The organism is Nonomuraea sp. NPDC001699, assembly GCF_053596455.1.
The window spans coordinates 110,687-221,032 of sequence record NZ_JBSFGF010000004.1 but is presented as its reverse complement, the minus strand read 5'-3'; the positions used below and the strand labels follow the sequence as shown (position 1 = coordinate 221,032).

Sequence of the window (110,346 nt, the reverse complement as noted above, 5' to 3'; positions counted from 1 at the left end):
TCACCGGTACGGGCGGCGGCGATGATGCCGTCGGTGTCACGGCCGGGGACGGCGGGCAGCGAGCCCACGTTCCAGACCCTGGCGACCTCGGCCCTGGCGCCCTCGTCGTCCACCGGACGGCCGATCGGCAGCAGGTTCGGCAGCGCGCCGGCTTCGAGCGCGCCGCGCTCACCGGCCCTGCGCGGCACCCAGGCCACCCGGACGCCGGAGCCGGCGCCGAGGCGGACCAGGGCGGACAGCGCGCCCGGCACGGTGGCCAGCCGCTCGCCGGCGAGCACGATCGTGCCCTCGGCCAGCGTGCCGACCAGCTCGCCGATCGCGTCGGCCTCGGCCCCTGGGGCGGTGGCGATGAGCGTGCCGCCCATCTTGGCCAGCCCGGCGGAGGCGAACGGCGCGATGGCGGTGACCTTCAGGCCCTTCTTCTGCCACGCCTTGCGCAGGCGCAGGAAGACGATCGGCGACTCCTCCTCGGGCTCGAACCCGACGAGCAGCACGGCCGGGGCCTTCTCAAGGTCGGTGTAGCTGATCTCGATGCCCTTGCCGGCGACCGCGTGCGCCAGGAACTGCGCCTCCTCGGCGGAGTGCGGGCGGGCGCGGAAGTCGATGTCGTTGCTGCCCAGGGCGACCCGGGCGAACTTGCTGTAGGCGTAGGCGTCCTCGACCGTGACCCGGCCGCCGACCAGCACGCCGGCCCTGCCGCGGGCGGCGGCCAGACCCTCGGCGGCGACCGCCAGCGCCTCCGGCCACGAGGCGGGCACGAGCACGCCTTCCTCGTTGCGCACCAGAGGCGTCTTGAGCCGGTCGGGCTGGGTGGCGTAGGAGAAGGCCCAGCGGCCCTTGTCGCAGTTCCACTCCTCGTTCACCTGCGGGTCGTTGCCCGCCAGGCGGCGGGTGACGCGGCCGCGCCGGTGGTCGGTGCGCAGGGAGCAGCCCGACGCGCAGTGCTCGCACGCGCTCGGCGTGGACACCAGGTCGAACGGACGCGCCCGGAACCGGTAGGCCGCGCCGGTGAGCGCGCCGACCGGGCAGATCTGCACCGTGTTGCCGGAGAAGTAGGAGTTGAACGGCTTGCCGTCGGCGACCCGCACCTGCTCCTTGGCGCCACGCTCGAAGAACTCGATGAGCGGGTCGCCGGCGATCTGGTCGGAGAAGCGGATGCACCGGGCGCACTGGACGCAGCGCTCACGGTCGAGCAGCACCTGCGTGGACAGCGGCAGCGGCTTGGGGAACGTGCGCTTCTGCTCCTGGAACCGCGACTCGCCCTGGCCGTTCGACATGGCCTGGTTCTGCAGGGGGCACTCGCCGCCCTTGTCGCAGACCGGGCAGTCGAGCGGGTGGTTCATCAGCAGCAGCTCCATGGCCCCGCGCTGCGCCTTCTCGGCGACCGGCGAGGTGAGCTGGGTCTGCACGACCATGCCCTCGGCGACCTCGATCGCACAGGACGGCTGCGGCTTGGGGAAGCCGCGGCCGTTGCCCGCGTCGGGGATGTCCACGAGACACTGGCGGCAGTTGGCCGCCGGGTCGAGCAGCGGGTGGTCGCAGAACCGGGGGATCTGGATGCCCAGCAGCTCGGCGGCCCTGATGATCAGGGTGCCCTTGGGGACACTGACCTGGAACCCGTCGATGGTGAGGGTCACCAGGGTGATTTCTGTTTCTACGACGGTCACTGCTCACCCCAGAGAGTGGACTTCTTCGGGTCGAACGGGCAGCCGCCGATCTCGAAGTGCTTGAGGTACTCCTCGCGGAAGTACTTCACCGAGGAGTGGATCGGGCTGGTCGCGCCGTCGCCGAGGGCGCAGAACGAGCGGCCGAGGATGTTGTCCGCGATGTCGGTGATCGTGGCCAGGTCCTCCTCGGTGCCCTGGCCCTTGTCCAGGCGCTTGAGCACCTGCTTGAGCCAGTACGTGCCCTCGCGGCACGGCGTGCACTTGCCGCAGGACTCGTGGGCGTAGAACTCGGTCCAGCGCAGCACCGTGCGGACCACGCAGGTGGTCTCGTCGAAGATCTGCAGCGCGCGGGTGCCGAGCATCGAGCCCTTGGCGCCGACGGCCTCGAAGTCGAGCGGCACGTCGAGGTGCTCGTCGGTGAAGATCGGCGTGGAGGAGCCGCCCGGGGTCCAGAACTTGAGCTGGTGCCCTTCGCGGATGCCGCCGGCCATGTCGAGCAGCTCGCGCAGCGTGATGCCGAGCGGGGCTTCGTACTGGCCGGGCCTGGTGACGTGGCCGCTGAGGGAGAAGATGCCGAAGCCCTTGGACTTCTCGGTGCCCATCGAGGCGAACCAGTCGGCGCCGTTGCTGATGATCGAGGGAACACTGGCGATCGACTCGACGTTGTTCACGACAGTCGGTGAGGCGTACAGGCCCGCCACGGCCGGGAACGGGGGCTTGAGTCGCGGTTGACCTCTGAAGCCCTCCAGCGAGTCGAGCAGCGCCGTCTCCTCGCCGCAGATGTACGCGCCGGCGCCGCTGTGCACGACGAGTTCCAGGTTGTACCCGGAGCCGAGGATGTCCTCGCCCAGGAAGCCCTTCTCGTACGCCTCGCGCACGGCCGCGTGCAGCCGGCGGATGACGTGCAGCACCTCGCCGCGCACGTAGATGAAGGCGTAGTTGGCCCTGATCGCGAACGCGGTGATGATGACGCCCTCGACCAGCGAGTGCGGGTTGGCCATCATCAGCGGGATGTCCTTGCAGGTGCCCGGCTCCGACTCGTCGGCGTTGACGACGAGGTAGTGGGGCTTGCCGTCACCCTGCGGGATGAATCCCCACTTCATGCCGGTGGGGAAGCCGGCGCCGCCGCGGCCTCGCAGGCCGGAGTCCTTGACCGCCTGGATGACGGCGTCGGGGTCCATGCCCAGCGCCTTCTTGGCCGCCTTGTAGTCACCGCCGTAGCCGTCGAGGGTGAAGGAGTCGGCCTGGTCCCAGTTGGCCGTCAGGACCGGGGTCAGTGTGGTGCTCATGCCTCGGGGGCCTTCCATCCGTTGGCCTTGGCCACCTTCAGGCCCTCCAGCGAGGGGCCGGCGGCCGACGGGCCGTCGCCCGCCTGGTCGTCGGGCAGGCCCGCGAGCACGCGCGAGGCCTCCTTGAAGGTGCAGAGCTTCTTCGGTCCGCGGGTCGGCCGCACGTCCTTGCCGTCACGCAGGTCGTCGACGAGCTGCTTGGCCGAGGCGGGCGTCTGGTTGTCGAAGAACTCCCAGTTGACCATCATGACCGGGGCGAAGTCGCAGGCCGCGTTGCACTCAAGGCGCTCCAGCGAGATCTTGCCGTCGCCGGTGGTCTCCTCGTGGCCGACGCCGACGTGCTCGGACAGCTCGTCCCAGATCTGGTCGCCGCCCATGACGGCGCACAGCGCGTTGATACAGACGCCCACGTGGTAGTCGCCGGCGGGCTTGCGCTTGTACATCGTGTAGAAGGTCGCCACGCCGGTGACCTCGGCCTTGCTCAGGCCGAGCATCTCGGCGCAGAACTCCTTGCCGTCGTCGGAGACGTAGCCGTCGGCCGACTGCACGAGGTGGAGCAGCGGGAGCAGCGCGGACCGCGTCTTGGGGTAGCGGCCGATGATCTCCTTGGCGTCCTGTTCCAGACGCTCCCGGACTTCCGGTGAATAAGTCACCGGTCCACACCTCCCATGACGGGGTCGATAGAAGCCACCGCGGCGATCACGTCGGCGACCTGGCCGCCCTCCGCCATGGCGGGGAAGCCCTGCAGGTTGCAGAAGGAAGGCTCACGGAAGTGCACGCGGTACGGGCGGGTGCCGCCGTCGCTGACGACGTGCGCCCCGAGCTCGCCCTTGGGCGACTCGATGCTCGCGTACGCCTGGCCGGCCGGGACCCGGAAGCCCTCGGTCACCAGCTTGAAGTGGTGGATCAGGGCCTCCATCGAGCTGCCCATGATGTGCGCGATGTGATCGGGCGAGTTGCCGAAGCCGTCGGGGCCGAGCGCGAGCTGCGCGGGCCAGCCGATCTTCTTGTCCTCGATCATCACCGGGTCGCCCTTGAGCGGGCCGGCGATGCGGTCGAGAGCCTGCTCGACGATCTTGAGCGACTCCTCCATCTCCCGCATGCGCACCAGGTAACGCGAGTAGACGTCGCAGCCGCGCTCGGTGGCGACCTCGAACTCGTACGTCTCGTAGCCGGAGTAGGGCTGCGACTTGCGCAGGTCCCAGGGCAGCCCGGCGGCGCGCAGGATGGGACCGGTGATGCCGAGCGCCATGCAGCCGGTCAGGTCGAGGTAGCCGACGTCCTTGGTGCGGCGCACGTAGACGGGGTTCTCGTCGAGCAGCTTGCGGATGTCCTTGATCCGCTTGGGCATTTCCTTGAGGAACTCGCCCACCTTGTCGACCGCGCCCGCGGGCAGGTCGACGCTCACCCCGCCCGGCCTGACGTAGGCGTGGTTCATGCGCAGACCCGTGATGTACTCGAACAGGTCCATGATCATTTCACGGTCGCGGTAGCCGAACAGGAACGGCGTGGTCGCGCCCAGCTCCATGCCGAACGTGCCCATCGCGACCAGGTGCGAGGCGATGCGGTTGAGCTCCATCATCATCACGCGGATGGCCTGCGCCCGCTCGGGCACGCGGTCGGTGATGCCGAGCAGCTTCTCCACACCGAGGCAGTACGCGGTCTCGTTGAAGATCGGCGAGAGGTAGTCCATGCGGGTCACGAACGTGGTCCCTTGGGTCCACGTCCGGTACTCCATGTTCTTCTCGATGCCGGTGTGCAGGTAGCCGATGACGCTGCGCGCCTCGGTGACCGTCTCACCGTCGAGGGTCAGGACCAGGCGGAGCACGCCGTGCGTGGACGGGTGCTGCGGGCCCATGTTGACGACCAGGCGCTCTTCCTCGGTGTCGCGCGCTCCGCCGACGACCTCGTCCCAGTCTCCGCCGGTGACCGAGTAGACCTTGCCCTCTGTCGCCTCGTCATAAGCGGTGCTCATGAGTAAGACCTCCTCTGGTCCGGCGAGGGGATGGTGGCGCCCCGGTACTCGACCGGGATGCCGCCGAGCGGGTAGTCCTTGCGCTGCGGGTGACCGTCCCAGTCGTCCGGCATCATGATCCGGGTGAGCGACGGGTGACCGTCGAAGACGATGCCGAAAAAGTCGTACGTCTCCCGCTCATGCCAGTCATGACCAGGGTAAACGCCCACGGTGGATGGAATGTGCGGGTCGCTGTCCGGTGCGCTCACCTCCAGGCGCACGCGCCTGTTGTGGGTGATCGAGCACAGGTGGTAGACGGCGCGCAGCTCCTCGCCCTTCAGGTGCGGGTAGTGCACCCCGGACACGCCGAGCGACAGCTCGAACCGCAGGGCCGGGTCGTCGCGCAGCTTCTGGCAGACCTCCACCACGCGCTCGCGGCGCACGTGCAGCGTCAGCTCGCCGCGGTCGACCACGACGCGCTCGATGGCGTCGTCGAGGGCGAGGGCGTCGACGAGCTCGTCGAAGTAGCCGCCGTACGGGCGGGGCGTGGAGATCTGCGGCGCCCGGCGGACGACGAGGCCGCCGTAGCCGGAGGTGTCGCCGGAGTCGTGCGCGCCGAACATGCCGTGCCGGGCGACGGGCGCCTCGGGGACGGCCGGGACCGAGGCGGCCTCGGGGGCCTCCCCGCTCTCCGGGCTCCCGGGAAGGTGGTCGGGCGAGGTCACTTTCCGGCCCCCTGGTCGATCAGCGGCAGCGTGCGCAGCGCCCGCAGTTCGAGGTCCTCGATCTGCTTGGCGCGGTGAGCGCCGAACTTCATGTTCTGGATCTTGTCGTGCAGCTTCACGATCGCGTCGATCAGCATCTCCGGCCGCGGCGGGCAGCCGGGCAGGTAGATGTCGACCGGCACGACGTGGTCGACGCCCTGCACGATGGCGTAGTTGTTGAACATGCCGCCGCTGGAGGCGCACACGCCCATGGCGATGACCCACTTGGGCTCGGCCATCTGGTCGTAGATCTGCCGCAGGACGGGCGCCATCTTCTGCGACACGCGCCCGGCGACGATCATGAGGTCGGCCTGGCGGGGAGACGCCGAAGCGCGCTCCATGCCGAAGCGCGCCAGGTCGTAGTGGGGGCCACCGGTGGCCATCAGCTCGATGGCGCAACATGCGAGGCCGAACGTGGCCGGCCACACGGAGCTCTTACGCGCCCATCCGGCGGCCGCTTCGACCGTGCTGAGGATGAACCCGCTGGGGAGTTTCTCTTCAAGTCCCATTTTCAGTCCCAGTCCAGACCCTTGCGGCGCCACACGTACGCGTAGGCGACGAGCACGGTGACGATGAACAGCAGCATCTCGACCAGCGCGAACAGTCCGAGGCCGGACGCGATGACGTCGCCCGCGTCGTTCTTCAGCGGCGCGAAGGAGACCGCCCACGGGTAGAGGAAGATGATCTCGATGTCGAACACGATGAAGAGCATCGCGGTGATCATGTATTTGAGCGGGAACCGTCCGCCACCGACCGGCTGGGGCGTCGGCTCGATGCCGCATTCATAGGCGTCAAGCTTCGCGCGGTTCCAGCGCTTGGGACCGGTGAAGGGAGCGATGGCGACCGAGAAGATCGCGAAGCCCCCCGCGAGAACGGCGAGCACCAGGATGGGCACGTAAAGGTCCATCGCTACGCCTCCTCTGGAGTCGCCGCGCGCGCGGGCGCGCAGCTTGATGTGTCTGTCGTGGGAATCATGCTGGTGGGGCGACCTTCGAGAGTGCGTTGATGATCATGTCGGACGCATCGCCTCGCCGGTCGGTGAGATTACCAAGGAGTTTGAGCGCGAAGCGCATCAGCCTCGGGTGAGGCAGGCCGTGCCTGGTCCCGAAGCGCATCACACCCGGCTTCCCAATCGCCTCGACGAACAACCTCCCTAGTGTGAAGTAGCCGCCGTAGGCGTCCTTCATCACCTGGGGGTAGGTCCTCAGGATCCGCTCGCGCTGTGCGGGAGTGGTGTCCTTGAGGGCCTTCGCGATGATCTCGGCGGCGATCTCGCCGGTCTCCATGGCGTAGGCGATGCCCTCGCCGTTGAACGGGTTGATTGACCCGCCGGAGTCACCCACGAGGATAAGACCCCGCGTGTAGTGCGGCTGCCTGTTGAAGGCCATCGGGAGAGCGGCGCCGCGGATGGGGGCCGTCATGTTCTCCTCGGTGAAGCCCCAGTCGGCCGGCATGGCCTTGCACCAGCGCTTCAACAGGTCGCGGTAGTCGATGTTGCCGAACTGGGCGCTGGTGTTGAGCAGCCCGAGCCCGACGTTGGCGGTGCCGTCGCCGACGCCGAACACCCAGCCGTAGCCGGGCAGCAGCGTGTCGCCGTCCCACAGCTCCAGCCAGGTCTCCAGGTAGTCGTCGTCGTGGCGGGGGCTCTCGAAGTAGGTGCGGACGGCCACGCCCATGGGCCGGTCCTCCCGCTTGTGCAGGCCCATGCCGATCGCCAGGCGGGTGCTGTTGCCGTCGGCCGCCACGACCACCCGGCTGCGGTACGTCGCGCCGTCCTTGGTGCGCACGCCGACGATGTGCCCGCTGCGGTCGTCGAGCACCGGCCCGGTCACGGTGACGCCCTCCATGAGGCGCACGCCGTTCTTGACCGCGTTGGCCGCGACGATCTGGTCGAAGTCCTTGCGGGTGCGGACGAGTCCGAAGTCGGGGAAGCGCTCCAACTGCGGCCAGTCGAGCTCGAAGCGGTGGCCGCCGCCGACGACGCGCAGGCCCTTGTTCCTGATCCAGCCGGGCGCGTCGATGTCGACGCCCATGTTGAGCAACTGCTTGACGGCACGCGGCGTCAGGCCGTCGCCGCAGACCTTCTCGCGGGGGAACCTGGTCTTCTCCAGGAGGAGCACGTCGAGACCGGCCTGAGCGAGGTAAAAGGCGGTTGCGGAACCGGCGGGACCGGCGCCGACGACGATGACGTCGGCGTCAGCCTGTATGGCTGGTGGCACGGTCACTGGACTGTCCTGTCCTACACGCTCGAAGGCCTCGGGGTCTTGCGCCTTCGTTCCTTTGTGAACCCCTTCACAAACTTGTCGGCCCGCAGTCTACTGCTTTTCCTGTACATAGTGGCAGTCGGGGTACGCATCCCGGACACAAGAAGACCCTCCGTCGTCAACGAAGGGCCTCGCACGAGAGCGTCAGACTTCGAACCCGGCGTTGTGCACTCCGCCGAGGAACGCCCGCCACTCACCGGGCGTGAAGGACAGAACCGGACCGGAGGGGTCTTTCGCGTCACGCAACAGCACCTCACCGGTTGTGCTCCGGGTAAACTCGACGCACTCGCCGGCGGCCGCGCTGAGACTGCTCCTGCGCCATCCGTCCGGTGAGACAGTGAGGCCTCATCGGACGGACTACCTCCTGAGTCTCATTGGTCTGGACCAATGACGGTAGCCAACAGAAGATCGGCCGGGCCCGCAAGACACGCCGCGATAACCATGTCGTTACAATTGATCTGCCAACGACGCGGTGAATTCGGAGCCCTTCGCGCCCGTCGTGGCGGGCCACGGCGAGCAGCAGGTCGCCGCGCTCCGCCGGCGCCGTAGTGCCGCAGCAGCCTGTCGACGCCCTTCTCGGACGGCGCCACCTGCCCGTTCTCCATCGGCGAGCTTCCGGCGGCGGAGTGCCGGATTGATTTCTCCGATCACCCGGGCTCCTTCCGGGAATTCGAGGAGATATGCCCAGAATGAGCAATCCCGGAAAGAGCCCCCGTCGTCATCCCGGCGGGAATTGCACGAGGTCTCCCTCAGAGCGACCCGCAAAGGCGAAAGCGGGCAGAAAGGCGCAAGCCGAATCCCTGAACTCCGGCCAGGCAGGACCGGGCCCGGTCAGGCGGGCTTGAAGGCCCTGTGCACGGCGACGATGCCCATCGAGAGGTTGCGCCAGGCGACCCGCTCCCAGCCGGCGTCACTGATCGTCCGGGCCAGCGTCCGCTGGTCGGGCCAGTCCCTGATGGACTCGGCGAGGTAGTCGTAGGAGTCGTCGTTGGAGCCGAACACCCCGGCCACCTTGGGCAGGAACTTCATCAGGTACTCGCGGTAGACCAGGTCGAACGGCGCGAACGTCACGTGCGAGAACTCCAAGATCACCAGCCGCCCGCCCGGCCTGGTCACCCGGAGCATCTCGCGCAGCGCCTGCGAGGTGTCGTGCACGTTGCGCAGCGCCACCGAGATCGTCACCGCGTCGAAGACGCCGTCCGCGAACGGCAGCCGCATCGCGTCACCGGCCACGAAGGGGATGCCGGGCCCGCTCAACGAGTTGCCGCCGTGCCGCCGCACGCCCGTGCGCAACATGCCGAGGGAGAAGTCGGAGGCCACCGCGCGGGCGCCGAGGCTGGTGAAGCTGTCGGTGGAGGTGCCGGTGCCCGCCCCCAGGTCGAGCACGACCTCGCCGGGCCCCGCGTCGACGGCGGCTGCCACGGCCTTGCGCCAGAGCCTGACCTGCCACAGCGAGGCAACGTCGTTGACCAGGTCATAGCGCCGGGCGGTGCGATCGAACATCGCCGCGACCTCGTCCGGCTGCTTGTCCAACTGAGCGCGCGTCATGCGGACAAGAGTACTCACGCGGCCGGCGGGGTTTTCGCCGGGCGTTACGGCCTTTGACCAGCTACCGCCGGGTGGACGGGCGGACCCACGGCGAGCCCGGCCCTTACGGCAATTCACGCAAAGTAACGGCACCACTACCGAACGTCTGCTAGTTGTTGGTGAATGCTTGCCCGTGTCGCCCTTGCGGCGATCATCGCTTCGGCCCCCGTGGCGCATCCCCGCGTGGTCTCGGCCGACCCGGTCGACAACACCCCCCACGTCCTCGACGGCATCGTCAACGCCATCGCGCTGGTCGGCGGCACCGTCGTCGTCGGCGGCTCGTTCAGCGAGGTCGGCGACGCCGCCCGCACGTACACACTGCGCCGGGCCAACCTGTTCGCCTACGACCTGGCGACCGGCCGCATCCTGCGCGACTTCGCGCCGTCCGTCGCCGGCCCGGTCTACGGCCTGGCCGCCGGCGACCACGGCACGGTCTACGTGGGCGGCGCCTTCCCCGGCGTCAACAACACCGGCGCCCGCGCGCTGGCCCGGATCAGCCTCGCCGACGGGCAACTCGTCAGCGGCTTCTCCCCCCGCGTCGAGGGCGGCATGGTCACCACCCTCGTCAGGAACGGGTCCAAGCTCTACGTCGGCGGCGACTTCGTCCGGCCGCGCGTCGCCCTGGCCGGGCTCGACGCCGCGACGGGCGTGGCCGACCCCGGCTTCGTCATCACGCCGGGCGAGCCGCTGACGCCCAGGGTGAAGGTCCAGGCCCTGGCTCTGTCGGGGAGCAGGCTGGCGGTCGACGGCTCGTTCACCATGCTCGGCGGGAAGTCGCGCCCGCAGCTCGGGCTGGTCGACGTCAGCGGGCCCGTGGCCAGGGTCGCCGACTGGCGCACCGAGATCTACGCGCAGCGCTGCGCCGAGCCGTTCCCCTCCTACGTGCGCGGCCTGGACTTCTCCCCCGACGGCCGCTATTTCGTGGTCGTCACGACCGGGGGCCCGAGGGGTCGCATGTGCGACACGGCCGCCCGGTTCGAGACGTACGCGGCAGGTTCGGACATCAGGCCGACCTGGACCAACGCCACCGGCGGCGACTCTCTCTACGCGGTCGCGGTGACCGGCTCAGCGGTCTATGTCGGCGGCCATCAGCGCTGGCTGAACAACCCGCAGGGCCGCGACTCGGCCGGCCCGGGCGCGGTCCCCCGCGAGGGCATCGGCGCCATTCATCCGTCCACCGGAAAGGCGCTCGCCTGGAATCCCGGCCGGGAGCGCGGCATCGGCGTGAAGGCATTTCTGGCGCACAAGACAGGGCTACTAGTCGGTAGTGACACAACGCGACTCGGACGGGAGTACCATGCCCGGATTGGCATGTTCCCCCTGCCCTAGTCGCCCTGCGGCTTCGGGCGATCGATCTTGTTGCTGAGGCGTTGGCTGACGGCGTCACGCTGCCTCGACAGCAACACGTAGCTGGCTACGCCGCTGATCACGAAAGCGGCTGCGAGCAGGATCAGCGGGTTTTGCAGGCCGACGAGGTAGAGAACACCCAGGGTCACGACAAACAGGCCGATCCGCGACGCGGTGTAAACGAGAACGGGATGCACAGGTTCGAGGTTACTCGTCCCTGGGTAGCGGTCGCTCTTCGCATCGGACGCGAGCGCTGCTACTGTTCCCAGTAAGGGTGTTTCGTAAAGAAACACCCACGAGAGCCCCAAAGAGGCTCTATCATATAACAATCGGGCAGTCAGCTGATAACAACCCGTGATCTTTGTCGAAAACCACGGATAAATCAGGCTTCGCTCGACACACTGGTTACCTGTCCGCCCGCTGGCAGGAAGCGGGATGCGAGGGGGAGAGATTGGTGGAGAGTAGCAGCGAGCGTCTGCTGACCCCAGGAGAGGTTGCCGCCCTCTTCCGGGTAGACCCAAAGACGGTTACGCGCTGGGCTGCGGCAGGCCGCATCAGCAGTATCCGCACCCCCGGAGGGCACCGGCGCTTCCGCGAGTCGGAAGTGCACGCCCTTCTTAGAGGCGAGGACGTTCTCACGGCCGACAGGCCAGCAGGTGAGTCCCCGCGCGTCTGACGTTCCGTCTAGTCGGTGATCCTGAGATCCGCCAGGATCACCGCTGGCGGGACCTCAGTCCGCCTCACGTCGTGAGGCCGTGAACGAGCGTGCTTCCGGGCCACACCTCCCGAGGGCAAGCACGGGGCGGCGCCAACCGCCGACCGTGGCTGGCGCCCGTCCTCCTCAGGCGTCCTCCTGGCTGGCCTTGAACGCCAGGAACTCGCGTTCGAGGTCGTCGTTCTCCTCCTCCCAGCGACGCCTGCGCTCGGCCGCCTCCTCCTCGGTCAGCGACTCGGGCAGCCACTTGTCGTATTCAGGATCGCCGGGCTGCACGTCCACGTACGCGTTGCCGATCAGACGCCCGTCTTCGCTGGTCAGGCTCTGCGGCACGCGCAAGGTCCCGTCCGCGAGCCGGATCACGTACATGGCTGATCACCTAGATTCCGTAGCGCCGGTTGAAGAAGAGCATGACGTCGAGCGCCATCCGTGTGTCGCCGCCGAGCATGTCCACCAGGGCCGGGCGCTGGCGGGCGGCGATGGCCGCGAAGGCGTCGGCGAAGAACTCCTTGCGGCCCAGGCCGTTGCCCTGGCGGTGGAAGGTCGAGGCCAGCTTGGGGAAGGCGTTCTGGTAGAGCTTGAGGAACTCCGGCGAGTCCGACACCCATTCCCCGTGGAGCGAGTCCAGGTCGTCGATGGCGTGCCCGACCTCGTGCATCATCACGTCCGGCGTGGGTGAGGGCCGGTCGCCCACCACGATCTTGCGGTCGCCGTACGCGCCGGCGCAGATGTCCCAGGTGGCCCGGCCCGCCGGGAGCGGCGCGCCGCGTAAGTAGCCCATGTCGTCGAGGTCGGGGACGCCGCCCGCGCCGACGTAGATGCCTTCCAGGCCGGTCGCCAGCAGCTCCTTCAGCCGTTCGGGCAGCCGGGCCAGGCTCTCCACCGCGCGGACGGCGTCCTTGGACGGCGGGCCGTGCCGGGCGTCCCACTGGCGGTGGAGGATCTTCTCCAGCTTGCCGCAGTGGCGCAGGCCGTCGCCGATGGAAGGGGCCTCGGGCCTGTTGGGCTGGGCCCTGGGGGGTGTGTCGTCGAGCTCGAAGTCGTACCAGGTGTAGCGGGGGCGTTCGGCGACCGCCGCGGGCAGGCGTTCCCCGCGCTCGCGCAGCGAGAGGCCGTCCCAGGTCACCTCGCGCCGCTGGGGGGCGCCGGGGCGGGCGAACCGTTCCGGCTGCTGCTCCTTACGCCGCTCCGCGCCGTTGAGCCGCTCTCTCGGGACCTCGGGGCGGCCGTCCCTCCGCCGGGACCAGAAGGAACGGTCCGCGTCCGGAGGAGCCTCGTCGCGCCGCGAGAACAGGTACGACCCGCGTCGCCACCAACGGCCGCGCCGATGTCGGCCCTTGTCGTGAGAAAAGGCCATCGCACCCCTTCACGCCGCGTCCATGCCGAACCGGGTTCCACGGTACGACGCTGATCTTCCCGAGTCATCCGAAACGGGACATCGTCCGACACGATCACGTCGCGGATGGCTTACAGTTCGGGCATGGCAGGTGTTCTGATCGGCCTGGCGTTGCTGGCCTTCTGGCTCTTCTCACTCTTCGACGTCATCACCGCACCCGAGGAAGAGGTCAGGAACGTACCAAAGGCGCTCTGGGTCCTCATCGTCGTGCTGATCCCGCTTCTCGGCGGCGTGATCTGGATGCTGCGCGGGCGGCCGAAGGCCGAGCGCGACCCGTGGCCGGTGCCGCCGGGCCCGGGCGCGCCGAAGGGCCCGGACGACGACCCCGACTTCCTGAGAGATCTCGACCGGCGGATGCGCGGCGACGACTAACCGCTGACGTCGGCGTAGCTGTGCAGGCCGGAGATGAAGATGTTGACGCCGACCAGGTTGAACATCAGGCACCCGAACGCCAGCAGCTGCACGATCATGGCGGCCCTGCCCCGCCAGCCGGCGGTCACCCTGGCGTGCAGGTAGGCCGCGTACGCCACCCAGGTGATGAAGGACCAGACCTCCTTGGGGTCCCAGCCCCAGTAGCGGCCCCAGGCGCGGTCGGCCCAGAGCGCGCCGGCGATGACGGCGAACGTCCACAGCGGGAAGGCCAGCACGATCGCGCGGTGGGCCACCCGCTCCAGGTCGTCGCGGCTGGGCAGGCGGGACAGCCCGTCGCCGCGCACCAGGAACAGCACACCCGACACGCCGGCCAGCGTGAACAGCCCGCTGGCCAGGATCGCCGCGCTGACGTGGATCGCGATCCAGTACGAGTTCAGCGCCGGCACCACGGGCCCGGCCGCCGTGTAGAGCACCTTGACCGCGAACCCGAGCCCGAGCGTCGCGGCGATCATCACGAACGCGCCCAGGAACCGCACGTTCTGACGCACCTGGGTGAACAGGAACGCGGTCACGGCGGCGAGGCAGATGGCCACCACGAACTCGTACATGTTGCCCCACGGCCACCGGCCGACCGCCAGGCCGCGGGTGATGATGGCCCCGAGGTTGGCCGCCCAGCCGATCCAGGCCAGCACGAGGGCGATGCGCCCGGCCTTGGCCCCGCCTCCCATGACGGGCACGGGGTCGGCGACGGCCTCCTCCGCCTCGGGCGCGGAGTCGCCGTCCGAGGGGGCGCCGACCGTGACGGGCTGCCGGGCGGCCCGTTTCACGGCGGCCTTGCCCAGCACGGCCCTGCCGAAGGCCAGCTCCATCGCGAAGCCCACCATGGCGAAGATGTAGAGCAGGACGGTGGCGACGACGAAATTGTCGCTCAGCTCGGCCAATTGCTCAGCGGACATGCTGTTCTCCTGCTGATAGAGCCTTGACGATCTCGGCGAACTCCTCGGCGAAGCCCGCCGCGGAGCCCTCGGTGCGGGTCAGGCCGCCCACGTCGACCCGCCCTTCCTTGATCCGCACCCAGACACGGCGGCGACGGATCATCAACGACAGCGCGATGGCGACGACCGCGACCGCCGCGGCGATCAGCGCGGGCACGCGCCCCGGGTCGTAGGCGGTCTGGAGCGTGATCCACTCCTTGACGCCGGTGAACTCCAGCTTCCCGGCCCCGCCGGGAAGCGTGGTCGACTCCCCCACCGACAGCGGCTTGGTCGCGAACGATCCCCGCACCACCGGGACGACCTTGCCGTCGAGCTCGTCCGGCAGGATCTTGTAGACCGACTGGGGCTTGCCCGACCGCATGCCGAGGTCGCCCACGTAACCGCCCAGGAGCTGCACCTGCGGCTGGAGCTCGCCGGGGAAGGCCGAGGCGTAGTTGCCGTCGGTCAGCGGCACGCTGGTGGGCAGGAAGCGCAGCAGGAACCCCAGCTGGGACGGCTGCGCGTCGGGCGCCTTGACCACGCACGACGAGGTCAGCGTGGCCTTCTGGTCGATCAGGCAGGCCACGGGCCCTTCGTAGGCGACCTGGCCCTTGCCGTCGGTGACCTTGAAGACGGGCGCGTAGCCGTGGCCGATCAGGTACGTCTGCGTCCCGTCGACCTCAAGCGGGTCGTTGACCTTGAGCTCGTAGTCGCGGACGGGCGCGCCGGGCTCGTCGTGCACCTTCAGGTAGGCGGAGTAGTCGAGCTCCTGGCCCTTCTTGTCGCCCTCGACCTGGTAGGTGGCCTTGAAGTCGGACAGCTCGAAGGAGAACGGCTGGAGCGACTCGGCCGAGACCCGGCTGCCGGGGATGAACCTGTCGTAGGCGGCCACGGTGTTGGCGAAGCCGTCGCCCTCGACGACCAGGACGTTGCCGCGGTAGCCGTACAGGGAGCCGAAGCCGACCGCGAGCAGGATGCCGATCAGCGCGACGTGGAAGAACAGGTTGCCGGTCTCGCGCAGGTAGCCCTTCTCCGCGGCCACCCAGCCGTCGCCGGTGACGACGCGGAAGCGCAGCTTGCGCAGCCGTCCGGCGGCCTCCTCGACGGTCAGGTCGCCCTCGAAGGAGTCGGCGTGCGGCAGCCGGGACAGGTTCTTGGGGGCCGCGGGCGGCTTGCGGCGCAGCTCGCGCAGATAGGTCGCGGTGCGCGGGATGATGCAGCCGACGAGCGAGGTGAACAGCAGCAGGTAGACGGCGGCGAACCAGACCGAGGTGAACACGTCGAAGAGCTGGAACCGGTCGTACCACTCGGCCAGGGTGGGGTTCTGCTGGTAGAGCAGCGCCACCTTGTCGGGCTCGACACTGCGCTGGGGCACCAGCGAGCCGGGGATCGAGCCCAGCGCGAACAGGAAGAGCAGGATCAGCGCGGTCTTCATCGAGGTGAGGGTGCGCCAGCACCATCGGAGCCAGCCTACGGGCCCCAGCCTGGCCTGCCGTGGCTCGCGCTCCTCACGCACCAGCTCGTCGACGCTCATCAGATCACCGGCTCGAACGCGCCGATGAGCCCCTGCATGGCCGCGATCATCGCTCCCCAGAGTCCGGTGACGAGCAGCAGCCCGACGGCCACCATCATGACCCCGCCGATCCTGGTGATCAGCTGGGTGTGCCGGCGCACGGCCCGGAACGTGCGCAACGCCTTGCTGTAGGCCAGGGCCGCGGCCACGAAGGGCAGCCCGAGACCGAGCGCGTAGGCGACGGCCAGCAGGGCGCCGCGCGAGGCGCTGCCCTCGTTGAGCCCCAGCGTGAGCACGACGGCCAGCGTGGGGCCGATGCACGGCGTCCAGCCGAGGCCGAACACCACGCCGAGCAGGGGCGCGCCGGCCAGGCCCGCGGCCGGCAGCTTGTGGATGCGCACGTCGCGCATCAGGCCGGGCAGCACGCCCAGGAACGCCAGCCCGAGCAGGATCGTCAGGACGCCCAGCACCCGCGTGATGATCTGGGCGTTGCCCAGCATGATCGAGCCGAGCCCGCCGAACAGCGCGCCGCTGAGCACGAACACCAGCGCGAACCCGGCCACGAACAACACCGTGCCGAGCACCAGCCGCCCCCGCTTGGGGTCGGCGCTCATGCCCGTCACGTACGACAGATAGCCCGGCACCAGCGGCAGCACGCACGGCGACAGGAACGACACCACCCCGGCCAGCAGCGCGATCGGCAGCGCGAGCAGCAGCGAACCCGAGGCGACGACGTCACTCATCGCGCACCTTGGTGAGCGTGTTCATCAGGTCGGTGTACTTGACCGCCCCGAGCGCCCTGGCCGCGACCCGCCCCTGCTTGTCGATGACCAGCGTGGACGGGATCGCCGCGGGCGGCACGGTGCCCTGGAAGGACAGCGCGACCTTGCCGGGCTGGTCGAAGATGTGGGAGTAGCCGGTCTGCTCGGTGCGTTCGAAGGCGATGGCGTCGGCCTGGCGGTCCTTGAAGTCGACGCCGATGAACTGCACGTCGCCCTTGGTCTTGGCGGCGGCCTCCTTGAGCACCGGCGCCTCGGCCCGGCACGGGCCGCACCACGAGGCCCAGAAGTTGATCACCACGACCTTGCCCTTGTGGGCGGCCAGCGAGGCCGTGCCGCCGTCGAGCGTGGGGCCCTCGACCGGCGGGGCCGCCTTGCGGTCGGAGACGTCGAAGACCTGGATCTTGCCGTCGCCCGCGACGAACCGGGTGTCGCCCACCTGGGGCTGCCCGCTCTGGTTGGCCGCGCAGCCCGTGGTGAGCGCGGCCAGCGCGGCCAGGAGAACGAGGGAGATGGACGTCGCGCGCACGGAGGATGATCTCCTTGTACTACAACCGGTAGAGCTTGCAACTCTACCGGCGGGGACTCATGGCCCGGACATCAGGCCCCTGGTATCGACGGCCCCGCACTCAGCGATCCGGCCGGCTCGCTGTAGCCGACACTGACCAGGCGGTCGCCCTCGAAGGTGAAGGTGGTGAGGCTGGCCAGCGCGCACTGCCTGCGGCGCGGGTCGTGCCAGAGCCGGCGGCCCTCGGCGGCCATCCTGATCGTCCAGATCGGGAGCTGGTGGCTGACCAGAACGGCCTCGTGCCCGCGCGCGGCGGCCCTGGCGTCGTCGACCGCCGACTTCATCCGCGCCACGATCGCCGGGTACGCCTCGCCCCACGACGGGCGCAGCGGGTTCCAGAAATAGCGGTAGTTGCGCGGGTTGCGGAGGATGGCCAGCCCCTGGCCGACCGGACGGCCCTGCAGCATGTTCGCCGCTTCGAGCAGGCGGTCGTCCTTGGTCACGTCGAGGCCGAGCTTGTCGGCGAGCGGAGCCGCGGTCTCCAGCGCGCGTTCGAGCGGCGAGCTGTGGACGGCGACGATGTCGCGACCGCCGACGGCCTTGGCGACCGTCTCGGCCATGAGCCTGCCGGTGTCGGACAGGTGGTAGCCGGGCAGCCTGCCGTACAGGATGCCGCCGGGATTGTGCACCTCACCGTGGCGCAAAAGGTGGACGACGGTGGTTTCAGCCATGGTGTGCCACAGCCTATCCGTTTCGATGCCGGTCATAGTCAGGGGCTGCCTGGTCCGGCATTTCGCGCGGCGGTAGGGTCGGGGACGACTGCGCCTAGGGTTCCGCGTCCGGCCTGCCCTCCCCCGCCACCACAACCAGGGCCGGAAGACAGGTCCGAGCGGCGCCACGGCCCCCGGGGGGTCGTACAGCTGACGGGACAAAAGCCTGGAGGCTCCTCTCCGTCACCCCTGGAAGGAGTCGCCCGCATGAGCCCTTGGGCGCTGGTCCTCATTCTCGTCGCCGCCGTCGCGCACGCCACCTGGAACCTGCTGAGCAAGAAGGCGGCCCAGGCCGACGGGATCGTCTTCCTCTGGCTGATCGGGGTCGTGGCCACGGTGGTGTGGAGCCCGCTGTTCGCCGGGTTCCTGCTGGTCACGGGCGCCCGGCTGTCGTGGGGCGACCTCGCGGTGATCTGCGGCAGCACGGCCCTGCACCTGGGGTACTTCGTGCTGCTCCAGCGTGGCTACGGCGCGGGTGACCTGTCGCTCGTCTACCCCGTCGCCCGCGGCACCGGGCCGATGCTGGCCAGCCTGGTGGCCGTGCTGTTCCTGGGCGAGCATCCGGCGCCGGCCGGCGTGGCCGGGATCGTGCTCGTCGGGGTCGGCGTGTTCATGATGAGCGGCGGCGCGGCCGGGCGCGGCGACCTGCGGGGGCTGGTGTCCGGGCTGGTCGTGGGGCTGTTCATCGCGGGGTACACGGTGTGGGACTCGCAGGTGGTCAGCGCGTTCGCGGTGGCGCCGATCATGCTCAACTACCTCGGGGAGGTCGGGCGGGCGCTGGCGCTCACGCCGTTCGTCGCCGGGGCCAGGCGGCGGCTGGTCGTGAGCGTGTGGCGGGAGCACCGGTCGCGGATCGTGGGGGCGGCGTTCCTGATCTTCCTGTCGTACCTGCTGATCCTGGTGGCGTTCACGATGGCGCCGGTGAGCGTGGTCGCGCCGGCGCGCGAGGTGAGCGTGCTGATCGCGGTGGTGCTCGGCGGGCGGCTGCTGGCCGAGGGCGACCTGCGGCGGCGGCTGCTGGCGGCGGGCGTGATCCTCGGCGGCGTGGTGGCGATCGCGCTCAGTTGAGCGCGGCCCGGCCGGGTGCACGGCCGGGTGCTCAGCTGACCGCCCAGGCGTTCTCCTGCTCGCGGCTGACGGCGACCAGCGCCTCGACCGTGGCCCTGATCGCGGGACGGCGGGCCGCGTCGGTGCGCCACACCGCGTAGATGCGGCGCGACTGCCGCGGCATGAGCGGGACCAGCCGCACGCCGTCGGGCACGCAGTCGCGGCCCAGCCGCGGCACGATCGCGCAGCCCAGCCCGGCGGCGACCAGGGCGAGCTGGGTCGGGTACTCGTCGGCCATGCAGGCGATCTCCGGCTCCAGCGAGGCGTTGCGCAGCGTGAAGACCAGCCAGTCGTGGCAGACCGTGCCGGGCGAGGAGCTGATCCACTGCTCGCCGTGCAGCTCGGCCAGCCCCACCTCCCTGCGCCCGGCCAGCGGGTGACCGGCGGGGATGGCGACGTCGGCCACGTCGTCCAGCAGCGTGGCCCTGGACAGGCCCTCGGGCATGGCGATGGGCCGGTTGAGCCAGTCCTGCATCACGCCCAGGTCCAGCTCGCCCCTGGCCACCTCGCGCAGCACCCGCTCGGGCTCGCGCTCGTAGAGGTGCACGTGCAGGTCGGGGTGGTTCTTCTTGAGCCGGACGACCGCGCCGGGCATCAGCCCGCGGGTCGCGGTGGCGAAGGCGGCGATGCTGAGCCGACCGACGACCTCGCCGCGCAGGGCCTCGAAGTCCGCCTCGGCGGTCTCGACCAGGGCGAGGATGCGTTCGGCGTGCTCGGCGAGCAGGCCCGCGGCGTCGGTCAGCCGGACGCCGCGCCCGTTGCGCTCCATGAGCCGGGCGCCCGTCTCCCGCTCCAGCTTGGCGATCTGCTGGCTGACGGCCGAGGGCGTGACCATGAGCGCGTCGGCCGCCGCGCCGACCGAACCGTAGACGTGCACGGCGTGAAGAGCCTTGAGCCGGTTCAGGTCCAACATGTAAGCCAGACTAAAGGGTTTAGCGTAGAAAGTCTCGCTTGTCCTTGTATCTGAAGCAGATGAAAATATATGCATGCGAATCATTAAGAGCAGGAAGCCCGAGACCCGTTCCACCTCGTACCTCAAGGTGCTCGCCGAGCAGGCCCGCGAGCAGCGCAACCGGTACCAGAAGACCCGCTCTGCGTGAGCCCCCGCCACCTCGCCCTCGCCGTCGGCCTCGCGGCCGTCTGGGGCTTCAACTTCGTCGTCATGCAGGTCGGCCTGAAGTACTTCCCCCCGCTGCTGTACGCGGGCATCAGGTTCACCCTGGCGGCGTTCCCCGCCCTGCTGCTCGTGGGGCGGCCCGGAGTTCCGTGGCGCTGGGTCGCCGGGGTGGCGGCCACGCTCGGAGTGGGTCAGTTCGGCCTGTTGCTGGTGGGCATGCGAGCGGGCATGCCGGCCGGACTGACCTCTCTCGTCCTGCAGATGCAGGCGCTCTTCACCGTGCTGTTCGCGGTGACGCTGCTCGGTGAGCGGCCCACCGCCCGCCGCGTCCTCGGTCTGGCGGTCGCCTTCGGCGGCCTGGCCCTGGTCGCGCTCGACTTCGGGGTGTCCGGCCCGCTGGGCGCCTTCGCCCTGTGCGTGGCCGCCGCCGCGGCCTGGGGTCTCGGCAACGTGGTGCAGCGCAGGGCCGCACCGCCGGACTCGCTGCGGTTCATGGTCTGGGTGAGCGCCTTCTCGGCGCCGCCCCTGCTGCTGCTGTCGCTGCTGGTCGAGGGGCCGCCCGTGCTGGCCGCCCCCGCCGAGGGTTGGTTGTCGCTGGGCTACGTGGCCTTCGTCTCGACGCTCGGCGGGTTCGGCGTGTGGGGCTGGCTGCTGCGCCGGTACGACGCCTCGACCGTGGCGCCGTACACGCTGCTCGTGCCGGTGTTCGGCATGTCGTCGGCCGCGTTGGTGGCCGGCGAGCCGCTCTCCTGGATCGAGCTCCTGGCCGCGGCCCTCATCGTCGCCGGCGTGCTCTACGCTGGCACCAGGCCGCGCCGGGTCACAGAACCGCCGCGGCCGCCTTCGCCGCTGCCGGCAGGGCGTCGGCGATCCGGTTGAGCGCCTCGTCGTCGTGGGACGCCGACAGGAACCACGCCTCGTACGCCGACGGCGGCAGATAGACACCCTGGTCGAGCATCGCGTGGAAGAACGCGGTGAAGGCCGCGGTGTTCTGGGCCTTCGCCTGGTCGAAGTTGCTCACCTCGGCCTCGGCGAAGAAGATCGAGAACAGGCTGCCGGCCCGCTGCAACCGGTGGGGCACGCCCGCCTTCGCCAGCGCCTCGGCCGCCGCGTCGCCCACCGCGAGCGCCGCCGCGTCGATGCGCGCGTAGGCGTCGGCGTCGAGGGCGCGCAGGGTGGCCAGGCCGGCCGCGCAGGCCAGCGGATTGCCCGACAGCGTGCCCGCCTGGTAGACCGGGCCCTCCGGAGCCAGGAAGGCCATCACGTCGGCCCGGCCGCCGAACGCCGCCGCGGGCAGGCCGCCGCCCATGACCTTGCCGAACGTCATGAGGTCGGCGTCGACGGGGTCGAGGCCGTACCAGCCGGCGGACGAGACGCGGAAGCCGGTGAGCACCTCGTCGACGATGAGCAGCGCGCCGTTGGCCGTGCACAGCTCGCGCAGCCGGGCGTTGAAGCCGTCGCGCGGCGGGACGACGCCCATGTTCGCCGGGCACGCCTCGGTGATCACGCAGGCCACCTCGGCCGCCGCGAACGCCTCCTCCACCGCCTGGATGTCGTTGTACGGCAGCACGATCGTGTCGGCCGCCGACGCCCCGGTGACCCCCGGCGTGTCCGGCAGCCCGAACGTCACCACCCCTGACCCTGCCGAGGCCAGCAGCGCGTCGACGTGCCCGTGGTAGCAGCCGGCGAACTTGATCACCTTGGACCGCCCGGTGAAGCCGCGCGCCAGGCGCACCGCGCTCATCGTCGCCTCGGTGCCGGAGCTGACCAGGCGCACCTTCTCGACCGGCGCCATCCTGGAGACGATCTCCTCGGCCAGCTCGACCTCGCCGGGCGTGGCGGTGCCGTAGGAGAAGCCGTGGGCGACCGCGCCGGAGACGGCCTCGACGACCGCGGGATGCCGGTGGCCGAGGATCATCGGACCCCAGGAGCAGACCAGGTCGACGTAGCGGTTGCCGTCGACGTCGGTGATGTAGGGCCCCTGGCCGGAGGCCATGAAACGCGGCGTGCCGCCCACCGCGCCGAACGCGCGCACGGGCGAGTTGACGCCGCCGGGCACCACTTCCCTGGCGCGGGCGAACAGGTCCTCGGAGTTCTGTGTACGGCTCACCCGACCCAGGTTAGCCCCGCGTACCGGTGCCCTCGCCGCAGGGCGTGGTCAGTCAGCCAGCCATTCCAGGATGCGCAGCGGGTCGGGCAGCGGGCGGCCGTCCGGCGGGCGGAGCCAGGAGACCGGCTGGCCCGTGGGCAGGGTCGAGGGCGGCGCGAGCACGTAGCTGTCGCGGCAGTGCCAGCGCAGGCCCGGCGTGTCGTCGATGGTGGCCGGGTCGCAGTCGAGCTGGCAGGACCACCACTCGTCCTCGTCCTCGGGGTTGCCGCGGGTGGCCACATAAAACAAGACCCGGTCGCCTTGAGCGGCGACCGGGCCTGGGTGGGCATCGGCGGCGTCGATCCTGGTGAGGGCCGACAGGCCGGAGGCGAGCGGTACGTCGAACACGTCGAACACGCGCCCTGTGGGCAGGATCACGTTGGCCTCGGGCTCGCTCTCCCACCAGCGGGTCAGCAGCGTCGTGTCCGTCGTGGCCTGCATGTGCCAGGCGGGCGAGAGCGGATGGGCGCCCGGGTCTGGACAGCCGACGCGGTCGCACGAGCACGCGCGGGGGCCGTGACGCAGCGGAAAGGCCCCCGGCACGACGGGCCAGCCCAGGGACGCGTACTCCAGCACAGTATCGATGCGCGTCGGCCGCGACCGCTTTCTGGTACGCCGAGCCAGTGGTACCCCCACCATGGTGTCTCCCGTCGAAGTCCAGCGCCTGAGGAGGTCCCGGCTCCGGGCCGTTCGCGCACCGCGGGACACACCAGCACTTGTTATCGCACTCTAACGCACAGGCCTCAGGAGTTGACGGGAAACCCCATGGTTAGAGCCCTCGTGCCACTTCCGTCGCCCAGTACGTGAGGATCAGGTCGGCGCCGGCGCGCTTGATGGCGACCAGCGACTCCATGATCATCCGCTCGCGGTCGACCCAGCCGTTGGCCGCGGCCGCCTCGACCATCGCGTACTCGCCGCTCACCTGGTACGCCGCCACCGGCACGTCGACCGCGTCGCGCACCCGGGTGATGACGTCGAGGTAGGCCAGCGCAGGCTTGACCATGACGGCGTCGGCGCCCTCCGCCAGGTCGAGCCTGACCTCGCGCAGCGCCTCCTCCAGCGGACCGGCCGGGTCCTGCTGGTGGGTGCTGCGGTCGCCGAACTGCGGCGCGCACTCGGCCGCCTCGCGGAACGGGCCGAAGAAGGCGGAGGCGTACTTGACGGAGTAGGCCAGGATCGGGACGTCCGCGTAGCCGGCGCCGTCGAGCGCGGTCCGGATGGCGCCGACCTGGCCGTCCATCATGCCGCTCGGCGCCACCATCTGGGAGCCGGCGGCGGCCTGGGCCACCGCGATCGAGGCGTAGCGCTCAAGCGTGGCGTCGTTGTCGACGTCGCCGGACGGGGTGAGGATGCCGCAGTGGCCGTGGTCGGTGAACTCGTCGAGGCAGGTGTCGGCCATGACCACGAGGGCGTCGCCGACCTCGGCGTTCACCTCGCGCAGGGCGACCTGGAGGATGCCGTCGGGGTCGTCGGCCGCCGAGCCGGTCGCGTCCTTGACCGCCGGGATGCCGAACAGGATCAGGCCGCCCACGCCCGCCTCGGCCGCCTCGTGCGCGGCCTTGCGCAGCGAGTCGCGGGTGTGCTGGAACACACCCGGCATCGACGTCACCGGCTGCGGCTCCTCGATGCCCTCCTTGACGAACATCGGCAGGATCAGGTCGGCGGCGTGCAGCCGGGTGCCCGACACCAGCCGGCGCAGCGCCGGATTGCGGCGCAGGCGCCGGGGACGTGCGACGGGGAACTGGGCGCTCACTTGGCTCTCCTCCTGGCGCCACGGCGGTTCTGGGAGGGCTTGCGCGGGCTGTCACCCGCGGCCACGGCCGCCTGGCGCTGCTTGGCACCGAACTCGGCCAGCGCTGCGGCCAAGGCGGATGCGGATGGCTTGTCGGACATGACGTCGACCCGGAGCCCGAACTCCTCGGCCGTCTTGGCCGTCTGCGGCCCGATCACCGCGATCACGGTGACGTTGTGCGGCTTGCCCGCGATGCCGACCAGGTTGCGCACGGTGGAGGACGAGGTGAACAGCACGGCGTCGAACCCGCCGCCCTTGATCGCCTCGCGGATGGGCGCGGGCGGCGGCGCGGCGCGGACCGTCCGGTACGCCGTCACGTCGTCGCACTCCCAGCCCAGCTCGGTGAGCCCGGCCACCAGCGTGTCGGTCGAGATGTCGGCCCGCGGCAGCAGCACCCGGTTGATCGGGTCGAGCATCGAGTCGTAGGGAGGCCACTCGGCCACGAGCCCTTCGGAGGACTGCTCCCCCGAGGGCAACAGGTCGGGCTTGACGCCGAACTCGACCAGGGCCTGGGAGGTGGCCTCGCCCACGGCGGCCACCTTGAGCCCGGCGAAGGCCCGCGCGTCGAGCCCGTACTCCTCGAACTTCTCGCGCACCGCCTTGACGGCGTTGGCGCTGGTGAAGGCCACCCACTCGTAGCGGCCGGTGACCAGGCCCTTGATGGCGCGGTCCATCTGCTGCGGCGTGCGCGGCGGCTCGACCGAGATGGTCGGCACCTCCTCGGGCACCGCGCCGTAGGCCATGAGCTGCTCGGACAGGCTGCGCGACTGCTCCTTGGTACGCGGCACCAGCACCCGCCACCCGAACAGCGGCTTGGTCTCGAACCACGACAGCCGGTCGCGCTGCCCCACGGCCTCGCCGACCACGATCAGCGCGGGCTCGGTGAACCCGGCGTGCTTGAGGTCGGCCTGCAGCCGTCCGAGCGAGGACACGACGGTGTACTGCTCGGTGGTGGTGCCGCCGCTGCTGACCGCGACGGGCGTGGTGTCGGGCTTGCCGCCGGCGATCAGCGCCTTGCCGATGGCGACGGCCTCGGTGATGCCGTTGTAGATCACCAGCGTGCCGCGGGTGGCGGCGTGGGACGACCAGTCCTGCTCCTGAGCGGCGTCGACGACGCGGAACTCGGGCACGGCCGTGGCCGCCGGGATGCCGGCGTAGGTGAGCACCGCGGTCGCGGGCGGCACGCCGGGCACGATCTCGAAGTCCACCTCCGCCGCCACGCAGGCCGCGACCTCGTCGTCGATCGAGGAGAACAACATGGGGTCGCCCGCGCACAGGCGCACCACGAGCTGCCCGGCCTTGGCCCGCTGGACGTAGTCGCCCTCGGCGACCTCGACGCCCTCGCGGCAGTACTTGAGCAGCGGGCCGAACTGCTCGTCGTCGAGCACGACGGCATCCGCCTTGCCCAGGAGTTCGGCGGCGCGGAGCGTCAGCAGGTTGGGGTCGCCGGGACCCGCCCCCACGAAGGCGACGAAACCGGAGGTTGGACTATCGGAGCTCAATGGGATTGCTCCCCCATCAATCTGTCGGCCCCTTCGGCGATCATCTCGGCCGCCAGGAGGCGGCCCAGCTGTGCAGCCTCCGAAGGAGAGCCGGCGGCGGACTTGCGGACCGCTTCGCGGCCGTCGATGGAGACGACCGTGGCGGTCAGGTTCAGAGTGTGCCCGTCATCGGCCGCGAAAGCACCCACGGGAGCGGCGCAGCCGGCCTCCAGTGCGGACAACACGGCGCGTTCGGCGGTCACCGCGCTGCGCGTGCGCGGGTCGTCGAGCACGGCCAGGGTCTCGACCAGGTCGGCGCGGCCGGCCAGGCACTCGACGGCGAGCGCGCCCTGGCCGGGGGCGGGCAGCAGCTCCTCGACCTCGAAGATCTGCGCGATCTCGCCGCCGCGGCCGAGCCTGGTCAGCCCGGCGCTGGCCAGCACGACAGCGTCGAGCTCGCCCGCGGCGATCTTGCCGATGCGCGTGTCGGCGTTGCCGCGGATCGGGACGTACTCAAGGTCGGGGCGCAGCGCGCTCAGCATGGCGACCCGGCGCGGCGAGCCCGTGCCGACCCGGGCCCCGGCGGGCAGGTCGGCGAACTTGTGCGAGCCGACCAGCGCGTCGCGGTGGTCGTGGCGCTCGGGGAGCGCGGCCAGCGTGAAGCGCGGGTCCTGCTTGGTCGGCAGGTCCTTGAGCGAGTGGACGGCGAAGTCGATCTCGCCCTCGACCAGCTTGTCCCGCAGCGCGCTGACGAACACGCCGGTGCCGCCGAGCTGCGCCAGGTGGGCCTTGGTCACGTCGCCGAAGGTCGTCACGCCCACCAGCTCGACCGGACGCCCGGTGCGCTCGGTGAGGGCGTCGGCCACCATCTGGGACTGCGTGGTCGCCAGCACACTGCGGCGGGTGCCCAACCGCAGGTTCACAGCTCCACCTCCCTCACGGCCGCGGGCATCTTCGGGTCGAGATCGAACAATTCACGCAGGGCTTCCGCATAATGATCGCCCCCTGGACCGGCGGCGAGCTGCTTGACACGCACAGTCGGCTCGTGAAGCAGTTTGTCAACGACCCTCTGCACGGTCATGGCGACTTCGTCCCTGGCCTTGTCGTCGAGATCGGGCATACGCATCATCAGGCGGCCGAGCTCGGACTCGACCACGCCCGCCGCCTTGCTGCGCAGCGCCACCACGGTGGGGGTGACGCGGGCGGCGCGGGCGGCGTCGAGGTAGGTGTTGAGCTCCTCTGCCACGAGGGCGCGCACGGACTCGACGGCGTCGCCGCCGTGCGAGCCGATGCCGGACTCCTGGATGGTCTCCAGGTCGACCAGTGTGATGCCGGGCACCTCACGCACGGCCGGGTCGATGTCGTGCGGCAGCGCCAGGTCCAGCAGGAACGCGCCCCTGGTCAGCATATCCGGGGTGATGACGTGCCGCCCCGCACCGGTGCAGGTGATGACGACGTCGGCGCCCGCCAGCTCCTCGCGCACGGCGGCGAACCCGACGGCCCGGCCGCCGACCGAGTCGGCCAGCCGCGCGCCCCGCTCGTACGTGCGGTTGGCCACGACGATGTCGGTGACGCCGGCGCGCTGCAGCGTGACGGCGGCCAGCGAGCTCATCGAGCCGGCGCCCACCACCAGCGCCCGCCGCCCGGCCAGGTCGCCCGCGAGCGCGAGGCCCGCCGAGACCAGCGAGGGGCCCGCCTGGTCGATGCCGGTGTCGGCGTGGGCGCGCTTGCCGACGCGCAGCGCCTGCTGGGTCAGCTCGTTGAGGGTCGCGCCGACCGTGCCGTGCTTCTGGGCGAGCTTGAGCGCCTGGCGGACCTGGCCCAGGATCTGGCCCTCGCCGACGGCCATGGAGTCGAGGCCGCACGCCATCGAGAACAGGTGCTCGACGGCCCGCTCCTCGTAGTGCACGTAGAGATGCGGGGTCAGCTCGTCGGCCGGCACACCCGAGTGCACGGCCAGCAGCCCGCTGATCGAGGTGACCGCGGCGTGGAAGCGGTCGACCGTGACGTAGATCTCGACCCTGTTGCAGGTCGAGATCACCATGGCCTCCGCGACGCTGGCGTCCTGCTGCACGTCGTGCAGCAGCTTGACCAGCGCGTCACCGGTCACCGAGACGCGTTCGAGAAGAGCCACCGGAGAGGTCCGGTGGCTTAGTCCGATCGCCAGAACACTCATTGACCGTCCACCGCCATGAGTGGCCCCCCAGCTTTGCGTTGCTCGTGGAACGCGAGAATCTGCAGTTCGATTGACAGGTCGACCTTCCGGACGTCGACGGTGTCCGGAACGGTGAGGACGACTGGGGCGAAGTTCAGGATGCTGGTCACGCCCACGGCGACAACGCGATCGCACACTTCCTGCGCCGCTGCCGCCGGTGTCGCCAGTACCACGATCGAGACTCCACGCCGCCTGATGACGGCTTCCAGTTCGTCGATGTGCTCCACATTCAACCCCGCGATGGTGTCGCCCACGACTTCGGGGTCGGCGTCGAAGAGCGCGGCCACGCGGAAGCCCCTGGAGACGAAACCGCCGTAGTTCGCCAGGGCGCGGCCGAGGTTGCCGACCCCGACGATCGCCACCGCCCAGTCCTGGGTGAGGCCGAGTTCGCGGGAGATCTGGTAGACGAGGTACTCCACCTCATAGCCTACGCCGCGGGTGCCGTACGAGCCGAGGTGCGAGAGGTCCTTGCGGAGCTTGGCCGAGTTCACGCCCGCGGCCACGGCCAGGTCCTCCGAGCTCACGGTCGCGACGCCGCGCTCCGCCATCCCGTGCAGCGCCCGCAGGTACAACGGAAGCCTGGCGACCGTCGCCTCGGGGATGCCGCGGTCACGGGACTGGGACGTGCTCTTCACGTGCCGGAGCTCCAGGGAACGGGCGGTGGGGACCGCGTGAACGGATTAGAACCGTCTTTCAGGTTAATCCCTTTGTGAACCGATGCACAAAGTAGGGGCGCTACCGTTGGGGACATGCATCGCATCACCTTGCTCGGCAAGCCCGGCTGCCACCTCTGTGACGACGCCCGCGCGGTCATCGCCAGGGTGGCCGGAGAGCTGGGTGTGCCGTGGGAGGAGGTCAGCATCGACTCCTCCGAGGAGCTGAGGGAGAAGTACTGGGAGATGATCCCGGTGACGTTGATCGACGGCGTGCAGCACGACTTCTGGCGGGTCGACGAGACCCGCCTGCGCGCCGCCCTGGCCTAGAACATCACGGTGGGCAGCGGCACCACCTTCGCGGCGTTGACGTTGAGCTCGATGACGTTGGTGGCCAGGACCATCGCCTGACGCTCGTTGAGGAAGCGCTCGACGTGCGGCTGGCGCTGGTGGTCGCGGTAGGCGACCTCGTCCCGGTAGAGCTCGTAGACGATGCGCTGCAGGGGGGCCGACTTGACGGCGTGGCAGGCGTAGACGAGCGTGTCGGGCTCGCTGCGGCGCACGGCCTCGACGGTGGCCTCCGCCAGGCGGTCGAACGCGGCGCCGGCGCCGTCCATGATCGTGAAGACGGTGAGCAGGCCGTAGATGCTGGGCGCGGGACGGCCCCCGCCCTGCTGCGGCTGCGGCTGCGGTTGCGGTTGCGACGGGCTGAACAGCTCGGCGCCCGGGTAGGCCACGCCGGTGCCGGGCATCGAGTAGTCGGGCCGCTGGGGCGGGGGCTCCATGCGCGGGGAGGTGTCCATGCGCGGGGGCGGGGAGCCGTTCATGATGTAGCCGGTCGCCGGGCCGGTGTCGGGGGCGGCCCCCATGCGGGCGGCGTAGTCGACCTGCTGGTCGCCCGCCCGGTACTCGGCCACCAGGTCGCCCAGGCCGGGTGAGCGGCGCGGGGGCGCCACGGGAGGCGGCTCGGCGGCCGGCACGGGCTCCGGCGCGGCCCTGCGTCCCGGCCGGTGCTCCCGGTCGTCGTGCGGCGCCTCAAGCTCGTCCTCGTCGTCGTCCTCGTACGGCGCCAGCGGGCGCAGCACGGTGTACCAGATCGCCGCCGAGCCCACCGCGAGCAGCGCCGTGGTGAACAGCGGCGGGACCGCGAACCGCATGGCGCCCACCAGCGCGATGCTCGACGGCGCGATGACCAGGACCGCGTGCAGGTTGTCGGTGTCGTACTCGTCGCCGCCGCGCCACTTGAGCGCGGCCACCACCACGCACGCCAGCAGGACGAGCACGTCGATCGCGTGCACGCCGATGAGCAGCTTGTCCGGGATGAGCCCCCACAGGGCCGAGCCGGACGGCAGCTTCTTGCCCAGATCGGTGGACCTGAGCGGGTCGAAGGTCAGGATCGCGACGGAGACGACGGTGAGCGCGATGCCGAACAGCCATGCGAGGAATCTCGGCGGCACCTTGTCGGCCATCAGCTGGATCAGGCCCACGGCCAGCCAGAGCGGCGCCAGCAGCGAACCCGTCACCTGGTAGATCCGGAACGTGACCGGCCCGAAGCCCAGGACGGAGCCGATGGCGACCACGGCCAGCGACAGGCACAGGGCTCCAGCTGCAACGGTCCAGGCGATCAACCAGCCCTCGGGCTCGTCGCGCAACCGGCGGATCAGGGCTCCGGTCGCGACGGCGGCGAGGAGCGCACCGGCAAGGGCTATGACAGCAACAAGGATCTCCATGGTGACTCCAATGCTGCCGGACGATGCCTCCCGGCCGGTAGCCGAAGAGGAAACAGGCGCTCCATGAGGGGCTTCGCCGCAGGCTGTGGGGTATGCGCCTATACGGTATAGGGCGATTACTCGTAGCCATGCCAGCGGGCACGGATTGTGGAATTTCGAGTTGATTTCTAGAGTATTCGAGCACGCCGCACCCCTTACCCCTAGGGATATCGGATGCCTGATTCGTGGCCGTTCGCCGGGCTGCTTGCTCCGCCGGTCGCTGGACCTGCCCGGACGGGCGAGCTTGGCGTGCGCGAAGAAGTGCCCGACGACATCCGCACGCTGGTGCTGCACGCCAAGAACGGATGCACGGACTCCTTTGGCACGCTCTACGACCGCTACGTGGACCTGGTCTACCGCTACATCTACTTCCGCGTCGGCGCCCACCAGCTCGCCGAGGACCTCACCAGCGAGACCTTCCTGCGCGCGCTGCGCAGGATCGGCGACTTCACCTGGCAGGGCCGCGACTTCGGCGCCTGGCTCGTCACCATCGCCAGGAACCTGGTCGCCGACCACTTCAAGTCCGGCCGCTACCGACTGGAGATCCCTACGGGGGAGCTGATCGACGTACCGCTCGAAGGCTCGCACATCCCGGAGAACGCGGTGGTCACCGCCATCATCAATGACCGGGTGCTGCGCGCCGTCCGCGATCTCAATCCCGACCAGCAGGAATGCGTGGTGCTGCGCTTCCTGCACGGCCTCTCGCTCGCGGAAACCGCGTTGATCATGGGGAAGAAGAGTGGAGCGATCAAAGCGCTGCAGTTTCGAGCCATTCGAACGCTCGCCAGGGCACTCAAGCACGACCTGGCGTAACCTCCCCCACCCGCACCTCGTTAGGCCAGTTGTCACGGCTGGATCCCTCAGGGAGCTGTCATGAGTAGGGCGCGCAGGCGGCGGGAGCTCGTCATCGAGCGTCTCACGGAGCTGCGGGGCCCGTCCGTGGGCGGCGGGCCGGAGCCGGCCTTCCGCGAGCGGCTGCGCGAGGACCTGGTCTCCGGCCGCCTGCTGCTGTCGGCCCCCGACGAGGAGCGCGCCCCGGCCCCGGCCGGCCCGCCCGTCCGGCGCCGCCGCCCGCTGCTGTCCCAGCTCGCCACGTTCGGCCTGGCGGGGGTCATGGTGATCGCCGCCTTCACCACGTACCAGGCGGTCCCTGGCGACACGCTGTACCCGCTCAAGAGGGCCGCGGAGAGCACCTTTGTGCACCTGAGCACCGACGACGCGGAACGCGGCGCGCGCGAGCTGGCCTCGGCCGAGACCCGTGCCAAGGAGGTCGCCAGCCTGCTCGGCTCGTCCACCGACAGCCCGCTGGTGGGCGAGACGCTCAAGGACATGGAGGACTCCACCCGCTCCGGCATCAGCCGGCTGACGCGGACGCAGCCCCGCTCGTCCAAGATCAAGAAGTTCGCGCAGAAGCAGCGGGACGTGGTCGAGCCGATGCTGGACCAGCTCAACGAGGCACAGAAGGGACAGGCCGCGGGCTACCTCGACTACATCGAGGGGCTCGTGGCACCGGCTAGGTAAGCTGAACCGCATGTGGCGGCTAATGCGACGACGACACGAGGTTGGGGCCGAGGCCGCCGGCGAGGCCGCGGCGCGGGCGGCGGTCACCGTCGCGCCGGCCGAGCCGGTCGAGCCCGACCTGGAGGCGGCGGCCTTCTTCGACGTCGACAACACCATGATGCGCGGCGCCTCCATCTACCACTTCGCCCGCGGCCTTGCCACGCGCGGCATGTTCACCACCTCCGACCTGCTGAAGTTCGCCGTGGGCCAGGCCGTGTTCCGGCTGCGGGGCAACGAGAACCCCGAGCACATCGCGGTCGCCCGGGAGACCGCGCTCGCCTTCGTCGCGGGCGCCAAGGTCGACGACGTCGTCCATCTCGGCGAGGAGATCTACGACGAGGTCATGGCCGACCGCATCTGGGGCGGCACGCGCGCGCTCGCGCAGAGCCACCTCGACGCCGGCCAGCGGGTGTGGCTCGTCACGGCCACGCCCGTCGAGCTGGCCCGGGTCATCGCCCAGCGGCTCGGCCTCACCGGCGCGCTCGGCACGGTCGCCGAGACGGCCGGTGGCATCTACACCGGCCATCTGGTGGGCGACCTGCTCCACGGCCCGGCCAAGGCGGAGGCGGTGCGCGCGCTGGCCCGCCGCGAGGGGCTCGACCTGACCCGCTGCACCGCCTACAGCGACTCGGCCAACGACCTGCCGATGTTGTCGCTGGTCGGCAGCGCGGTGGCGATCAACCCCGACAGCGAGCTGCGCGAGCACGCCAGGAAGCACGACTGGCCGGTCAAGGACTTCCGCACCGGCCGCAAGGCCACCATGACGGCCCTGCCGATCGCTGCCGGGGTCGGCGCGATCGCGGGCGGCGTCGCGGCGGGCATCGCCCTGCGCAGGCACTACCGCTCCCACTGACCCGCCTATCGCAGGCGCTCGAACAGCTTCGCGGCCTCGGGCTGCCGCCATTCGAGCCGGTTCGGATCGTCCTTGGCCGGCTTCCACGGCACGGTGACGAACGACATCCGCGTCGCGGACGTGCTCGTGGCCAGCTCGACCATGGATTCGAGGCTCATGTCCGTCTTGATCGACTTGCTCACCTGTCCGAGGAAGGCGTTCAGCCGGTTCGGGTCGGAGGCCGCGCTCTTCGCCTTCTTCAGCAGCGCCAGCATCAGGATCTGCTGCCGCTTGATCCGCTGGACGTCCGAGCCGTCGCCGTAGCGGCGCAGGCGGGCGTAGCCGAGGGCGCTCTCGCCGTCGAGCTGGACCCTGCCCGCGGGCAGCTTCAGCTTCGACGCCTTGTCGTCCACGGGCGTCCTGAGCGTGATCTCCACGCCGCCGAGCGCGTCCACCATGCCCTTGAAACCGGTGAAGTCGACCTCGACCGTGTGGTCGATGCGGACGTCGGTCAGCTTCTCCAGCGTCTTCCTCAGGCAGCTCGCTCCCCCCGAGTTGTACGCCGAGTTGATCATGTCCCGTCTCGCCGGCTGCGACCCGCACGCCGGGATGCGCACGAGCGAGTCGCGCGGCAGGCTGACCCCGACGGCCGCGCCGCGGTCGGCGGGCACGTGCACGAGCAGGATGGTGTCGGAGCGCCCGCCGCCCTTGCCGGGGGTCCTGGCCATGGCGGGGCCGTACTTGGCGTTGCCCGGCCCGTCGCGCGTGTCCGAGCCGATCACCAGGATGTTGCGGGCGCCGCTCATGTCGGCCGCCCCCGGGCCCATCGCCGGCGCGGCCACGGTGTTGCCGTTGACCAGCAGGGTCGGCACCGCGACGGCCGCGGCCGTGCCCACGGCGACGAGCCCGGCCGTCCAGAAGGGCGTCCACCTGCGGCGCGGGCGGTCCCGCAGCAGGCGTTCGCGCTGGCGGACGAGCGTCGCGGGCGGCTCGTGCTCCAGAGCCCCGCCGAGGTCGCGGAGCATCCTCAGATCGTCCATGGTCACTCCTCCTCCAGCATGGGGTTGGTGTCGCCGAGCGCGGCCCGCACCTTCCGCCTGCCCCTGTTGAGGCGGGAGCGCACGGTTCCGATCGGGATGCCGAGCGCCTGGGCGGCCTCCTCGTACGTGAGGTCCCCCCAGGCGATCAGCAGCAGGACGTCCCGGTCCTTGGCGGGAAGCGCGGCCAGGGCGCCCGCCAGACGGGGTCCGGCGGCCTGCGCGGTGACCCCCGCGGCGACGCGGTCGGCGGGCGACTCCACGTCGTGGTCGACGGGGGCACGCAGGAACGCCCGGTAACGCGCCGCCTCCTTGCGGTGGTGGCGGGAGATGAGCTTGGTGAGGATCCCGAAGAGCCACGGCCTGGCGTCGGGGTACGACAGGTCGTAGCTCTTCCTGCGGGAGAAGGCGACAAGGAACGTCTCACCGACGAGATCCTCGGCGGGCTCGGGGCCGAGGCGTTTGGAGACGTACCGGTAGAGCATGGCGGAGTAGCGGTCGAACAGCTCGGCGAACGCCTCCGGTTCCGTCAAGGAGGCGCTCACCAGCTCCGAGTCCGCCCCTCTGGTGGCGGGTTGCGTGATCATCTCCGCCCTTCTGTGGGGAATCGGTCACGGATGTCTTGCCACAACCCGCCAGGAGGGTTCAGATCTCCTTGAGGAAGCCGCCGTCCACGGCGATGTCGGCGCCGGTCGTGCTGCCCGAACGCGGCGAGACCAGCAGGGCGACCATGTCGGCGATCTCCTGCGGGCTCACCAGACGCCCGGTGGCCAGCTTCATCATGCCGGGGGCGACCTGGGCGATCACGTCGTCCTTCGACGCCCCGGCCATCCCGGCGATGACGTCGGCGGCGCCGCCGTCCTTGGTCCACCAGTCGGTGAGCACCGGGCCGGGCGAGATCGTGTTCACCCGGACGCCCTGCGGGCCGTACTCCTCGGAGACGGCCTTGCTCACGTGGTTCATGGCGGCCTTGGCCGCGCCGTAGTCCACGTTCATGGCGCCGGGCTGGCGGGCCGAGCCGGAGGAGATGTTCACGATCGAGCCGCCGCCGCGCTCCACCAGGTGGGGCACGGCCGCGCGGATCATGCGTACGGCCGAGAACAGGTTGAACTCGAACATGACCTGCCAGTCGTCGTCGCCGGGCGTCAGGAAGCCGATCCGGGGCAGCGTCACGCCGGGGGGCGGCCCGCCGGCGTTGTTGACCAGGATGTCCACGCCGCCGAACTCCTCGACGGCGCGGGCGATCACCTGGGCGGGCGCCTGCGGGTCCATCAGGTCCACCGCGACGTGCGTCACCTTGGCGTCGGGCGCGGTGCGCGAGGCCGCCACGACGTGCACGCCCTCCTCCGCCAGGGTGCGCGCCACGGCCAGGCCGATGCCCTTGGACGCGCCGGTGACGACGGCCACACGGCCGGAAAGCTGGAGATCCATCGAAGAGGTTCCTCTCGGGTGTCAGTGACTACACCGGGAAGAACACCGGCCCTGCGCGACCGGTTGCACTTTCACAGAAGCGGCGGGAAGGCCGGCCCTCTGCGCAGCCGCAACTCGTTGAGCATCTGCTGGATGACCTCGCGCACGTGGTCGGTCAGGTTGAACACCAGCATCGGGTCGTCGGCCGCGGCGGGCTCGTACTCGTCGGTGCGGATCGGCTCGCCGAACTCGATCATCCACTTCGACGGCAGCGGCACCAGCCCGAGCGGCCCGAGCAGCGGGAAGAACGGCGTGATCGGCAGGTAGGGGACGCCGAGCAGGCGGGCCAGGAACTTCAGGTCGCCGATCTTCGGATAGATCTCCTCGGCCCCCACGATGGCCGTGGGCACGATCGGCACGCCCGCGCGGATCGCCGAGGCCACGAACCCGCCCCGGCCGAACCGCTGCAGCTTGTAGCGCTCGGAGAACGGCTTGCCGACCCCCTTGAACCCCTCGGGGAACACCCCGACCAGCTCGCCCTTGCGCAGCAGCCGGTCGGCGTCCTCGGGGCAGGCCAGGGTGTGGCCGGTCTTGCGGGACAGATGGCCGAGCAGCGGAAGCTGGTAGACCAGGTCGGCCCCGAGCAGGCGGACGGCCCGCCCGGCCTCGTCGTGCAGCGCGACCTGCATCATGAGCGCGTCGACCGGCAGCGTGCCCGAGTGGTTGGCCACCACCAGCGCGCCGCCCTCGGCGGGCACGTTCTTCAGCTCGGCCGTCTCCACCCTGAACCAGTGGTGGTAGAGCGGCCTGATCAGTTCGAGCAGCACCTTGTCGGTCAGCTCGGGGTCGTAGCCGAACTCGTCGACGTCGTACTCGCCGGTGATGCGCCGGCGGACGAACGCCAGCACCCGGGCCAGCGGATCGGGCTCCTCGAACGAGGGCGCGGCGCGGATCGGGATCACGCGGCCCTCCTCTTCGTCGTGCGGCACGCTCACGTACGCACACCTCCGAACGGATGCATACCCCGCGAACGCACGAAGTCGTCGAAGGCCGCCGCGGTGGTGTACTTGGGCCGCCAGCCCAGCTCGGCCTCCAGCTTGGAGGTGTCGACCGCCCGGCCGTAACTCATCAGCCGGAGCTGCTCGGGCGAGTACTCGACGAGGCCCACCCGGCGCACGGTGTTGCCGAGCGCGCGGAAGACCGGCGAGAACAGCGGCAGCGACGCCCGCCCCGCCCGGCGCGCGCACTGCGACAGCAGCAACACGCCTGCCCCGGCCACGTTGAACGTGCCGGGGTGGTCTTCGTTCGCCATCCTGCGCAGCACCTCGACCGCGTCGTCCTCATGGACGAACTGCAACCGCGGATCGAAGCCGAACACCGTCGGCAGGACGGGCTGGGTGAAGTAACGCGTGAGCGGCGAGTCGACGCCCGGACCCATGAAGTTGGCGAAGCGCAGCAGCGACACCGTGACGTCGGGCCGGCGGCGCGCGAAACCGCGCACGTAGCCCTCGACCTCGGCCGCGTCCTTGGCGTAGCCGTGGACGGGGCCTTCGTGCGGCTCCAGGTCCTCGGTGAACACCGCCGGATCGCGCGGGGACGAGCCGTAGACGGCGGTGGTGGAGCGCACCACCACGCGCCGCACGGTCGACGACCGCTGGCAGGCACCGAGCAGTTGCATGGTGCCTATGACGTTGTGCTCCTTCATGGCAGCCCTGCCGTCGCCCTTGGACGGGGCGCTGACCAGGCTCATGTGCACAACGGTGTCGATGTCCGCGGCCGCGATCACCTGAGCGATGTCGGGGCTGCGCAGATCGACCCGGACGAACTCCGTCCGGCCCAGAGTGATGCCGCCATCCCGCGTCAGCGAGGGGGGCGGCACGGTGTCCACTCCGATGACGCGGCTGATCTCCGGGTCAGCCGCGAGGACGCTCGCCACCCGGGCGCCTATGTGGCGCGAGACCCCGGTGACAAGCACGGTGTGGGTCATCAGCGCCTCGCAGCTGCGTCGGTTACTTCTTGTTACGCCGCTGGATGCGCGTCTTCTTGAGCAGCTTGCGGTGCTTCTTCTTGGCCATCCGCTTGCGGCGCTTCTTGATCACAGAGCCCACGGGACCCCCAGGTACTGATAGCAAGTCTGAATCGATGTGCGAGCGCACACCGGGTGACAGACTACCGGCGATCCGAGGTGGATCGCCCCTTGGGGGGTGAAAGCCCGGCCTCGTGGTGCGCAGGCCGGGCCTCTCCCGCGACCGAATTCACGGCGCGTTCGGGCGCGCCGCTACTTCAACCTGCCTCGATGTAGGCCTCCCGCAGATAGTCGTGGACCGCCTGCTCGGGCACTCTGAACGACCGGCCTACTCGGATGGCCGGCAGCTCACCTGAGTGGACGAGCCGGTACACCGTCATCTTGGACACCCTCATGACCGTCGCCACTTCTGCCACGGTCAGGAACTTCACCTCGCTGAGAGGTCTTTCGCCTGCACCCATCGGACGCCTCTTCCGCACGTGTTTCCGGGTTATCCCCACTGGTGCCATTGCTCACGCACGTGTACTGCCGTCAGCGTAAGTCGGGACTCCGGGTGCGCAAACCCCCTATTTTCTCAGTCCACGGAGCCACCTGTCAGCCGGACCAGTAAAGTCGCTGGTTAGCAGCCAGGCCGAGCACCTCGCCTGGACCTTGGAACTGTCCAAGTTGCCACACATAAGAGTCGCCCAAGCACCATCAAAAGTTGGCAAAGGGACAGCGAGCCCCTTGGAATGCAGGCGCGAAAAGACGGTATGGGGAGGGCCGTTTTCGACTCAAAGGGCTCGTGAGACCAGAGTGACCAACCGCTCGGTCAGCGGAGCGTAATAGCGCGGTAGCACATTGTCGTCGAGTGGCACGACCACGTCGATCTTTCCCTCGGCCTCGCCGAGGAACAGTCCGGGGTCGTTGCTGTCGGCGAAGGCCACCGTCGGCACCCCCGCCTCGCCCGCCGCTCCCGCCCAGCCGTGGTCGGCGATCACCAGGTCGGGCAGCTCGCCTTCGAGCTCGTCGAGCATGTGCCGCATCGGGGCCGAGTCGTGGGTGTGCACGAAGCCGCCGCGGTCGTCGAGCATGGCGACGTCCTGGAGGTAGCGCAGGCGGCGCGCCCGGCCGAAGTCGGAGCCGGCGTACGTCCAGCCCTCGGCCGGGGTGAGCAGGGTCGCACCGCGCTCGACGGCGAACCTGGCCAGCGGCAGGTGGACGGCGAGCAGCCCGGTCGGGTGCCCGGTGGCGAACAGCACGCGCGGGGCCGGCCGCGCCAGCACGGACGCGATCCGATCGGCCATGGCGTCGATCGCGTCGATCGTCAGGTCGGCGTCGATGGTGTCCTGGCCCCGGCGGTGACCGGGATCGGCGACCACGCCCGCCGACTTGGCCATCAGGGCGAGGACGTCCCGGAAGGACCACGGCTGCTCGAACGTCAGGCCGAGCATGTAGTAGGGGTCGCGGTTGGCCAGCGAGCTGTAGTGGTCGAGGTTGTTCTCGCGCGACGTCGCGACGTCACCGGCGATGCGGGTTCGGATCAGGTGTCGGCGGAGTTCGTCGCGGCTCAGCACAGGTCTTCCTCATCAGGGGCACGTCAAGCGTCGTCAGGGCATCGGGTCGAGGCCGTGCAGGGGGAACACCGCGCGCCGGGTCGCCATGACCGCACGGTCGATGGGGTCCGCTGGGTCATAACCGTCGGAGAAGTCGTGAAATTCCGGGTGTCGTCCGTCGGTCATGGTCAGCGGGGGCACCTCGCCGGTGCGCTCTCTGACGTACTGGCGCCAGCTCTCGGGGGTGGGCGTGGCCGGATCGACGGGATGGCCGGCGGCCTCGGCGATGAGGTGCGTCCAGATGCGCGGCACGACCTGGACGAGCTCGTAACCGCCGCCGCCCACCGCGATCCACCGGCCGCCCGCCGTCTCGTGCGCCAGCTCGTGCAGGGCGGCGTAGGCGGCGCGCTGGCCGTCGATGCTGAGCATGAGGTTGGCGAGGGGGTCGAGGGCGTGGCTGTCGCAGCCGTGCTGGGTGACCAGGATCTCAGGGTCGAACTCGCGCAGCAGCGGCGGCACGACCGCGTGGAAGGCGCGCAGCCAGCCGGAGTCGCCGCAGCCGGCCGGGAGCGCCACGTTGACGGCCGTTCCGTCCGCGCCGGTCTCGTGGGGGAAGCCGGTGCCGGGGAACAGCGTGCGGGGGCTCTCGTGCAGGCTGATCGTCAGCACGCGCGGGTCGTCGTAGAAGACGGCCTGCACGCCGTCGCCGTGGTGCACGTCGACGTCCACGTACGCCACCCGCGTGGCCCCCTGCTCCAGCAGCCAGGCGATGGCCAGGGCGGGGTCGTTGTAGACGCAGAAGCCGCTGGCGGCGGCCGGCATGGCGTGGTGGAGCCCGCCCGCGACGTTGACCGCGTGCTCGGCCGCGCCCTCCCAGACCGCGCGCGCCGCCGCCAGGGATGCCCCCGCGATCAGCGCGGACGCCTCGTGCACGCCCTTGAAGGCGGGGTTGTCGGTGGTGCCGAGCCCGGCCCGCAGGTCGGGCACGCCGGCGACCGAGACGCCCTTGACCGCCTCGATGTAGCCGCGGTCGTGGACCAGGGCCAGCTCGTCGTCGCCGGCGGGCACGCAGCCGGCCATCTCGACCTTGTCGAGCACGCCCAGCGCGCGGGCGAGCGCGATCGTCAGCTCGACCCTGATGGGTGCCAATGGGTGGCTTGGGCCGAAATTGTAGGAGGTGAGAGCTTCGTCCCAGATGACCCGTGCCGTTCGGCTCATGCCTCGCCCTTCGCGCGCTCCCTCACCTTGCGCCGACGTTACCGCAGCGCCCTCTTCTGGTTGTAGCCCGGGTGATCGTCGCGGACGCCTTCGGTCGCATCAGCAATTTCGTGACTTAGTGTTTTATGGTGCGCTGGGCGCGACCTTTCCTCAGAATCTTGAATTTCTTCCGACGACCCCGGGTTTTCGACACCACGATCGTGGTCGTGCTCGCCGTGCTCGCGGGCCTCGGGCTGCTCCTCTCGTCCTTCCAGACGGGGATGGCGGGGGCGTTGGGGTCGGCGCACTTCCTGCTGACCAGCGTGCTGCTGCTGGTCCGCCGGAGCAGGCCGGTGCCGGTGGCGGCGGCCGTCACGGCGCTCGACGTGATCGGCATCGCGGCGGGGCTGGTGACGTCGGCCAGCGCTCCGGAGGCCATCGCCTTCTACAGCCTGGCCCGCTACTCCTCCGGCCGTCCGTCATTGGTCATGACCGTCGCGGGGATGGTCGCCTACGGCGCGGTGATGGAGATCAAGGGGCCGGGCCTCGGCCAGTTCCTGGCCGGCGCCTTCGTCGTCGCGATCCCGGCCGGGATCGGCGCGCTGGTCAAGGCCAGGGCCGAGCTGAACGAACGCGGCAGGCGGGAGGCCGCCGACGCCGCCGTACAGACCGAGCGGCGGCGCATCGCGAGGGAGCTGCACGACGTCGTCGCGCACCACATCACCGTGATCAACGCCCTGGTCGGCGGCGCGCGGGCCACACTCGCGCCCGAGCAGGAGGTCACCCGCGAGGCGCTGGAGAGCGCCCAGCAGACCGCCCGCCAGGCGATGGCGGAGATGCGCCGGCTGCTGCACGTCCTGCGCGCGGACGGCAACGACGGTCCGGATGCCGCGACCGGCGTGGGCGCCGACCGGCTGCCCGCGCTCATCGGCGAGGCCAGGAGCGCCGGGCTGCCCGCCAGCCTGACCGTCACGGGCGAGCCGGTGACGCTGCCCTCGGCCGTGGACCACGCCGTCTACCGGATCGTGCAGGAGGCCCTGACCAACACCCGCAAGCACGCGAGCGGCGCGCGGGCCAGCGTGCTCCTGGCCTACGGGTCCGCGGCGGTCGAGATCGAGGTGCTCGACGACGGGGTGGCCCAGCAGGGCGGCACGCCCGGGTTCGGGCTCGGCGGCATGGCCGAGCGGGTCGCGCTGTGCGGCGGAAGGCTTTCGACCGGCCCGCGTCCCGGGGGAGGATTCCGGGTGCACGCCCGCATCCCCCTGGAGGCAACATGATCACGGTGCTGCTGGTCGACGACCACGAGCTGGTGCGCAAGGGGTTCAGGCTGATGCTCGACGCCCAGCCCGACCTGTCGGTGGTGGGCGAGGCCGCCGACGGCGAGCGGGCCGTCGAGCTGAGCCGGCGGCTGCGGCCCGACGTGGTGCTGATGGACCTGCACATGCCGGGGCTCGACGGCGTGCGGGCGACCGAGCTGATCACCTCGGAGCTGCCGGGCGTGCGGGTGCTCGCGCTGAGCACGTTCGACCTGGACGAGAACGTGGTCGCGGCGCTCAGGGCGGGCGCCGACGGCTTCCTGCCCAAGGACGTCTCCCCCGAGGAGCTGATCGAGGGCGTCCGCGTGGTGCACCGGGGCGAGTCGGCGGTCGCGCCGCGCCTGCTGACCCGGCTGATCGGCACGTTCGTCCGGGCGACGAGGCCGCCGGCCGCGCCCGTGCCGCGCGTGCTGGAGGCGCTGACCGAGCGCGAGCGGGAGATCCTCGTCCTGATCGCCAGGGGCCGGTCGAACACCGAGATCGCCGGGGAGCTGGCGGTCTCCCCCTCGACCGTCAAGAACCACGTGACCAGCCTGTTCGCCAAGATCGGGGTCAGGGACCGGGCCCAGGCGGTGATCGCCGCGTACGAGGCGGCGCTGATCAAACCTGGAGACTAGGACCAGGCTCCCAGGCGGCGCCCGGCAAGAACGTCCTCACGGCCGAAGAGGAACGCGGGCCGCCGACGGCACGCTTGAGTGCATGACGGCGATTCGCGCAACCAACCTGAGCAAGCGCTACGGCGGCACCCATGCCGTCGCGGACCTGTCATTCGACGTCGAGCCCGGTCAGGTGACCGGGTTCCTCGGGCCGAACGGCGCCGGCAAGTCCACGACCATGCGCATGATCCTGGGCCTCGACCGGCCCTCCGGCGGATCCGTGCTGGTGGACGGGCGGCCCTACCAGGAGCACCGGCACCCGCTGCGCAAGGTGGGCGCGCTGCTGGACGCCAAGGCCGTGCACGGCGGGCGCAGCGCCCGCAACCATCTGCTGGCCATCGCCCAGAGCAACGGCATCCCGGCGAGCCGGGTGAACGAGGTGCTGGAGTCCGTCGGCCTGCGCGAGGTGGCGCGACGGCGGATCGGCGGCTTCTCGCTCGGCATGTCGCAGCGCCTCGGCATCGCGGCCGCGCTGCTCGGCGACCCTGAGATCCTGCTCTTCGACGAGCCGGTCAACGGGCTCGACCCCGACGGCATCCTGTGGATCCGCACGTTCATGCGCAAGCTGGCCGCCGAGGGGCGGACGGTCTTCGTCTCCAGCCACCTCATGAGCGAGATGGCCCAGACGGCCGACCACCTGGTCGTCATCGGCCGGGGACGGCTGATCGCCGACACGAGCGTGCAGGAGTTCATCGGACGCAGCTCCCAGGGCTACGTACGGGTGCGCTCCCCGCGCCTGGCCGAGGTCGCGGACCTGGTCAAGGTGGGCGAGCTGTACCCGGACCACCTGCGCGTCACCGCGATGAGCACGCTGGAGATCGGCACCCTGACCGCGCGGGCCGGGATCCCCCTGGAGGAGCTGACGTTCGTGCAGCCCTCGCTCGAAGCGGCCTACATGGAGCTCACCAAGGACAGTGTGGAGTACTCGTCATGACAGACATCCTGAGGTCCGAATGGACCAAGATCCGTTCGGTGCGGTCGACGGTGTGGACGCTCGCCGTCACCGCCCTGCTCATGATCGGCCTGGGCGGGCTCATCTCGTTCGCGTCCAAGGCCACGGCCGACGGGCGGCCCATCCCCGGTGACCAGGCCGTCATGGCGGGCCTCTCCGGCATCATGTTCGCCTCGCTGGCCATCGCCACCCTGGGCGTGCTGGTGATCTCCAGCGAGTACCGGACCGGCGGCATCCGCACGTCGATGATGGCGGTGCCGCGGCGGATGAGGCTGCTCGGCGGCAAGGTCGTGGTGTTCACCGCGACGGCGCTGGTCGTCAGCACGATCGCGTCGGCCGCCGCGGTGGCCGTCGGCCTGGCGATCATCCAGCCGGCCTCGGTCGACCTGGGCGCGACGGCGCGGTCCGTGCTCGGGGCCGGGCTCTACCTCACCGCCTGCGGCCTGTTCGGGCTCGGGCTCGGCACGGTGGTCCGGCACACGCCGGGCGCGCTCGTCTCGGCCATCGCGCTGATGCTGGTGCTGCCGCAGCTCACCGGCATGCTGCCCGGCCAGTGGGGCAAGACCGTCTCCCACCACTTCACCACCAACGCCGGCATGGAGGTCGTGATGGACCAGCCCGGCAACCCGCTGGGGCCGTGGAGCGGGCTCGGCGTCTACCTGCTCTGGGTCGCCGTCGCGGTGGTCGCCGGGGCCGTCCTCATGCAGCGGCGGGACGCCTGAGCCGCACGGCCGCCGGTCAGCCCGAGGCGAGCTGGCGCCCCCGGTCGCGGGCGGCCTCGATGGCGGCCAGGAAGGCGGCGCGCACGCTGTGGCGCTCAAGCTCGGCGATGGCCGCGATCGTGGTGCCGCCCGGCGAGGTGACGGCCTCCCGCAGGATCACCGGGTGCTCACCGGAGTCGCGCAGCATCACGGCCGCGCCGACGATCGACTGGGTGACCATGTCGAGCGCGGCCGCCCGCGGCATGCCGAGCAGGATGCCCGCGTCGACCATGGCCTCGACCAGGTAGAAGAAGTAGGCGGGGCCACTGCCGGACAGCGCGGTCGCGGCGTCCTGCTGGGACTCGGGGATGCGCAGCACCTTGCCGACCGGCTTGAGCAGGCCCTCGGTGAGCTTCAGGTGCTCCTCGCCCGCGTGCGCGCCCGCCGAGATCACGCTCATCGCCTCGTCGAACTTGATCGGCGTGTTGGACATGACCCGGACCACCGGCACCTCGACGCCGAGCCGCTGCTCCACGAACGCGGTGGTGATGCCGGCCGCCGCAGAGATGACCAGGCGGTCGGCCGGGACGTAGGGGGCGATCTCGGCCAGCAGGGTCGCCATGTCCTGGGGCTTGACGGCCAGGATCAGGGTGTCGGCCGCCTTGGCCGCCTCGGCGTTGTCGACCGTGCGCACGCCGTAGGTCTCGCGCAGCGCCTGCGCCCGCTCCGGCCTGCGACTGGTCGCCATGATGTCGCCCGGCTCGAACCCGGCGCGCAGCAGCCCGGACAGCAGGGCCTCGCCCATCTTGCCGGTGCCCAGAATCGCGATCATCTCGACCTCTCGGAGGGGAACGGACGCGGGCCCAGCCTACTAGCCTCTCGACAGCAGCGATCTGAGGAAGAAGGCCAGGTTGCGGGGGCGTTCGGCCAGGCGGCGCATGAGGTAGGCGTACCAGTCGGCGCCGTACGGGACGTACACGCGCACCTGGCCGCCCAGACCGGCCAGGCGGCGCTGCTCGGCGGGGCGCACGCCGTACAACATCTGGTACTCGAAGCCGTTGACGTCGCGGCCGTCGAGCACGGCCAGGGTGGAGGCGATCTGGATCATCCTCGGGTCGTGCGTGGCGATCATGGGGTAGCCGGTGCCCGCCATGAGGATCCTGAGGCAGCGCACGAACGAGCGGTCGATGTCGGCCGGCCTGCTGTACGCGCCGGGGGCGGTGTAGGCCCCCTTGCAGAGCCGTACGCGGGCGCCGACCAGCTTCTCGCAGCGTTCGAGCGCGTCCGGCAGGTACGCCTGGACCACGATCCCGACGTCGGGATGCTCCTTGCGCAGCGTGGCGTGGACGAAGTGCAGGCCGCCGATCGTGTCGTGCTCCTCGGCGTCGAGCGTGACCGTGATGCCGCGGGGCGCGGCCGCCTCGCAGATGGTGGCCGCGTTGTCCAGCGCGACCTGCTCCGACAGCCGCAGCCCGAGCGCGGTCAGCTTGACCGAGGCGTCGCCGCCGGGCGGGAGCCGGTCGAGGAGCGACAGGTACTCGCGCACGGCCTCCTCGGCCTGCCGCCGGTCGGTCACCTCCTCGCCCAGGTGGTCGACGGTCACGAGCAGGCCCTCGTGGGACAGCTCGCGGATGATCCCGCCGACGTCGTCGGCGACGTATCGCTTGACCACGTCCCTGGTCAGCGGCGAAGTGGTGATGACGCGTTCGGCGCGTTCGCTCTTGGAGACGGCCAGCATTGCCTGACGAAGCACGTGACCCACACTAACCGCCCACTTCCTGGGTATATCGCTGAACCGCGGGCCTGCCCTTTTCGTCTTATGGATATGCGCACAATGACGACAGCGACTCTTCTCGCCGGTTCTCTGGTGCTCGCGACGAGTTGTGCCACAGCGCCGCCGGCCGCCCGCCCGTTGCCGCAGGCGCCCGTCGAGCACTCCGTGACACCGGTCACCACCGGCCCGACCAAGGGGCCTGAGCCGGTCAAGCCGGTCGGCGACGCCATCAACGTGCACAAGGTCCGCTGGACCAAGGCCACGCCCGTCTCACGTGGCAAGCAGGTGAGGCTCACCTGGTGGTCGGGCGTCGAGCCGTGCACCGTGCTGGACGAGGTCAAGGTCAAGGAGACCGCCAAGAAGGTCACCATCACCCTGTACGAGGGCACCTCCCCCAAGGCCAAGAGCGTCTCCTGCATCATGCTGGCCGTGGAGAAGACCACGACCGTCAAGCTCAAGCACGCCCTCGGCAAGCGCAAGCTCGTGGACGGCGCGAAGCCCTAGCGTCCGGGGCGCCGGCAGTCCTTGGGAACGGCCGGGCGCGCGTCGGTCCAGCCGTTCCCCGGCAGGTACGTCACGGCCTGCCCCCCCGCGGTCGCGTAGGCGGCTGCGGTGAGCGGCTCGCCCCTGCCCTGGTCGAGGAGCAGCTTGGGTTGCGGCTCCTCGACGCGCGACGCCTTCGGCTCGGTGACCACCTCCAGTCCCTGCCTGCCCTCGGGGTCACGGACGACGCCGCGCGACGGTGGCGGGCAGGCCCGCCAGGTACCGGAGCACCGTGGCCCGCCGGTCGGGACGCAGCGGCAGCCTGGTGAAGCGGGCGGCGTCCACGCGGTCGAGGACGTCCTCCTCGTGACCTGCGTCCTGGCGGCCGGCAACCCTGCGATCGGGTGGAACCACCAGGCGTTCGCCCCCGTTACGCGTGTTGTGTGGAATCGCGGTGGTTGTTGCCCGATTGCCGGGAATGCTTTCGCGCTCAGAGGGGTTGAGTCGGGTAGGCTCAAGTCGTTTGACAAAGACGACACGCATCCGTAGCTTGAGTCCAACCGACTCAACTTTGACTACAAGGACGTACTCATGGCACGTGCGGTAGGTATCGACCTTGGGACGACCAACTCCGTCGTCTCGATCCTCGAGGGCGGTGAGCCCACCGTCATCGCCAACGCGCAGGGCTCGCGGACCACGCCGTCCGTGGTCGCCTTCGCGAAGAACGGCGAGGTCCTGGTGGGCGAGGTCGCCAAGCGGCAGGCCGTCACCAACGTTGACCGGACGATCCGCTCGGTCAAGCGCGAGATGGGCACCAACTGGTCCCAGGAGATCGACGGCAAGAAGTTCTCCCCTCAGCAGATCAGCGCCTTCGTGCTGCAGAAGCTGAAGCAGGACGCCGAGGCGTACCTGGGCGAGAAGATCACCGACGCGGTGGTCACCGTCCCGGCGTACTTCAACGACGCCCAGCGCCAGGCCACCAAGGAGGCCGGCACGGTCGCGGGCCTCAACGTGCTCCGCATCATCAACGAGCCGACCGCCGCGGCCCTCGCCTACGGGCTCGACAAGGAGCAGGACCAGACGATCCTGGTCTTCGACCTCGGCGGCGGCACCTTCGACGTGTCGCTGCTCGACGTCGGCCAGGAGGACGGCCACGGCTTCGTCGAGGTCAAGGCCACCTCCGGCGACAACCACCTCGGTGGCGACGACTGGGACCAGCGCGTGGTCGACGAGCTCGTCAAGCGCTTCCAGAACGCCCACGGCGTCGACCTCGCCAAGGACAAGATGGCCCTCCAGCGCCTGCGTGAGGCGGCGGAGAAGGCCAAGATCGAGCTGTCCAGCCAGGCCGAGACCACCATCAACCTGCCCTACATCACCGCTTCCTCCGAGGGCCCGCTGCACCTCGACGAGAAGCTGACCAGGGCCGAGTTCCAGCGCCTGACGGCCGACCTGCTCGAGCGGACCAAGGGCCCGTTCCACCAGGTCATCAAGGACGCCGGCATCAAGGTCTCCGACATCGCCCACGTGGTGCTCGTCGGCGGCTCGACCCGTATGCCCGCCGTCACCGAGCTCGTCCGCGAGCTGACCGGCGGCAAGGAGCCCAACAAGGGCGTCAACCCCGACGAGGTCGTCGCCATCGGCGCGGCTCTCCAGGCCGGCGTGCTCAAGGGTGAGGTCAAGGACGTCCTCCTGCTCGACGTGACCCCGCTGTCGCTGGGCATCGAGACCAAGGGCGGCATCTTCACCAAGATCATCGAGCGCAACACGACGATCCCGACCAAGCGCTCGGAGGTCTTCACCACGGCCGAGGACAACCAGCCGTCGGTGCAGATCCAGGTCTACCAGGGCGAGCGCGAGATCGCCTCGTACAACAAGAAGCTGGCCACCTTCGAGCTGACCGGCATCGCCCCGGCGCCGCGCGGCATCCCGCAGATCGAGGTCACCTTCGACATCGACGCCAACGGCATCGTCAACGTCTCCGCCAAGGACCTGGGCACGGGCAAGGAGCAGACGATGACGATCACCGGCGGCTCCGCGCTGCCGAAGGACGACATCGCGCGCATGATGCGCGAGGCCGAGTCGTACGCCGAGGAGGACAAGAAGCGCCGCGAGGAGGCCGAGGTCCGCAACAACGCGGACGGTCTGGCCTACCAGACGGAGAAGTTCCTCCGCGAGAACGACGACAAGGTCCCCGGCGACATCAAGACCGAGGTCAACGACGCCCTGGCCGAGCTGAAGAAGGCTCTTGAGGGCACCGACACCGACGTCATCCGCACCTCCGCGGAGAAGCTCGCCACGGTCAGCCAGAAGATGGGCTCGGCGATCTACGCCGCCAGCCAGGGCCAGCAGGCCGGTCCCGAGGGCGCTCCGCAGGACGCCACGGCCGGTCAGGGCGCCAAGGCCGACGACGACGTGGTCGAAGCCGAGATCGTCGACGAAGACCAGCCGAAGAAGGACCAGTGATGCCGGCGCGTGACAACGGGCACGAGGAGCCGGTGATCCGCGACAAGCGCAAGATCGACCCGGAGACGGGTGAGGTTCGGGAGACCTCGGGCGGGCAGCCCGAGGCGCCCGCCGAGCAGGCGCCGGCGGCGGCCCACGACGGTGAGCTGGCGGCCCAGCTCGCCGAGCGGACCGCCGACCTCCAGCGCCTCCAGGCGGAGTACACGAACTACCGCAGAAGGGTCGAGCGCGACCGGGTCGCGGTCCGCGAGCAGGCCGTCGCCGGCGCGCTGACCGAGCTCCTCCCCGTGCTCGACGACATCGGAAGGGCCCGTGACCACGGCGAGCTGACCGGTGGCTTCGCGAAGGTGGCGGAGTCGCTGGAATCGGTGCTCACCAAGCTGGGTCTCAGCGCCTACGGCCAGAAGGGCGACCCGTTCGACCCGACGGTCCACGAGGCGCTGATGCACAGCTACTCGCCCGACGTGACGGAGCCCACCGCGATCGAGGTGTTGCAGCCTGGATACCGGATGGGTGAGCGGGTGCTGCGCCCGGCACGGGTCGCGGTGGCCGAGCCCGAGGACGCTCCTCCCGCGTCCAATGACGACGAAGCAAACTGACAAAGGACGAAGGGCCGTAGATGAGCACCAAGGACTACCTGGAAAAGGACTACTACGCCGTCCTTGGTGTGCCCAAGACCGCCACCGCCGATGAGATCAAGAAGGCGTACCGGAAGCTGGCCAGGCAGTACCACCCGGACACCAACCAGGGCGACGCCGCCAAGGAGACCAAGTTCAAGGAGGTCTCCGAGGCGTACGACATCCTGTCCGACGGCAAGCGCCGCAAGGAGTACGACGAGGCGCGCACGCTGTTCGGGTCCGGGGTGGGCGGTCAGCGCCCCGGCGGTGGCGGTTTCCCGTTCGACTTCGGCGACCTGTTCGGCGGAACCGCCGGCCAGCAGGGCGGGGGCGCCGGCGAGCGGCTCGGCGACCTGTTCGGCGGGCTGTTCAACCGGGGCGGGGCGGCGGGCTCCACCCGTACGACGAGCGCGACCAGGCCGCGCCGCGGCCAGGACGTCGAGTCCGAGGTCACGCTCTCGTTCACCGAGGCCGTCGAGGGCACCACGGTGTCGCTCAGGCTGACCAGCTCGGCCGCCTGCACCGCGTGCAGCGGCACCGGCGCCAAGGCGGGCACGACCCCCCGGGTCTGTCCCACCTGCGAGGGCACCGGCGCGGCCAGCCGCAACCTGGGCAACTTCGCCTTCTCCGAGCCCTGCCGCGACTGCAAGGGCCGCGGGCTGCTCGTGGACGACCCCTGCCCCGTGTGCGAGGGCAGCGGCCGGGCCAAGAGCACCCGTACGATCCAGGCCAGGATCCCCGCCGGCGTGGCCGACGGGCAGCGGGTCAAGCTCAAGGCCAAGGGCGCGCCGGGCGAGAACGGCGGCCCGGCCGGCGATCTCTACATCCTGACGCACGTCAAGCCGCACCACGTGTTCGGCAGGGCGGGCGACAACCTCACGATCACCGTCCCCGTGACGTTCACGGAGGCCGCGCTGGGCGCCGAGATCAAGGTGCCGATCCTCAAGGGCATGCCGGTGACCCTGCGCATCCCGGCGGGCACGCCCAACGGCCGCACGTTCCGCGTGCGGGGCAGAGGCGTCACCCGCAAGGACGGCACCAAGGGTGACCTGCTCGCCAGTGTCGAGGTGCTCGTCCCGAAGACGCTCGACGACAAGTCTCGCGAGCTCCTCAACGAGTTCAACACCGCGACCGTGGGCGACGACCCGCGGGCCGATCTCATTCAGCGAGCCAGAAGCGAGTAGCCGATGGACGCCAACTATTTCGACCTGTCCGACGACACGCCTGTTTATGTGATTTCGGTGGCCGCGCAGCTCTCCGGGCTCCATCCGCAGACGCTGCGCCAGTACGACCGGCTCGGCCTGGTCAGCCCCGGCCGCACCGCCGGGCGCGGCCGCCTCTACTCCACAAGAGACATCATCCAGCTCCGCGAGGTCCAGCGGCTCTCCCAGGAGGAGGGCATCAACCTCGCGGGCATCAAGCGGATTCTCGAGCTCGAGAACGAAGCTCTGCGGCTGCGTGAGGAGGTTCACCGCCTGCGCGCCGAGATGCGGATGGTCAGGGCGCTGATCCGCTACGAGCTGCCACCGGGGGCCTAGGTTATGGACTACAAGCTCACCCAGAAGAGCCAGGAAGCGCTCTCGGGTGCCATGCGGCGCGCCGCCGCCGAGGGCAACCCGGAGATCTCACCGGCCCATCTGCTCTCCACGCTGCTCTCCCAGACGGGCGGCACGGCCGTCCCGCTGCTCGAAGCGGTCGGCGCCGACTGGCGCACGCTGCGGGCACGCGTCGAGGAGCAGCTCGCGGCGCTGCCGAAGGCCCAGGGCGCGACAGTGGGCGCGCCTTCGAGCTCCCGGCAGCTCCTCACCGTCATGCACACCGCCGCCCAGCACGCCAACCGGCTCGAAGACCTCTACGTCTCGACCGAGCACCTGCTCGTCGGCCTGGCGGCCGACGGCGGCCCGATGGCCGAGCTGCTGAAGGCGCAGGGCGCGACCCCGCAGGCGCTGCTCGACGCCTTCGAGAAGGTACGCGGCCACGCCCGCGTCACCAGCGAGACGCCCGAGGACACCTACCAGGCGCTGGAGAAGTACGGCGTCGACCTCACCGAGCGGGCCCGCGGGGGCGGCCTCGACCCGGTGATCGGCCGCGACTCGGAGATCCGCCGCGTGGTCCAGGTGCTCAGCCGCCGCACCAAGAACAACCCCGTGCTGATCGGCGAGCCCGGCGTGGGCAAGACCGCCGTCGTCGAGGGCCTGGCCCAGCGCATCGTGGCCGGCGACGTACCCGAGTCGCTGCGCAACAAGCGGCTGATCTCGCTCGACCTGGGCGCGATGGTGGCCGGCGCGAAGTACCGCGGCGAGTTCGAGGAGCGGCTCAAGGCCGTGCTCTCCGAGATCAAGGAGAGCAACGGGCAGATCGTCACGTTCATCGACGAGCTGCACACCGTCGTCGGCGCGGGGGCCGCCGAGGGCGCCATGGACGCCGGCAACATGCTCAAGCCCATGCTGGCCCGCGGCGAGCTGCGCATGATCGGCGCGACCACGCTCGACGAATACCGCGAGCGCATCGAGAAGGACCCCGCGCTGGAGCGCCGCTTCCAGCAGGTCTACGTGGGCGAGCCCACGGTCGGCGACACGATCGCGATCCTGCGCGGGCTCAAGGGCCGCTACGAGGCCCACCACCAGGTGCAGATCGCCGACGGCGCCCTGGTGGCCGCCGCCGCCCTGTCCGACCGCTACATCACCAACCGCTTCCTCCCCGACAAGGCCATCGACCTGGTCGACGAGGCCGCCTCGCGGCTGCGCATGGAGATCGACTCCCGTCCCGTGGAGATCGACCAGCTCCAGCGGAACGTCGACCGGATGAAGATGGAGGAGCTGGCCCTGACGAAGGAGACCGACGAGGCGTCGGTCCAGCGGCTCGACCGCCTGCGCCAGGAGCTGGCCGACCGCCAGGAGGAGCTCAACGCGCTCGTCGGCCGCTGGGAGCACGAGAAGGCCGGGCTCAACAAGGTCGGCGAGCTGAAGAAGCAGCTCGACGAGGCCAGAGGCGCCGCCGAGCGGGCCCAGCGCGACGGCGACTTCGAGGCCGCCTCCCGGCTCATGTACGCCGACGTGCCCCGGCTGGAGCAGGCCCTCCAGGCCGCCTCCGACGCCGCGCCGCCGGAGAACGCCATGGTCAAGGAGGAGGTCGGCGCCGACGACATCGCCGAGGTCATCTCCTCCTGGACGGGCATCCCCGCCGGGCGCCTGCTGGAGGCGGAGACGGCCAAGCTGCTGCGCATGGAGGAGGAGCTGGGACGGCGCCTCATCGGCCAGCAGCAGGCCGTACAGGCCGTCTCCGACGCCGTACGCCGCAGCCGGGCCGGCATCGCCGACCCCGACCGTCCCACGGGCTCGTTCCTGTTCCTCGGCCCCACGGGGGTGGGCAAGACCGAGCTGGCCAAGGCGCTGGCGGAGTTCCTGTTCGACGACGAGCGGGCGATGACCCGCATCGACATGAGCGAGTACTCCGAGAAGCACAGCGTGGCCAGGCTCGTCGGCGCGCCTCCCGGCTACGTCGGCTACGAGGAGGGCGGCCAGCTCACCGAGGCCGTCCGGCGGCGGCCGTACACGGTGGTGCTGCTGGACGAGGTGGAGAAGGCGCACCCGGAGGTCTTCGACATCCTCCTCCAGGTGCTCGACGACGGACGGCTGACCGACGGCCAGGGCCGCACGGTCGACTTCCGCAACACGATCCTGATCCTGACCTCCAACATCGGCTCGCAGTTCCTGGTCGACCCGAAGCTGGAGAACGACGCCAAGCGCGAGGCCGTCATGGGGGCGGTGCGCGCTTCGTTCAAGCCGGAGTTCCTCAACCGGCTCGACGACGTCATCCTCTTCGACGCGCTCGGCTCCGAAGAGCTGGCCCAGATCGTCGACCTCCAGGTCGACCGCCTGGCCCGGCGCCTGTCCGACCGCCGGCTGACCCTGGAGGTCACCCCGGCCGCCCGCGAATGGCTCTCGCTCACCGGCTACGACCCCCTGTACGGCGCCCGTCCGCTGCGCCGCCTGGTCCAGTCGGCCATCGGCGACAAGCTGGCCAAGGCCGTCCTGTCCGGCGAGATCGCAGACGGCGACAAGGTCGAGGTGGAGCTCGGCGACGACGAGCTGGTCGTCCGGCGCGGCTGAGACCCGCGGCACCGGAGCCCGGGGATCCTCACGATCCCCGGGCTCCCGCATGTCATGGCAGGGTCATCCCGCGTCGCGGCGGGGTAAGGTTCCCGCCACCCTTCGCACAAGCCGCACGCGACCGGTCGGGCAGGTGACTACCTTCGGCGTTCGTCAGATCACCGATTCCGATCAGAGGGACATGCGGTGGCATCTCAGAAGATCCGAAGCATCCTGGCGGTGGCCGCTCTGACCGTGGGCGTCACCTGGCCGGTCGCCGGTCCTTCGGTGGCCGACACCTGCAGGCCGCGGTTCCAGGCGGTCGCCTCGTTCTGCGACGGCCGTACCAGCCTCCAGCTCAACGAGAACAAGACGAACGGCCACCGGGTCGTCACCGAAGAGGTCGGCAAGCTCGCCGTGGCCGCCGGGGCCATGGCCAGGCGGCTCGGTCTGACCGGTCTGGCCGCCGCCAGGTCCGCCATGGGACCGCTGGCCGACCTCGGGGGCGTCGGGGCGACGTGGGGCATGCCGTCGCTGACCAGCGTCTCGCCCGCGCTGTTCCCCATGGCCTCCGGCGAGAGCGGCATGCGGGACCTGGCGACGACGCTCCAGGTGCCCGCTCTGCCCGCGCTCCCCGCGTTGCCGCAGCCGCCCATCGCGGCCCGGGTGCCCGCCGAGATGACGGTCGGCGAGAAGCCGACCGCCCCCGCGTCGGCCCGCTCGGCGCGGTCGGCCGCGGAGGCTCGGCAGCCCGTACGGGAGGTCGGCGGCGACCTCATCTCGAACCTGCTGCCCAAGGCCGTGGAGGGCATCGAGGGCGCCTCCACGCTGCCCGGCGGCTACCCCGCGATCGACGGCTTCAGCCGCCTGCTGCCCGACCTCGACCTGCGCTGAGCCGAAGTGTCCGGGCGCGGGTCGTGCCTGCCGCGCCCGGCTTTCTCAACCGGAGGGGCCGCGTCACACACTGACGCGACCCCTCCGGCCCAGCTCCACAGGCACACGACGGGCAACGCGCCTGCTCCCGCACGGTTTTGCGGGCGCGCGACAAGCAGGGCCCCGCGCGGGGCCCGCCGGTCCGGCCCCTCGACTAGGAGACGAGCTCGTCGAGCTCGTCTTCCGGAAGGCCGAGGTCGACCCTGATCCGGTATCGCGTCCGCAGCAGCGCCACCTGCTCGGGGTCGCCCTCGTCACAGCCCAGCACCGCCTGGGTGGCCCATTCGAGGCCGCCCTGGAGATCGCCGTAGGCGACCAGGGTCTCCGCGATGGTGTGGGCGGTCGTCGTGGAGACGTCGCCCTCCGCGCGGATGGTCTCGATGAGCTCCCGGGCCTCGTCGGGCCTTTCGAGCTCGAAGAGGGTGTCGGCGATGCCGGCGCGCGCGTCGAAGCCCGCGTCGCCGCCGTCCTCCACGGCGCGCTGGAAACACTCCATCGCGCGTGCGGGCTGTCCCGCCGCTCGCCACTCCTCGGCGGCCAGGACGAGGATGGACGCCCTGGAGACGTCGCCGGACGAATAACCGAGCGCGACGTCGTAAAGCCGACTGGCCAAGGAACTGTGGTCGTCGGCCAGCAGGGCCTGCTCAAGCAGACGATCAAGGTGCTCTCGGGTCACATGCGCCACACCGCGAGACTACCGAGCCGCCAGGCGCTTTGCCCGGTCAATGCGCATCGCCGGTCACATGCAAATTCGGCAACGTCCCGTCAAAGACTGGTTACGCTGCGCGTGTCTGTGCAGGTCATAGGGCATATATCCGATGCTTTGCGTCTCGCGGGCGGAGGGGGCTGTAATGGGCATGTCCAAGCAGATGACCTTCACGCTGGCCTGTGCCGTCGTTCTCTCGGCCCTCGGGCCCGGTGTGGCCGGGTATCTGTCGGCCCGGTTCGAGGCCATCCAGACGGCCGAGCGCAACCTGCACGCGCTGGAGGCCAGGCTCGACGTCAGGCAGGCCCGGGACGTCCGGCCGGTGTCCTTCCCCCTGCCGTGCCTTCGTACGCCGTTGACGCCGCGCATCCAGCAGGTGCCCGCGACGGCGCTGGGCGACCGGGAGCTCATGAGACGCCTGCACCGGGAGGCGGAGGCCCTGGCGCCCGGGTCGTGGCAGCGGACCGAACCGGGCGCTCAGCGGCCGGTCATCGCCGGTACCGGCCGGTGATCCGGTCGATCACCTGTGCGTAGAGGTCGCCGCGCATCTCCTGGACGAGCGCTTCGAGCGGTGAGCGCCCTGGCACGCGGGCGACGGTCAGCTCCCTCAACGCCTCCCTCACCGGCTTCCTGACCGGCCCCCTCACCGACGCCCTGACCGGCGCTCGGACCGTAGCCTGCACCTGCGCCTTCACCTGGTCCTTCACCGGGGCCCTGACCGGCGCCTTCACCGGGACCGCCACCCGAGGGGCCACCCGGACGGCGCTCGGGCGGGCGGACCGCCGGACGCGGGCGCGCTCCCGATGGGCCCGCGCCCCGACGACGACCGCCGGACGCGCCACCGGACGCGCGGGCGCCTTCACGACGACCGCCGGACGCGCCACCGGACGCGCGGGCACCCCCGCGACGGCCTCCGGACGGGCGGGCGCCTCGACCTCGGCGGGCACGGCCGCGGGCGGGACGGCGCGGCAGGCGACCACGGGCCGCACGGTCATCACCGCCGGCTCCGTGTCGTCGGCGGCGTACCCGGCCGTGTAACCGATCATCCCGCTGGCGCCCACGGCCAGGACGAGCCCGAGCGTGGCGTAGGCCGGCCCACGCCTGCGACGGGGATCGAAGGGAGCACTGCGGTGGAAGGCGGACGGTGGAAGATCGGACATCTTCACCTCCCGAGACCTGTGACGGACAGTGAATGAAAGATCGCTCACTGCTGTCATGCCCAGATCTGCGTCAGCGTCCCACGTCGCCCTCGGTCAGCTCGTGCGGCGACCACGACCTGAGCTGGCGCGACAGAAACCCCCGCACCAGATGCTTGGCGGCGTCGATGATGTCCGGCGCGCCGGCGGGGTCGCGCCGGAAGGCCAGCTTGAGCACCGCGTCGCCGGCCTCGACGGCGACCAGCACGGCCAGGTCGAGCGTCTCGCTGTCGGCCAGCCCGAACCCCTTGAACAGCAGGCCGCGCAGCCTGCCCGCGATGACCGTGTTGTTCTCGGAGTCGGAGTCGAGCAGGTTGAGGTCGACGACGTCGCCGAAGTGCAGGCTCCTGAAGCCGGGGACCGTGCGGTGCATGTCGACGTACTCGTCGATGATCGCGTCGACGGCCTCCCACCAGCCGCGGTACTCCTCCTCCATGAACCGGCGGCCCACCCGCGCCACGAACTGCTCGACGTTGCGCCGGGTGAGCTCCTGGGTGATGGCCCGCTTGTCGGGGAAGAACTGGTAGACCGATCCGATCGCGACGCCTGCCCGCTCGGCTATGCGGGTGGTGGACAGGGCCTCGTAGCCGGTCTCGTCGAGGAGTTCGGCGCAGGCGTCGAGCATGCGCTCGACGCGCCGGGCGCTGCGGCGTTGGGCCGGCTGCCGCCGGAGAGCCTTGGGGTGGACGCAGTCATCATCCATTTGCGGCGAGGACACGGATTCATCTTCTCTCGTCGGCACGATCGTTACCTACTCATTTGCGGGATTTCTCGGACGGCTGCCGCGCCGCGTCGCCCATGGCGAAATCCACGACTCGGCATAACCGTATTTCCGCGCTGCTCGGCGGGCCGAATGTGCGCTGCGACGCAGGCCCGCGGGGCAGGGTGGACGTCCGTCCGGTCCGCTCGGTGTCCTCGGGGCGATGCTCCGGATAACGTCCCGCGGATCGCCGCCGATGGTGTGTTCGAGAAAGTTCCGGTGGGCGCGAGCGTCATATTGTTCGGCACACTATATTGCGAGACGATATTTTGCGAATATTCTTCAATTTGCGGGATATCGGCGACGGCTCTCCTCGGGGTGACCCGTCGAACCGTCCGGAGGGTGGATCGCTCAGGGGCGCGCGGCCAGCCCCGAGCACGAGCGCAGGGCCTTCCAGTCGTTCACGGCCTGGGTCTTGGCCGTGCCCGTCATGGGGACCGGGATGCCGCCCTGGATCGTGGCCGGGGTCCACTGGTCCTTGAGCACCTTGCGGCCGTTGATGGTCAGCGTCAGCACGCCCGTCCTGCCCGTGGTGCCCGGGGTCGAGTTGTAGAAGACGAAGTTGCCCATGCCGTAGCTGACGTAGGCGTCGTCCAGGTATCCGGCGCCGAGCAGGATGTGCGCGTGCCCGCCGACCACGACGTCGGCGCCCGCCGCGACCAGCTTGGGGGCGAGTGAGCGCTGGGCCTCGTTGGGGCATTTCTGCATCTCGGTGCCCCAGTGCAGGTGCACGATGACGGTGTCGGAGTTCTTGCGCGCCTGGCGTACGGCCTTCAGCAGGCTGGCCTCGTCCTTGGCCGAGGCCAGCCCGCCCTTGTCGGCCGTGGCCGTCCACGACTGGATGAACTCGGCGTCGAGCACCTGCGTCGCGCCGATGATCGACACCCGGTTGCCGTTCACGGTCTTACGGAAGGGTTTGTAGGCCTGCGCCGCGTTCGCGCCGATCCCCACGATCGGGAACTTGCTGCGCTTGATGGCCGCCAGGGAGTCGGTCAGGCCGCTCTCCATGTAGTCCATGCCGTGGTTGTTGGCCATGGAGGCGACGTCCACCCCGGCCGCCTTGAGCGCGGCGAACGCGGTCGCCGGCGCACGGAAGGTGAACTGCTTGCCCGGCGCGGGCGTCCCGGCCGTGGTGATGGCGGTCTCCAGGTTGACCATCGACAGGTCGGACTTGCGCAGGACGTTCGCGATGGGTCCGAGGGCGGTGCCCGGGTTGGCGAGCCTGCCGCGCAGGACGCCCTCGAAGTGCACGTCGCCGCCGAAGGAGATGGTGAAGGGCTTTCGTACGGGCTTCGGCTTCCGGCTCGGCGACTCGGCCGCCTGCTGGTCGACCTGCTTGCTCTGCGGCTCATTCTCGGGTGCCGACGAACATGCCGCGAGGGAGGCGGCGACGACCAGCACCGGCAGGACACGGGGGAGTCTCATCTACCGCCATTTCCACTCGATCCAGACTTTTCCGGATCGAGCATTCTATGGGCGGCAGATTAGGACTTGGTATCACCACTTCCCACCAACCATGCCAAAGCGGACCTGGTGGCGTCGTCCTGGGGGCTGTAGACGATCAGTCGCATCTCGGGCGCGGAGGAGGCGTTCAGGCTGGTCGTGCTGAAGCGGAGGGCGCCGACGACCTCGTGCTCGAAGTGCTTCACCCGGGGGCCGGGCTCGGCCACGTCCTGCCTGGCCCACATGCGGGCGAACTCGGCGCTCTCGGCGCTCAGCCGCCGGACGAAGTCCTGCCAGCAGGGGTCGTCGGAGTGCCGGCTGTAGGCGCCCCTGAAGACCGCGACCGCGCGCGGCAGCTCCGACTCACGGTTGACGAGCCTGGTCGGGACCGCGGTGTTGACGAAGGTCTGCCAGAGCGAGTTCCGCTCGCCGTCCGGGGCCTCGACGACGTGCGGGAACAGGGCGGCGTAGGAGGCGTTCCAGGCCAGCACGTCCGAACGGCTGTTGGTGACGGACGCGGGCATGTCGCCGAGCTGGTCGAGGATGCCCTGCATCTCGGCCGGTATGCGGCCGGCGTCGACGACGGCGGGCGCCTCGGCCTGGCCGGTGAGCCGGTAGAGGTGCTGGCGCTCGGCGTTGTCCAGCATGAGCGTACGGGCGACGGCGTCGAGCACCTGGCCGCTGACGTTGATCGGCCGGCCCTGCTCCAGCCACGTGTACCAGGTGACGCCCACCCCGGCGAGCTGGGCGACCTCCTCGCGGCGCAGCCCCGGCGTACGCCTGCGGGGGCCCGGCGCGAGGTCCACCATCTCGGGGGTGATGCGTGCCCGGCGGGTGCGGAGGAACGCCGCCAGATCCGTACGTCTTGCCTCGGTCACGGTCACACCTCCACTATGGGGGCATCGCCGCACACTTATCCAGGTGCCGCCAATACCAGTATAAAGGGACACTCGTTACTGGTACCAGGTACGCACAATAATGAAACACATGACCGAATCCGCCACTGTTTCCTCTCCTGTCCAGGCAACCCCACCGGACAGGGCCAAGGCCAGCGGTCTGCTCCTCGCAGTGATCCTCGTCGGGCAGTTCCTGGCCATCCTCAACGTCAACATCGTCAATGTGGCCACCCCGACCATCGAGGCGGACCTGCACTCCTCCGGCGCGGGGCTGCAGATGATCGTCGCCGGTTACACCATTGTCTATGCCGTCCTCTTGATCACCGGCGCCCGGATCGGCGACCTCTTCGGTTACCGCAATGCCTTCCTCGGCGGGCTGGCCCTGTTCACCGTCACCACGCTCGGCGCCGGCCTCGCGCCCTCGACGGGCTGGCTGATCGGCTTCCGCCTCGCCCAGGGCGCCGGCGCCGCCATGATGATGCCGCAGGTGCTGACCCTGATCCAGCGCAACTACCAGGGCGCGGCCCGGGGCCGGGCGATCGGCCTGTGGTCGCTGGTGATCAGCGGCGGCATCGTCGTCGGCCAGGCGCTCGGCGGCATTCTGCTCGGTTTCGGCGCCGGGTGGCGGGTGGTGTTCCTGGTGCTCGTGCCGGTGGCGGCCGTACTGCTCGGCATCGGGTTCCGCGCGTTGCCCGCCGACGAGGGCGGCGGCAGGACCGGGCTCGACCCGTGGGGCCTGGTGACGCTGTCGGCGGCCGTGCTGCTGTTCGTGGTGCCGCTGGTGCTCGGGCGTGACCTCGGCTGGCCGGTCTGGGGCTGGGTCTCGATGGGGCTCAGTGTCGTGATGTTCGTGGCGTTCGTCCGCGTTGAGCGCTGGGTGACCGGTCGTGGCGGGCGTCCGCTGGTGGACGCCAAGGTGCTGGCGGCGCCGGGCATGCGTCCCGGCCTGGCGATCCTGCTGTTCGGCCCGGCGACCTGGGGCGCGTTCCTGTTCACCTCGGCCCTGCACCTCCAGGGCGACCTGCACTTCTCCCCGCTCGGCTCGGGGATGATGATGGTGCCGTGCGCGCTCGCCTTCGGCATCGTCGGCCTGCTGTGGCCGCGCCTGCCCGCCGGGTTGCAGCGCCCGCTCGTCCCGGTCGGTTACGTGGTGGCCGCGCCGGCCTATCTCGGTCTCGGCCTCGCCGCCGACGGCGGCGTCGTCTACGCGATCATGAGCGCCCTCATCGGCGCCGGGCTCGGCGTGCAGGTGGCGGTGACCAACATGGCGACCGAGCAGGTGGACGGCGCCTACGCGGCGGACGCGAGCGGCGCGCTGCTCACCGTGATGCAGCTCGGCCAGGTCATCGGCGTCTCGACCGTGGGCACGCTGTTCATCTCACTGAGCCAGGGCCACGGCACCGTCTCGGCCTCCCTCATGGCCGCCGTCGCGATGGCCGGCCTGGCCGTACTGGCGGGCCTGAGCAGCCTCTTCCTCGTCCGCGCCCGCCGCTGACGCACTCTCCGGCGACGATCCCCTCACGGGACGCGGGCCCGTTCTTCCTCAAGCTGGTCGTCCGCCGCGCTCGGCCTGCCGCGCTGAACGCTGCGGCGGCGGCTGCGGACCGGCTCCGGTGGATACTCCGAGGTGAACCAGGCCGGTGGGCTCCGGCCGGGCCTCGTCATGGGCGGCCCTGAAGGTTGTGTCGTCAACTCGTCAGGGCCGCCTGATCACCCGGCTGCGGCCAAGGTCTGCAGGTCGAACTCCCCGTCGCGGACGCCGGCCGTGAAGGCGGCCCACTCGGACGGCGTGAAGACGAGCACGGGCCCGTCGTCCACCTTGCTGTCCCGCAGGGCGACGTTGCCGTCTCCCAGGGGGGCGACCTCGACACAAGAGGTCGCGCCGTTGCAGAAGGTGCTCTTCCGCCAGTTCTGGATCGTGCTGGTATGCATTTTCTCCCCAAAGGCTATAGACGGGCCCCATTGCCCGCCTCCTGGGACCGCGTGCTCTAGCGTCGCCACATCATGGCTTTGCGTTGGATGAGCACGCGGGATTCGTCCTCGTCGAGCGCCTCTGCCCACATGTGGTCAAAAGCGTTCTCATATCCGGCGACTCGTTCGAGATCGTCCACGAAGTGCGCAGTGTACAAGTGCTCCAGATAGACGACGTCGTCGAAGCCGGTGAATTTCAGGTGAATGAACGCCCCGGTATTGACCGGATGGAGCGAATCCAGCGGCAACACCCGGACGTTGACGTGCGGCAACGTGGAGACCTCGATGAGGTGCTCCATCTGCTCCCGCATGACCGAGGGCTCCCCGAAGCGCCGCATCAGCACCGCTTCGTCGAGCACCACGTTGAGGCGGCAGGGATCGGGCCGGTGCAGGACCCGTTGCTGCCGGTCGAGGCGGGCCTCGACGCGGCTGCGCACGCCGCTGTGCGTGATCCGGACGATTCCGCTCGCGGAGAGGATGACCTCTCGCGCGTAGTCCTCGGTCTGGAGGAGACCGGACACCAACTGGGGTTCCCAGTTGCGCTGAACCGTCGCCTCCGCCTCCAGCCCGAGAAGCCTGATGTACTCCTCGGGCAGGGAGTCTTCATAATCTTCCCACCACCCACGCTGCTCCGCATCTCGCAGCAGGCCGAAGAGTTCGTCAAGTCTGGCGGTGTCGAGGCTGTAGAGCTCGCCGAGCGCCTTGATGTCGGCCGCGCTGGGCATGGTCTTCGCGGCTTCGATGCGGCTGACCTTGCTCGCCGACCAGCCGAGCTCTCTCGCCGCGCGGGCCCCGGTGAACTTCCGTCGTTCGCGAAGAAGGCGCAACTCCTGGCCTAGGCGGAGCCTGCGCACTGTCGGACTGCCCTGCTGCGATGGCACCGTCCACTCTCCTTGTCGGGAATGAAGGCGTGGCGGGAACGGATCGTTTGGCAACCCGGTTTGTGGGCCGTTCACCCGATCTTACACTGCAACTTGCACGAACTCTGCCGCGCGGGGTTGCTCGAAGGCTTTCACGGAGAGAGCGTAGGAGCAAGGCAAGGCTTCACGTAGGTATAGAGGTGGGACGAGGATTTCGGTCGGCGCTGCGCCCCTTGCAACCCATGACAGAATCCGTGCAAGTTGCAGCGCAACTGGAACAGCAATCTGCGAAGAAACTTAAATCTTCCCTTGCTCGATGTATTGCAGCATCCCGGAACCCGGAGGACGATCGAGCCAGGAGGGTTCTCGACCGACGAGGGGAGGCCGGAATGACGAAACGGCCTCGCACGTCGGGCTCTCCGCTCACGATCGGGCGCCCGCGCGAGCGCCGCCTCACCGGCAACGGAGCCGTCCCGGATACGAATGTCCGCCCCAGGGAGGCCGCTTGCCGGAAGGACCGTCCCATCGTCTGAGAGAACGTCGCGACTGTCGCTCGTCTGAGCACGAAAAAAGAATGCCGGGCCGAGACCGGATCCGCGTTCACCGCATATGGGCTGCCACCCTGCGGCGGGACGGGACCCGACCTGCGACCCGGCGAAGAAGCCACCTCTGGAAATGCCGCGAAAGGGGTCTTCTATGTACTCACAAGGTACCAAGGGGATCGGCCGAATCAAGTCCCGGATCCGGGAATGCATCGCGTATGCCGACCGCGAGATCTGCATGGAGCCGGACGAGTTCGCCATCTACCGGGGCTGGACCGTCACCAGGACGGGCTTCGGCGCCCGCACCTACCGCGACCCACGCTTCGACCAGCTCACGGTGACGTCGCTGGTGCCCGAGGAGGTGTCCTGAGGTGTCGAGGAACCCGCGCAACCAGATCTACCCGGCCAACGAGGACCTCCCGGGCGCGGGCGGCGGCGGCCTGCTGGTACGGCTTTGGCGCGTCCGCAGCGAGGTCATGGTGCTGGGCGTGGTGGGGCTGTTCGTCCTGGCCCTGCTGGGGGCCACCCGGGACGGGCATTGGGTGCCGTTCGTCCTGCTCAGCAGCGCCGTCTCGGTGCCCGCCGCCACCAGGACGGGCCGCAACTGGGCCGTCGCCCACTTCTGGTGCGTGGTCTCCCGGCACCGCCTGCAGCGGGTCTGCCTGGAGACCACCATGCACACCCGAGCGGGCCGGATCCCGCTGGTGCTCTGGATCACGCCGTCGGCCAGGGGCGAGAAGGCGCTGGTCATGACCCGGGCGGGCATCTCGGCCGAGGAGTTCGAGGCGTACGCCGAGGAGATCGCGGCGGCCTGCTGGGCCAGGAGCGCCACCGTCCACAGGCACCGCGACCGGGCCCAGCTGCTGGTCGTGGAGATCGTCCGGCGGGACGAGCTGCCCGGCGTGACCGCTCCCGGGCTGGAACGCCTGTACGGCCGCCGCTCCTGGACGCCGCTCAGGTCCGACCTCAAGGAGCCGCCCGATCTGCGCACGCCACTGGCGTTGCCGCAAGTCAGCCGGTGATCCAGGAATACCGGGCATCTTCCTGAACCACGCCCCGGGGACCGCGGGGGCTCCCGGGGCTTCCCCATGCGGACGAGACGGTCCAAGATGAGTTCACCCGGCGAACTCAGGAGTCGTGATGGCGTCGACCGTCCACCGGACCTGCCCGCTCTGCGAGGCCGTCTGCGGCCTGACGCTCACCCTCGACGACGGCGGCCACGTCACCGATGTCCGCGGCGACCGGGACGATCCCTTCAGCAAGGGGTTCATCTGCCCCAAGGGCGCGAGCCTGGGCCGTCTGGACGAGGACCCCGACCGCCTGCGCAGCCCGCTGATCCGCGAGGGCGACCAGTGGCGCGAGGCGAGCTGGGAGGAGGCGTTCGCGGCCGTCGAGCGGGGCCTCGGCCGGGTCACCGAGCGGTACGGGCGTCAGGCGGTCGCGATCTACCTGGGCAACCCCAACGCCCACACCATGGCCGGCGCCCTCTACGCCGGGCCGCTGATCAAGGCGCTCGGCACCCGGAACGTCTACACCGCCGCCACCGCCGACCAGATGCCCAAGCACGTCGCCAGCGGCCTGATGTTCGGCCATCCGCTGGCCGTGCCGGTCCCCGACCTGGACAGGACCGACTACCTGCTCATGCTGGGCGCCAACCCGCTGGAGTCGAACGGCTCGCTGTGCACCGCCCCCGACTTCCCCGGCCGGCTGAAGGCCCTGCGCCGGCGCGGCGGCCGGGTCGTCGTGGTGGACCCGCGCCGGACCAGGACGGCCGCGCTGGCCGACGAGCACGTGTTCGTCCGGCCGGGAACCGATGCGTACCTGCTGTTCGGGATCGTCCACACGCTGTTCGCCGAGGAGCTGGCCAGGCCGTGGCAGGAGGTCAACGGGCTGGCGGAGGTGCGCGAGGCGGCCAAGCACTTCCCGCCCGAGGCGGTCGCCCGGCGCACCGGCGTGCCGGCCACGACGATCGTCCGGCTGGCCAGGGAGCTGGCCGGCGCGCGGACGGCCGCCGTGTACGCCAGGATCGGCACGTGCACGACCGAGTTCGGCACGCTGGCCCAATGGCTCGTGGACGTGCTCAACGTGCTCACCGGCAACCTCGACCGGCCGGGCGGGGCCATGTTCCCCAAGCCGGCGACCGAATTCGGGGCGCGGCGGCGGCCGTACACGGTGGGCCGGTGGCGCAGCCGGGTCAGGGAGCTGCCCGAGGCCAACGGCGAGCTGCCCGTGGCCACGCTGGCCGACGAGATCGAGACGCCGGGCGAGGGCCAGGTCAGGATGCTGGTCACGGTCGCGGGCAATCCCGTGCTGTCCGCGCCGCACGGCGACCGGCTGGACGCGGCCTTCGGCGGGCTCGACTTCATGGTGAGCGTCGATCCGTACCTGAACGAGACCACCCGGCACGCGCACGTCGTCCTGCCGCCGCCGCGCGTCCTGCAGTCGGGGCACTACGACTTCGCGCTGCTCGGGTTCGCCGTACGCAACTACGCCCGCTACTCGCGCCCCGCGCTGCCACTGGACGGACGGCCCGGCGAGGCCGAGATCCTGGCCAGGCTCGCCATGATCGCGTCCGGCATGGAAGGGCGTGCGGAGGACCTGGACGAGTTCCTGATCGGCGAGACGCTGCGCAAGGCCGCGCAGACCCCCGGCTCCGGCGTAGAAGGCCGGGACGCGGCCGAGCTGCGGGCCGGGCTGGACGGCGAGACGGGCGGCGAGCGCAGGCTGGACCTCATGCTCAGGCTCGGCCCGTACGGCGAGTGGTCCGGCCAGGGCGACCTGTCGCTGCGCAAGCTGCTCGACCACCCGCACGGCCTGGACCTCGGCGCGCTGGAGCCCCGGCTGTCCGAGGTGCTGAAGACCGCCTCCGGCCTGATCGAGCTGGCTCCCCCACAGCTCGTCGAGGACGTCGAGCGCCTGCGCGGCAGGCTGGCGGACGAGCCGCCGGAGATCGTCCTGATCGGGCGGCGGCACCTGCGGTCCAACAACAGCTGGCTGCACAACGTGGGCCCGCTGGTCGGCGGGTCGAACACCTGCACGCTCCAGATCAACCCCGCCGACGTGGCCAGGCTCGGCCTGGACGGCAGGGCCGTGGTCACCTCGGCCGCGGGCAGCCTCACGGTGACGCTGGAGCCCACCGACACGATCATGCCGGGCGTCGTCAGCCTGCCGCACGGCTGGGGGCACGCGGGCAGCACGCAGCAGGTGGCGGCGCAACACGCCGGGGTCAACGTGAACGTGCTGACGGACGAATCAGCCCTGGATATCCCAAGTGGTAACGCAGTGTTCAACGGAGTTCCGGTCAGGATTTCACCAACCGGGGTGATCACCGCACATTAGGGTGTCGCGCGTGACTATCGCGCCAGAAGAGGACCGCCTGAACGCCCAGATCGCCTTCGCCGTCGAGATCGACAAGTTGAAGCGGGTCATCCGCCGCAACCATCTGATCGACGGTTCGCGCCGGGAGAACACCGCCGAGCACTCCTGGTACGTGGGCACGCTGGCGATGGTCCTCGGCGAGCACGCCCCGCCGGGAACGGACCTCCAGCGGGTGGTGGCCATGTTACTCGTGCACGACCTGGTCGAGATCGACGCCGGCGACACCTTCGTCTACGACCACGTGGCCGTCGCCGCGCAGGCCGCCGCCGAGACCGCCGCGGCCGACCGCATCTTCGGCCTGCTCCCCGGCGAGCAGGGCGCCCGGCTGCGGGAGCTCTGGGACGAGTTCGAGGCCAGGGTGACGCCGGAGGCCAGGTTCGCCAAGGCGCTCGACCGGTTCGCGCCGATCCTGGCCAACCACCACACCGAGGGCGGCACCTGGCCGCTGTTCAAGGTGACGGCCGGCGAGGTCAGGGAGAAGGTGCGGATCATCCAGGAGGGGTCGGCCTCCCTCGGCGCGTACGCGCTGGAGCTGGTAGAACTCTCCGTGGCCAGGGGACACCTCTCCGAGTGATCCCGTCAAGGCCGGGGTAGGGGACTTGTCGTGAAAGAGACAGTGCGAGCGAGACGTCGGCAATTGCGGGGTTTCGTCGGTCCGGTTGACCTCGCCGATCGACTTGAGAAGTCGAAGGCCATGGACAAACCGATCCGAGGGCTGGCCAAGGTCGTACGCGAGCGCCTGCGTCAGGGCGCCCTGCGCGACCTGCTGCACGGCGTGCCCACGGGCAAACCGCTGCACCCGCCGCTGGCCACGGTCACGCTCGGCTGCTGGCTGTCGGCCGCCGTGCTCGACCTGGCCCACGCCGATCCCCGGGCGAGCCAGCTGCTCCTGGCCACGGGCATCGCCAACGCGCTGCCCACCGCGGCGGCCGGGCTGACCGACTGGTCCTCGCTCCACCGCGAGCAACAGCGCGTCGGGTTCGTCCACATGGCCGCGAACATGGCCGCCCTGGGCCTGATGTCGGCCTCGCTGGTGGCCCGGCTGCGCGGCGCCGAGCGGGCCGGGCGGGTGCTGTCGTACGCGGGGCTCGGGCTGGGCGGGCTGGGCGGCTACCTCGGCGGCCACATGGCCTACCGCCAGGCCGCCGGGGCCAACCACGCCCCGCAGATCACCCATCTCGTCCCGCTGGGCTGGCACGACCTGTGCCCGCTCAAGGACCTGCCGGACGGCCGGCCGGTCGCCCGCAGGCTCGGCTACATCCAGCTCTTCGTGCTGCGCCAGGGCGACGGCGTCACCGTGCTGGCCGACCGCTGCCCGCACCTCGCTGGCCCGCTGCACCAGGGCCGGCTGGTCATGGAGGACGGCGAGGCGTGCGTGGTCTGCCCGTGGCACAGCAGCACGTTCCGGCTGACCGACGGCTCGGTGAAGCACGGTCCCGCGACCGCCCCCGCGCCCATGTTCGAGACCCGCATCCGCCGCGACGGCACGATCCAGGTAAGGCCGGGGTTGACCTGAAGTCGACTTGAGGTCTTACCGTCGGGCCCATGAGCAAAATTCTGGTGACCGGCGCGACCGGCAACGTGGGCAGTCATGTGGTCTCCCAGCTCGCGGAGGCGGGCCTTGAGGTGCGCGCGCTGGTCAGGAACCCCGACAGGGCACGGCTGCCCGCGGGTGTGGAGGCGGTGCGCGGCGACCTGACCGTGCCCGAGTCACTTGAACCGGCGCTGCGGGACATCGAGACCGTCTTCCTGCTGTGGCCCGGCTACTCCGAGGCGGCGACCGCCGGTGCGGTGACGGCGATCGCCAGGCACGCCCGCCGCGTCGTCTACCTGTCCGCCGACGTCGAGGACCTGGCCGACGGCGAGGAGCCGACGCTGTTCCACCAGAGCGTCGAGCGGCTGATCCGGCATTCCACGCTGTCCTGGACGTTCCTGCGCCCCGGCGGCTTCGCGGCCAACACGCTGGGCTGGGCCGGCCAGATCAGGCAGGGGGTCGTGCGCTGGCCGTTCGGGCAGGCGGTCAGGGCGCTGATCCACGAGAAGGACATCGCCGCGGTGGCCGCGCACGTGCTCACCTCCGCCGGGCACACGGGCGGCAAGTACGTGCTCTCCGGCCCCGAGCAGCTCACCCAGGCCGAGCAGGTGCGGATCATCGGCGAGGTGGCCGGGCACGAGGTGCGCTGGGAGGAGCAGCCGCTCGACGAGGCCCGCGAGCACCTGTTGGCCGCCTGGGGCGACCCGGGCTTCGTGGAGGGCGCGCTGAAGGGCTGGGGGGCGGCCGTGCACAACCCCGAGCGGGTGACCGACACGGTCCAGCGGCTGCTCGGCCGGCCCCCGCTGACGTTCCGCCAGTGGGCCGAGGACCACGTGGCGGACTTCCGTTAGTCGTCCCCGGCGGCTTCGTCGGCCGGGTGCTCCACGAGGGCGAGGATCCGGCTGGACATGAAGCGGGCCGTCCGCACGGGCGTGCCGCTGCGGGTGACCTCACTCACCTCCACCAGTCCGCGCCGGTTGGCCACCTCGACGCGCCGGCCCGCGCGGGTGGCCGTGACTTCGTAGGTTCGCGGGGAGCCGCCCGCGTCGATGACGATCTCCACCCGATCACCCTTCATGTACGGATTTATACCCACTTAGTCCGGTATTTATCCGTACATGTGTTTGAGAATCAGCCGTCGCGGTCCTTCGCGGCGGGCGGGCTGAACAGCCCGCCCAGCCCCTCCAGCACCTTGCCCATCTCCGAGGGCACGATCCAGAGCTTGTTGGCGTCGCCCTTGGCGATCTCGGGCAGGGTCTGGAGGTACTGGTAGGCCAGGAGCCGCTGGTCGGGGTTCCCGTCGTGGATGGCCTTGAACACCATGCCGATCGCGTCCGCCTGGCCCTTGGCCCGCATGGCCTGGGCCTCGGCGTCGGCCTGCGCCCGCAGCACGGCGGCCTCCGCCTCGCCCCTGGCACGCAGCACGGCCGCCTGCTTGTCGCCCTCGGCGGCCAGGATCGCCGCCTGGCGCTGCCCCTCGGCGGCCAGCACGGCGGCGCGCTTGTCCCGGTCGGCGCGCATCTGCTTCTCCATCGAGTCCTGGATGGAGGTGGGCGGGTCGATGGCCTTCAGCTCGACCCGGTTGACCCGGATGCCCCACTTGCCGGTGGCCTCGTCGAGGCTGCCGCGCAGCTCGGTGTTGATCTCCTCGCGGGACGTCAGCGTGCGTTCCAGGTCCATGCCGCCGACCACGTTGCGCAGGGTGGTGACCGTGAGCTGCTCGACGCCGATCAGGAAGCTGGCGATCTCGTACGTGGCCGCCTTCGGGTTGGTGACCTGGAAGTAGATGACCGTGTCGATCGACACGACCAGGTTGTCGGACGTGATCACCGGCTGCGGCGGGAACGAGACCACCTGCTCCCGCAGGTCGATCAGCTCCTTGATGCGGTCGACGAACGGGATGACCACGTTGAGCCCGGGGGTCAGCGTGCGGTGGTAGCGGCCCAGCCGTTCGATGACGGCCGCCGTGGCCTGCGGGATGATCCGGATGCTGCGGGCCACGACGAAGCCCATCGCCGCGACGACGACGAGGGCGACGATGAGCTGCTCGGTCGACATGGCGAAGCTCCGAAGTCGAGGGGACCGACTCGGTGCATGATATTTCGTTTCACCTTTAGGCGACCGATATCCGCATAAATGGCGATACAGCGAGGTCAGTGTGCCCTGGCGTACCAGCGGCCCTCGGCACTCCGGTCGAGCGTCAGCGGCACCCCGAACGTCTGGGACAGGTGGTCGGCCGTCATCACGTGTTCGAGCGGCCCCTGCGCCACGACGGACCCGTGGCGGAGCAGCAGCCCGTGCGTGAACCCGCTGGGCACCTCCTCGACGTGATGCGTCACCAGCACCAGCGTCGGCGAGCGGTAGTCGCCCGCCAGCGCCGACAGGCGGCGCACCAGGTCCTCACGGCCGCCCAGGTCGAGGCCGGCGGCCGGCTCGTCGAGCAGCAGCATCTCGGGGTCGGGCATGAGCGCGCGGGCGATCTGCACCCGCTTGCGCTCCCCCTCCGACAGGGTGCCGAACCGCCGCCGGATCAGGTGGGCCGCGCCCATCATGTCGATCAGCTCGACGGCCCTGGTCACGTCGTTGGAGTCGTACTCCTCCGTCCAGCGGCCCATGATGGCGTACGAGGCGGTCAGGACGAGGTCGATGACCTTCTCCTCCGGCGGGATGCGCTCGGCCAGCGCGGCGCTCGCCAGCCCGATGCGCGGCCGCAGGTCGAACACGTCGGTCTGCCCCAGCCGCTCGCCCAGCACCTCGACCACGCCCTCGGTCGGATAGAGCAACGTCGCGGCGACCTGCAACAACGTGGTCTTGCCCGCGCCGTTGGGACCGATGACGACCCAGCGCTCGTCCTCGTTGACCGTCCAGTCGATGCCGCGCAGCAGGGCCGCTCCGTCACGCCTGACGGCGACGTCCTGGAGCCGCAGCACCTGACCACCCATCCCCGTTCCCTTCTTTGGAGTCTCCCTCGGGACAAACCTATTGCAGGGCGAGCGCTTATCGTGGATCGGTGCGCCCTGAATCACCTGTCTGTCCCTCACTGGTCGCCTGGGGCAACGCGTGGCTCTCCGGTCATGTCGGCCTCGACGAGGCAGCTGACCACGTGGAAGCCGTCGCGGGGCCCGTCGTGGCCGGTGACGTCCCGCTGCGTAAATACCTCGCAAACCTGCGGTCCGACGGACTGCACGAATTCCGGCTCGCCCTTCCCGCGCCCGGCGACCCGCTGGGGTTGTCGGGTCCCCCGACGTTCAACTCCTCCGCGCTCGACGCCGGGCAGGCCGCGGTCGCCGTGCTGCGCGACCGGCGGCTCGGGCTGGTGCCCGTCCCCGACCGGCGCGGGTCCTCCTACGTGGGGACGCGGCTGGAGGTGCACGACGCCGGGCCGGTACGCCAGGACCTGCCGTCGCTGGCCGAGGCCGAGCACGAGCTGTCGTCCGCCATGCGCGCCGCCACCGAGGCGCTGACCGGCGTCGGCGGGCCCGTCCAGGCCCGTCCCGACCGGCCCGAGAGCGGCGGCGAACTGGCCCCCGGCTATCCCGCCCGCGCCCACCGCGTCTCCACGCTGGCCACCCGGCTGGCCGCCGTGCTCGTCCTGGCCGGCGACCGCGGGCTCACCTCGTCCCAGGTCGCGGCCGGGGCGGCGGCCCTGCGCGACCTCGACCGGGCCGTCCGCCGCGCGCTCGTGGCCGCCCACCACGCCATCTTCGAGCCGGTACGCAACTCGTAGGCGGCTCAGGACCCGGTCTCCTCCTTCGGCCTCCAGACCCGGATGACCTTGTCCTTGCCGGCCGACACGACGACCGGGTCACCGCCCGTGGGGACGATCCCGACCGCGTACACGCCGTGCTTGTGGGCCTTGACCGGTTTGCCCAGCGGCTTGTGGGTGTCGGGGTCCCAGAGGCGGATGGTCCCGTCGGTCGAGCCGGACACCAGGACCGTGCGCCCGCCCAGGGGACCGAAGGACAAGGAGTAGACGATCTTCTTGTGACCCGACAGGGGTGAGCCGATCGTCTTGCCGGTCTTCGGGTCCCAGATCCGGATCTTCCGGTCCTTCCCGCCGGACGCGATCACAGTCCGGTCGCCGATCCTGCCGACCGCGATCGCGTACACGCCCTTCGTGTGCCCCTTGTACGGCTTTCCGTACGCCTTGTGCCGGGCCACGTCCCACATCCGGACGGTGGAATCCTCGCCGGCCGAGACGACGATCTCGCGGTCACCGATGCGGGTGGCGTTGAGCCAGTTCACCGACCTGCTGTGGGCCTTGACGATCCTGCCGGTCGCCTTGCGCTTCTTCACGTCCCAGAACCGCAGCCAGCCCTTGGCGTCCCCGGTCACGGCGATCCACTTGCGGCCCGTCCTCGTCAGCGCGACCGAGTAGACGGCGTCGCCGTGCCAGCCGAGCACCTTGCCCTTGTGGGTCTTGAGGTTCCACAGGCGCACGCTGCCGTCGTAGCCGCCGGACACCGCCATGGGGGTCTTGCCGACCATGACGGCGGCCACGGCGTACACCTCCTCGCTGTGGCCCTTCATGGTGGCCAGCGGCTTGTGCTTGCCGAGGTCCCACAGGCGGACGCGGCCGTCCTGGCCGCCGGAGACCAGCCAGGTCCGGCCGTCGCCCATGGGCAGGGCCGAGATCGTCTGGACGCCCTTGGTGTGGCCCTTGAGCGACTTGCCGTCCTGCTTGCCGAGGGCGGCGAGCGGGATCGCCTGTGCGGGGGTGGGCGTGGGGGTGGGCGTGAGTGCGGGGCTCGGGGCCGGTGTGGACGGGCTCGCGGACTGGGTCGCGGGCGGGCTCGCGGACTGGGTCACGGGCGGGCTCGCGGACCGGGTCGTGGGCAGGACGGTGGGCAGGCCGGGGCTCGGGGCGATCGTGATGGCTCCGGCCGCGTCGGGGCTCGGCGGGGTTTTCGGGGTGAACATCCTCGGGCCCAGGAACAGCACGCCGCCGGCCAGCGCGAGCGCCACGACGAGCGCGCTGGACACCATGATCGCGCGCCTGCGCCTGGCCTTGGCCTCGTCGGGCGGCACCACGGCGGGGGTGTGCCTGAAGAACGCGTCGTTGCCGCTCCCGGGCGGCTGCGGGCGCGGGCCCATGGGGTAGGGCGGCGGAAGCTGCCGGGGCGGGCCGTAGGGCGCGGGGGGCGTCTGCCGTACGTACCGCGTGTCCCCCTCCCGCTCCGGCCCCTCGAACCGCCCCCCGGCACCCCCCGGTCCGGGCACCCACCCCCCTGCCTCGGGCGGCCCCGCCATCGGCCTACCGGGCGCAGGCGAGCCCGCCACCGGCCCGCCGGGCGCGGGCGGGCCCTGGACCGGCGGGCGCCCGGCAGGGGCCACCGGAGGCGGCGGCGAGTAGGACGCCCCCGACGGATTGGCCCACCCGGTCGCCGCCGGCGCAACCTGCGACGGCCCACCTCCGGGGCCGCCGGGCGCGTGCACAGGAGGCGCAGCCCCCGAAAGCGCGGACCCCGGAAGCCCAGGCCCCGGAGGCGTTGGGCCTGGAGGCGTGGAGCCCGGGGGTGTTGGGAGGGCGGGGGTGGGGTGGGGGTGGTCGGCGGCGAGTTGGGAGCCGGTGGTGAGGGCGACCTCGTCGTCCAGATCGGCCGCCCCCTGGTTCTCCAGCAGGGCGAACAGCGCGTCCGCCGCCGTCGGCCGGTCCTCGGCCCGCTTGCGCAGGCACGCCCGCACCAGGGGCCGCAGCTCGTCGGGCAGCACCGACAGGTCCGGCTCCTCGTTCATCACCCGGTAGATGACCGCAGGCAGGCTGTCCTGCCCGAACGCGGGCCGCCCGGTGGCGGCGTACAGCATGGTGAGAGCCCAGCTGAACAGGTCGGCGGCGGGCTCCACGCGCTCGCCCGAGATCTGCTCCGGCGACATGTACGCCGGCGTCCCCACCACCCCGCTGCTGATCGTCATCGCCGAGTCCAGCGCCCTGGCGATGCCGAAGTCGATCACGCGCGGCCCGTCGGGCCCGAGCAGCACGTTGCTCGGCTTGAAGTCCCTGTGGACGATCCCGGCCCGGTGGATGGCGGCCAGCGCGGTCACGGTGCCCACGGCCAGCCGGTACAGCGCCCCGCCCTGGCGCGGCCCCTCCCGCTGCACCACGACCTGGAGCGAGACCCCGTCGACCAGCTCGCTCACGATGTACGGCTGCTCGCCGTCCATGTTGGCCCCCAGCACCCGCGCGGTGCAGAACTGGGCGACCCGGCGCGCGGCGGCGACCTCGCGCAGGAAACGTTCGCCGTCGAGTCCTGGCTGGTCGAGCAGCGTGTTCAGCAGCTTGATCGCGACGAGCCGCCCGTCGGGCCCCTCCGCCTTGAAGACGACCCCCTGGGCCCCCTTCCCGAGGCGCTCCACCAGCCGGTAGACGCCGAGCGATCGCGGATCGCCGGGCTGTAACGGGTGCGTCTCCGGCACCTGGTCCTCCCCTTGCGCTAAGTCCCCCGATCGCAAGCGTGATGAGCCATGCGAACGCCCGCAAGCCATCCCAAGTCACGAAAGATCATCGCTCTTTGCGAAAAATTTGCCCTACGCAATAATCACGGAGAAGATCGAGGATTTCCAGCACCGTAGGGGGAAGCCGTCACATGCGCAAAAGCTTCAGCCTGTTCTTAGTCAGCGGCCTGGCCGCCGCGCCCTTGGTGGCTCCGGCCCAGGCAGAGGCCGCGACGAACACCACTGTGACCACCACTGTGACCACGACTACGGCTGCGACTGCGACGACGCACGCCGTCGCGGCCAAGCCGTTCTCGAACTTCAAAATCTCCTTGAAGTACAACAATCGCACCAAACGTGGTGGAAAGATCACGTACTACCTCAAAGCGAAGAACCTGGGGCCGTACTACGCCGACTATTACTGGATCGGCGGACAGGTACCCAAGGGCGTCGTGCCGACGCTGCGCTGGGGGGCGCCGAAGGGCACGAAGTGCACCTGGGAGGACCGCTGGTTCTGGTGCTGGGGCAAGTTCGTCCTGCAGAAGGGCAAGACGGACTGGCTGAACTTCCAGGTCACCATGAAGAAGGGCACCAAGGGCGTGGCCGTCGCCAAGCTCGGCGTCATCGCGTACGACGTCGACCAGGGCATGGAGAACATCGACAAGGAAGAGCTCAAGCGCCTCGGCATCAAGGGCTACTACTGGCTCAGGACCGCCAAGACCAAGATCGTGGTGCCGCCGCGCAAGCCCACGAAGCGCTGGACGCCGCCGCCTCCCGTCAAGGAGTTCAACCCGCCGGCCAGCCACGAGGAGTCGAACAAGAAGAAGGACACCTGACCGGCTGATCAGGCCAGGCCGTGTCGTACGGCGTACAGCGCGGCCTGGGTCCGGTCCTGGACGCCCAGCTTCATCAGCACGTTCGACACGTGGGTCTTGACCGTCTTCTCCGCGACGGCGAGACTCCGCGCGATCTCCCTGTTGGACCGCCCGGCCGCGATCAGCGCGAGCACCTCGCGCTCGCGCTCGGTCAGCGGCGCCGGCCCCGGCGCGGCGGCGGACGCGGCCGCCGGGGCGGACAACATCGCCTCGGCCGCCTCCGGCGCGAGCAGCACCTGTCCGTTGTGCACCGCGCGCACAGCCTGGACCAGCGCGGACGGATCGACGTCCTTGTAGAGGAAGCCCGAGGCCCCCGCCCGCATCGCCGGGCCGACGTCGGACCGGTCGCTCACCGACGTCAGCACCACCACCCGCGTGGCCGAGCCGGTCAGGCGCTCCAGCGCGCCGAGCCCGTCGAGCACCGGCATCTTCAGGTCGAGCAGCAGCACGTCGGGCGCCAGCTCGCCGGCCAGCTCGACGGCCTGCGCGCCGTCGGCCGCCTCGCCGACGACCGTGATGTCGTCCTGGAGGTCGAGGAACGTCCGCAGCCCCTGCCGGACCACCGGATGATCGTCGGCGATCAGCACCCGGATCACACGCCCACCTCCACGCGTACGGTGGTCCCCTGGCCGGGCGCCGAGGAGACCGTCATGACACCGCCGACCGACTCGGCCCGGTCGCGCATCGACACCAGTCCGAGGCCGCGCGACTCGCCCTGCTCGAAGCCGTCGCCGTCGTCGTGGACGGTCAGCGCCAGCGCCCCGCCCTCGAAGACCAGGCGTACGGAGACCCGCGAGGCCCCCGAGTGCCTGAGCGCGTTGTGCAGCGCCTCCTGGGCCACCCGCAGCACGGCCACCTCCACCGGCGGGTCGAGCGGCGGCAGCTCGTCGCACTCGAACGTGACCGGCGAAGGGTGGAGCCGGTCGAGCAGGCGCACGTGCTTGCGCAACGTCTCGGCCAGCCCGTGGCGGTCGAGCTCGGCCGGACGCAGCTCGACGATCACCGCGCGCAGCTCCGACAACGCCTCCCCGGCCAGCCGCTGCACGCGCTCCAGCTCGGCCTTGGCCTGCTCGGGGGCCTTGTCCAGCATGGTGGCAGCGGCCTGGGCGGTCAGCCTGAGCGAGAACAGCTTCTGGGTGACCGCGTCGTGCAGCTCGCGGGCCATCCGGTTGCGCTCCTCCAGCATGGCCAGCTCGCGCCCGCGCTCGTAGAGCCTGGCGTTGGTGAGCGCGATGGCGGCGTGCGCGGCGAACAGCGTCAGCAGCTCCTGGTCCTCCTGCGTGAAGCCGCCGGGGGTGCGCTTGTTGGCCAGGAAGATGATGCCGATCACCTGCTCGGCGTCGCGGATCGGCACGCCGAGGAAGTCCTTCATCACCGGATGGGCCTTCGGCCACCACTCGAACCGCGGGTCCTCCCGCAGGTCGGGCAGCCGGGCCGGGGTGCCCTCGCGGAGCATCGCGCCGAGCATGCCGTGCTGCCTGGGCAGCGGGCCGATGGCCTCCCACTGCTTGTCGGTCATGCCCTCGGCGACGAACTCGGCGAACGAGCCGTCGTCGTCGGGCACGCCCAGGGCGGCGTAGCGGGCGTCGAGGAGGCGCTGCGCCGACCGTACGATGACCTGGAGCACCTCGCGGACCGACAGGTGGCGGGTGACCGCGAGCACGGCGGAGCTCACCGCCTGAAGGATCTCGTCTCGGTCCGGTGAGCTCACGGACCCACTCTAGGGTCCCGCTCCGGGAGCGGGGTCCTAGGACGATGTGCCCAGGCGAAGCGGGCCCTGCGCCCGATGCCCGCGCGGCGCGCCGATCCTAGCGTCGAGGGCATGACGAACACCGCTCTCATCACCGGCGCCTCCCGCGGTCTCGGCCTCGCCCTGGCGAGGTCCCTGGCGGAGGCGGGCTGGAACCTCGTGCTCACCGCCCGCGGCGCGGACGAGCTGCGCCGGGTCGCGGACGAGCTGGGCGCCACCGCGATCCCCGGCGACGTGACCGACCCCGAGCACGTCGCCCGGCTGGGACAGGCCGCGCCCGAGCTGGACCTCCTGGTCAACAACGCCGGCGACCTCGGGACGACCCCGCTGCCGCCGCTGGCGGGCTACCCGCTGGAGGCGTTCCGGGTCCTGCTGGAGACGAACGTGACCGCGCCGCTCGCGCTGGTCCAGGCCACGCTGCCGGCCCTGCGCGCGGCGGGCGGGGCCGTGGTCAACATCACCTCCGACGCCGCCACGGGCGCCTACGAGGGCTGGGGCGGCTACGGCGCGACCAAGGCCGCCCTGGAGCAGCTGTCGAACGTGCTGTCCGCCGAGGAGCCCGCCGTACGGGTCTGGTGGGTCGATCCCGGCGAGATGAACACCCGCATGCTCGCCGACGCCGTCGGGGAGCAGGAGGCGTCGTCGGCCGCCGACCCCGCCAAGGTGGCCGCGGCCCTGCGCGACCTGGTCAGCTCCCGGCCGGCGAGCGGAAAGGTGAGCCTGCAATGACGGCGCTGCTGGACTTCGCGCTGCCCGCCGACCTGTCGGCCCACGAGCCGCCCGAGGCGCGCGGGCTGGCCAGGGACGCGGTGCGCCTGATGGTCTCGCGCGGCGAGGCCGAGCCCGTCCACCACCGGTTCGGCGACCTGCCCGGACTGCTCGACCCCGGCGACCTGATCGTGGTCAACAACTCGGCGACGTTGCCCGCGGCGGTCCGGCTCGACCGGCTCGCGGTGCACTTCTCGACCGCCCGCGAGGACGGCACCTGGCTGGTCGAGCTGCGCCGCAGGACGGCCAAGGCGTCCGAGCCGTACGGGGGCGGCGAGCCGGGCGAGTGGCTGCCGCTGCCGGGCCGGGCCACGCTGCGGCTGATCGAACGGGAGACGCCGCGGTTGTGGCGGGCGCGGCTGGACCGGGACGTGCTGCCGTACCTGCGCGAGCACGGCCGGCCGATCCGCTACTCGTACGTGCCGGCCGACTGGCCCATCGACGCCTACCAGACCGTGTTCGCCACCGTGCCGGGCAGCGCGGAGATGCCGAGCGCGGCCCGGCCATTCACCCCCGAGCTGGTCACCGCGCTGGTCTCGCGGGGCGTGACGATCGCGCCCGTCACGCTGCACACCGGCGTGGCCTCGCCCGAGAAGGACGAGCGTCCCTACGCCGAACGGTACGAGGTGCCCGCCGCCACCGCCCGCCTGGTGAACCTGACCCGGCTGAACGGCGGCCGGGTGATCGCCGCGGGCACGACCGTCGTCCGGGCCCTGGAGACCGCCGTGGGCCCGGAGGGCCAGGTCAGCGCCTCCTCCGGCTGGACCCGGCACGTCGTCACCCCGGCCTCCGGCGTACGGGCGGTCACCGGGCTCATCACCGGGCTGCACGAGCCGCGATCCAGTCACCTGCTCATGCTGACGGCGATCGCGGGCGAGAAAGCGCTGGCGCGCGCGTACGAAGAGGCGCTGCGGAAGGGATATCTGTGGCACGAGTTTGGCGACACGCACTTGATTCTGGATAAATAAGCTTTACACGGATTTTGCCCTCGTGATAGGAACAGCCGACATTTACGGGGGCTTGTTCGTGTGCGTCCCCGTGCCACTTCCTCACCGGAGACGTAATGCGCAACTCCCTCACTAAGGTCGCCTCGCTGGCTTTGCTGGCCGGTGCGCTGATTGTTCCGGCGGTGCCCGCCTCCGCCACCACGACGGCCACCGCCGCCCACACCGCCAAGGTCGCCGACGACCCGTTCGCGGTCTTCGACATCAACCTGAAGGCGTCCAAGACGGCCAAGGCGGGCGGCCTGATCAAGTACAGCCTCAAGGCGACCAACACCGGCCCGTACTCGGCCGACGCCTGGTTCGTGGGCGGCCAGTTCCCGAAGGGCGTGGACCTCCGGAAGATCCGCTACAACGCCCCCAAGGGCACCATCTGCGCCCTCGACGGCCGCGCCCTGTACTGCAGCGTCCCCTACGTCCTGGAGAAGGACGACTGGGTCCGTCTGGACTTCTACGCGAAGCTGAAGAAGAGCGCCGCGGGCACGCAGAAGGCGACCCTCGGCGTGATCACGTACGACGTCCAGCAGGGCATGTGGGACCAGGAGAAGGGCACGTGGTCGCTGGCCCAGGAGGAGCTTGAGCGCCTCGGCATCCCCGAGCGCGGCTACGCCAAGACCGCGAAGACCAGGATCGTCCGCTAGTCCTCGCGACCGCTGCGCCCGTGTCCGAATGGCGAGCCTGCTGCGCGGGCACGGGACCGGGCGCAGTACCGTGGCTGGATGTGGACCAGCGCACCCTCCTGATCACCCTGACCGGCCCCGACCGGCCCGGTGTCACCTCCAGGCTCTTCTCCGTGCTGTCCGGGTTCCCGGTGACGGTCGCGGACATCGAACAGGTCGTCATCCGCGGCAGACTCACGCTCGGCGTGCTCGTCGCCTACGCCGGCGGCCCGTCCACCGGCACGGGCACCACCCTCGGCGCGATGTGGACCGCCGTCGAGCGGGTGGCGGAAGACCTCGGCATGGAGGTCGAGCTCTCCACCGGCTCCCAGACCAAGGAACAGCGCCGCCGCGGCCGCCTGTCGGTCAGCGTGCTGGGCGCCACCCTCCAGCCCGCCGCCATCGCGGGCATCGCCGGCCGCATCGCCGCCGCCGGCGCCAACATCGACCGCATCGAACGCCTCGCCCAGTGGCCCGTCACCTGCATCGAGCTGTCGGTCTCCGGCGCCAACCCGACCGCCCTGCGCGTCGAGCTGGCCGCCGAGGCCGCCGCCCAGGAGGTCGACGTCGCCGTCCAGCGCACCGGCCTGTCCCGCCGGGCCAAGCGGCTCATCGTCATGGACGTCGACTCCACCCTCATCCAGGGCGAGGTCATCGAGCTGCTGGCCGCGCACGCCGGCTGCCTCGACGAGGTCGCCAGGGTCACCGAGCAGGCCATGCGCGGCGAGCTCGACTTCGCCGAGTCGCTGCGCCGCCGGGTCGCGCTGCTCGAAGGGCTGCCCGCCGAGGTCTTCGAGCAGGTGCGCCAGGAGGTCGTGCTCACGCCCGGCGCCCGCACCCTCGTCCGTACGCTCAAGCGCCTCGACTACCGCTTCGCCATCGTCAGCGGCGGCTTCACCCAGATCACCGACGCCCTGGTCGAGGAGCTGGGCATCGACTACTCGGCGGCGAACGTCCTGGAGGTCATCGACGGGAAGCTGACCGGCCGCGTCGTCGGCGAGATCGTCGACCGTCCGGGCAAGGCCCGGGCCCTGGAGCGGTTCGCCCGGGAGGCCAAGCTGCCCATCTCCCAGACGGTGGCCATCGGCGACGGCGCCAACGACCTCGACATGATCGCCGCGGCCGGGCTGGGCATCGCCTTCAACGCCAAGCCCGTCGTCCGGCAGGCGGCCGACACCGCGGTCAACACGCCCTACCTCGACTCGATCCTCTACCTGCTGGGCATCTCCAGGGACGAGGTCGAGGCCGCCGACGCCGAGGACGGCGTGCTCACGTCCTGAACCGGGCGGTGACCTCGGCGGCCAGGTCGAGCGCGTCCTTGCAGAGCGACCTGAGCGCCGGGTGGGCGGTCACCGCGTGCCGCAGCCGCCTGCGCACCGCCGTGCCCTCGCCCGCCACCGCCTCCTCCATCAGCGAGCTGACCTCCCGCGCCACGTCGTCGAGCTCCGACTCGAAGGCGTCGGCCGCGGGCGGCGGCTCCCGCTCCCGTACGGCCTGCCCCACGGCGTCCAGCCGGTCGGCCACCGCGTCCAGGACGCCCGCTGTGGCGTCCGAACCCGGCTCGGCCCCGCGCAGCACGGCGCCGAGCAGGATCGCGTCGTCCCTGAGCTTCCTGGCCAGCGTCAGCGCGGCGCGCAGCTCGGCCGGCGCGCTGCCGCCCGGCTCCTTGTCCAGCTTGTCCAGCGACTCGCGCAGCCGGTCGGACGCCATCCCGGCGGACTCCGTACGGTCGGGCAGCCGGTCCAGGTCGCGTTCGGCCAGCGTGCGGATGAGGTGGCCGTGCTCGCGCAGCAGTTCGGCGGACAGGCCGCGCAGCCGTCCGGCCTGGCCGCGCGGCCACAGCAGCCGCGCCGCCACCAGCGCCAGCACGCCGCCGCCCGCGGTGAGCGCCAGCCTGATCCCCGCCGCCTCCCAGTCGAGCCGGGTCGAGAAGTCGGTGAGCATCATGGCCAGCGGCGTCGCGAAGACCGACCAGTAGCCGTAGCTCACCTCGCGCAGCGCGAACCCGAGCATGCCGAACACCAGCACCGTCCCCACGATCGTGTACGGCCCCGGCACCGCCGCCAGGATCAGCGCCGCCCCCGCCGCGCCCGCCACGGTGCCCGCCACCCGCAGCACCACCCGCTCGACCGTGTCCCCGTAGGTGGGCCGCACCGCCAGCAGCACGGTGAACACGAACCATTTGCCGTACTGCTCGTGCACCCCCAGTATCAACGCCAGCGCCACGGCGGCGGTGATCCCCAACCGTCCGGCATGCTCGGGCCCCGAGCCTCCGGGCGCCGGCTTCCACGCCATCCCCGGCTGCTTCCCCGACAGCCCGCCGCGGTCCGCCGTACGTTTCCCGGTCAGCACCCCACTTTTCCAGGTCGGCACCCCGCGACCCGCCGCGTGTTTCCAGGTCGGCACCCCACGGCCCGCCGCGCGTTTCCAGGGCAGGCCGGGCAGGACGCCGCGGCCTGCCGGAGGCGTGTGGCGGGCGGCCAGGGAGCCCACCGTGCGCACTCCCAGCGCGATCCGGTCCAGGCAGCGCCGGGCCTGCCCGAGCACCGCGCCGCTGCGCAGCGCCGCCGGGTCGCCGGCGGGCTCGCGCGCGGCCAGGCGCTCGGCGTAGTCGGCGGTGACAGCCAGCGCCTCCACCGCCCCGGCCCGCCGCCCGTCCGCGGCCACCCGCAGGTCCGCGGCCAGCGTCGTGGCCACGTCGTCGATCCCGTCCTGCTCGTCCGGGGCCGCCGCGCGCAGGGCGCGCAGCGCCACCGTCTCGTGGAAGATGCGGACCAGCGCCTTCACGTACGCGTCGGCGGACCTGCCGGTCGCGTCCATGCTCTCGAACGCCGCCGACGCCGTGGCCGCGGCGCCCAGGGCCTTGGACGCGCGTTCCCTGAGGTCGTCCCAGCCGTCCCGGCCGTCCCGGTGGTGGCGATCGTCGCGGCCGTCGCCGGCCAGCCCGTCGAGCAGCCCGGCCGTCGCCTGGACGGCCTCGTCCAGCGCCGTCGTCAGCGGGTCGAACCGGCGCAGCGGCCACAGGGCCAGGGCCAGCACGGCGTACAGGAGGCCGCCGAGCACCATCAGCTCGGGCGGCCCGAAGCCCGCGGGCACCGCCAGGTAGAACCCGGTGACCAGGGCGAACGCGGGCGGCGTGCCCACCGTACGCCACCTTGCGCCCGCCGCCGCGGCCAGCCCGAGCGCCAGCACCGCCCACCAGGGCCGGTCCGCCAGGAACAGGCCCAGCCAGCACCCGGCCGCGATCAGCACGATCTTGATGGCCATGAACCGCGCCCGCGCCGCGTACGGCTGCCCGTACGTGTCCCCGAACGCCGTCAGGTACGCCCCGAGAGCCAGGAAGGCCCCCGACTGCGGCCGCCCCGCCAGCACCCCGGCCAGCAGCGGCCCCGCCACCGCGAGCCCGCACAGCAGCCCGTAGCCCCAGGGGGGACGCGCGGGCAGCGAGAAGCCGTCACGCAGCGCTCTGGCGGCCCCCCGCATAGGCGTCGCCCCCGGTCAGTGCTCCTTGGGATCCCAGTGGGTGACCAGGCGTCCCTCCCCCGGCCACAGGTCTACCCACGCGGCCTCCACCTGGATCACCGCGAACGCCCCCGGCCGGAAGCCGTAGTCGCCGCCGCCCAGTTGCAGGGCCAGCTCGTGCACCGCGGGATTGTGCCCGCACAACACGACCGTGCCCAGCTCGGGGTCGGTCCTGTGGACCAGTTCGAGCAGTTCCTCTGGATAAGCCTGGTAGATGTCGCGCTCGTAGCTGATCTCCATGCCCGGAAAGGCCAGCTCGGCCGTACGCCTGGTTCGCAGCGCGGGCGAGCAGAGCACCGCGTCGGGACTCAGCCCGGCCGCCCTGATCTCGTCGCCGGCGCGACCGGCGTCCCGCTCGCCGCGCTCGGTCAGCGGACGTTCGCGGTCGGCGAGACCGGGCACCTGCGCGGCCTTGGCATGGCGGAGCAGTATCAGGGTCCGCATCACGTCATCCCCTCGACGCCCAGATCCCGAGCCCGACGATCACGGCCAGGATGGCCAGCATCGCCAGCAGGATCAGGACCAGCGTCTTGCCCCCCGAGGGCCGGTTGTCGTCTTCCACCCGCCCAGTTTCCCACCGCACCCCCACCCCCACCCGCCCGGGAACCCCCAACCCCCGAGAACCCCCGCCTCGCCCCTCGCCGCTCGCCGCTCGCCGCTCGCGAAAGCGTCGCGCGGCCCTGCGCTCGGAGCCAGCCCCTGGATTCCCCCCACACGCGAAGACGCCCGCCCCGATGCCGGAGCGGGCGTCTCGTGAAGCGACGGCTACGACGCCACGGGCTCGTGCTCGCGGTCGTTGTTGGCCGGCTCGCTCGTCACCGACCTGCGCTTGGAGACGATGATGGCCACGACGACCACCGCCACCGCCACCACCGTGATGCCGACCCGCAGCGCGGCGTTGCCCGCGTACAGGACGACGGCCGGAGCGACCAGCAGCGCGACCAGGTTCATCACCTTGATCAACGGGTTGATGGCCGGCCCCGCGGTGTCCTTGAACGGGTCGCCGACCGTGTCGCCGATGACCGTCGCGGCGTGGGCCTCGGAGCCCTTGCCGCCGTGGTGCCCGTCCTCGACCAGCTTCTTGGCGTTGTCCCACGCGCCACCGGAGTTGGCCAGGAAGACGGCCATCAGGGTGCCGCAGGCGATCGCGCCGGCCAGGAACGCGCCGAGCGGCGCATAGCCGAGCGCGAACCCGACCGCGATCGGGGTCATCACCGCCAGCAGGCCGGGCGTGGCCAGCTCGCGGAGCGAGTCGCGGGTGCAGATGTCCACGACGCGGCCGTACTCGGGCTTCTCGGTGCCGTCCATGATGCCCGGCTTGTTGCGGAACTGGTCGCGTACCTCGAAGACCACCCGCATGGCCGCGCGGCCGACCGCCGAGATCGCCAGGCCGGAGAACAGGAACACCACCGCGGCGCCGACGATCAGACCCACCAGGACGTTGGGCTGGTCGATGCTGAGGCTGAAGGTCGAGAAGGCGCCCAGCGCGTCCTTGATGTCCTGGCCGGCCCTGGAGAGCTGGTCCTCCACCGCCGTACGGAACGCGCCGAACAACGCCGTCGCCGCGAGCACGGCCGTGGCGATGGCGATGCCCTTGGTGATGGCCTTGGTGGTGTTGCCGACGGCGTCGAGGCTGGTGAGCACCCGCGCGCCCTCGCCCTCGACGTCGCCCGACATCTCGGCGATGCCCTGGGCGTTGTCGGAGACCGGGCCGAAGGTGTCCATGGAGACGATGACGCCGACCGTGGTCAGCAGGCCGGTGCCGGCCAGGGCCACCGCGAACAGCGCGATCGTGACGTTCCCGAACCCGAGCAGGAACGCCCCGTAGACCGCGCCGCCGATGATCAGCGCCGAGTAGACGGCCGACTCCAGGCCGACGCTGATGCCGGCCAGGATGACGGTGGCCGGGCCGGTGGCCGAGCTCTCGCCGATCTCGCGCACCGGACGCCGGTTGGTCTCGGTGAAGTAGCCGGTCAGCAGCTGGATCGCGCTGGCCAGCACCAGCCCGATCAGCACCGCGCCCACCGCGATCAGGCGTGGGTCGGCGTCCGACGTGACGGTCGAGCCCGACAGGGCGCTGAAGCTGCTGGGCAGATACCAGAAGGCCGCCGCGGCGACCAGCACCGCCGAGATGGCGGCCGAGATGAAGAAGCTGCGGTTGATCGCCGCCATGCCGCTGCGGTCGCGGTCGCGCATCCCCGTGACGAAGATGCCGATGATCGCGGTCAGCACGCCGATCATGGGCACGATCAGCGGGAAGATCAGACCCTGCTCGCCGAAGGCCACCTTGCCCAGGATGAGGCTGGCGACCAGCATGACCGCGTACGACTCGAACAGGTCGGCCGCCATGCCCGCGCAGTCGCCGACGTTGTCACCGACGTTGTCGGCGATCGTCGCGGCGTTGCGCGGGTCGTCTTCGGGGATGCCCTGCTCGACCTTGCCCACCAGGTCGGCGCCGACGTCGGCGGCCTTGGTGAAGATGCCGCCGCCGACTCGCATGAACATCGCCAGCAGCGCCGCCCCGAACCCGAACCCTTCGAGAACGTGGGGCGCCTCGCCCTGGTAGATGAAGACGACCACGGCCGCACCGAGCAGCCCGAGGCCGACGGTGAACATTCCGGCGACGCCGCCGGTACGGAACGCGACGCGCATGGCGCGCTTCTCGCCCGACTCGTTGGCAGCGGCGGCGACACGCACGTTTCCGCGCACCGCCAACCACATGCCCATGAATCCGGTCAATGCGGAGAACACCGCACCGACCACGAAGAAGATCGAGCGACCGACGCGTACGTCCATTTCGCCCGGCAGCAAGAGCAACAGGAAGGGAATGACGATCACGAAGATCGCCAGTGTGCGGAATTGGCGCGTGAGATAGGCAGCCGCGCCCTCCTGCACGGCTCGCGCGATGTTCTGCATGCGTTCGGTGCCCTGGCCGGCGGACAGCACCTCGCGTACGAGGCCGCCGGCGACGGCTAGCGCGATCAGCGCGACCGCGGCGACCACGATCACGATGGTGAGATTGTTACCGCTCAGGGACAGATTGGGCGCTGGCTCCAATGCCAGCATGTGCCTGCTCATCGTTCTCCTCGGCAAGACCGGTCGTCCTGCCCGAACGGTGCTGCGGATTTCTCGGCGGGCGGGTGCGGCACCATCCGGGTTGTGGGTGCCGCTTCCGGTTGAATCCGCGGTTCCGCCGGATCACCTTGGCCGGTGCCGGGAGTCTACGCAGGCACTGAACGGATATGAAGGCTCTCGGGGCGGCTATTTGCGCGACCGTTCAGTAATCCCCTGACAGCAGGCCGGTTTGCGATCTGACAGGCGAAATTTCCTCGCGTTTACGGGCATGACAAGCCCCCAAATCGGACCGCCCGAAACCCAGATTTAACCCAGCGACACGCCGACACCCCACCCCGCCCCGCGCTCCCACCCGAAACACAGCCGTGCGGCACCACCCGCGCCGGCCTCCTCGATGGCCTTACGCCACCGGGAAGCTACGCCAGCCTCGACGCCGATCCGAAGCTCCTACGCCGGCCACCCTCCCCGACGCCGGCTTCGAGACCTGACACCGGCCACCATGCCTCCGGTTTCAGGGGTTCATGCCCATACTCCCCGGCGCCGGCCAAGTGACTCGGCCAGCTATCCCCCGCCTATCCACAGGCTGTGGACAACTATGGGCCATCTTCCACAGGCATCCTGGGACGATCAAGAATCCCGGAGCGCAGACACGCTACCCCCTCAGGCCACGTCAAAGGAGCCCAAGCCGCCAGATATCACGGACCAACACCCCGACACCCGGGAAATCCCAGGACCGCCCGGCTCGCCAGAACCACGTCGAGTACCACCACGAAGCTCCCCCGCCAACCCCGCCGAGCCCCAGCGCCATGCCTTCACATCAGGCGAGGCCCAGATCCCTACACACCCAAGCGGTCTGCGGCGCACTGAGCCTCCGCAGCACCACGCCCGATCACACTCGAGACCGTTGAGCTGGACGTCAACCCGTCCCTGCGCATCACGTGAACCAGGTGATCGCCTGGCCGTGCGATCGGGTCCAGGCGAGCGGCCTCCCGTCCAGCGCGAGGACGTTGTACAGCGCCTCACCCGGCGGCGTCGGGAGCGTGTCGTAGGGCAGCACGTCCGGGGCCTCGTTCGCGATCCAGTGGCCGGGTAGGCCGCGTACCGCCTCGGCGAACGCCACCCGTCGCGGCATCGGCACGTGGTACAGCACCGAGCTGTGGAACACCACCAGCGTCGCGTCGGGCGGGCACTGCGCGGCCAGCGCCGGCAGGTCGTCCACCAGATCGCCCCGTACGAGCAGCGGCGGGTCGGCCGCGACCACGGCCGCCGCGGCCCGCAGTCTGGCGCGGCGATGCGCGTGTTCAGGCCAGATGAGGGCGTCAAGCCAGGCGAGATCCGCGGGGACGGTCACGTCAAGCGGGTTCAGATCCAGGCCGGCCCGCCACACCACCTGCGGCAGGCCGGTCGGCGGCGCCATATCGGTGGACGCGCAGGCAAGGACAGGCTCCCCGGAGCCGACCAGGTGATCGCCGTAACGGTAGGCGTACCGGTCGGGGTAGAGGCACAGCCCGGCGGACGCGCCGACCTCCAGCAGCGCGAGCGGCTGCGGTAGCGCGTTGAGCACCGGCAGCAGGACGGCACACCGTCCGGCCTCGTTCGTCTGCGTGGTCCGGGTGCGCATCTCCGCTTCGATCACCGGCCAGTTCGCCACCGCGTGATCGTGGAACTCGGCCAGATCCTCCACCGGCCCACCCAGCAGCCGGACTACGCCGAACAGCAGGTTCGGCTGCCGCTTGGCCGGCGGGAGCCCGTCGAGCAAAGTCAGGAGTTCAAGATCCCGCGTCACCGCGTATGCCAGCCGCTCGTACGTGGGCGACACACCGTGCGCTTCACGCGCGGCGAAGTCGGCGTAGATCGCTGCGGTCGTCATGTCCCGATGATCGCAGCGAACCCCTTCCACACCCAGCCGACCGCGCTCTCGAACGGATTCGTCAGGCCCTCTTCGTCACCCTGAGCCTCGGGTGCCGCATCGGGCCTTCACCCAGCCCGACCCCGGCAACCTGTGACGACTCCCCAAACGGGAGCCCGCCATCTCGCCGCAGCCCATGGCGACCGGGTGTGCCGACTGCGGGCTTCCGGCCCCGATCGGAGGCACCCACCAACATCGCGGCGAGGGCTCTTCGCCCTGCCTTCACACCGCACCAAGCCATCCAAGGCATGCCGACAAAGCCCCGGACGCCTGGACCTCGGCGTCCTCATGGGCACAAGAAAGGTGCGATCCGACAGGGAGGAAGGCATGCCACAACCGGACACCCCCTCATCCCCGTCTATCGCCCTCAACCAGACCCGACCAGCCCGAACACGACCCTCAGAAAACAAGGGACCGATCCAAGCGCTGTCAGGTCAGGAACCCGCCCCGTTGGAGGCGGGCCAGCTCATCCGGATGTTCGTCCCCTTGGGGCTGGGGAAGACCTCGACGTCATCGGCCAGACCGGTGATCACGGCGAGGCCGAAGCCTGACATGAACGAGTCAGAGAGCATGCCCAGATCGAGCGGCTGCTCCTGCTTGATCTCGTCACTGGGGGCCAGATCGCTGACCGTGACCTCGAAACGCCCGGAGTCGTCACGTAGCTCGATGCGGATGGGCTCGCCCGGGCAGTGAAGTCGATGCGCCTCGACCGCCCTGGAGCATGCCTCACCCACGGCGAGCCTGACTTCGTCCAGCAGCGATTCCTCGACGCCGGTGCGACGGGCGATCGCCGTGGCCACCAGCCGGGCGGTCCGCACATGCGCGGGGAGAGCGCTGAACGTCAGCTCGACGGTAGCCATGCTACTTGTCTTTGCCGTGAGCTTCCTTGGCCTCGTCGACGGAAGCGTAAATCCCGAAGACCTTGGTCAGACCGGTGATACGGAAGATCTTGAGGATGCGCTCCTGGGTGCACACCAGCTCAAGCGAGCCGTCATGCGCCCGGACCCTCTTGAGCCCTCCGACGAGCACTCCCAACCCCGTGGAGTCGAGGAAGTCGACCTTCTCCATGTTCACCAGAAGGTGGAAGTTGCCCTTGTTCACCAGGTCGATGAGGAGCTCACGCAATCTCGGCGCCGTGTAGACATCGATCTCACCCTCGACCTCCACGATGGTGAGTCGGTCTTCGGTGCGGTGATCCAACTTCAGATCCACAGATCCTCCAGCGCCTCGCCTGCGAAAGTACTCTTGCGGGCCTGGCAGTCTGGAGCGTGGCCCCAGACTGTCCGACCCTGACGCGCGGCATTCAACCACGCGTCTGGCTTGTGTCTATACGAAATCACGATTCCCGGCGACTTTGCCCATCGATGCAAGACTGGAAACAGTGACTTCCACGCCATCCTCCCCACAACAAGCAGGTCCACTCCTCGCCCACCTGCTCGGAGTTCCCGCACGTCATGAGCGTGTCACCCATGTGGAGCATGTTCCAGCACGTCAGGCGGGTCAAGCCCGTTGGCCCGACTGGGCACCGGAAGTCCTCGTTACGCGCTTGGCGAACCGTGGAGTCACAGGACTCTGGCCCCACCAGTACGAGGCCGCCGACCTGGCTTTCCGTGGCCGAAACGTGATCATCAGTACGGGCACGGCCTCGGGCAAGTCCCTGGCGTACCTCACTCCGGCGGTCGCGTCCTGCCTCGACGGCGGCACCGTCCTGTACCTGACGCCGACCAAGGCCCTGGCCGCCGACCAGTTCCGCGGCCTGCGCGAGCTGCGCATCACGCAGGTGCGCGCCGCCTGCTTCGACGGTGACACCCCCTTCGAGGAACGGACGTGGATCCGCCAACACGCCAACTACGTCCTGACGAATCCGGACATGCTCCACCGTGGCGTCCTGCCTCGCCACGCGCAGTGGTCCTCGTTCTTCCGCCGTCTCCGCATGGTGGTCGTGGACGAGTGCCACGGATACCGCGGCGTCTTCGGCTCGCACGTGGCCCAGATCCTGCGCCGCCTGCGCCGCGTCTGCGCCCGGTACGGCTCGCGCCCCACGTTCGTGCTCGCCTCGGCCACGGCGAGCGAGCCAGGCGTGTTCGCCATGAGGCTGACGGGGCTTGAGATGGACGAGGTGACCACGGACGCCTCGCCGAAGGGTTCGACCACCATTGCCCTCTGGGAGCCGCCCCTGACGGATCTGCGGGGCGAGGGAGGGGCTCCCGTACGCCGGACGGCGACCGCTGAGACGGCCGACCTCCTCGCGGACCTCGTCCTGGCGAACGTACGGACGCTCGCCTTCGTACGTTCGCGACGCGGCGCGGAGACGGTCGCCCTGTCCGCCCGCGCCAAGCTGGCCGACGTGGCCTTCTCCGTCACCGCTCCCCGGCCTCCGTCCGCCACCCCCGAAACCGCGCCGACCGACGCCTCCGGCTTCCCTGAGGCCACCCCCCACAGTTCCTCTCCCGCTTCCGGAAGCGCCGCTCCCGACGCCATGAGCCCGGTTGCCAACGCCACCAACGCCACCGGCCGGGGCGCCGGCGCGACGGACCGGCCCGATGCCGACCTCCAGGACCTCCGTCACCCCACACCTCCGAGCCCTCTCACCTGGGCCATCCCCGACGACGTCGAGGACCTCGCCGCCCTCCCCGACAAGGTCGCCGCCTACCGCGCCGGCTACCTCGCCGAAGACCGCCGCCTCCTGGAGAAGGCCCTGCGCGCCGGCACCCTCATGGGCCTGGCCACCACGAACGCCCTCGAACTCGGTGTGGACGTCTCGGGCCTGGACGCCGTACTGATCGCCGGCTGGCCCGGCACCCGCGCCTCCCTCTGGCAGCAGGCCGGCCGGGCCGGACGCGACGGCCAGGACGCCCTCGCCGTGCTCATCGCCAGGGACGATCCCCTGGACACCTACCTCGTCCACCATCCGCAGGCCCTGTTCGGCCGGCCGGTGGAGGCGATCGTCCTGGACCCGGACAACCCGTACGTCCTGGGCCCCCACCTGTGCGCCGCCGCCGCCGAGATCCCGCTGACCGACGACGATCTGCCCGTCTTCGGCACGACCACCCCCGATGTCCTGGACGACCTGGTCGCCCAGAACCTGCTGAGACGCCGTCCGGCAGGCTGGTTCTGGACCCGCCGCGAACGCGCCACCGACCTCGCCGACATCAGAGGCGGCGGAGGCGCCCCGATCCAGGTGGTCGAGTCGTCGACCGGCCGCCTGCTCGGCAGCGTGGACGAACCCTCGGCCCACACCACGGTCCACACCGGCGCGGTCTACCTCCACCAGGGCGAGACCTTCCTGGTGGAGACCCTCGACCTCGACTCCGGAGTCGCCCTGGTCGAGGCCGCCAACCCTGACTATTCGACGTTCGCCCGCGACATCACCGACATCTCCATCCTCGCCACCCAGCGTTCCCGCCCCCTCGGCCCGGGAACGCTGCACTTCGGCGAGGTGGAGGTGACCAGGCAGGTGGTCTCGTACCTGAAAAGACGTATGCAGTCGGGCGAGATGCTCGGCGACGAACCCCTCGACCTGCCGCCCCGCACCCTCCGCACCCGCGCGGTCTGGTGGACGCTGCCCGCCACGGCGGTGGCCCCGCTCGCGGCGGCGGACATCGACCTGGGCGGTGCCGCACACGCCGCCGAACACGCCTCGATCGGCCTGCTCCCCCTGTTCGCCACCTGTGACCGATGGGACATCGGCGGCGTCTCCACCGAACTGCACGCCGACACGGGCCTGCTCACGGTCTTCGTGTACGACGGTCACGAAGGCGGTGCCGGCTTCGCCGAACGCGGCTACGCGCGCGCCACCGACTGGCTGACGGCCACGCGCGAGGCGATCGCGTCCTGCGAGTGCGAACGCGGCTGCCCCTCCTGCATCCAGTCCCCGAAGTGCGGCAACGGCAACGAGCCCCTGCACAAACGCGGCGCACTCCAACTCCTGGACATCCTCCTCACCCCTGGCCCTCCGGCTTAGCTCCCGCTCTCCTCCGTCCGACGCGGGACATGTCCCGGTTTCTACATATGCCGCAGGTCGACGCGGAGCTCATGCTTCGGCTCGCTGTCATCGGCGGGCCTGTCCGCCCCCGTCAGGCGACATCTCGACCGGCCCCGCACGGGATCTGCCTGTGAGGGTGTGCGTTCCCGCGATCGGCAGGGTGATCGACAGAGAGGTCCGGACGTCCGCGACCTCTCCCGTGATCTCACAGGCGACCAGGCGGACGCCGTTCCTTCTGGCCAACGCGGACGCCCTGCCGCAAGCGCCCTCGGGATCGACGATCGCCGACCTGGCGGCGGCCAGAGCGCTCAGATCGGCCGCGCCGTCAACACGATGGCGAGCCACCCGAACCGCCCCCACGGAGGCCAGCCCGCCGGCAATCGCCATCAGGAGCCCCATGAGGGCCACGCCCCATAAGGTCGCCGACCCTCGTTCCTTGTGTTTGATCATCCTTGTCCTTGGAGTGATTGATTGGCGAGAGTTCATGACAGGTCTGGCGATTCATCAGCATTCGCCAGATGCGCCGAACCCCGGTTGCCGTGAGTTTTCGGCACGCGTTTGTGGCTTCCCTGCTGACGCGTCCACTTCCGCACCGGAAGGTGCCTGCGCGGCCAAGGGCCTTTGCACCTCGGGGTGCGCCTCCTCGCTCCTTGATGTCGATCTCCGTGCCGTGTCGCGGAGTTGTCGGCTGCTCTTGTGGGTAGGAGACGGCGTAGGGGTTGGAGATTTCGCCCCCCGACTGCCAGGAGGACACGAGGGCTCATGTCCTCCTGGCAGATCTCCTTTCGGCAGGCGACTGTGTGACGTCATGGTTCTGTGGCGGCTGTCGCCGAGGCCGACACACGGATGGCCGGCAGGGAAGTGCCCCAGGCTGGTCGTACATCTACTGCGATCTCTACGTTCGTGATTTCTGCGTCGCGGGCGATCTCTACGTGTGCGTCTGGGCGAGTGGCTGAGCGGGCGAGGTCGCGGACCTGGTCCAGCGGCTCACCTCGGGCTGCGGCACGCGCTGCCGCTCGGGCCGCGTCTACACATTCCAGTTGGACGTTCACCGCTTGTATGGCCCAGAGCGCGGCCGCCAGGACGATCATGAGGGCGGGCAGCATGGCGGCGGTCTCGGCCGTCACCGAGCCGCGTGATGCCGACCGTTGCCCGGTGGTGGCCTTCCGCGTCTGGGGCAGGGTCATCCGGTCGTTTTGAGCGCTCGGTCGATGAGGGACTTCAGCATTTCCTGCACTTCGGGGCTGCTGACCACCTTGAAGAGGAGTGCGGCGAAGGCACAGGCCGCGATGGTTCCTACCGCGTATTCGGCGGTGGACATGCCGCGCTCGCGGTTCGCGACGGCGCAGGCGATCCACTTGCCGGGACGCCATCGGGTGTTGCGGGAGCTGGTCGGCCCGCCGGCGGTCGAGGAGGAGGAAGACTGTGTGCCTTCCGTCTCGACGTTGTCGATGTACGGAGCCGGGCAGGCCGTGATGGGTGGAGCGGGGCTGAGGGGGCCTGGCGTGGTGGCGGGACTTTGCATCGTGCCTCCAGGTGATCGGAGCCGGGTCTTGTCCGGCGGGAGTCCAAGATTCGCCGAGAAGGCGCAGCCGCCGTCTGGCCGAACGGCGTTCTGGGGATTGCCGGCCGGGTGACTCCTCGGGCTGTGGACAAGTCCTGCTGCGGACGTGAGAGGGCGGCGAAGGCCCTGCTCGGTGGCCTGGCGGCTCGTTCGCCCGTGAGGGTCACGGCAGGATGATGGTGGACGCGAGGCCGGCGATCACCGGGATGATGCCCAGGAGGACGAAGGCCGGAAGGAAGCACAGGCCCAGAGGGGCCACCGCTTTGACGCCCACGGTTCGGGCGGCGGCCAGTGAGGCGGCTCTGGCGGCGTCCCTTGCGTCGTCGGCCAGGCGGGTCAGGACGTCCGCCAGCGGGGCGCCGGTCTGGGCGGCTCGGCTCATGGCTCTCGACAGCCGGCTCAGGGCCGGGTCCCTCGTCAGGGTTGCCCAGGTCGGTTCGGGGTCGGCGCCCAGGCGGAGCTGGCTGCTCACCCATGCCAAACGCTGACCGAGAGGGCCGCCGATCGTGGTCGCGGCCAGGTCTGTGGCGGCGGTCACCGGTTGTCCGGCGAGGAGGCACGCGGTCATCAGGTCCGCGGCGAAGGGGAGGTCGGCGGTGATCTGTTCGCGTTCCAGGCGGGAGTGAGGGGGTTCCCTTCTGTGCAGGATCAGGGCTGTTGCGGGGGTCAGCAGGAGGGCTACCGCGATTCCTGCGAAACCACCGATCAGGAGGGCGGTGATCACGCCGGTGAGGGCCGCGGTGGTGATGGTTCTGCGGTCCGGGGGACGGTGGAGGGCGTCTTTGTCGAGCCAGTCGGGCTGGGTGGGGGTGTCCGTCGCAGAGGTGGTGGGGCTGGACGGCGGGGCTGAGGGGGTGGGCGGAGGGAGGAGGCGGGTGAGGCGGTCTGCGGGGGTGCGTGAGGCTGACCACAACCAGGTGGCGAGGGCCACGCAGAAGGCGGACAGAAAGGGAAGCATCGGGCAGCGGAATTCCAGTGGTTCGGGTGCGGGAAGGATGCGGCCCGGCGCCCCGCGGGCGACGGCCGCGGGGACGGGGACGCGGGGACGCGGGGACGCGGGGACGCGGGGACGCGGGGACGGGGACGGGGGGACGGGGTCGCGGGTGGGGGTGGAGGGTGGTGGGTCAGGGGTGGGCCTTGGTGGCCATGTGGTGGGTCCACCACAGGCCGCAGGCGTCCAGGGCTGCGCCGGACAGGAGGCAGAGCAGGCCGGGGAAGGTGCCGAGCAGGAAGTTCAGGGGGTGCATGTCGAGCGCTCCCGCCATCAGGAGGCCGAGGATCGGCAGGGCGGCGAGCATTCGGGCCGTGGTGCGAGGGCCGGCCAGTTGGGCGGCGACGTCTGCGCGGTGGGTCTGGGCGGCGCGGAGCGTGTTGCCGACTCGTTCGACCAGGGCGGACATGCCTGCGCCCACGGTGATGCTGACGTCCCAGCAGGCAGCGAGGCGGCGGAGGCCCTCGCCGCCCTGAGCCGGGGCCGCTGCCGTGAGGGCTGCGGAGACGTCGCCGCCGTCTCTTGCCGCGGCCAGGGCGGGGCGCAGTGCTTCGGGGTCGGGGAAGTCGACGGCTGTGATGGCCCGGGTCAGGGCTTCGCCCGGGGTGCGGCCCGCGGCGAGCTCGGCCGAGAGCGACTGGCACAGCTCTATGGAGGCGCGGCGCCAGGCGTCGGCGCGGCGGGTGGGGCCGGGGCGGGTGAGGGTGGCTCGGAGCAGGCGCGGCCATGGGGGTCGGCGACGAGGTGCGGTCAGGAGCGCGCGCAGGCGGAGGGCGGGCGTGGTCGGGCCGGTCCACAACCAGAGGGCACAGGCTGTGGACAGGGCCGAGATGAGCGCGGCGGTCATCGTCCGGGGGCTTTCATGAGGTCCTTCGCAGGAGGGATTCGTAGCCGGGGCCGGTGTGGGGGCTGCCGTCCGGGGCGAAGGTGAGGGCGGGGACCGATTCGACGAGGCCGGCCGGGGTTCTGGAGAGCAGGCAGATCTCGGCGACGCGCCGTCGGCCGTCGGTGCGGGTGCGGGTCAGGTGGACGACCACGTCGAGGGCCGCCGCCAGCTGGCTGTGCACGGCCTCCCTGGTCAGGCCCGCCGCGCAGCCGAGGGCTTCCAGGCGGGGCGGCACGTCGGCCGCGGCGTTGGCGTGCAGCGTGCCGCACCCGCCCTCGTGGCCGGTGTTGAGGGCGGCGAGCAGGTCGACGACCTCCGCTCCCCTGACCTCGCCCACCACGAGCCGGTCGGGACGCATGCGCAACGCCTGACGCACCAGATCGCGCAGCCCCACTCCGCCCGCCCCTTCGAGGTTGGCCGGACGGGTCTCCAGGCGGACCACGTGGGGGTGGAGAGGGCGCAGCTCGGCGGAGTCCTCCACGAGGAGGAGGCGTTCGGCCGGGTCGGCCCGGGAGAGGAGGGCCGACAGAAGGGTGGTCTTGCCCGTGCCGGTGCCGCCCGTGACGAGGAAGGCGAGCCGGGCGTCGACCATCGCCGTCAGCACCGTGACGGCCGCCGGGGCGATCGTGCCGGCCGACACCAGGTCGGACAGGGTGAAGGTGCGGCGCGGCGGCAGGCGGAGCGACACGCAGGTGCCGCCCGAGGCGATGGGCGGCAGTACGGCGTGCAACCGGACGCCCCCGGCCAGCCTCGCGTCCACGTACGGCGAGGCGTCGTCGAGCCGGCGACCGGCGGCGGCCGCGAGGCGCTGGGCCAGCCTGCGGACCGCTCCGTCGTCGGCGAAGGTGACGGAGGTGCGGCGCAGGCCGCCGCCGTCGTCGATCCACACCTCCCGCGGGCCGTTGACCAGGACGTCGGTGACGTCGGGACGGGCCAGGAGCGGTTCCAGCGGACCGGCGCCGATCAGGTCGGCGCAGAGGGCGCGGGCGACCGCCAGGATCTCGGCGTCTCCGTAGACCGAGCGTTCGGCTCTGAGCGCGACGGCCACCTGGGCGGCCGTCGGCTCGACACCGGCGTGGGCCAGGCGGACGCGTACGGCCTCCACCAGCTCCGGCGAGACCTCCCCTGCGGCGCTCATGCCGGAAGGAGGTCTTGGAGCAGGGACGCGCAGAGGGTGCCGAGAACCGTACGCGGACCGAGCCCGGGGAGCTCGCCCCGGTTGAGGGTGGCGGTGAGCCTCGGATGGTCGGGCAGGTGGGCGGCGACGGGGATGCCGAGTGAGGCCGCGGCCGTCTCCTCGTCGAGGACTCCGGGCCGGAGGATGGCCCGCAGGTCGGCGGTGTGCCTGCGGAGCTCGCCCAGCACCTGGACGGTGGACAGGATGCCGCGCAGGTCAGCCGTGGTGACCGTCAGGGTCGTGTCGGCCCTGGTGAGGGCTTCCACGGCGGCCGGGTCGAGATGGCGCGGGAGGTCGACGACGATCAGGTCGAAGCCGCGCCGGCCGGCTTCCAGGACCGAGCGCATGGCCTGGGGCGGGATCGCGGCCACTTCCCCGCGGTGGAAGGACAGGACCGCGAGGTCGCCGAACGACGGGAGCGCCGCCCGCAGGGCGCTGGAGCTGATCCTTCCTTCCCTCGCCACCAGGTCGCCCCAGCGGGCGCCCGCCGCCTCCTCGTGGCCCAGCAGGGCGTCGATGCCGCCGCCCAGGGGGTCGGCGTCGATCAGGAGCGTACGGAGGCGGTCGCCCGAGGCGCGCAGGGCCAGGCAGGCGGACACCACGCTCGCGCCCGCTCCGCCGTGGCCGCCGATCACGCAGGTCACCGCGCCGGAGCGGGGCTCGGGCTCCATGGCGTCGGCGAAGCGTTCCACGAGGTGGCGTTCGTCGCCGGGGAGGCGGACGACGGCCTGGGCGCCCACGGCCACGCATTTTCGCCACGTGTCGGGGTCGTCGGGGCCACGGGTCACCAGGAGGACCTGGTCCCGGGTGGGCGGTGAGGTGGCGGCGACGGCGTCGGCCTGGTCGGGGCCGATGGCGACCATGGGGGCGAGGTTCCAGTACGGCCGGGCATGGGCGGGGGTCTGGGCCACGTCGAGCTGGGCGCCGGCGGCGGCTGCGATGCGGACCAGGTCGTCGAGGAGGTCGTGGTCCTCGGTGATGACCAGGGGGCGGTGCACGGGGTCCTCCTCTTGCCGGGGCGTGGGAGGTCAACCCTGCTGGGGAGGAGGCGGCCGGGAGAGGCCGAACGGGATTCTGGGGACGGCGGCCGCGGACATGCCTCACCTATGGACAACCGGCGGGGTCGGCGAGCCGGACAGAGGCCGGAAATAGGGCGACCCCCGCCGGGGGGGAGAGCGGGGGTCGCCTGATCGGTCCGGCTCCGGGGGGGTAGAGCCGGTCCCGTTTCAGAAGAAAGCTTTCATCACTTCACCAGAGCATGGCAAGAGACTTGCAAACGCATCCCTCACACACACGCTCCAGTTTCGGGCGATACCTCCGTATGCTGCCCGATCCACTCGAGTTTCGTCGAGCAGTAATCTGGCATTTCCGCCAAGTTTTTTCGCTACGCCATAACGATCGCATAAAGACAGTCACTGTCCGTAATCGTCACAGGTAGGTAACGGGTTGGCGCCCGAAGACGGCTCGACGGAACCCTCCCGGCCGCTCCACGTCTGGGTAAAGGTCTTGCTCCAAGGGGTTCCCAGCAGGGCGGATCCGTCGTAGAAAGGTGTTACGGACCTCTTGTCCGGGTGCATCAGCCGGGTACCCACGCGCGACCAGCCGCGGGAGGCGCGTCGTGACGGGCTTGACCCGCTCCGACGGATTTGAGGTGCACGCTTGGTAACCCGGTGTGATGCACCGGCAGACGGCGTCTCGGTCGAGACGCCGTCCGCTATGTGACCAGCCCGTCCGTCAGCCTCGTTGCATCGCTTCGCAGACCGCGGTCGTCTCCCGTACCCCCAGGCTTACCGCCGAGGCACAGTGCTGTACCCACTGGCCGACGCCCTCCGGAGTACCGGTCAGGTACGCCCGGAGCGCCTCCGCGTACGGCAGCTCAAGATGCCCGATCTCGACGACGACCAGCGACTTCGGGTCGAGCCCGTACTCGACCAGCGTCAGCCGTTCCGCGGAACGCGCCACGACGCCGTCGCACGTCCCGAACGGACGCAGCACCGCCAGCTCGGCGTGCACCACGGCGGCCAGCACGATCGCGGGCGCCTTGCCCGCCTCTTCCAGCAGCCGGAACAGGGACTCCATGCGCGTCGCGGTCTCCGCCGCCCCCGGGGCGGGACCGAGCCCGAGCGGATCGGGGGCGGAGTCGTCTGTACGGGGACGGCCCAGCGCCGGCTGGTCGGCGAGCCCCGCGGCGGCGACGGTGTGCAGGCGGGCCAGCACCTGCCGCGGCGCCTTCCGCCAGGTGGGACCGAGCCGGCCCATCTCCGCGGACGCCCGCAGCGCCCCCTGTACGAGCGGATCGTGCACCTCGTCGCGGCGCAAGGCGTCCAGCGGCACGTCGACGCCCTCGATCGCGGCCGAGGCCCGCGCGCCGCGCAGGGACGACTCGGTGGACACCGCCGGGCTCGCCCGGCGCAGGACGCGATGCCGATAGAGCCTGTCGACGGCCTGCCGCGCCTCGTCCACTGCCTCGGACACGCCTGGGAACCGCGCGATGACGGCCAATGGGTCACTCACGGAAACCGACCTTACCGGCGGGTACGCCATGCCCCGCCATGGACCGGACCGCCGCCCTATAAGGCGCTCCGGCACCCCCCGCTTTTTCCCGCCACGCCGAACCGCATATTCTCCTGATTTCAGGATGACAACAGTTCAATTGCGTTTGTCATGCAAGCTGATAATCATGCGGCCACCCACGCGAATCGGTACAGACCTGTCTAGACCTCTTGTGTGGGGAGGCCGTGAGCTGGTGAAGTGGGACCCGACCTGTCCAACCTGGCCATAGAAGGAGCACGAAGTGGCCCCGGAGACCCCTGGCAACGAGACCCAGGCGCTGTCCAACCTGCTACAGGAGAACCGCCGGTTCGCACCACCGGCCGAGCTGGCCGCGGCCGCGAACGTGACCGCCGCCGCATACGCCGAGGCAGACGCCGACCGTCTCGCCTTCTGGGAGCGCGCGGCCGAGCGGCTGACCTGGGCCAGGCGGTGGGACACGACGCTGGAGTGGAACGCGCCGTTCGCCAAGTGGTTCGTCGGCGGCGAGCTCAACGTCGCCTACAACTGCGTCGACCGGCACGTCGAGGAGGGCCGCGGCGACAAGGTCGCCTACCACTGGGAGGGCGAGCCCGAGGGCGACAGCCGCACGCTCACCTACAACGACCTCAAGAACGAGGTCGGCAAGGCCGCCAACGCGCTGCTGGAGCTCGGCGTGCGCAAGGGCGACCGGGTGGCCATCTACATGCCGATGATCCCCGAGCTGCCGATCGCGATGCTGGCCTGCGCCCGCATCGGCGCGATCCACTCGGTGGTGTTCGGCGGCTTCTCCTCCGCCGCGCTCAAGAGCCGCATCGACGACGCCGACGCCAAGCTCGTGATCACGGCCGACGGCGGCTACCGCCGCGGCAAGCCGAGCGCGCTCAAGCCCACCGTGGACGAGGCCGTCGCCGAGTGCCCGCAGGTGGAGAACGTGCTCGTCGTCCGGCGTACCGGCCAGGACGTCGCCGTGGGCGACAAGGACGTGTGGTGGCACGACCTGGTCGAGCGCCAGAGCGACCAGCACACCGCCGAGCCCCACGACGCCGAGGACCCGCTGTACATCCTCTACACCAGCGGCACCACCGGTAAGCCCAAGGGCATCCTGCACACGACCGGCGGCTACCTCACCCAGACCGCCTACACGCACCACGCGGTCTTCGACCTCAAGCCCGAGACCGACATCTACTGGTGCACGGCCGACATCGGCTGGGTCACCGGCCACTCCTACATCGTCTACGGCCCCCTCGCCAACGGCGCGACCAGCGTCATCTACGAGGGCACCCCGGACACCCCGCACCGCGGCCGGTTCTGGGAGATCGTGCAGAAGTACAAGGTCACGATCCTCTACACCGCCCCCACGGCGATCCGGACGTTCATGAAGTGGGGCGACGACATCCCCGCCAAGTTCGACATGTCCAGCCTGCGCGTCCTGGGCTCGGTCGGCGAGCCGATCAACCCCGAGGCCTACGTCTGGTACCGGGAGCACATCGGCCACGACCGCTGCCCCGTCGTGGACACCTGGTGGCAGACGGAGACCGGCGCGATCATGATCAGCCCGCTGCCGGGCGTCACCTCGGCCAAGCCGGGCGCGGCGATGCGCCCGCTGCCGGGCATCACCGCCGACGTGGTCGACGACCAGGGCAACAGCGTCCCCAACGGGGGCGGCGGCTTCCTCGTCGTGCGCGACCCGTGGCCGTCGATGCTCCGCACGATCTGGGGCGACGACCAGCGCTACATCGACACGTACTGGTCGCGTTTCGAGGGCATGTACTTCCCCGGCGACGGCGCGAAGAAGGACGAGGACGGCGACCTGTGGCTGCTCGGCCGCGTCGACGACGTCATGCTCGTCTCCGGCCACAACATCTCCACCACCGAGGTGGAGAGCGCCCTGGTCAGCCACCCCAAGGTCGCCGAGGCGGCCGTGGTCGGCGCGACCGACCCGGTGACCGGCCAGGCCATCGTGTCGTTCGTGATCCTGCGCGGCAGCGCCGAGGAGAACGACGACATCGCCGCCGAGCTGCGTGACCACGTGGCCAGGACGCTCGGCCCCATCGCCAAGCCGCGGCAGATCCTGGTCGTCCCCGAGCTGCCGAAGACCCGCTCCGGCAAGATCATGCGCCGCCTCCTGCGCGACGTGGCCGAGAACCGCAGCATCGGCGACGTCACCACGCTGGCCGACAGCACGGTGATGAACCTCATCTCCGAGAAGCTGCCGGCGGCCAAGTCCGAGGACTGACCGGCCGTTCAGCCGCTGAGGCGCATGCCCGTACCGGGCATGCGCCTCATCTGTCTGCGGCGGACGGCGTTATCGTGGGCGATCGGGTAGTTCTGGGAGTAGCCGCGTCCTCGGCGTGTTCGGTGGCGCCCAGCAGTTAGTACGGGATGTTTGACACGGCCACCAGGCCTCGATAGGAGACGTTCATGCCGCAGACTCCCGAGGAAGAATCCCTGGGCTCGCTGGTCGCCCAGGCCAGCAGCCACATCTCCGACCTCGTCCGCTCGGAGATCGAGCTGGCCAAGGCCGAGTTCAAGTTCGACGCCAAGCGGGTGGGCATGGCCGCGGGGCTGTTCGCCGCCGCCGCGTTCATGGCGCACCTGTGCCTGATCCTGGCCTCGTTCACCATCGCGTACGTGCTGGCCCAGTGGCTGCCCAACTGGCTGGCTTTCCTCATCGTGACCGTCTTCTACCTGGTGGCCGCGGGGCTGCTGGTGCTGGTCGGCGTGCGCAGGCTGAAGGGCCTGGCCGGGATGAAGCGCACCGCCAGGTCGATCAAGGGCCTCAAGGAGATCGCCACGCCGGAGGAGCAGACGCTCCCCGTGCCCAGCCCCGAGGGTCAGCCGGTGAGCCGTGATGGCACCTGACGAGACGGTCGTCCAGATCGACGGCCCGTGGACACACCGGGCCGTGCACGCCGGCGGCACCCGCTTCCACGTCGTGGAGGCCGGCGAGGGCCCGCTGGTCCTGCTGCTGCACGGGTTCCCGCAGTTCTGGTGGACCTGGCGCAACCAGCTCACCTCCCTCGCGCGGGCCGGCTTCCGGGCGGTCGCCGCCGACCTGCGCGGCTACGGCGGCAGCGACAAGCCGCCGCGCGGCTACGACCTGCCCACCCTGGCCGCCGACGCGACCGGCCTGATCCGCGCGCTCGGCGAGACCGGCGCGGTCGTCGTCGGGCACGACTGGGGCGGCCTGCTGGCCTGGACGATGGCCGTGCTCGACCCCAAGTGCGTGCGCCGGCTGGTCGTGGTCTCGGCGCCGCACCCGCTGCGGCTGCGCCACGCGCTGGCGACCGACCCCGGCCAGCTCAGGGCCGGCCGGCACGCGCTCGGCTACCAGCTCCCGCTGCTGCCCGAACGCAGGCTCACCAGGCACGACGCCGCCCTGGTCGGCAGGATCCTGGCGGGCTGGTCGGCTCCCGGCTGGCCGGACGCCGAGACCGCGCGCACCTACCGGGAGGCGTTCCGGATCCCCGCCGTGGCCCACTCGGCGCTGGAGTACCACCGCTGGTTCGGCCGTTCCCAGCTCCGGCCCGACGGCCGCCGCTACGCCAGGGTCATGCGTACCGAGATCGAGGCGCCGACGCTGCACCTGCACGGCGCGCTCGACCCGTACGCGCTCCCCCGCACCGCCCAGGGCTCCAGCCGGTACGTCGCCGCCCCCTACCGCTGGCGGCTGTTCGAGGGCGCGGGCCATTTCCCCCACGAAGAGATCCCCGACGTGTTCGACACCGAGCTGCTCGGCTGGCTGGCCGATCCCGAACCCGACCGATGAGAGAGCCCCTCGAGCGATGAGAGACCGCGACCCCCAGGGCAAGCCGCGCAACGCCAGGCCACGCGACGCGTACGGCAGGCCGCTCCCCTACGGCTCGCCCGGCGTCGACCGGGTCCCCGACGACTACGCCCCCACCTCCGAGCAGGCGCTCGCCGACGCGCGGCACTTCCTGGGAGAGGGGCTGCCGTTCAACGCGCACGAGGTCTTCGAGGGCCGCTGGAAGTGCGCGCCCGAGGAGGAGCGCGAGCTGTGGCAGGGGCTCGCGCAGATCTGCGTCGGGCTGACGCACCTCCAGCGCGGCAACGGCCGCGGCGCGGTCACCCTGTTCAGCCGCGGCGCGGCCAGGGCGCAGGCGTACGGCGGCGACTACGACGCCGTCGGCAGGGCGGCCACCGGCCTGACCCAGGACAGCGACGCCGTCGAGGCGATCGCCCTGATCCTGGCCGCACTGCCCGCCTAGTCGCACTCCTGGGTGCTGGCCGCGGTGGTGTCGTTCCGGCCCTGGCCGGCGTCGGGCGCGACCTCCTCGGCGGTGAGCACGTAGCCGGTGTCCTTCTCGCTGACCGCGGCGGCGAAGATCACGCCGTAGACGCGCCCGTCGACGGTGAGCAGCGGGCCGCCGGAGTTGCCCGGCAGCACCTTGCCGCGGATCGCGTAGACCTTCCGCCGGACGTTGCGGTCGTGGTAGATGTCGGGCCCCTCGGCGTCGAGACGGCCGCCGATGCGGGCGGGCTCGGCGGTGAAGCCCTTGCCCCTGGGGAAGCCGGCGATGATCGCGTTGGCGCCCCGCTTGCCGTCGGCCTCGAAGGTGAGCTGCGGCAGGTCGAGGCCGGGCACGTAGAGGATCGCGATGTCGCGCTGGGGGTTGTAGCGCACGACCTTGGCCGGGTGGCGCACGTTCTTGTAGTCGATGACCTCCAGGTCGCGGGTGACGCCGGCGACGACGTGGGCGTTCGTCATGATCCGGTTGTCGGCGTAGACGAAACCGGTGCCCTCGATGTGCTTGTTGCAGCTCTCGGCGTTGCCCTGGACCTTCACGATGGCCCGCTGGGCCCGGCCCAGCTTGGCGCCCTGCAGCACGCTCTGCGCCGGCGGCGGCACGTCGATCAGCGCGTCGGGGGCGATGGCGTCGAAGACGGGCGGGAACTCCGACCTGTCCACGAACTTCTTGAACGGCTGCTGCCAGTTGCGCGCGGCCTGCGGGATCGCGTCGTCGACCGTGGTCAGCAGCGCGGAGTTCTTGACCTGGTCGACCAGCGGGGTGAACGTCGTCGAGACGATCAGCGACCCGATCAGCCAGGCGATCACCAGCACGGACAGCGCGCTGGCGAACGTGCCGCCCACCGCGTCGGCCATCTTGGCCGGCTCCCACGTGACGTGGCTGCGCACGACCGCGCCGACCGTGGAGGAGGCGAACTGGCCGATCGTGGCGGCCAGGAACACGATCACGATCGCGAGCAGGGCCTGCGGGGTGTCGCCGTCGACGACGGCCTTGGCGATCGGCGGCGCGATGAAGATGCCGAGCACGGCGCCGCCCACGAACCCCACGAAGCTCATCGCGCCGATGATGAAGCCCTGCCGGTAGCCGGATACGCCGAAGGCGATCACGAGGCCGATCAATATGAGGTCAAGCAGATCACCGCGCACGCTTCAAAGGTAGCCAGCGATACGGTCAAGTGTGCACGTCTTCCGCCAGGACGGCGTCACCCGGCTGGCTATCTTGGGCGGTATGCCGCCGGCCGAGGGAACAGTGCGCGATCTCATCCGGGCAGCTCTCAGCGACACCGACCCGGACGGGCCGCTGCGCTGGCACGTGATCTGCCTGCTGCGCCAGCGGGCCGACCTGGAGTCGTTCATCGAGGCACGCCGCCTGTGCGCCGCGGACAACGTGGCCGAACGGCTGCTCGGGGTGGACATCATGGGCATGCTGCGGCCGTTCGTGGACCGTACGCTGCCGGTGCTGCGCTACCTGGCGGCCAGCGAGGACGACGCCATGGTCCTGTACGCCGTGCTGATCGCCTTCGGCCACCTGGCCGACCCCCGCTCGCTGCCTTCGGTGATCGACCTTGCCTGTCACGACGACGCCAGAGTGAGGTACGGGGCGGCGTACGCGCTGCAGCACGTGCTGGGCGACCCGCCCGACCGGGCGGGCCTGGAGATGCTGCGCACCCTGGCCGCCGACGACGACGCGGACGTCGCCGACTGGGCCTCGCTCGGCGTCTCGCTCAGAACCCCGGAGTGATCCGCTCGCGCAGCCGTCAGGACCCCGGAGTGATCCGTTCGCGCAGGCCCAGTCTGACGACCTCGGCCGGCAGGTCCTCCAGCCGCGCCTGGTCCCAGGGACGTTCGAGGCCGCCCTCGCGCAGCACGGAGTCGAGCACCATCGCGGTGAACCCCCACACCAGCATGCCCCGCACGTGGAAGGCCGGGCCGGCGAGCCCGCTGGGATGCCGCAACATGACCCGGTTGCCCGGATCGACCAGCTCGGCGATCGGCACCCGCTCGACCGACTCGACCTCGTCGGGCGAGGCGGCGTGCACCGCGGAGGGCGTGTGCCACCAGCCGAACACCGGGGTGACCCGGTTGTCGCTGTGGTCGAGGTAGAGCTCGGGCATCGTGCCGAGGACGCGCACGCCGCGCGGATCGACGCCGGTCTCCTCCTCGGCCTCGCGCAGCGCCGCGCCGACCGGGCCGCCGTCTTCGGGATCGACGCCGCCGCCGGGGAAGGCGGGCTGGCCGGCGTGCCTGCGGCCGCGTGAACTGCGCTGGATGAGCAGCACGTCGGGGCCGAGCGGACCCTCGCCGAACAGCATCAGCACGGCGGCCAGGCGCCCGCGGCCGGCCGGGGGCCGCAGGTAGCGGGGGACCGTGATCCGCGCGGCCTGCGCCGCGAGCCGTTCGAGCCAGTCGGGCACTTCTGTCACGCAAACCTCCAACACGGCACGGCCTCGATCACTTCCCTGGGCTCGCGGATCAGGAGAAGGGACCGGGCCTGACCAGCTTCTCCGCCTCCGCCTCGCCGGTGGGCCCGGTGCCGAAGGAGGGGCACAGGTTCGCCAGCGGGCACACGCCGCAGGCCGGACGGCGCGCGTGGCACATGCGGCGGCCGTGCCAGATGACCCGGTGGGAGAAGATCGTCCACTCGCGGCGGGGCAGCAGCTCGGCCACGACGTGCTCGATCTTGACCGGGTCGGTCTCCTCGGTCCAGCCGAAGCGGCGCACGAGCCGCTGGAAGTGCGTGTCGACGGTCAGCCCCGGCACGCCGAACGCGTTGCCGAGCACCACGTTCGCGGTCTTGCGGCCCACGCCGGGCAGGGTGACCAGGTCTTTGAGCCGGCCCGGCACCTCGCCGCGGTAGCGCTCACACACGGCCTGGGCCATGCCGATGATGCTGTTGGTCTTCGCGCGGAAGAAGCCGGTCGAGCGGATGATGTCTTCCATCTCGGCGCGGTCGGCGGCGGCGTAGTCCTCGACGGTGGGGTATTTGGCGAACAGGGTGGGGGTCACCATGTTCACCCGCTTGTCGGTGCACTGGGCCGACAGGATGGTCGCGACCAGCAGCTCCAGCGGGTTGCGGAAGTCGAGCTCGCAGTGGGCGTCGGGGTAGGTCTCGGCGAGGACGCGGTTCATCTTGCGCGCCCGCCGTACCAGGGCTAGCTGGGTCTCCGGCTTGCGCCCCGCCGCGTTCGTGGCCATGCCGCAAGACTATGGGAACCGTTGAACCTTCTACGCCGCGTTCGCGTACAACCTGGCGGCTGGGAGGGCGGCGACCATGGGCGATCAGCACAAGGGCGAGTCACTGACCGACTTCGTACGCAGGGGCGGCCCGTTGCGCGGCGCGGCGCTGCACCGGGTGGCGCTCGGCAGCGCGGCGGCCATGGCCAGGATGCACGCCCACGGCGTGACCGGCCTGCGGCTCACCCCGGACAACGTCGCGCTCGGCACGCGCGGCCAGGTGCTGGTGGGCGTGCAGGGCTCGCCCGGCCGCGGCGGCCCGGCCGACGACGTGCGGGACTGGGCGGAGCTGGTGAGGTTCGCGAGCGGGTCCGGCGCGCTGCCGCATCCGCTGCGCGGCGTCGTCGAGCGGTGCCGCCGTCCGGAGCCCGCCGGCCGCCCTTCGGCGGCCCATGTCGTACGCGTCCTGCTGGGCCACACGATGGCGACGGCGGTCGCCTCGGTGGACGACCTCCTGCGGAAGTAAGCAGGTCACCCGATTTGTTCATACACTTCAGTGCGCCACACACCAGGGCAAGCCACGCCTAACCCGGGCATTCCCATAGCCTGTGTGTGCCGCCCGGAGTGGGGTGAGTCACAATGGCAGCAGAGGAGGCAGAGTGAACACCGAAGATGTGCTGGGCAAGGCCCCCCTGTTCGCCGCGCTCGACCGCGAGAGCGCCGCGGCGCTGCGGACGAGCATCACCGAGGTCCAGTTGTCCAAGGGACAGACCCTCTTCCACGAGAACGAGACCGGCGACCGGCTCTACGTCGTGCTCGAAGGCAAGATCAAGCTCTCCCGCACCTCGCCCGACGGCCGGGAGAACCTGCTGAGCGTGCTCGGCCCGAGCGAGATGTTCGGCGAGCTGTCGCTGTTCGACCCGCGACCGCGCACCGCCACCGCGACGGCGCTGACCGACGTGCGTCTGGCCGGGCTGGGCCACGACGACCTGCGCCCCTGGCTGACCGGCCGCCCCGAGGTGGCGCTGCATCTGCTGCGTGCCCTGGCCCAGCGGCTGCGCCGCACCAACGACGTGCTGGCCGACCTGGTCTTCACCGACGTGCCCGGCCGGGTCGCCAAGCAGCTCCTCGACCTGGCGGAGCGGTTCGGCACCAAGACCGACGACGGCATGCGCGTGCACCACGACCTCACCCAGGAGGAGCTGGCCCAGCTCGTCGGGGCCTCGCGCGAGACGGTGAACAAGGCCCTGGCCGACTTCGCCCAGCGCGGCTGGCTGCGCATCGAGGCCAAGGCCGTGGTCATCCTCGACATGGACCGGCTCTACAACCGTTCCAGGTAGTCGAGCTGGGCCCGTACGGAGACCTCCGCGGCGGGCCAGAGCGACCTGTCGACGTCCGCGTACACGATCTCGACGACCTCCCGCGGCGTGCGCGCGCCCTGTGCCCGCGCCGCCCTGATCTGGTCGAGCCGCTGCCGCCGGTGGGCGATGTAGCCGTCGAGAGCCGCGATCGGGTCGGGCAGCACCGGGCCGTGGCCGGGCAGCAGCGCCCGCGCTCCCAGGCCCTCGGCCGCCGCCCTCAGCCGGTCGAGGCTGCGCAGGTAGTCGCCCAGTCCGCCGTCCTGGGCGATGATCGTGGTGCCCCTGCCGAGGACGGTGTCGCCGGTCAGCATGGCCCGGTCCTGCGGCAGCCAGAAGCAGAGCGAGTCGAACGAGTGGCCGGGCGTGGCGTAGACGTGCAGCTCCAGGCCGTCGACCGTGACCACGTCGCCGTCGCCGAGCCCTTCGTCGCCCAGCCGGTGACGCGGGTCGAGGGCGCGTACGGGGGCGTCGACCAGCTCGGCGAAGCGTTTGGCGCCGCCGCTGTGGTCGGCGTGGCCGTGCGTGAGCAGGATCTGGGTGACCCGCCGTTCGCCCAGATGGTCGCGTACGCGCAGCAGGTGCGCCTCGTCGTCGGGCCCCGGATCGACCACGATCGCGTCGCGGGTGCCGATGACCCAGGTGTTGGTGCCGTCGAGCGTCATGGCGGACGGATTGGGCGCGAGCAGGTTCTCGGCGTGCTCGGTACGGGAGCCGTCAGGCGTGCCGAGCGGGATGTGCAGTCCGCTCACGGCGTCATCAACCTCATCTCCCCCTCGACCTCCACGGCCTCCGGCAGGATGGGCGTGATCTCCCGCTCCTCGGCCAGCACGGAGGCCACGCTGTCGTGCCCGGCCAGCTCGGTGAGCGTGTGGGAGGTGGGCGGCATCAGGAAGATCTCACCCGCGCGCCACAGCTCGATCGCCTCGGCCGGCCGCCGCCACACCACGTGGTCGGCCTCGCCCCCGACGTCACGCGTGCGCTGCCCCTCGGGCAGCACCGCCACGAAGAACCGGGTGTCGAACCTGCGCTGCTCGATCTCCGGCGTGATCCAGTGGGCCCACGGCTTGAGCAGGTCGGACCTGAGCACCAGGCCGCGCCTGTCCAGGAAGTCGGCGAAGGCCAGGCTCCGGTCGATGAGCGCCAGCCGGTCGGCCTCCCAGTCGTCGCCCGTGGTGTCCTCGACCACGCTGTCCGGCCCCGGCCCCGCCAGCAGCACCCCGGACTCCTCGAACGTCTCCCGTACGGCCGCGCACACCAGGCCGCGGGCGACGTTCTCACCGGCGTAGAAGATCTCCCCCCACTCCTTGGGGGACGGCCCGGCCCAGGCCACCGCCTGGTCGGTGTCACGCGGGTCGACGGAACCGCCGGGGAAGACGTAGGCGCCCGCCGCGAAGGCCATCGTGGACTTGCGCCTGAGCAGGTAGACCTCGGGCCCGCCGCGCGGGCCCGAGCCGCGCAGGATCACCACCGTGGCGGCGTCACGCGCCGGGGCGGGGGCGAGCCGCCCGGCGATGATCTCTCTGGCTCGCGCGGCGAGCTCGTCGGGAAGGGGAAGACCGGCCACCTGACCTCCTACTAGAACATCACTCGGTCATGGTGGCACATCCTCGCGGTCAGGAAACCTCCGCGATCAGCCCTCTCCGGTCAGGAGACCTCCGCACCCGCCTCTCCGGTCAGGAGACCTCCGCGATCAGCTCCACTTCCACCGGGGCGTCCAGCGGCAGCGCGGCCACGCCCACGGCGCTGCGGGCGTGCTTGCCCGTCTCGCCGAACACCTCGGCCAGGAAGTCGCTGGCGCCGTTGGCCACCTGGGGCTGCTCGGTGAAGCTCGGCGCGCTGGCCACGAAGACCACGACCTTGACGATCCTGCGCACCCTGGACAGCTCGCCCAGCTCGGCCTTCAGCGCGGCCAGCGCGTTGAGCACGCAGATGCGGGCCTGCGCCTTGCCCTCGTCGACACCGAGGTCGACGCCGAGCTTGCCGGTCTGGTGCAGCTTGCCCTCCAGCATGGGCACCTGGCCGGAGGTGTAGACGAGGTCGCCGGTGCGCGCGGTCGGCACGTACGCGGCCAGCGGCGTCACCGGCTGGGGCAGCTCGAACCCGAGCTCGGCGATCCGCTCCTCGGGGGTCACGCCTTCTCCCGCTTGAAGTAGGCGACGAGCTGCTCGGACGAGGCGCCCTGGACGATCTGGACCAGCTCCCAGCCGTCGGACCCGAAGTTGTCGAGGATCATCTTCGTGTTGTGGATCAGCACCGGAGCGGTGAGGTACTCCCATTTCTTCATGGCATGACGATCTCATGGAAAGCCGCTTCCCGGCCTGTCACCCCACCCATCCGGGCGGCGATGACCGCAATGTGAGCAATCTCAAACGGTGGCCGTCGGGTTTCGACAAGTAACCGTTCGGTAGCCTCGAAACGTGGACTCTCCGGACACGGACTGGGACGACGTGCGGCTGCACGTCGTCACCGGCAAGGGCGGCACCGGCAAGACGACCGTCGCCGCCGCCCTCGCCCTCGCATTGGCCGCGGGCGGGCGCAAGGTGCTGCTCGTCGAGGTGGAGGGCAGGCAGGGCATCGCCCAGATCTTCGACCTGCCGCCGCTGCCCTACGAGGAGCGGAAGATCGCCGTGGCGCCCTCCGGCGGCGACGTGTACGCGCTGGCCATCGATCCCGAAGAGGCCATGCTCGAATACATGGAGATGTTCTACGGCATGCGCAGGGCCGGGCGCGCGCTGACCAAGATGGGCATCGTCGACTTCGCCACCACCGTGGCCCCCGGGTTCCGGGACGTGCTGGTCACCGGCAAGACCACCGAGGCCGTGCGCAGGCGCGGCAAGAACGGCCGCCGGGTCTACGACGCCGTCGTCCTCGACGCGCCGCCCACCGGCCGCATCACGCGCTTCCTGAACGTCACCCAGGAGGTCGCCGGCCTGGCCAAGGTCGGGCCCATCAAGAACCACTCCGATCTGGTGAACGGCGTCGTGAAATCCAGGGAGACGATGGTCCACTTCGTGACCCTCCTTGAGGAGATGCCGGTGCAGGAGACCCTCGACGGAGTCGGCGAATTGCGCTCGGCCGGGCTTCCGCCAGGTTGCGTTTTCATCAACATGGTCCGTGAATCACTGCTTCCACAGGCCGCTCTTGACATGGCTGTCAAGGGCCGATTCGACGTGGGCGAGCTCGCGCTCGGGCTCAAGGCGGCCGGGCTCGCCGACACCTCCGACGCCGCCGCCATGGCCGAGGCGCTCGCCGAGGAGGTCGTCGAGCACGCCCGCCGCACCGAGCTGGAGCACGCCGAGCGCGAGTCGCTGGCCGGGGCCGGCCTGCCGCGCGTCGAGCTGCCGCTGCTGGCCGACGGCGTCGA

General features: G+C 70.7%; 116 protein-coding genes and 2 pseudogenes (2 of these 118 only partly in view). 43 read left to right on the top strand and 75 right to left on the bottom strand.

The features are described from left to right. From ACWCSU_RS14460 to ACWCSU_RS14415, 10 genes and pseudogenes are all read right to left on the bottom strand, one after another. Nucleotides 1-1,667 carry the 5' portion of an NADH-quinone oxidoreductase subunit G gene (locus tag ACWCSU_RS14460; protein ID WP_449935313.1) on the bottom strand. The gene continues 721 nt to the left of window position 1, outside the view, so the window shows 1,667 of its 2,388 coding nt (coding positions 1-1,667); the start codon lies at nt 1,665-1,667; its stop codon lies beyond the left edge, outside the window. Next, a complete protein-coding gene (nuoF, locus tag ACWCSU_RS14455) occupies nt 1,664-2,956 on the bottom strand; it encodes an NADH-quinone oxidoreductase subunit NuoF (protein WP_357692395.1) in 1,293 nt (430 codons plus the stop codon). The genes ACWCSU_RS14460 and nuoF overlap by 4 nt, the downstream gene beginning before the upstream one ends. After that, nucleotides 2,953-3,609, bottom strand: a complete 657-nt coding sequence (gene nuoE / locus ACWCSU_RS14450) for an NADH-quinone oxidoreductase subunit NuoE (RefSeq protein WP_357692398.1) — start codon at nt 3,607-3,609, stop codon at nt 2,953-2,955. Before nuoE ends, nuoF begins: the two co-directional genes overlap by 4 nt. Then, on the bottom strand, nt 3,606-4,931 hold the full coding sequence (locus ACWCSU_RS14445) for an NADH-quinone oxidoreductase subunit D (protein ID WP_357966348.1): 1,326 nt from the start codon (nt 4,929-4,931) through the stop codon (nt 3,606-3,608). The genes nuoE and ACWCSU_RS14445 overlap by 4 nt, the downstream gene beginning before the upstream one ends. Next, nucleotides 4,928-5,635, bottom strand: a complete 708-nt coding sequence (locus ACWCSU_RS14440) for an NADH-quinone oxidoreductase subunit C (protein ID WP_397036447.1) — start codon at nt 5,633-5,635, stop codon at nt 4,928-4,930. The genes ACWCSU_RS14445 and ACWCSU_RS14440 overlap by 4 nt, the downstream gene beginning before the upstream one ends. After that, entirely contained in the window at nt 5,632-6,183 is a 552-nt protein-coding gene (locus ACWCSU_RS14435) for a NuoB/complex I 20 kDa subunit family protein (protein ID WP_352322512.1), read from the bottom strand. Before ACWCSU_RS14435 ends, ACWCSU_RS14440 begins: the two co-directional genes overlap by 4 nt. A 2-nt stretch (nt 6,184-6,185) precedes the next feature. Further along, nucleotides 6,186-6,581, bottom strand: coding sequence for an NADH-quinone oxidoreductase subunit A (locus tag ACWCSU_RS14430; protein ID WP_357692402.1), 396 nt, complete (start codon nt 6,579-6,581; stop codon nt 6,186-6,188). Between the two features lie 64 nt (nt 6,582-6,645). Beyond that, the gene (locus ACWCSU_RS14425; RefSeq protein WP_357692404.1) at nt 6,646-7,899 is read right to left on the bottom strand and encodes a geranylgeranyl reductase family protein; all 1,254 of its coding nucleotides are present in this window, start codon (nt 7,897-7,899) and stop codon (nt 6,646-6,648) included. Nucleotides 7,900-8,082: 183 nt separating this feature from the next. Then, a pseudogene (locus ACWCSU_RS14420) lies at nt 8,083-8,250 on the bottom strand (DUF397 domain-containing protein); the annotation flags it as partial. Nucleotides 8,251-8,769: 519 nt separating this feature from the next. After that, nucleotides 8,770-9,486, bottom strand: coding sequence for a demethylmenaquinone methyltransferase (locus ACWCSU_RS14415; RefSeq protein ID WP_364082573.1), 717 nt, complete (start codon nt 9,484-9,486; stop codon nt 8,770-8,772). Nucleotides 9,487-9,693: 207 nt separating this feature from the next. Between ACWCSU_RS14415 and ACWCSU_RS14410 the strand changes: the two genes are divergently transcribed. Then, the gene (locus ACWCSU_RS14410; protein ID WP_449935309.1) at nt 9,694-10,854 is read left to right on the top strand and encodes a hypothetical protein; all 1,161 of its coding nucleotides are present in this window, start codon (nt 9,694-9,696) and stop codon (nt 10,852-10,854) included. On the opposite strand, the gene ACWCSU_RS14405 is transcribed toward ACWCSU_RS14410, so the two are convergent. Continuing rightward, a complete protein-coding gene (locus tag ACWCSU_RS14405; protein WP_357692410.1) occupies nt 10,851-11,069 on the bottom strand; it encodes a DUF4229 domain-containing protein in 219 nt (72 codons plus the stop codon). The genes ACWCSU_RS14410 and ACWCSU_RS14405 overlap by 4 nt on opposite strands. A 257-nt stretch (nt 11,070-11,326) precedes the next feature. Here ACWCSU_RS14405 and ACWCSU_RS14400 point away from each other — a divergent pair, with 257 nt between their 5' ends. Then, a complete protein-coding gene (locus ACWCSU_RS14400; protein ID WP_026214226.1) occupies nt 11,327-11,548 on the top strand; it encodes a BldC family transcriptional regulator in 222 nt (73 codons plus the stop codon). 165 nt (nt 11,549-11,713) lie between these two features. Here ACWCSU_RS14400 and ACWCSU_RS14395 read toward each other — a convergent pair whose 3' ends face one another. Further along, nucleotides 11,714-11,956 carry a hypothetical protein gene (locus ACWCSU_RS14395; protein ID WP_357692412.1) on the bottom strand — a complete coding sequence of 81 codons (243 nt, stop codon included), beginning with the start codon at nt 11,954-11,956 and terminating at the stop codon, nt 11,714-11,716. 10 nt (nt 11,957-11,966) lie between these two features. Further along, nucleotides 11,967-12,944, bottom strand: coding sequence for a hypothetical protein (locus ACWCSU_RS14390; protein ID WP_357692414.1), 978 nt, complete (start codon nt 12,942-12,944; stop codon nt 11,967-11,969). 123 nt (nt 12,945-13,067) lie between these two features. Here ACWCSU_RS14390 and ACWCSU_RS14385 point away from each other — a divergent pair, with 123 nt between their 5' ends. Continuing rightward, nucleotides 13,068-13,355, top strand: coding sequence for a PLD nuclease N-terminal domain-containing protein (locus ACWCSU_RS14385; RefSeq protein WP_357692416.1), 288 nt, complete (start codon nt 13,068-13,070; stop codon nt 13,353-13,355). Here ACWCSU_RS14385 and ccsA read toward each other — a convergent pair. The 5 genes from ccsA to ACWCSU_RS14360 form a co-directional block, all read right to left on the bottom strand. After that, complete coding sequence (ccsA, locus tag ACWCSU_RS14380; RefSeq protein WP_357692419.1) at nt 13,352-14,311, bottom strand: cytochrome c biogenesis protein CcsA; 960 nt, start codon at nt 14,309-14,311, stop codon at nt 13,352-13,354. The genes ACWCSU_RS14385 and ccsA overlap by 4 nt on opposite strands. Further along, entirely contained in the window at nt 14,301-15,863 is a 1,563-nt protein-coding gene (gene resB / locus ACWCSU_RS14375; RefSeq protein WP_364082587.1) for a cytochrome c biogenesis protein ResB, read from the bottom strand. The genes ccsA and resB overlap by 11 nt, the downstream gene beginning before the upstream one ends. Next, nucleotides 15,863-16,585, bottom strand: a complete 723-nt coding sequence (locus ACWCSU_RS14370) for a cytochrome c biogenesis CcdA family protein (RefSeq protein WP_364082590.1) — start codon at nt 16,583-16,585, stop codon at nt 15,863-15,865. Before ACWCSU_RS14370 ends, resB begins: the two co-directional genes overlap by 1 nt. Next, a complete protein-coding gene (locus ACWCSU_RS14365; protein ID WP_357692425.1) occupies nt 16,578-17,150 on the bottom strand; it encodes a TlpA family protein disulfide reductase in 573 nt (190 codons plus the stop codon). Before ACWCSU_RS14365 ends, ACWCSU_RS14370 begins: the two co-directional genes overlap by 8 nt. A gap of 71 nt (nt 17,151-17,221) precedes the next feature. Then, nucleotides 17,222-17,860 (bottom strand): histidine phosphatase family protein, encoded by a 639-nt coding sequence (locus tag ACWCSU_RS14360; protein WP_449935306.1) that lies wholly within the window; start codon nt 17,858-17,860, stop codon nt 17,222-17,224. Between the two features lie 246 nt (nt 17,861-18,106). On the opposite strand from ACWCSU_RS14360, the gene ACWCSU_RS14355 reads away from it, so the two are divergent. Then, entirely contained in the window at nt 18,107-18,967 is an 861-nt protein-coding gene (locus tag ACWCSU_RS14355) for an EamA family transporter (RefSeq protein WP_449935304.1), read from the top strand. 31 nt (nt 18,968-18,998) lie between these two features. Here the strand turns inward: ACWCSU_RS14355 and ACWCSU_RS14350 are convergent, their stop codons facing one another. Next, the gene (locus ACWCSU_RS14350; RefSeq protein WP_357692431.1) at nt 18,999-19,919 is read right to left on the bottom strand and encodes a LysR family transcriptional regulator; all 921 of its coding nucleotides are present in this window, start codon (nt 19,917-19,919) and stop codon (nt 18,999-19,001) included. Nucleotides 19,920-20,102: 183 nt separating this feature from the next. On the opposite strand from ACWCSU_RS14350, the gene ACWCSU_RS14345 reads away from it, so the two are divergent. Continuing rightward, the gene (locus ACWCSU_RS14345) at nt 20,103-21,002 is read left to right on the top strand and encodes an EamA family transporter (protein ID WP_449935303.1); all 900 of its coding nucleotides are present in this window, start codon (nt 20,103-20,105) and stop codon (nt 21,000-21,002) included. On the opposite strand, the gene hemL is transcribed toward ACWCSU_RS14345, so the two are convergent. The 7 genes from hemL to ACWCSU_RS14310 form a co-directional block, all read right to left on the bottom strand. Next, the gene (hemL, locus tag ACWCSU_RS14340; protein WP_364082602.1) at nt 20,944-22,233 is read right to left on the bottom strand and encodes a glutamate-1-semialdehyde 2,1-aminomutase; all 1,290 of its coding nucleotides are present in this window, start codon (nt 22,231-22,233) and stop codon (nt 20,944-20,946) included. The genes ACWCSU_RS14345 and hemL overlap by 59 nt on opposite strands. Before the next feature lie 48 nt (nt 22,234-22,281). Then, nucleotides 22,282-22,911: a bifunctional DNA primase/polymerase gene (locus ACWCSU_RS14335; protein ID WP_357692437.1), complete on the bottom strand. Its 630-nt coding sequence runs from the start codon at nt 22,909-22,911 to the stop codon at nt 22,282-22,284. A gap of 130 nt (nt 22,912-23,041) precedes the next feature. Continuing rightward, nucleotides 23,042-24,025, bottom strand: coding sequence for a porphobilinogen synthase (gene hemB / locus ACWCSU_RS14330; RefSeq protein ID WP_449935302.1), 984 nt, complete (start codon nt 24,023-24,025; stop codon nt 23,042-23,044). Next, nucleotides 24,022-25,527: a bifunctional uroporphyrinogen-III C-methyltransferase/uroporphyrinogen-III synthase gene (locus ACWCSU_RS14325; protein WP_357692441.1), complete on the bottom strand. Its 1,506-nt coding sequence runs from the start codon at nt 25,525-25,527 to the stop codon at nt 24,022-24,024. The genes hemB and ACWCSU_RS14325 overlap by 4 nt, the downstream gene beginning before the upstream one ends. A gap of 35 nt (nt 25,528-25,562) precedes the next feature. Then, nucleotides 25,563-26,468 carry a hydroxymethylbilane synthase gene (gene hemC / locus ACWCSU_RS14320; protein ID WP_364082607.1) on the bottom strand — a complete coding sequence of 302 codons (906 nt, stop codon included), beginning with the start codon at nt 26,466-26,468 and terminating at the stop codon, nt 25,563-25,565. Continuing rightward, nucleotides 26,465-27,721, bottom strand: a complete 1,257-nt coding sequence (locus ACWCSU_RS14315; RefSeq protein ID WP_364082610.1) for a glutamyl-tRNA reductase — start codon at nt 27,719-27,721, stop codon at nt 26,465-26,467. The genes hemC and ACWCSU_RS14315 overlap by 4 nt, the downstream gene beginning before the upstream one ends. After that, a complete protein-coding gene (locus ACWCSU_RS14310) occupies nt 27,718-28,395 on the bottom strand; it encodes a redox-sensing transcriptional repressor Rex (protein ID WP_357692447.1) in 678 nt (225 codons plus the stop codon). The genes ACWCSU_RS14315 and ACWCSU_RS14310 overlap by 4 nt, the downstream gene beginning before the upstream one ends. Before the next feature lie 114 nt (nt 28,396-28,509). On the opposite strand from ACWCSU_RS14310, the gene ACWCSU_RS14305 reads away from it, so the two are divergent. Next, entirely contained in the window at nt 28,510-28,743 is a 234-nt protein-coding gene (locus ACWCSU_RS14305) for a glutaredoxin family protein (RefSeq protein ID WP_357692449.1), read from the top strand. Here ACWCSU_RS14305 and ACWCSU_RS14300 read toward each other — a convergent pair. Further along, on the bottom strand, nt 28,740-30,143 hold the full coding sequence (locus tag ACWCSU_RS14300) for a putative quinol monooxygenase (protein WP_357692451.1): 1,404 nt from the start codon (nt 30,141-30,143) through the stop codon (nt 28,740-28,742). The genes ACWCSU_RS14305 and ACWCSU_RS14300 overlap by 4 nt on opposite strands. Nucleotides 30,144-30,431: 288 nt before the next feature. On the opposite strand from ACWCSU_RS14300, the gene ACWCSU_RS14295 reads away from it, so the two are divergent. Genes ACWCSU_RS14295 through ACWCSU_RS14285 form a run of 3 tightly spaced genes read left to right on the top strand, consistent with a single transcriptional unit; the run spans nt 30,432 to nt 32,595 of the window. Next, a complete protein-coding gene (locus tag ACWCSU_RS14295) occupies nt 30,432-30,995 on the top strand; it encodes a sigma-70 family RNA polymerase sigma factor (RefSeq protein WP_397036427.1) in 564 nt (187 codons plus the stop codon). Nucleotides 30,996-31,055: 60 nt separating this feature from the next. Further along, nucleotides 31,056-31,703 carry a DUF5667 domain-containing protein gene (locus ACWCSU_RS14290; protein WP_364082620.1) on the top strand — a complete coding sequence of 216 codons (648 nt, stop codon included), beginning with the start codon at nt 31,056-31,058 and terminating at the stop codon, nt 31,701-31,703. Between the two features lie 22 nt (nt 31,704-31,725). Next, nucleotides 31,726-32,595, top strand: a complete 870-nt coding sequence (locus ACWCSU_RS14285) for an HAD family hydrolase (RefSeq protein WP_357692457.1) — start codon at nt 31,726-31,728, stop codon at nt 32,593-32,595. A 5-nt stretch (nt 32,596-32,600) separates the two neighbouring features. Here the strand turns inward: ACWCSU_RS14285 and ACWCSU_RS14280 are convergent, their stop codons facing one another. The 9 genes from ACWCSU_RS14280 to ACWCSU_RS14240 all read right to left on the bottom strand — a co-directional run bounded on the left by ACWCSU_RS14280 (nt 32,601) and on the right by ACWCSU_RS14240 (nt 39,800). Next, complete coding sequence (locus ACWCSU_RS14280; protein ID WP_357692459.1) at nt 32,601-33,614, bottom strand: LCP family protein; 1,014 nt, start codon at nt 33,612-33,614, stop codon at nt 32,601-32,603. Between the two features lie 2 nt (nt 33,615-33,616). Further along, nucleotides 33,617-34,198 carry an RNA polymerase sigma factor gene (locus ACWCSU_RS14275; RefSeq protein WP_357692461.1) on the bottom strand — a complete coding sequence of 194 codons (582 nt, stop codon included), beginning with the start codon at nt 34,196-34,198 and terminating at the stop codon, nt 33,617-33,619. Between the two features lie 58 nt (nt 34,199-34,256). Next, a complete protein-coding gene (locus ACWCSU_RS14270) occupies nt 34,257-35,042 on the bottom strand; it encodes an SDR family NAD(P)-dependent oxidoreductase (RefSeq protein WP_449935299.1) in 786 nt (261 codons plus the stop codon). Between the two features lie 71 nt (nt 35,043-35,113). After that, the gene (locus tag ACWCSU_RS14265) at nt 35,114-36,016 is read right to left on the bottom strand and encodes a lysophospholipid acyltransferase family protein (RefSeq protein WP_397036421.1); all 903 of its coding nucleotides are present in this window, start codon (nt 36,014-36,016) and stop codon (nt 35,114-35,116) included. Continuing rightward, nucleotides 36,013-37,008 (bottom strand): NAD-dependent epimerase/dehydratase family protein, encoded by a 996-nt coding sequence (locus ACWCSU_RS14260; protein ID WP_357692465.1) that lies wholly within the window; start codon nt 37,006-37,008, stop codon nt 36,013-36,015. Before ACWCSU_RS14260 ends, ACWCSU_RS14265 begins: the two co-directional genes overlap by 4 nt. Before the next feature lie 22 nt (nt 37,009-37,030). Further along, nucleotides 37,031-37,129 carry a 30S ribosomal protein bS22 gene (locus ACWCSU_RS14255; protein WP_018654693.1) on the bottom strand — a complete coding sequence of 33 codons (99 nt, stop codon included), beginning with the start codon at nt 37,127-37,129 and terminating at the stop codon, nt 37,031-37,033. Between the two features lie 175 nt (nt 37,130-37,304). Then, nucleotides 37,305-37,508, bottom strand: a complete 204-nt coding sequence (locus tag ACWCSU_RS14250; RefSeq protein ID WP_026214222.1) for a helix-turn-helix domain-containing protein — start codon at nt 37,506-37,508, stop codon at nt 37,305-37,307. A gap of 312 nt (nt 37,509-37,820) precedes the next feature. Beyond that, a complete protein-coding gene (locus tag ACWCSU_RS14245) occupies nt 37,821-38,603 on the bottom strand; it encodes a phosphatase (RefSeq protein ID WP_449935298.1) in 783 nt (260 codons plus the stop codon). A gap of 33 nt (nt 38,604-38,636) precedes the next feature. Beyond that, nucleotides 38,637-39,800 (bottom strand): acetoin utilization protein AcuC, encoded by a 1,164-nt coding sequence (locus tag ACWCSU_RS14240; RefSeq protein ID WP_449935297.1) that lies wholly within the window; start codon nt 39,798-39,800, stop codon nt 38,637-38,639. Nucleotides 39,801-39,958: 158 nt separating this feature from the next. Between ACWCSU_RS14240 and ACWCSU_RS14235 the strand changes: the two genes are divergently transcribed. From ACWCSU_RS14235 to ACWCSU_RS14220, 4 genes are all read left to right on the top strand, one after another. Beyond that, nucleotides 39,959-41,056, top strand: a complete 1,098-nt coding sequence (locus ACWCSU_RS14235; RefSeq protein ID WP_449935296.1) for a sensor histidine kinase — start codon at nt 39,959-39,961, stop codon at nt 41,054-41,056. Further along, on the top strand, nt 41,053-41,712 hold the full coding sequence (locus ACWCSU_RS14230) for a response regulator (RefSeq protein WP_449935294.1): 660 nt from the start codon (nt 41,053-41,055) through the stop codon (nt 41,710-41,712). The genes ACWCSU_RS14235 and ACWCSU_RS14230 overlap by 4 nt, the downstream gene beginning before the upstream one ends. A gap of 82 nt (nt 41,713-41,794) precedes the next feature. Then, nucleotides 41,795-42,685 carry an ABC transporter ATP-binding protein gene (locus ACWCSU_RS14225; RefSeq protein ID WP_357692476.1) on the top strand — a complete coding sequence of 297 codons (891 nt, stop codon included), beginning with the start codon at nt 41,795-41,797 and terminating at the stop codon, nt 42,683-42,685. Next, on the top strand, nt 42,682-43,425 hold the full coding sequence (locus tag ACWCSU_RS14220; protein ID WP_449935293.1) for an ABC transporter permease subunit: 744 nt from the start codon (nt 42,682-42,684) through the stop codon (nt 43,423-43,425). The genes ACWCSU_RS14225 and ACWCSU_RS14220 overlap by 4 nt, the downstream gene beginning before the upstream one ends. A gap of 16 nt (nt 43,426-43,441) precedes the next feature. On the opposite strand, the gene proC is transcribed toward ACWCSU_RS14220, so the two are convergent. Both proC and ACWCSU_RS14210 read right to left on the bottom strand, forming a co-directional pair. Next, on the bottom strand, nt 43,442-44,236 hold the full coding sequence (proC, locus tag ACWCSU_RS14215; protein ID WP_357692480.1) for a pyrroline-5-carboxylate reductase: 795 nt from the start codon (nt 44,234-44,236) through the stop codon (nt 43,442-43,444). A gap of 39 nt (nt 44,237-44,275) precedes the next feature. Further along, entirely contained in the window at nt 44,276-45,157 is an 882-nt protein-coding gene (locus tag ACWCSU_RS14210; RefSeq protein ID WP_357692482.1) for a proline dehydrogenase family protein, read from the bottom strand. Nucleotides 45,158-45,238: 81 nt separating this feature from the next. Between ACWCSU_RS14210 and ACWCSU_RS14205 the strand changes: the two genes are divergently transcribed. Further along, on the top strand, nt 45,239-45,682 hold the full coding sequence (locus ACWCSU_RS14205) for a hypothetical protein (protein WP_357692484.1): 444 nt from the start codon (nt 45,239-45,241) through the stop codon (nt 45,680-45,682). On the opposite strand, the gene ACWCSU_RS14200 is transcribed toward ACWCSU_RS14205, so the two are convergent. Then, entirely contained in the window at nt 45,679-45,873 is a 195-nt protein-coding gene (locus tag ACWCSU_RS14200; protein WP_449935291.1) for a hypothetical protein, read from the bottom strand. The two genes, ACWCSU_RS14205 and ACWCSU_RS14200, sit on opposite strands and share 4 nt — an antisense overlap. Nucleotides 45,874-45,898: 25 nt before the next feature. Continuing rightward, complete coding sequence (locus tag ACWCSU_RS14195) at nt 45,899-46,075, bottom strand: hypothetical protein (protein ID WP_449935289.1); 177 nt, start codon at nt 46,073-46,075, stop codon at nt 45,899-45,901. Between the two features lie 177 nt (nt 46,076-46,252). Here ACWCSU_RS14195 and dnaK point away from each other — a divergent pair, with 177 nt between their 5' ends. From dnaK to ACWCSU_RS14165, 6 genes and pseudogenes are all read left to right on the top strand, one after another. After that, a complete protein-coding gene (gene dnaK, locus ACWCSU_RS14190; RefSeq protein ID WP_357692488.1) occupies nt 46,253-48,124 on the top strand; it encodes a molecular chaperone DnaK in 1,872 nt (623 codons plus the stop codon). Continuing rightward, nucleotides 48,124-48,723, top strand: a complete 600-nt coding sequence (gene grpE, locus ACWCSU_RS14185) for a nucleotide exchange factor GrpE (RefSeq protein WP_357692490.1) — start codon at nt 48,124-48,126, stop codon at nt 48,721-48,723. Before dnaK ends, grpE begins: the two co-directional genes overlap by 1 nt. Nucleotides 48,724-48,743: 20 nt before the next feature. After that, nucleotides 48,744-49,925 (top strand): molecular chaperone DnaJ, encoded by a 1,182-nt coding sequence (gene dnaJ / locus ACWCSU_RS14180; RefSeq protein ID WP_449935286.1) that lies wholly within the window; start codon nt 48,744-48,746, stop codon nt 49,923-49,925. Nucleotides 49,926-49,928: 3 nt separating this feature from the next. After that, nucleotides 49,929-50,252 (top strand): annotated as a pseudogene (locus tag ACWCSU_RS14175) (heat shock protein transcriptional repressor HspR); the annotation flags it as partial. A 30-nt stretch (nt 50,253-50,282) separates the two neighbouring features. Then, on the top strand, nt 50,283-52,853 hold the full coding sequence (gene clpB / locus ACWCSU_RS14170) for an ATP-dependent chaperone ClpB (protein WP_357692492.1): 2,571 nt from the start codon (nt 50,283-50,285) through the stop codon (nt 52,851-52,853). Nucleotides 52,854-53,039: 186 nt separating this feature from the next. Further along, nucleotides 53,040-53,726, top strand: coding sequence for a hypothetical protein (locus ACWCSU_RS14165; RefSeq protein ID WP_357692494.1), 687 nt, complete (start codon nt 53,040-53,042; stop codon nt 53,724-53,726). A 193-nt stretch (nt 53,727-53,919) separates the two neighbouring features. Here ACWCSU_RS14165 and ACWCSU_RS14160 read toward each other — a convergent pair whose 3' ends face one another. Next, nucleotides 53,920-54,450 carry a tetratricopeptide repeat protein gene (locus tag ACWCSU_RS14160; protein ID WP_357692495.1) on the bottom strand — a complete coding sequence of 177 codons (531 nt, stop codon included), beginning with the start codon at nt 54,448-54,450 and terminating at the stop codon, nt 53,920-53,922. Between the two features lie 172 nt (nt 54,451-54,622). On the opposite strand from ACWCSU_RS14160, the gene ACWCSU_RS14155 reads away from it, so the two are divergent. After that, the gene (locus ACWCSU_RS14155) at nt 54,623-54,982 is read left to right on the top strand and encodes a hypothetical protein (RefSeq protein ID WP_364082654.1); all 360 of its coding nucleotides are present in this window, start codon (nt 54,623-54,625) and stop codon (nt 54,980-54,982) included. Here ACWCSU_RS14155 and ACWCSU_RS14150 read toward each other — a convergent pair. The 4 genes from ACWCSU_RS14150 to ACWCSU_RS14135 form a co-directional block, all read right to left on the bottom strand. Beyond that, nucleotides 54,960-55,631 (bottom strand): hypothetical protein, encoded by a 672-nt coding sequence (locus ACWCSU_RS14150; protein ID WP_449935282.1) that lies wholly within the window; start codon nt 55,629-55,631, stop codon nt 54,960-54,962. The genes ACWCSU_RS14155 and ACWCSU_RS14150 overlap by 23 nt on opposite strands. A gap of 70 nt (nt 55,632-55,701) precedes the next feature. Next, complete coding sequence (locus ACWCSU_RS14145) at nt 55,702-56,292, bottom strand: TetR/AcrR family transcriptional regulator (protein WP_397036540.1); 591 nt, start codon at nt 56,290-56,292, stop codon at nt 55,702-55,704. A 486-nt stretch (nt 56,293-56,778) separates the two neighbouring features. After that, nucleotides 56,779-57,852 carry a CapA family protein gene (locus tag ACWCSU_RS14140; protein WP_449935279.1) on the bottom strand — a complete coding sequence of 358 codons (1,074 nt, stop codon included), beginning with the start codon at nt 57,850-57,852 and terminating at the stop codon, nt 56,779-56,781. Nucleotides 57,853-57,911: 59 nt separating this feature from the next. Then, nucleotides 57,912-58,748, bottom strand: a complete 837-nt coding sequence (locus tag ACWCSU_RS14135) for a helix-turn-helix transcriptional regulator (protein ID WP_357692505.1) — start codon at nt 58,746-58,748, stop codon at nt 57,912-57,914. Between the two features lie 190 nt (nt 58,749-58,938). On the opposite strand from ACWCSU_RS14135, the gene ACWCSU_RS14130 reads away from it, so the two are divergent. After that, entirely contained in the window at nt 58,939-60,261 is a 1,323-nt protein-coding gene (locus ACWCSU_RS14130; RefSeq protein WP_357692508.1) for an MFS transporter, read from the top strand. 215 nt (nt 60,262-60,476) lie between these two features. Here ACWCSU_RS14130 and ACWCSU_RS14125 read toward each other — a convergent pair whose 3' ends face one another. Together ACWCSU_RS14125 and ACWCSU_RS14120 are read right to left on the bottom strand one after the other, a co-directional pair. Further along, nucleotides 60,477-60,698, bottom strand: a complete 222-nt coding sequence (locus ACWCSU_RS14125; RefSeq protein ID WP_357692510.1) for a DUF397 domain-containing protein — start codon at nt 60,696-60,698, stop codon at nt 60,477-60,479. A 56-nt stretch (nt 60,699-60,754) separates the two neighbouring features. After that, on the bottom strand, nt 60,755-61,618 hold the full coding sequence (locus ACWCSU_RS14120) for a helix-turn-helix domain-containing protein (protein WP_357692512.1): 864 nt from the start codon (nt 61,616-61,618) through the stop codon (nt 60,755-60,757). Between the two features lie 675 nt (nt 61,619-62,293). Here ACWCSU_RS14120 and ACWCSU_RS14115 point away from each other — a divergent pair. The 6 genes from ACWCSU_RS14115 (at nt 62,294) to ACWCSU_RS14090 (ending at nt 67,902) form a co-directional block, all read left to right on the top strand. Beyond that, complete coding sequence (locus ACWCSU_RS14115; protein ID WP_357692514.1) at nt 62,294-62,509, top strand: hypothetical protein; 216 nt, start codon at nt 62,294-62,296, stop codon at nt 62,507-62,509. A 1-nt stretch (nt 62,510) separates the two neighbouring features. After that, complete coding sequence (locus ACWCSU_RS14110) at nt 62,511-63,161, top strand: hypothetical protein (protein ID WP_449935274.1); 651 nt, start codon at nt 62,511-62,513, stop codon at nt 63,159-63,161. A 118-nt stretch (nt 63,162-63,279) separates the two neighbouring features. Then, nucleotides 63,280-65,478: a molybdopterin-dependent oxidoreductase gene (locus ACWCSU_RS14105; RefSeq protein ID WP_449935272.1), complete on the top strand. Its 2,199-nt coding sequence runs from the start codon at nt 63,280-63,282 to the stop codon at nt 65,476-65,478. 1 nt (nt 65,479) lies between these two features. Beyond that, nucleotides 65,480-66,091: an HD domain-containing protein gene (locus ACWCSU_RS14100; RefSeq protein WP_357692520.1), complete on the top strand. Its 612-nt coding sequence runs from the start codon at nt 65,480-65,482 to the stop codon at nt 66,089-66,091. A 120-nt stretch (nt 66,092-66,211) separates the two neighbouring features. Continuing rightward, complete coding sequence (locus tag ACWCSU_RS14095; protein WP_449935268.1) at nt 66,212-67,033, top strand: Rieske 2Fe-2S domain-containing protein; 822 nt, start codon at nt 66,212-66,214, stop codon at nt 67,031-67,033. A gap of 29 nt (nt 67,034-67,062) precedes the next feature. Next, nucleotides 67,063-67,902 carry an NAD(P)H-binding protein gene (locus ACWCSU_RS14090; protein ID WP_449935266.1) on the top strand — a complete coding sequence of 280 codons (840 nt, stop codon included), beginning with the start codon at nt 67,063-67,065 and terminating at the stop codon, nt 67,900-67,902. On the opposite strand, the gene ACWCSU_RS14085 is transcribed toward ACWCSU_RS14090, so the two are convergent. The 3 genes from ACWCSU_RS14085 to ACWCSU_RS14075 all read right to left on the bottom strand — a co-directional run bounded on the left by ACWCSU_RS14085 (nt 67,899) and on the right by ACWCSU_RS14075 (nt 69,993). Further along, on the bottom strand, nt 67,899-68,129 hold the full coding sequence (locus ACWCSU_RS14085; protein WP_352319104.1) for a hypothetical protein: 231 nt from the start codon (nt 68,127-68,129) through the stop codon (nt 67,899-67,901). The two genes, ACWCSU_RS14090 and ACWCSU_RS14085, sit on opposite strands and share 4 nt — an antisense overlap. 53 nt (nt 68,130-68,182) lie before the next feature. Continuing rightward, nucleotides 68,183-69,109, bottom strand: coding sequence for an SPFH domain-containing protein (locus ACWCSU_RS14080; protein ID WP_364082683.1), 927 nt, complete (start codon nt 69,107-69,109; stop codon nt 68,183-68,185). A 95-nt stretch (nt 69,110-69,204) separates the two neighbouring features. Beyond that, the gene (locus tag ACWCSU_RS14075) at nt 69,205-69,993 is read right to left on the bottom strand and encodes an ABC transporter ATP-binding protein (RefSeq protein WP_364082686.1); all 789 of its coding nucleotides are present in this window, start codon (nt 69,991-69,993) and stop codon (nt 69,205-69,207) included. A gap of 161 nt (nt 69,994-70,154) precedes the next feature. Between ACWCSU_RS14075 and ACWCSU_RS14070 the strand changes: the two genes are divergently transcribed. Beyond that, on the top strand, nt 70,155-70,778 hold the full coding sequence (locus ACWCSU_RS14070) for a hypothetical protein (protein ID WP_449935262.1): 624 nt from the start codon (nt 70,155-70,157) through the stop codon (nt 70,776-70,778). 5 nt (nt 70,779-70,783) lie between these two features. Here the strand turns inward: ACWCSU_RS14070 and ACWCSU_RS14065 are convergent, their stop codons facing one another. Together ACWCSU_RS14065 and ACWCSU_RS14060 are read right to left on the bottom strand one after the other, a co-directional pair. After that, complete coding sequence (locus ACWCSU_RS14065) at nt 70,784-73,465, bottom strand: protein kinase domain-containing protein (RefSeq protein ID WP_449935260.1); 2,682 nt, start codon at nt 73,463-73,465, stop codon at nt 70,784-70,786. Nucleotides 73,466-73,631: 166 nt separating this feature from the next. Beyond that, nucleotides 73,632-73,826 carry a hypothetical protein gene (locus tag ACWCSU_RS14060; RefSeq protein WP_449935259.1) on the bottom strand — a complete coding sequence of 65 codons (195 nt, stop codon included), beginning with the start codon at nt 73,824-73,826 and terminating at the stop codon, nt 73,632-73,634. Here ACWCSU_RS14060 and ACWCSU_RS14055 point away from each other — a divergent pair. Then, nucleotides 73,816-74,319: a hypothetical protein gene (locus tag ACWCSU_RS14055; protein WP_357692537.1), complete on the top strand. Its 504-nt coding sequence runs from the start codon at nt 73,816-73,818 to the stop codon at nt 74,317-74,319. The two genes, ACWCSU_RS14060 and ACWCSU_RS14055, sit on opposite strands and share 11 nt — an antisense overlap. A gap of 8 nt (nt 74,320-74,327) precedes the next feature. On the opposite strand, the gene ACWCSU_RS14050 is transcribed toward ACWCSU_RS14055, so the two are convergent. Both ACWCSU_RS14050 and ACWCSU_RS14045 read right to left on the bottom strand, forming a co-directional pair. Then, nucleotides 74,328-74,954 (bottom strand): response regulator transcription factor, encoded by a 627-nt coding sequence (locus tag ACWCSU_RS14050; RefSeq protein WP_357692540.1) that lies wholly within the window; start codon nt 74,952-74,954, stop codon nt 74,328-74,330. Continuing rightward, entirely contained in the window at nt 74,951-76,069 is a 1,119-nt protein-coding gene (locus ACWCSU_RS14045) for a GAF domain-containing protein (protein WP_449935256.1), read from the bottom strand. The genes ACWCSU_RS14050 and ACWCSU_RS14045 overlap by 4 nt, the downstream gene beginning before the upstream one ends. A gap of 111 nt (nt 76,070-76,180) precedes the next feature. On the opposite strand from ACWCSU_RS14045, the gene ACWCSU_RS14040 reads away from it, so the two are divergent. From ACWCSU_RS14040 to serB, 4 genes are all read left to right on the top strand, one after another. Further along, nucleotides 76,181-76,837, top strand: coding sequence for an SDR family oxidoreductase (locus tag ACWCSU_RS14040; protein WP_449935253.1), 657 nt, complete (start codon nt 76,181-76,183; stop codon nt 76,835-76,837). Further along, nucleotides 76,834-77,844 (top strand): S-adenosylmethionine:tRNA ribosyltransferase-isomerase, encoded by a 1,011-nt coding sequence (locus ACWCSU_RS14035; RefSeq protein WP_449935250.1) that lies wholly within the window; start codon nt 76,834-76,836, stop codon nt 77,842-77,844. Before ACWCSU_RS14040 ends, ACWCSU_RS14035 begins: the two co-directional genes overlap by 4 nt. A gap of 95 nt (nt 77,845-77,939) precedes the next feature. After that, complete coding sequence (locus ACWCSU_RS14030; RefSeq protein ID WP_357692551.1) at nt 77,940-78,518, top strand: hypothetical protein; 579 nt, start codon at nt 77,940-77,942, stop codon at nt 78,516-78,518. A gap of 80 nt (nt 78,519-78,598) precedes the next feature. Further along, on the top strand, nt 78,599-79,816 hold the full coding sequence (serB, locus tag ACWCSU_RS14025) for a phosphoserine phosphatase SerB (RefSeq protein ID WP_357692554.1): 1,218 nt from the start codon (nt 78,599-78,601) through the stop codon (nt 79,814-79,816). Here the strand turns inward: serB and ACWCSU_RS14020 are convergent. The 6 genes from ACWCSU_RS14020 to ACWCSU_RS13995 form a co-directional block, all read right to left on the bottom strand. Further along, nucleotides 79,806-82,019, bottom strand: a complete 2,214-nt coding sequence (locus tag ACWCSU_RS14020) for an FUSC family protein (protein WP_449935248.1) — start codon at nt 82,017-82,019, stop codon at nt 79,806-79,808. The genes serB and ACWCSU_RS14020 overlap by 11 nt on opposite strands. A 15-nt stretch (nt 82,020-82,034) precedes the next feature. Further along, on the bottom strand, nt 82,035-82,502 hold the full coding sequence (locus ACWCSU_RS14015) for a SixA phosphatase family protein (RefSeq protein ID WP_364082712.1): 468 nt from the start codon (nt 82,500-82,502) through the stop codon (nt 82,035-82,037). 321 nt (nt 82,503-82,823) lie between these two features. Further along, complete coding sequence (locus tag ACWCSU_RS14010) at nt 82,824-85,136, bottom strand: sodium-translocating pyrophosphatase (protein ID WP_357692562.1); 2,313 nt, start codon at nt 85,134-85,136, stop codon at nt 82,824-82,826. Between the two features lie 931 nt (nt 85,137-86,067). Beyond that, nucleotides 86,068-87,003 carry a DUF2332 domain-containing protein gene (locus tag ACWCSU_RS14005; protein WP_449935244.1) on the bottom strand — a complete coding sequence of 312 codons (936 nt, stop codon included), beginning with the start codon at nt 87,001-87,003 and terminating at the stop codon, nt 86,068-86,070. Nucleotides 87,004-87,476: 473 nt separating this feature from the next. Then, nucleotides 87,477-87,902, bottom strand: a complete 426-nt coding sequence (locus ACWCSU_RS14000) for an ATP-binding protein (RefSeq protein WP_357692567.1) — start codon at nt 87,900-87,902, stop codon at nt 87,477-87,479. 1 nt (nt 87,903) lies between these two features. Continuing rightward, nucleotides 87,904-88,254 (bottom strand): STAS domain-containing protein, encoded by a 351-nt coding sequence (locus tag ACWCSU_RS13995; protein ID WP_043629845.1) that lies wholly within the window; start codon nt 88,252-88,254, stop codon nt 87,904-87,906. Nucleotides 88,255-88,663: 409 nt separating this feature from the next. On the opposite strand from ACWCSU_RS13995, the gene ACWCSU_RS13990 reads away from it, so the two are divergent. Continuing rightward, complete coding sequence (locus tag ACWCSU_RS13990; protein WP_449935241.1) at nt 88,664-91,006, top strand: DEAD/DEAH box helicase; 2,343 nt, start codon at nt 88,664-88,666, stop codon at nt 91,004-91,006. 87 nt (nt 91,007-91,093) lie between these two features. Here ACWCSU_RS13990 and ACWCSU_RS13985 read toward each other — a convergent pair whose 3' ends face one another. From ACWCSU_RS13985 to ACWCSU_RS13950, 8 genes are all read right to left on the bottom strand, one after another. Continuing rightward, a complete protein-coding gene (locus tag ACWCSU_RS13985; RefSeq protein WP_364082725.1) occupies nt 91,094-91,477 on the bottom strand; it encodes an Rv3654c family TadE-like protein in 384 nt (127 codons plus the stop codon). Between the two features lie 356 nt (nt 91,478-91,833). Further along, entirely contained in the window at nt 91,834-92,118 is a 285-nt protein-coding gene (locus tag ACWCSU_RS13980) for a TadE family type IV pilus minor pilin (protein ID WP_397036538.1), read from the bottom strand. Nucleotides 92,119-92,210: 92 nt separating this feature from the next. Continuing rightward, complete coding sequence (locus tag ACWCSU_RS13975) at nt 92,211-92,552, bottom strand: DUF4244 domain-containing protein (protein ID WP_449935239.1); 342 nt, start codon at nt 92,550-92,552, stop codon at nt 92,211-92,213. Nucleotides 92,553-92,754: 202 nt separating this feature from the next. Further along, on the bottom strand, nt 92,755-93,549 hold the full coding sequence (locus ACWCSU_RS13970) for a type II secretion system F family protein (RefSeq protein WP_449935237.1): 795 nt from the start codon (nt 93,547-93,549) through the stop codon (nt 92,755-92,757). A gap of 166 nt (nt 93,550-93,715) precedes the next feature. Further along, on the bottom strand, nt 93,716-94,429 hold the full coding sequence (locus tag ACWCSU_RS13965; RefSeq protein ID WP_357692580.1) for a type II secretion system F family protein: 714 nt from the start codon (nt 94,427-94,429) through the stop codon (nt 93,716-93,718). Between the two features lie 13 nt (nt 94,430-94,442). Then, on the bottom strand, nt 94,443-95,606 hold the full coding sequence (locus tag ACWCSU_RS13960; RefSeq protein ID WP_357692582.1) for a TadA family conjugal transfer-associated ATPase: 1,164 nt from the start codon (nt 95,604-95,606) through the stop codon (nt 94,443-94,445). Further along, the gene (gene ssd / locus ACWCSU_RS13955) at nt 95,603-96,643 is read right to left on the bottom strand and encodes a septum site-determining protein Ssd (protein ID WP_449935235.1); all 1,041 of its coding nucleotides are present in this window, start codon (nt 96,641-96,643) and stop codon (nt 95,603-95,605) included. Before ssd ends, ACWCSU_RS13960 begins: the two co-directional genes overlap by 4 nt. Nucleotides 96,644-97,379: 736 nt before the next feature. Beyond that, on the bottom strand, nt 97,380-98,159 hold the full coding sequence (locus tag ACWCSU_RS13950) for a Fic family protein (protein ID WP_357692586.1): 780 nt from the start codon (nt 98,157-98,159) through the stop codon (nt 97,380-97,382). Between the two features lie 280 nt (nt 98,160-98,439). Here ACWCSU_RS13950 and acs point away from each other — a divergent pair, with 280 nt between their 5' ends. The 4 genes from acs to ACWCSU_RS13930 all read left to right on the top strand — a co-directional run bounded on the left by acs (nt 98,440) and on the right by ACWCSU_RS13930 (nt 102,406). Beyond that, the gene (acs, locus tag ACWCSU_RS13945; protein ID WP_357692588.1) at nt 98,440-100,413 is read left to right on the top strand and encodes an acetate--CoA ligase; all 1,974 of its coding nucleotides are present in this window, start codon (nt 98,440-98,442) and stop codon (nt 100,411-100,413) included. Between the two features lie 185 nt (nt 100,414-100,598). Further along, on the top strand, nt 100,599-101,039 hold the full coding sequence (locus tag ACWCSU_RS13940) for a phage holin family protein (RefSeq protein WP_357692590.1): 441 nt from the start codon (nt 100,599-100,601) through the stop codon (nt 101,037-101,039). After that, a complete protein-coding gene (locus ACWCSU_RS13935) occupies nt 101,029-101,946 on the top strand; it encodes an alpha/beta fold hydrolase (protein WP_357692592.1) in 918 nt (305 codons plus the stop codon). The genes ACWCSU_RS13940 and ACWCSU_RS13935 overlap by 11 nt, the downstream gene beginning before the upstream one ends. 16 nt (nt 101,947-101,962) lie before the next feature. Continuing rightward, nucleotides 101,963-102,406, top strand: coding sequence for a DUF309 domain-containing protein (locus ACWCSU_RS13930; RefSeq protein WP_357692594.1), 444 nt, complete (start codon nt 101,963-101,965; stop codon nt 102,404-102,406). Here ACWCSU_RS13930 and ACWCSU_RS13925 read toward each other — a convergent pair. After that, complete coding sequence (locus ACWCSU_RS13925) at nt 102,403-103,593, bottom strand: MarP family serine protease (RefSeq protein WP_357692596.1); 1,191 nt, start codon at nt 103,591-103,593, stop codon at nt 102,403-102,405. The genes ACWCSU_RS13930 and ACWCSU_RS13925 overlap by 4 nt on opposite strands. A 103-nt stretch (nt 103,594-103,696) precedes the next feature. Here ACWCSU_RS13925 and ACWCSU_RS13920 point away from each other — a divergent pair, with 103 nt between their 5' ends. Continuing rightward, nucleotides 103,697-104,188 carry a HEAT repeat domain-containing protein gene (locus tag ACWCSU_RS13920; protein ID WP_357692598.1) on the top strand — a complete coding sequence of 164 codons (492 nt, stop codon included), beginning with the start codon at nt 103,697-103,699 and terminating at the stop codon, nt 104,186-104,188. A gap of 16 nt (nt 104,189-104,204) precedes the next feature. On the opposite strand, the gene ACWCSU_RS13915 is transcribed toward ACWCSU_RS13920, so the two are convergent. Together ACWCSU_RS13915 and nth are read right to left on the bottom strand one after the other, a co-directional pair. After that, a complete protein-coding gene (locus tag ACWCSU_RS13915) occupies nt 104,205-104,870 on the bottom strand; it encodes an NUDIX hydrolase (protein ID WP_357692600.1) in 666 nt (221 codons plus the stop codon). A gap of 49 nt (nt 104,871-104,919) precedes the next feature. Further along, nucleotides 104,920-105,642, bottom strand: coding sequence for an endonuclease III (gene nth / locus ACWCSU_RS13910; protein ID WP_397036359.1), 723 nt, complete (start codon nt 105,640-105,642; stop codon nt 104,920-104,922). 76 nt (nt 105,643-105,718) lie between these two features. On the opposite strand from nth, the gene ACWCSU_RS13905 reads away from it, so the two are divergent. Both ACWCSU_RS13905 and ACWCSU_RS13900 read left to right on the top strand, forming a co-directional pair. Beyond that, entirely contained in the window at nt 105,719-106,147 is a 429-nt protein-coding gene (locus ACWCSU_RS13905; RefSeq protein ID WP_357692604.1) for a hypothetical protein, read from the top strand. Nucleotides 106,148-106,280: 133 nt separating this feature from the next. Beyond that, nucleotides 106,281-106,961, top strand: coding sequence for a Crp/Fnr family transcriptional regulator (locus tag ACWCSU_RS13900; RefSeq protein WP_125644033.1), 681 nt, complete (start codon nt 106,281-106,283; stop codon nt 106,959-106,961). Here the strand turns inward: ACWCSU_RS13900 and ACWCSU_RS13895 are convergent. From ACWCSU_RS13895 to ACWCSU_RS13880, 4 genes are all read right to left on the bottom strand, one after another. Further along, a complete protein-coding gene (locus ACWCSU_RS13895; RefSeq protein ID WP_357692606.1) occupies nt 106,943-107,731 on the bottom strand; it encodes an MBL fold metallo-hydrolase in 789 nt (262 codons plus the stop codon). The two genes, ACWCSU_RS13900 and ACWCSU_RS13895, sit on opposite strands and share 19 nt — an antisense overlap. Continuing rightward, nucleotides 107,728-108,546: an NUDIX hydrolase gene (locus ACWCSU_RS13890; protein ID WP_449935225.1), complete on the bottom strand. Its 819-nt coding sequence runs from the start codon at nt 108,544-108,546 to the stop codon at nt 107,728-107,730. The genes ACWCSU_RS13895 and ACWCSU_RS13890 overlap by 4 nt, the downstream gene beginning before the upstream one ends. Before the next feature lie 109 nt (nt 108,547-108,655). Then, the gene (locus ACWCSU_RS13885; RefSeq protein ID WP_357692610.1) at nt 108,656-109,114 is read right to left on the bottom strand and encodes a RidA family protein; all 459 of its coding nucleotides are present in this window, start codon (nt 109,112-109,114) and stop codon (nt 108,656-108,658) included. Further along, a complete protein-coding gene (locus ACWCSU_RS13880; RefSeq protein WP_357692612.1) occupies nt 109,111-109,266 on the bottom strand; it encodes a hypothetical protein in 156 nt (51 codons plus the stop codon). The genes ACWCSU_RS13885 and ACWCSU_RS13880 overlap by 4 nt, the downstream gene beginning before the upstream one ends. Before the next feature lie 133 nt (nt 109,267-109,399). Between ACWCSU_RS13880 and ACWCSU_RS13875 the strand changes: the two genes are divergently transcribed. Continuing rightward, a protein-coding gene (locus tag ACWCSU_RS13875; protein ID WP_357692614.1) for an ArsA-related P-loop ATPase crosses the window boundary here: on the top strand, nt 109,400-110,346 show its 5' portion. The gene runs 58 nt beyond the window's last position; the window shows 947 of its 1,005 coding nt (coding positions 1-947); it begins with the start codon at nt 109,400-109,402; the stop codon falls past the right edge of the window.

What these genes read in the sequence shown, in the direction of transcription:
- ACWCSU_RS14000 (WP_357692567.1), bottom strand. Translation starts at nt 87,902, where the DNA reads ATGGCTACCGTCGAGCTGACGTTCAGCGCTCTCCCCGCGCATGTGCGG.
- ACWCSU_RS14390 (WP_357692414.1), bottom strand. Translation starts at nt 12,944, where the DNA reads ATGGCCTTTTCTCACGACAAGGGCCGACATCGGCGCGGCCGTTGGTGG.
- ACWCSU_RS14205 (WP_357692484.1), top strand. Translation starts at nt 45,239, where the DNA reads ATGACGACAGCGACTCTTCTCGCCGGTTCTCTGGTGCTCGCGACGAGT.
- ACWCSU_RS14125 (WP_357692510.1), bottom strand. Translation starts at nt 60,698, where the DNA reads ATGCATACCAGCACGATCCAGAACTGGCGGAAGAGCACCTTCTGCAAC.
- ACWCSU_RS14270 (WP_449935299.1), bottom strand. Translation starts at nt 35,042, where the DNA reads ATGGATCTCCAGCTTTCCGGCCGTGTGGCCGTCGTCACCGGCGCGTCC.
- ACWCSU_RS13965 (WP_357692580.1), bottom strand. Translation starts at nt 94,429, where the DNA reads ATGACCGCCGCGCTCATCTCGGCCCTGTCCACAGCCTGTGCCCTCTGG.
- ACWCSU_RS14395 (WP_357692412.1), bottom strand. Translation starts at nt 11,956, where the DNA reads ATGTACGTGATCCGGCTCGCGGACGGGACCTTGCGCGTGCCGCAGAGC.
- ACWCSU_RS14305 (WP_357692449.1), top strand. Translation starts at nt 28,510, where the DNA reads ATGCATCGCATCACCTTGCTCGGCAAGCCCGGCTGCCACCTCTGTGAC.
- ACWCSU_RS14280 (WP_357692459.1), bottom strand. Translation starts at nt 33,614, where the DNA reads ATGGACGATCTGAGGATGCTCCGCGACCTCGGCGGGGCTCTGGAGCAC.
- ACWCSU_RS14005 (WP_449935244.1), bottom strand. Translation starts at nt 87,003, where the DNA reads ATGACGACCGCAGCGATCTACGCCGACTTCGCCGCGCGTGAAGCGCAC.
- grpE (WP_357692490.1), top strand. Translation starts at nt 48,124, where the DNA reads ATGCCGGCGCGTGACAACGGGCACGAGGAGCCGGTGATCCGCGACAAG.
- ACWCSU_RS14155 (WP_364082654.1), top strand. Translation starts at nt 54,623, where the DNA reads ATGTCCAAGCAGATGACCTTCACGCTGGCCTGTGCCGTCGTTCTCTCG.
- ACWCSU_RS13880 (WP_357692612.1), bottom strand. Translation starts at nt 109,266, where the DNA reads ATGAAGAAATGGGAGTACCTCACCGCTCCGGTGCTGATCCACAACACG.
- ACWCSU_RS14275 (WP_357692461.1), bottom strand. Translation starts at nt 34,198, where the DNA reads ATGATCACGCAACCCGCCACCAGAGGGGCGGACTCGGAGCTGGTGAGC.
- ACWCSU_RS13970 (WP_449935237.1), bottom strand. Translation starts at nt 93,549, where the DNA reads ATGCTTCCCTTTCTGTCCGCCTTCTGCGTGGCCCTCGCCACCTGGTTG.
- ACWCSU_RS14260 (WP_357692465.1), bottom strand. Translation starts at nt 37,008, where the DNA reads ATGACCCACACCGTGCTTGTCACCGGGGTCTCGCGCCACATAGGCGCC.
- ACWCSU_RS13975 (WP_449935239.1), bottom strand. Translation starts at nt 92,552, where the DNA reads ATGCAAAGTCCCGCCACCACGCCAGGCCCCCTCAGCCCCGCTCCACCC.
- ACWCSU_RS14385 (WP_357692416.1), top strand. Translation starts at nt 13,068, where the DNA reads ATGGCAGGTGTTCTGATCGGCCTGGCGTTGCTGGCCTTCTGGCTCTTC.
- dnaK (WP_357692488.1), top strand. Translation starts at nt 46,253, where the DNA reads ATGGCACGTGCGGTAGGTATCGACCTTGGGACGACCAACTCCGTCGTC.
- ACWCSU_RS13940 (WP_357692590.1), top strand. Translation starts at nt 100,599, where the DNA reads ATGCCGCAGACTCCCGAGGAAGAATCCCTGGGCTCGCTGGTCGCCCAG.
- ACWCSU_RS14430 (WP_357692402.1), bottom strand. Translation starts at nt 6,581, where the DNA reads ATGGACCTTTACGTGCCCATCCTGGTGCTCGCCGTTCTCGCGGGGGGC.
- nth (WP_397036359.1), bottom strand. Translation starts at nt 105,642, where the DNA reads ATGGCCACGAACGCGGCGGGGCGCAAGCCGGAGACCCAGCTAGCCCTG.
- ACWCSU_RS14150 (WP_449935282.1), bottom strand. Translation starts at nt 55,631, where the DNA reads ATGTCCGATCTTCCACCGTCCGCCTTCCACCGCAGTGCTCCCTTCGAT.
- ACWCSU_RS13935 (WP_357692592.1), top strand. Translation starts at nt 101,029, where the DNA reads ATGGCACCTGACGAGACGGTCGTCCAGATCGACGGCCCGTGGACACAC.
- ACWCSU_RS14145 (WP_397036540.1), bottom strand. Translation starts at nt 56,292, where the DNA reads ATGCTCGACGCCTGCGCCGAACTCCTCGACGAGACCGGCTACGAGGCC.
- ACWCSU_RS14290 (WP_364082620.1), top strand. Translation starts at nt 31,056, where the DNA reads ATGAGTAGGGCGCGCAGGCGGCGGGAGCTCGTCATCGAGCGTCTCACG.
- dnaJ (WP_449935286.1), top strand. Translation starts at nt 48,744, where the DNA reads ATGAGCACCAAGGACTACCTGGAAAAGGACTACTACGCCGTCCTTGGT.
- ACWCSU_RS14250 (WP_026214222.1), bottom strand. Translation starts at nt 37,508, where the DNA reads ATGGGTGCAGGCGAAAGACCTCTCAGCGAGGTGAAGTTCCTGACCGTG.
- ACWCSU_RS14085 (WP_352319104.1), bottom strand. Translation starts at nt 68,129, where the DNA reads ATGAAGGGTGATCGGGTGGAGATCGTCATCGACGCGGGCGGCTCCCCG.
- ACWCSU_RS14095 (WP_449935268.1), top strand. Translation starts at nt 66,212, where the DNA reads ATGGACAAACCGATCCGAGGGCTGGCCAAGGTCGTACGCGAGCGCCTG.
- ACWCSU_RS14090 (WP_449935266.1), top strand. Translation starts at nt 67,063, where the DNA reads ATGAGCAAAATTCTGGTGACCGGCGCGACCGGCAACGTGGGCAGTCAT.
- ACWCSU_RS14415 (WP_364082573.1), bottom strand. Translation starts at nt 9,486, where the DNA reads ATGACGCGCGCTCAGTTGGACAAGCAGCCGGACGAGGTCGCGGCGATG.
- ACWCSU_RS14080 (WP_364082683.1), bottom strand. Translation starts at nt 69,109, where the DNA reads ATGTCGACCGAGCAGCTCATCGTCGCCCTCGTCGTCGTCGCGGCGATG.
- ACWCSU_RS14015 (WP_364082712.1), bottom strand. Translation starts at nt 82,502, where the DNA reads ATGCGGACCCTGATACTGCTCCGCCATGCCAAGGCCGCGCAGGTGCCC.
- ACWCSU_RS14225 (WP_357692476.1), top strand. Translation starts at nt 41,795, where the DNA reads ATGACGGCGATTCGCGCAACCAACCTGAGCAAGCGCTACGGCGGCACC.
- proC (WP_357692480.1), bottom strand. Translation starts at nt 44,236, where the DNA reads ATGATCGCGATTCTGGGCACCGGCAAGATGGGCGAGGCCCTGCTGTCC.
- ACWCSU_RS14075 (WP_364082686.1), bottom strand. Translation starts at nt 69,993, where the DNA reads ATGGGTGGTCAGGTGCTGCGGCTCCAGGACGTCGCCGTCAGGCGTGAC.
- ACWCSU_RS14300 (WP_357692451.1), bottom strand. Translation starts at nt 30,143, where the DNA reads ATGGAGATCCTTGTTGCTGTCATAGCCCTTGCCGGTGCGCTCCTCGCC.
- ACWCSU_RS14105 (WP_449935272.1), top strand. Translation starts at nt 63,280, where the DNA reads ATGGCGTCGACCGTCCACCGGACCTGCCCGCTCTGCGAGGCCGTCTGC.
- ACWCSU_RS14030 (WP_357692551.1), top strand. Translation starts at nt 77,940, where the DNA reads ATGCGCAACTCCCTCACTAAGGTCGCCTCGCTGGCTTTGCTGGCCGGT.
- ACWCSU_RS14035 (WP_449935250.1), top strand. Translation starts at nt 76,834, where the DNA reads ATGACGGCGCTGCTGGACTTCGCGCTGCCCGCCGACCTGTCGGCCCAC.
- ACWCSU_RS14360 (WP_449935306.1), bottom strand. Translation starts at nt 17,860, where the DNA reads ATGGCTGAAACCACCGTCGTCCACCTTTTGCGCCACGGTGAGGTGCAC.
- ACWCSU_RS14040 (WP_449935253.1), top strand. Translation starts at nt 76,181, where the DNA reads ATGACGAACACCGCTCTCATCACCGGCGCCTCCCGCGGTCTCGGCCTC.
- ACWCSU_RS13985 (WP_364082725.1), bottom strand. Translation starts at nt 91,477, where the DNA reads ATGATCAAACACAAGGAACGAGGGTCGGCGACCTTATGGGGCGTGGCC.
- ACWCSU_RS14220 (WP_449935293.1), top strand. Translation starts at nt 42,682, where the DNA reads ATGACAGACATCCTGAGGTCCGAATGGACCAAGATCCGTTCGGTGCGG.
- ACWCSU_RS14115 (WP_357692514.1), top strand. Translation starts at nt 62,294, where the DNA reads ATGTACTCACAAGGTACCAAGGGGATCGGCCGAATCAAGTCCCGGATC.
- ACWCSU_RS14230 (WP_449935294.1), top strand. Translation starts at nt 41,053, where the DNA reads ATGATCACGGTGCTGCTGGTCGACGACCACGAGCTGGTGCGCAAGGGG.
- ACWCSU_RS14350 (WP_357692431.1), bottom strand. Translation starts at nt 19,919, where the DNA reads ATGTTGGACCTGAACCGGCTCAAGGCTCTTCACGCCGTGCACGTCTAC.
- ACWCSU_RS14370 (WP_364082590.1), bottom strand. Translation starts at nt 16,585, where the DNA reads ATGAGTGACGTCGTCGCCTCGGGTTCGCTGCTGCTCGCGCTGCCGATC.
- ACWCSU_RS14355 (WP_449935304.1), top strand. Translation starts at nt 18,107, where the DNA reads ATGAGCCCTTGGGCGCTGGTCCTCATTCTCGTCGCCGCCGTCGCGCAC.
- ACWCSU_RS14285 (WP_357692457.1), top strand. Translation starts at nt 31,726, where the DNA reads ATGCGACGACGACACGAGGTTGGGGCCGAGGCCGCCGGCGAGGCCGCG.
- ACWCSU_RS14010 (WP_357692562.1), bottom strand. Translation starts at nt 85,136, where the DNA reads ATGAGCAGGCACATGCTGGCATTGGAGCCAGCGCCCAATCTGTCCCTG.
- ACWCSU_RS14335 (WP_357692437.1), bottom strand. Translation starts at nt 22,911, where the DNA reads ATGGTGGGGGTACCACTGGCTCGGCGTACCAGAAAGCGGTCGCGGCCG.
- clpB (WP_357692492.1), top strand. Translation starts at nt 50,283, where the DNA reads ATGGACTACAAGCTCACCCAGAAGAGCCAGGAAGCGCTCTCGGGTGCC.
- ACWCSU_RS14315 (WP_364082610.1), bottom strand. Translation starts at nt 27,721, where the DNA reads ATGAGTGTTCTGGCGATCGGACTAAGCCACCGGACCTCTCCGGTGGCT.
- ACWCSU_RS14445 (WP_357966348.1), bottom strand. Translation starts at nt 4,931, where the DNA reads ATGAGCACCGCTTATGACGAGGCGACAGAGGGCAAGGTCTACTCGGTC.
- nuoF (WP_357692395.1), bottom strand. Translation starts at nt 2,956, where the DNA reads ATGAGCACCACACTGACCCCGGTCCTGACGGCCAACTGGGACCAGGCC.
- ccsA (WP_357692419.1), bottom strand. Translation starts at nt 14,311, where the DNA reads ATGTCCGCTGAGCAATTGGCCGAGCTGAGCGACAATTTCGTCGTCGCC.
- ACWCSU_RS13905 (WP_357692604.1), top strand. Translation starts at nt 105,719, where the DNA reads ATGGGCGATCAGCACAAGGGCGAGTCACTGACCGACTTCGTACGCAGG.
- resB (WP_364082587.1), bottom strand. Translation starts at nt 15,863, where the DNA reads ATGAGCGTCGACGAGCTGGTGCGTGAGGAGCGCGAGCCACGGCAGGCC.
- ACWCSU_RS14020 (WP_449935248.1), bottom strand. Translation starts at nt 82,019, where the DNA reads ATGCGGGGGGCCGCCAGAGCGCTGCGTGACGGCTTCTCGCTGCCCGCG.
- ACWCSU_RS13980 (WP_397036538.1), bottom strand. Translation starts at nt 92,118, where the DNA reads ATGATCGTCCTGGCGGCCGCGCTCTGGGCCATACAAGCGGTGAACGTC.
- ACWCSU_RS13930 (WP_357692594.1), top strand. Translation starts at nt 101,963, where the DNA reads ATGAGAGACCGCGACCCCCAGGGCAAGCCGCGCAACGCCAGGCCACGC.
- ACWCSU_RS14435 (WP_352322512.1), bottom strand. Translation starts at nt 6,183, where the DNA reads ATGGGACTTGAAGAGAAACTCCCCAGCGGGTTCATCCTCAGCACGGTC.
- ACWCSU_RS14140 (WP_449935279.1), bottom strand. Translation starts at nt 57,852, where the DNA reads ATGAGACTCCCCCGTGTCCTGCCGGTGCTGGTCGTCGCCGCCTCCCTC.
- ACWCSU_RS13960 (WP_357692582.1), bottom strand. Translation starts at nt 95,606, where the DNA reads ATGAGCGCCGCAGGGGAGGTCTCGCCGGAGCTGGTGGAGGCCGTACGC.
- ACWCSU_RS14240 (WP_449935297.1), bottom strand. Translation starts at nt 39,800, where the DNA reads ATGAGCCGAACGGCACGGGTCATCTGGGACGAAGCTCTCACCTCCTAC.